109 protein-coding genes, 5 tRNA genes and 1 rRNA gene (1 of these 115 running past the window's edge) are annotated in these 115343 nt (G+C 39.3%); 37 read left to right on the top strand and 78 right to left on the bottom strand.

Going from position 1 to position 115343, the window contains the following annotated elements:
- The 3 genes in view from H5118_RS04680 to H5118_RS04670 are tightly spaced (at most 22 nt apart) and all read left to right on the top strand, a layout consistent with a single transcriptional unit that may run on beyond the window.
- A protein-coding gene (locus H5118_RS04680) for an EAL domain-containing protein (RefSeq protein WP_182712046.1) crosses the window boundary here: on the top strand, positions 1-1774 show its 3' portion. 767 nt of this gene lie to the left of the window's left edge; only the last 1774 of its 2541 coding nucleotides appear in the window; its start codon lies beyond the left edge, outside the window; its stop codon occupies positions 1772-1774.
- A 22-nt stretch (positions 1775-1796) separates the two neighbouring features.
- Positions 1797-2606: a DUF2797 domain-containing protein gene (locus H5118_RS04675; protein WP_024597548.1), complete on the top strand. Its 810-nt coding sequence runs from the start codon at positions 1797-1799 to the stop codon at positions 2604-2606.
- Positions 2607-2612: 6 nt separating this feature from the next.
- Positions 2613-2906 carry a hypothetical protein gene (locus H5118_RS04670; RefSeq protein ID WP_182747951.1) on the top strand — a complete coding sequence of 98 codons (294 nt, stop codon included), beginning with the start codon at positions 2613-2615 and terminating at the stop codon, positions 2904-2906.
- A 13-nt stretch (positions 2907-2919) separates the two neighbouring features.
- Here the strand turns inward: H5118_RS04670 and H5118_RS04665 are convergent, their stop codons facing one another.
- The 6 genes from H5118_RS04665 to H5118_RS04640 form a co-directional block, all read right to left on the bottom strand.
- A complete protein-coding gene (locus tag H5118_RS04665) occupies positions 2920-3837 on the bottom strand; it encodes a histone deacetylase family protein (RefSeq protein WP_149593802.1) in 918 nt (305 codons plus the stop codon).
- 100 nt (positions 3838-3937) lie between these two features.
- Positions 3938-5479, bottom strand: coding sequence for a serine hydrolase (locus H5118_RS04660; protein ID WP_182747949.1), 1542 nt, complete (start codon positions 5477-5479; stop codon positions 3938-3940).
- Between the two features lie 15 nt (positions 5480-5494).
- Positions 5495-5989: a gamma-glutamylcyclotransferase family protein gene (locus H5118_RS04655; RefSeq protein WP_182747947.1), complete on the bottom strand. Its 495-nt coding sequence runs from the start codon at positions 5987-5989 to the stop codon at positions 5495-5497.
- Between the two features lie 27 nt (positions 5990-6016).
- The gene (locus H5118_RS04650) at positions 6017-6655 is read right to left on the bottom strand and encodes a LysE family translocator (RefSeq protein ID WP_024597544.1); all 639 of its coding nucleotides are present in this window, start codon (positions 6653-6655) and stop codon (positions 6017-6019) included.
- 11 nt (positions 6656-6666) lie between these two features.
- A complete protein-coding gene (locus H5118_RS04645; protein WP_024597543.1) occupies positions 6667-7440 on the bottom strand; it encodes a hypothetical protein in 774 nt (257 codons plus the stop codon).
- Between the two features lie 47 nt (positions 7441-7487).
- Complete coding sequence (locus H5118_RS04640; protein ID WP_002957817.1) at positions 7488-7973, bottom strand: CreA family protein; 486 nt, start codon at positions 7971-7973, stop codon at positions 7488-7490.
- Between the two features lie 207 nt (positions 7974-8180).
- On the opposite strand from H5118_RS04640, the gene H5118_RS04635 reads away from it, so the two are divergent.
- Positions 8181-8510, top strand: a complete 330-nt coding sequence (locus H5118_RS04635; RefSeq protein WP_002957818.1) for a 5-carboxymethyl-2-hydroxymuconate Delta-isomerase — start codon at positions 8181-8183, stop codon at positions 8508-8510.
- A 310-nt stretch (positions 8511-8820) separates the two neighbouring features.
- On the opposite strand, the gene H5118_RS04630 is transcribed toward H5118_RS04635, so the two are convergent.
- From H5118_RS04630 to H5118_RS04620, 4 genes are all read right to left on the bottom strand, one after another.
- Positions 8821-8897 (bottom strand) — tRNA-Ile (locus H5118_RS04630).
- Between the two features lie 253 nt (positions 8898-9150).
- On the bottom strand, positions 9151-9564 hold the full coding sequence (locus H5118_RS20545) for a hypothetical protein (RefSeq protein ID WP_310736090.1): 414 nt from the start codon (positions 9562-9564) through the stop codon (positions 9151-9153).
- Between the two features lie 453 nt (positions 9565-10017).
- Positions 10018-10176, bottom strand: a complete 159-nt coding sequence (locus H5118_RS04625; RefSeq protein ID WP_002957822.1) for a YqaE/Pmp3 family membrane protein — start codon at positions 10174-10176, stop codon at positions 10018-10020.
- 72 nt (positions 10177-10248) lie between these two features.
- A complete protein-coding gene (locus H5118_RS04620) occupies positions 10249-10815 on the bottom strand; it encodes a BON domain-containing protein (protein ID WP_182693927.1) in 567 nt (188 codons plus the stop codon).
- A gap of 328 nt (positions 10816-11143) precedes the next feature.
- Here H5118_RS04620 and H5118_RS04615 point away from each other — a divergent pair, with 328 nt between their 5' ends.
- On the top strand, positions 11144-11812 hold the full coding sequence (locus H5118_RS04615; protein ID WP_024597540.1) for a LiaF domain-containing protein: 669 nt from the start codon (positions 11144-11146) through the stop codon (positions 11810-11812).
- Between the two features lie 38 nt (positions 11813-11850).
- Here H5118_RS04615 and H5118_RS04610 read toward each other — a convergent pair whose 3' ends face one another.
- Positions 11851-12267 (bottom strand): VOC family protein, encoded by a 417-nt coding sequence (locus H5118_RS04610; protein ID WP_182682573.1) that lies wholly within the window; start codon positions 12265-12267, stop codon positions 11851-11853.
- A gap of 243 nt (positions 12268-12510) precedes the next feature.
- Here H5118_RS04610 and suhB point away from each other — a divergent pair, with 243 nt between their 5' ends.
- Positions 12511-13314, top strand: coding sequence for an inositol-1-monophosphatase (suhB, locus tag H5118_RS04605; RefSeq protein WP_002957826.1), 804 nt, complete (start codon positions 12511-12513; stop codon positions 13312-13314).
- 53 nt (positions 13315-13367) lie between these two features.
- On the opposite strand, the gene H5118_RS04600 is transcribed toward suhB, so the two are convergent.
- From H5118_RS04600 to queA, 7 genes are all read right to left on the bottom strand, one after another.
- Complete coding sequence (locus H5118_RS04600) at positions 13368-14177, bottom strand: ABC transporter substrate-binding protein (protein WP_182747945.1); 810 nt, start codon at positions 14175-14177, stop codon at positions 13368-13370.
- 18 nt (positions 14178-14195) lie between these two features.
- Positions 14196-15983, bottom strand: a complete 1788-nt coding sequence (locus H5118_RS04595) for a GGDEF domain-containing protein (protein WP_182747943.1) — start codon at positions 15981-15983, stop codon at positions 14196-14198.
- 129 nt (positions 15984-16112) lie between these two features.
- Positions 16113-17060, bottom strand: a complete 948-nt coding sequence (gene secF / locus H5118_RS04590) for a protein translocase subunit SecF (protein ID WP_002957828.1) — start codon at positions 17058-17060, stop codon at positions 16113-16115.
- Positions 17061-17069: 9 nt separating this feature from the next.
- A complete protein-coding gene (secD, locus tag H5118_RS04585; RefSeq protein ID WP_002957829.1) occupies positions 17070-18929 on the bottom strand; it encodes a protein translocase subunit SecD in 1860 nt (619 codons plus the stop codon).
- A gap of 19 nt (positions 18930-18948) precedes the next feature.
- Complete coding sequence (yajC, locus tag H5118_RS04580; RefSeq protein WP_002957830.1) at positions 18949-19284, bottom strand: preprotein translocase subunit YajC; 336 nt, start codon at positions 19282-19284, stop codon at positions 18949-18951.
- Positions 19285-19309: 25 nt separating this feature from the next.
- The gene (gene tgt, locus H5118_RS04575) at positions 19310-20437 is read right to left on the bottom strand and encodes a tRNA guanosine(34) transglycosylase Tgt (RefSeq protein ID WP_002957831.1); all 1128 of its coding nucleotides are present in this window, start codon (positions 20435-20437) and stop codon (positions 19310-19312) included.
- A 183-nt stretch (positions 20438-20620) separates the two neighbouring features.
- The gene (queA, locus tag H5118_RS04570; RefSeq protein ID WP_002957832.1) at positions 20621-21652 is read right to left on the bottom strand and encodes a tRNA preQ1(34) S-adenosylmethionine ribosyltransferase-isomerase QueA; all 1032 of its coding nucleotides are present in this window, start codon (positions 21650-21652) and stop codon (positions 20621-20623) included.
- 186 nt (positions 21653-21838) lie between these two features.
- Between queA and H5118_RS04565 the strand changes: the two genes are divergently transcribed.
- Together H5118_RS04565 and H5118_RS04560 are read left to right on the top strand one after the other, a co-directional pair.
- Positions 21839-24370 carry a GGDEF domain-containing protein gene (locus H5118_RS04565; protein ID WP_182747941.1) on the top strand — a complete coding sequence of 844 codons (2532 nt, stop codon included), beginning with the start codon at positions 21839-21841 and terminating at the stop codon, positions 24368-24370.
- A gap of 201 nt (positions 24371-24571) precedes the next feature.
- Positions 24572-24784 carry a hypothetical protein gene (locus tag H5118_RS04560; protein WP_002957835.1) on the top strand — a complete coding sequence of 71 codons (213 nt, stop codon included), beginning with the start codon at positions 24572-24574 and terminating at the stop codon, positions 24782-24784.
- 18 nt (positions 24785-24802) lie between these two features.
- Here H5118_RS04560 and H5118_RS04555 read toward each other — a convergent pair whose 3' ends face one another.
- From H5118_RS04555 to H5118_RS04525, 7 genes are all read right to left on the bottom strand, one after another.
- Complete coding sequence (locus H5118_RS04555) at positions 24803-25729, bottom strand: hydrogen peroxide-inducible genes activator (RefSeq protein WP_002957836.1); 927 nt, start codon at positions 25727-25729, stop codon at positions 24803-24805.
- Positions 25730-25811: 82 nt separating this feature from the next.
- Positions 25812-27080, bottom strand: coding sequence for an inorganic phosphate transporter (locus H5118_RS04550; RefSeq protein WP_182747939.1), 1269 nt, complete (start codon positions 27078-27080; stop codon positions 25812-25814).
- Between the two features lie 39 nt (positions 27081-27119).
- Positions 27120-27797 carry a TIGR00153 family protein gene (locus tag H5118_RS04545; RefSeq protein ID WP_002957838.1) on the bottom strand — a complete coding sequence of 226 codons (678 nt, stop codon included), beginning with the start codon at positions 27795-27797 and terminating at the stop codon, positions 27120-27122.
- A 150-nt stretch (positions 27798-27947) separates the two neighbouring features.
- Positions 27948-28649 (bottom strand): phosphate signaling complex protein PhoU, encoded by a 702-nt coding sequence (gene phoU / locus H5118_RS04540; protein WP_007586465.1) that lies wholly within the window; start codon positions 28647-28649, stop codon positions 27948-27950.
- A gap of 46 nt (positions 28650-28695) precedes the next feature.
- Complete coding sequence (gene pstB / locus H5118_RS04535; RefSeq protein ID WP_002957840.1) at positions 28696-29523, bottom strand: phosphate ABC transporter ATP-binding protein PstB; 828 nt, start codon at positions 29521-29523, stop codon at positions 28696-28698.
- A 27-nt stretch (positions 29524-29550) separates the two neighbouring features.
- Positions 29551-31200, bottom strand: a complete 1650-nt coding sequence (gene pstA, locus H5118_RS04530; protein WP_002957841.1) for a phosphate ABC transporter permease PstA — start codon at positions 31198-31200, stop codon at positions 29551-29553.
- A 15-nt stretch (positions 31201-31215) separates the two neighbouring features.
- A complete protein-coding gene (locus H5118_RS04525; protein WP_182747938.1) occupies positions 31216-33450 on the bottom strand; it encodes an ABC transporter permease subunit in 2235 nt (744 codons plus the stop codon).
- A gap of 380 nt (positions 33451-33830) precedes the next feature.
- Here H5118_RS04525 and H5118_RS04520 point away from each other — a divergent pair, with 380 nt between their 5' ends.
- Complete coding sequence (locus H5118_RS04520) at positions 33831-34337, top strand: glycine cleavage system protein R (protein WP_002957843.1); 507 nt, start codon at positions 33831-33833, stop codon at positions 34335-34337.
- Between the two features lie 137 nt (positions 34338-34474).
- On the opposite strand, the gene H5118_RS04515 is transcribed toward H5118_RS04520, so the two are convergent.
- The 7 genes from H5118_RS04515 to H5118_RS04485 form a co-directional block, all read right to left on the bottom strand.
- Positions 34475-34930: a hypothetical protein gene (locus tag H5118_RS04515; RefSeq protein ID WP_002957844.1), complete on the bottom strand. Its 456-nt coding sequence runs from the start codon at positions 34928-34930 to the stop codon at positions 34475-34477.
- A 200-nt stretch (positions 34931-35130) separates the two neighbouring features.
- Positions 35131-38250, bottom strand: a complete 3120-nt coding sequence (locus tag H5118_RS04510; RefSeq protein WP_182747936.1) for an efflux RND transporter permease subunit — start codon at positions 38248-38250, stop codon at positions 35131-35133.
- Positions 38251-38258: 8 nt separating this feature from the next.
- The gene (locus H5118_RS04505) at positions 38259-39821 is read right to left on the bottom strand and encodes an efflux RND transporter periplasmic adaptor subunit (RefSeq protein WP_182747933.1); all 1563 of its coding nucleotides are present in this window, start codon (positions 39819-39821) and stop codon (positions 38259-38261) included.
- On the bottom strand, positions 39811-41187 hold the full coding sequence (locus H5118_RS04500) for a TolC family protein (RefSeq protein ID WP_182747931.1): 1377 nt from the start codon (positions 41185-41187) through the stop codon (positions 39811-39813). The genes H5118_RS04505 and H5118_RS04500 overlap by 11 nt, the downstream gene beginning before the upstream one ends.
- A 257-nt stretch (positions 41188-41444) precedes the next feature.
- A complete protein-coding gene (locus H5118_RS04495) occupies positions 41445-41807 on the bottom strand; it encodes a hypothetical protein (RefSeq protein ID WP_310736024.1) in 363 nt (120 codons plus the stop codon).
- 94 nt (positions 41808-41901) lie between these two features.
- A complete protein-coding gene (locus tag H5118_RS04490) occupies positions 41902-42516 on the bottom strand; it encodes a paraquat-inducible protein A (RefSeq protein WP_024595825.1) in 615 nt (204 codons plus the stop codon).
- A gap of 2 nt (positions 42517-42518) precedes the next feature.
- Positions 42519-43784: an EAL and HDOD domain-containing protein gene (locus H5118_RS04485; RefSeq protein ID WP_024595824.1), complete on the bottom strand. Its 1266-nt coding sequence runs from the start codon at positions 43782-43784 to the stop codon at positions 42519-42521.
- A 149-nt stretch (positions 43785-43933) separates the two neighbouring features.
- Here H5118_RS04485 and H5118_RS04480 point away from each other — a divergent pair, with 149 nt between their 5' ends.
- The 3 genes from H5118_RS04480 to H5118_RS04470 all read left to right on the top strand — a co-directional run bounded on the left by H5118_RS04480 (position 43934) and on the right by H5118_RS04470 (position 46267).
- Positions 43934-44683, top strand: a complete 750-nt coding sequence (locus tag H5118_RS04480) for an ABC transporter substrate-binding protein (RefSeq protein WP_182747929.1) — start codon at positions 43934-43936, stop codon at positions 44681-44683.
- 78 nt (positions 44684-44761) lie between these two features.
- Entirely contained in the window at positions 44762-45328 is a 567-nt protein-coding gene (locus H5118_RS04475; protein WP_007586451.1) for a PhnA domain-containing protein, read from the top strand.
- Positions 45329-45448: 120 nt separating this feature from the next.
- Entirely contained in the window at positions 45449-46267 is an 819-nt protein-coding gene (locus tag H5118_RS04470) for an META domain-containing protein (protein WP_182747927.1), read from the top strand.
- Positions 46268-46374: 107 nt separating this feature from the next.
- On the opposite strand, the gene H5118_RS04465 is transcribed toward H5118_RS04470, so the two are convergent.
- Complete coding sequence (locus H5118_RS04465) at positions 46375-47214, bottom strand: 23S rRNA (adenine(2030)-N(6))-methyltransferase RlmJ (RefSeq protein WP_182671457.1); 840 nt, start codon at positions 47212-47214, stop codon at positions 46375-46377.
- Positions 47215-47452: 238 nt separating this feature from the next.
- Here H5118_RS04465 and zapB point away from each other — a divergent pair, with 238 nt between their 5' ends.
- The 8 genes from zapB to H5118_RS04425 all read left to right on the top strand — a co-directional run bounded on the left by zapB (position 47453) and on the right by H5118_RS04425 (position 53161).
- The gene (zapB, locus tag H5118_RS04460; RefSeq protein ID WP_002957855.1) at positions 47453-47683 is read left to right on the top strand and encodes a cell division protein ZapB; all 231 of its coding nucleotides are present in this window, start codon (positions 47453-47455) and stop codon (positions 47681-47683) included.
- The gene (locus H5118_RS04455) at positions 47683-47988 is read left to right on the top strand and encodes a cell division protein ZapA (protein ID WP_002957856.1); all 306 of its coding nucleotides are present in this window, start codon (positions 47683-47685) and stop codon (positions 47986-47988) included. The genes zapB and H5118_RS04455 overlap by 1 nt, the downstream gene beginning before the upstream one ends.
- A gap of 63 nt (positions 47989-48051) precedes the next feature.
- Positions 48052-49074, top strand: a complete 1023-nt coding sequence (locus H5118_RS04450) for an MBL fold metallo-hydrolase (RefSeq protein ID WP_182747926.1) — start codon at positions 48052-48054, stop codon at positions 49072-49074.
- Between the two features lie 55 nt (positions 49075-49129).
- Positions 49130-50599, top strand: coding sequence for a LysM peptidoglycan-binding domain-containing protein (locus H5118_RS04445; protein ID WP_182747924.1), 1470 nt, complete (start codon positions 49130-49132; stop codon positions 50597-50599).
- Between the two features lie 66 nt (positions 50600-50665).
- Positions 50666-51154, top strand: coding sequence for a peptidylprolyl isomerase (locus tag H5118_RS04440; RefSeq protein ID WP_002957860.1), 489 nt, complete (start codon positions 50666-50668; stop codon positions 51152-51154).
- Positions 51155-51175: 21 nt separating this feature from the next.
- The gene (locus H5118_RS04435; protein WP_024595817.1) at positions 51176-51904 is read left to right on the top strand and encodes an SDR family NAD(P)-dependent oxidoreductase; all 729 of its coding nucleotides are present in this window, start codon (positions 51176-51178) and stop codon (positions 51902-51904) included.
- Entirely contained in the window at positions 51901-52740 is an 840-nt protein-coding gene (locus H5118_RS04430) for an amidohydrolase (protein ID WP_182747923.1), read from the top strand. The genes H5118_RS04435 and H5118_RS04430 overlap by 4 nt, the downstream gene beginning before the upstream one ends.
- Before the next feature lie 49 nt (positions 52741-52789).
- Positions 52790-53161, top strand: a complete 372-nt coding sequence (locus H5118_RS04425) for a hypothetical protein (protein ID WP_182720363.1) — start codon at positions 52790-52792, stop codon at positions 53159-53161.
- Between the two features lie 101 nt (positions 53162-53262).
- Here the strand turns inward: H5118_RS04425 and H5118_RS04420 are convergent, their stop codons facing one another.
- From H5118_RS04420 to H5118_RS04405, 4 genes are all read right to left on the bottom strand, one after another.
- Positions 53263-54438, bottom strand: a complete 1176-nt coding sequence (locus H5118_RS04420) for a mandelate racemase/muconate lactonizing enzyme family protein (protein WP_007375956.1) — start codon at positions 54436-54438, stop codon at positions 53263-53265.
- Between the two features lie 26 nt (positions 54439-54464).
- A complete protein-coding gene (locus H5118_RS04415) occupies positions 54465-55232 on the bottom strand; it encodes a class II aldolase/adducin family protein (RefSeq protein WP_010554363.1) in 768 nt (255 codons plus the stop codon).
- 165 nt (positions 55233-55397) lie between these two features.
- Positions 55398-55721, bottom strand: coding sequence for a c-type cytochrome (locus H5118_RS04410; RefSeq protein WP_002957866.1), 324 nt, complete (start codon positions 55719-55721; stop codon positions 55398-55400).
- 182 nt (positions 55722-55903) lie between these two features.
- Positions 55904-56443: a DUF2058 domain-containing protein gene (locus tag H5118_RS04405; RefSeq protein ID WP_002957867.1), complete on the bottom strand. Its 540-nt coding sequence runs from the start codon at positions 56441-56443 to the stop codon at positions 55904-55906.
- A 198-nt stretch (positions 56444-56641) separates the two neighbouring features.
- Between H5118_RS04405 and H5118_RS04400 the strand changes: the two genes are divergently transcribed.
- Entirely contained in the window at positions 56642-57790 is a 1149-nt protein-coding gene (locus H5118_RS04400; RefSeq protein WP_154903603.1) for an MFS transporter, read from the top strand.
- Here H5118_RS04400 and H5118_RS04395 read toward each other — a convergent pair.
- Complete coding sequence (locus H5118_RS04395) at positions 57757-58257, bottom strand: prolyl-tRNA synthetase associated domain-containing protein (RefSeq protein WP_154903604.1); 501 nt, start codon at positions 58255-58257, stop codon at positions 57757-57759. The genes H5118_RS04400 and H5118_RS04395 overlap by 34 nt on opposite strands.
- Before the next feature lies 1 nt (position 58258).
- The gene (locus H5118_RS04390) at positions 58259-58654 is read right to left on the bottom strand and encodes a hypothetical protein (RefSeq protein WP_182694033.1); all 396 of its coding nucleotides are present in this window, start codon (positions 58652-58654) and stop codon (positions 58259-58261) included.
- A 166-nt stretch (positions 58655-58820) separates the two neighbouring features.
- Between H5118_RS04390 and H5118_RS04385 the strand changes: the two genes are divergently transcribed.
- The 4 genes from H5118_RS04385 (at position 58821) to H5118_RS04370 (ending at position 65823) form a co-directional block, all read left to right on the top strand.
- Positions 58821-58896 (top strand) — tRNA-Ala (locus tag H5118_RS04385).
- A gap of 179 nt (positions 58897-59075) precedes the next feature.
- Positions 59076-60338: a PotD/PotF family extracellular solute-binding protein gene (locus H5118_RS04380; RefSeq protein ID WP_182747922.1), complete on the top strand. Its 1263-nt coding sequence runs from the start codon at positions 59076-59078 to the stop codon at positions 60336-60338.
- Positions 60338-63556: an ATP-binding protein gene (locus H5118_RS04375; RefSeq protein ID WP_182747921.1), complete on the top strand. Its 3219-nt coding sequence runs from the start codon at positions 60338-60340 to the stop codon at positions 63554-63556. The genes H5118_RS04380 and H5118_RS04375 overlap by 1 nt, the downstream gene beginning before the upstream one ends.
- Before the next feature lie 59 nt (positions 63557-63615).
- The gene (locus H5118_RS04370; RefSeq protein WP_182720359.1) at positions 63616-65823 is read left to right on the top strand and encodes an EAL domain-containing protein; all 2208 of its coding nucleotides are present in this window, start codon (positions 63616-63618) and stop codon (positions 65821-65823) included.
- A 72-nt stretch (positions 65824-65895) separates the two neighbouring features.
- Here the strand turns inward: H5118_RS04370 and H5118_RS04365 are convergent, their stop codons facing one another.
- Both H5118_RS04365 and proB read right to left on the bottom strand, forming a co-directional pair.
- A complete protein-coding gene (locus tag H5118_RS04365) occupies positions 65896-67143 on the bottom strand; it encodes a glutamate-5-semialdehyde dehydrogenase (protein WP_182712017.1) in 1248 nt (415 codons plus the stop codon).
- Positions 67140-68246: a glutamate 5-kinase gene (gene proB, locus H5118_RS04360; protein ID WP_024600220.1), complete on the bottom strand. Its 1107-nt coding sequence runs from the start codon at positions 68244-68246 to the stop codon at positions 67140-67142. The genes H5118_RS04365 and proB overlap by 4 nt, the downstream gene beginning before the upstream one ends.
- An 869-nt stretch (positions 68247-69115) precedes the next feature.
- Here proB and H5118_RS04355 point away from each other — a divergent pair.
- Positions 69116-70963, top strand: coding sequence for a sodium:proton antiporter (locus H5118_RS04355; RefSeq protein ID WP_182712016.1), 1848 nt, complete (start codon positions 69116-69118; stop codon positions 70961-70963).
- Between the two features lie 69 nt (positions 70964-71032).
- Here H5118_RS04355 and H5118_RS04350 read toward each other — a convergent pair whose 3' ends face one another.
- The 21 genes from H5118_RS04350 to rpsJ all read right to left on the bottom strand — a co-directional run bounded on the left by H5118_RS04350 (position 71033) and on the right by rpsJ (position 87348).
- Positions 71033-71671, bottom strand: a complete 639-nt coding sequence (locus H5118_RS04350) for a tetratricopeptide repeat protein (protein WP_039489024.1) — start codon at positions 71669-71671, stop codon at positions 71033-71035.
- 111 nt (positions 71672-71782) lie between these two features.
- Entirely contained in the window at positions 71783-73096 is a 1314-nt protein-coding gene (locus H5118_RS04345) for an adenylosuccinate synthase (RefSeq protein WP_024597266.1), read from the bottom strand.
- Positions 73097-73310: 214 nt separating this feature from the next.
- Positions 73311-74189, bottom strand: coding sequence for a protease modulator HflC (hflC, locus tag H5118_RS04340; RefSeq protein WP_002957880.1), 879 nt, complete (start codon positions 74187-74189; stop codon positions 73311-73313).
- A gap of 5 nt (positions 74190-74194) precedes the next feature.
- Positions 74195-75364 (bottom strand): FtsH protease activity modulator HflK, encoded by a 1170-nt coding sequence (gene hflK / locus H5118_RS04335; RefSeq protein WP_002957881.1) that lies wholly within the window; start codon positions 75362-75364, stop codon positions 74195-74197.
- Positions 75365-75464: 100 nt separating this feature from the next.
- Entirely contained in the window at positions 75465-76754 is a 1290-nt protein-coding gene (gene hflX / locus H5118_RS04330) for a ribosome rescue GTPase HflX (RefSeq protein WP_024597267.1), read from the bottom strand.
- Positions 76755-76769: 15 nt separating this feature from the next.
- A complete protein-coding gene (hfq, locus tag H5118_RS04325) occupies positions 76770-77033 on the bottom strand; it encodes an RNA chaperone Hfq (protein ID WP_024597268.1) in 264 nt (87 codons plus the stop codon).
- Between the two features lie 78 nt (positions 77034-77111).
- On the bottom strand, positions 77112-78029 hold the full coding sequence (gene miaA / locus H5118_RS04320) for a tRNA (adenosine(37)-N6)-dimethylallyltransferase MiaA (RefSeq protein WP_182747920.1): 918 nt from the start codon (positions 78027-78029) through the stop codon (positions 77112-77114).
- 10 nt (positions 78030-78039) lie between these two features.
- Positions 78040-79887, bottom strand: a complete 1848-nt coding sequence (gene mutL, locus H5118_RS04315) for a DNA mismatch repair endonuclease MutL (protein WP_182747919.1) — start codon at positions 79885-79887, stop codon at positions 78040-78042.
- Positions 79888-79923: 36 nt separating this feature from the next.
- The gene (locus H5118_RS04310) at positions 79924-81267 is read right to left on the bottom strand and encodes an N-acetylmuramoyl-L-alanine amidase (RefSeq protein ID WP_182747918.1); all 1344 of its coding nucleotides are present in this window, start codon (positions 81265-81267) and stop codon (positions 79924-79926) included.
- Between the two features lie 27 nt (positions 81268-81294).
- On the bottom strand, positions 81295-81762 hold the full coding sequence (gene tsaE, locus H5118_RS04305; protein ID WP_182712012.1) for a tRNA (adenosine(37)-N6)-threonylcarbamoyltransferase complex ATPase subunit type 1 TsaE: 468 nt from the start codon (positions 81760-81762) through the stop codon (positions 81295-81297).
- A 622-nt stretch (positions 81763-82384) separates the two neighbouring features.
- Positions 82385-82642, bottom strand: coding sequence for a 30S ribosomal protein S17 (rpsQ, locus tag H5118_RS04300; RefSeq protein WP_002957888.1), 258 nt, complete (start codon positions 82640-82642; stop codon positions 82385-82387).
- Positions 82642-82833, bottom strand: a complete 192-nt coding sequence (gene rpmC, locus H5118_RS04295) for a 50S ribosomal protein L29 (RefSeq protein ID WP_002957889.1) — start codon at positions 82831-82833, stop codon at positions 82642-82644. Before rpmC ends, rpsQ begins: the two co-directional genes overlap by 1 nt.
- A complete protein-coding gene (rplP, locus tag H5118_RS04290; protein WP_002957890.1) occupies positions 82833-83246 on the bottom strand; it encodes a 50S ribosomal protein L16 in 414 nt (137 codons plus the stop codon). Before rplP ends, rpmC begins: the two co-directional genes overlap by 1 nt.
- 12 nt (positions 83247-83258) lie before the next feature.
- Positions 83259-83960 (bottom strand): 30S ribosomal protein S3, encoded by a 702-nt coding sequence (gene rpsC / locus H5118_RS04285; protein WP_002957891.1) that lies wholly within the window; start codon positions 83958-83960, stop codon positions 83259-83261.
- Positions 83961-83971: 11 nt separating this feature from the next.
- Positions 83972-84304: a 50S ribosomal protein L22 gene (rplV, locus tag H5118_RS04280; RefSeq protein ID WP_002957892.1), complete on the bottom strand. Its 333-nt coding sequence runs from the start codon at positions 84302-84304 to the stop codon at positions 83972-83974.
- Positions 84305-84317: 13 nt separating this feature from the next.
- A complete protein-coding gene (rpsS, locus tag H5118_RS04275) occupies positions 84318-84596 on the bottom strand; it encodes a 30S ribosomal protein S19 (protein ID WP_004588689.1) in 279 nt (92 codons plus the stop codon).
- A gap of 15 nt (positions 84597-84611) precedes the next feature.
- Positions 84612-85436: a 50S ribosomal protein L2 gene (gene rplB / locus H5118_RS04270; protein WP_002957895.1), complete on the bottom strand. Its 825-nt coding sequence runs from the start codon at positions 85434-85436 to the stop codon at positions 84612-84614.
- A 15-nt stretch (positions 85437-85451) separates the two neighbouring features.
- Positions 85452-85754, bottom strand: coding sequence for a 50S ribosomal protein L23 (gene rplW, locus H5118_RS04265; RefSeq protein ID WP_002957896.1), 303 nt, complete (start codon positions 85752-85754; stop codon positions 85452-85454).
- Positions 85751-86356: a 50S ribosomal protein L4 gene (gene rplD, locus H5118_RS04260; protein WP_002957897.1), complete on the bottom strand. Its 606-nt coding sequence runs from the start codon at positions 86354-86356 to the stop codon at positions 85751-85753. Before rplD ends, rplW begins: the two co-directional genes overlap by 4 nt.
- 17 nt (positions 86357-86373) lie before the next feature.
- Complete coding sequence (gene rplC, locus H5118_RS04255) at positions 86374-87009, bottom strand: 50S ribosomal protein L3 (RefSeq protein WP_182747917.1); 636 nt, start codon at positions 87007-87009, stop codon at positions 86374-86376.
- Positions 87010-87036: 27 nt separating this feature from the next.
- Positions 87037-87348 (bottom strand): 30S ribosomal protein S10, encoded by a 312-nt coding sequence (gene rpsJ / locus H5118_RS04250; RefSeq protein ID WP_002957900.1) that lies wholly within the window; start codon positions 87346-87348, stop codon positions 87037-87039.
- Between the two features lie 417 nt (positions 87349-87765).
- Here rpsJ and plsB point away from each other — a divergent pair, with 417 nt between their 5' ends.
- Positions 87766-90204 carry a glycerol-3-phosphate 1-O-acyltransferase PlsB gene (gene plsB, locus H5118_RS04245; protein ID WP_002957901.1) on the top strand — a complete coding sequence of 813 codons (2439 nt, stop codon included), beginning with the start codon at positions 87766-87768 and terminating at the stop codon, positions 90202-90204.
- A gap of 20 nt (positions 90205-90224) precedes the next feature.
- On the opposite strand, the gene tesB is transcribed toward plsB, so the two are convergent.
- Entirely contained in the window at positions 90225-91082 is an 858-nt protein-coding gene (tesB, locus tag H5118_RS04240) for an acyl-CoA thioesterase II (RefSeq protein ID WP_024597275.1), read from the bottom strand.
- A 77-nt stretch (positions 91083-91159) separates the two neighbouring features.
- On the opposite strand from tesB, the gene H5118_RS04235 reads away from it, so the two are divergent.
- Positions 91160-91618, top strand: a complete 459-nt coding sequence (locus H5118_RS04235) for an EVE domain-containing protein (protein WP_024597276.1) — start codon at positions 91160-91162, stop codon at positions 91616-91618.
- Between the two features lie 69 nt (positions 91619-91687).
- Positions 91688-92722: a cytosolic protein gene (locus H5118_RS04230; RefSeq protein WP_182747916.1), complete on the top strand. Its 1035-nt coding sequence runs from the start codon at positions 91688-91690 to the stop codon at positions 92720-92722.
- A gap of 36 nt (positions 92723-92758) precedes the next feature.
- On the opposite strand, the gene H5118_RS04225 is transcribed toward H5118_RS04230, so the two are convergent.
- On the bottom strand, positions 92759-92956 hold the full coding sequence (locus H5118_RS04225) for a PLDc N-terminal domain-containing protein (RefSeq protein ID WP_002957905.1): 198 nt from the start codon (positions 92954-92956) through the stop codon (positions 92759-92761).
- Complete coding sequence (locus H5118_RS04220) at positions 92956-94023, bottom strand: potassium channel family protein (RefSeq protein WP_002957906.1); 1068 nt, start codon at positions 94021-94023, stop codon at positions 92956-92958. Before H5118_RS04220 ends, H5118_RS04225 begins: the two co-directional genes overlap by 1 nt.
- A gap of 169 nt (positions 94024-94192) precedes the next feature.
- On the opposite strand from H5118_RS04220, the gene H5118_RS04215 reads away from it, so the two are divergent.
- On the top strand, positions 94193-95503 hold the full coding sequence (locus H5118_RS04215) for a short-chain fatty acid transporter (protein ID WP_182747914.1): 1311 nt from the start codon (positions 94193-94195) through the stop codon (positions 95501-95503).
- Between the two features lie 55 nt (positions 95504-95558).
- Here H5118_RS04215 and H5118_RS04210 read toward each other — a convergent pair whose 3' ends face one another.
- Positions 95559-96575 carry a metalloprotease gene (locus tag H5118_RS04210; RefSeq protein ID WP_182747913.1) on the bottom strand — a complete coding sequence of 339 codons (1017 nt, stop codon included), beginning with the start codon at positions 96573-96575 and terminating at the stop codon, positions 95559-95561.
- 166 nt (positions 96576-96741) lie between these two features.
- Here H5118_RS04210 and H5118_RS04205 point away from each other — a divergent pair, with 166 nt between their 5' ends.
- Positions 96742-97953 (top strand): EAL domain-containing protein, encoded by a 1212-nt coding sequence (locus H5118_RS04205; protein WP_182747911.1) that lies wholly within the window; start codon positions 96742-96744, stop codon positions 97951-97953.
- Positions 97954-97985: 32 nt separating this feature from the next.
- Here the strand turns inward: H5118_RS04205 and H5118_RS04200 are convergent, their stop codons facing one another.
- Complete coding sequence (locus H5118_RS04200) at positions 97986-99062, bottom strand: hemolysin family protein (RefSeq protein WP_182747909.1); 1077 nt, start codon at positions 99060-99062, stop codon at positions 97986-97988.
- Between the two features lie 84 nt (positions 99063-99146).
- Here H5118_RS04200 and H5118_RS04195 point away from each other — a divergent pair, with 84 nt between their 5' ends.
- The gene (locus H5118_RS04195) at positions 99147-101651 is read left to right on the top strand and encodes a S9 family peptidase (protein ID WP_182747908.1); all 2505 of its coding nucleotides are present in this window, start codon (positions 99147-99149) and stop codon (positions 101649-101651) included.
- A 216-nt stretch (positions 101652-101867) separates the two neighbouring features.
- The gene (locus H5118_RS04190; protein ID WP_002957913.1) at positions 101868-102572 is read left to right on the top strand and encodes a response regulator transcription factor; all 705 of its coding nucleotides are present in this window, start codon (positions 101868-101870) and stop codon (positions 102570-102572) included.
- Here H5118_RS04190 and H5118_RS04185 read toward each other — a convergent pair.
- The 7 genes from H5118_RS04185 to nudE all read right to left on the bottom strand — a co-directional run bounded on the left by H5118_RS04185 (position 102569) and on the right by nudE (position 106844).
- On the bottom strand, positions 102569-104080 hold the full coding sequence (locus H5118_RS04185; RefSeq protein ID WP_182712002.1) for a YifB family Mg chelatase-like AAA ATPase: 1512 nt from the start codon (positions 104078-104080) through the stop codon (positions 102569-102571). The two genes, H5118_RS04190 and H5118_RS04185, sit on opposite strands and share 4 nt — an antisense overlap.
- Before the next feature lie 34 nt (positions 104081-104114).
- A complete protein-coding gene (locus H5118_RS04180; protein ID WP_002957915.1) occupies positions 104115-104729 on the bottom strand; it encodes a trimeric intracellular cation channel family protein in 615 nt (204 codons plus the stop codon).
- A gap of 237 nt (positions 104730-104966) precedes the next feature.
- Positions 104967-105043 (bottom strand) — tRNA-Met (locus H5118_RS04175).
- A 62-nt stretch (positions 105044-105105) separates the two neighbouring features.
- A tRNA-Met gene (locus H5118_RS04170) sits at positions 105106-105182 on the bottom strand.
- Between the two features lie 80 nt (positions 105183-105262).
- Positions 105263-105339: transfer RNA gene (locus tag H5118_RS04165), tRNA-Met, on the bottom strand.
- A 136-nt stretch (positions 105340-105475) separates the two neighbouring features.
- The gene (gene cysQ / locus H5118_RS04160) at positions 105476-106279 is read right to left on the bottom strand and encodes a 3'(2'),5'-bisphosphate nucleotidase CysQ (RefSeq protein WP_002963016.1); all 804 of its coding nucleotides are present in this window, start codon (positions 106277-106279) and stop codon (positions 105476-105478) included.
- A complete protein-coding gene (gene nudE, locus H5118_RS04155; RefSeq protein WP_165744910.1) occupies positions 106272-106844 on the bottom strand; it encodes an ADP compounds hydrolase NudE in 573 nt (190 codons plus the stop codon). The genes cysQ and nudE overlap by 8 nt, the downstream gene beginning before the upstream one ends.
- 61 nt (positions 106845-106905) lie before the next feature.
- Between nudE and yrfG the strand changes: the two genes are divergently transcribed.
- Positions 106906-107553 (top strand): GMP/IMP nucleotidase, encoded by a 648-nt coding sequence (yrfG, locus tag H5118_RS04150; protein ID WP_165724387.1) that lies wholly within the window; start codon positions 106906-106908, stop codon positions 107551-107553.
- Positions 107554-107568: 15 nt separating this feature from the next.
- Here the strand turns inward: yrfG and H5118_RS04145 are convergent, their stop codons facing one another.
- The 3 genes from H5118_RS04145 to H5118_RS04135 all read right to left on the bottom strand — a co-directional run bounded on the left by H5118_RS04145 (position 107569) and on the right by H5118_RS04135 (position 108982).
- Positions 107569-108192, bottom strand: coding sequence for a dUTP diphosphatase (locus H5118_RS04145; RefSeq protein ID WP_002963012.1), 624 nt, complete (start codon positions 108190-108192; stop codon positions 107569-107571).
- 80 nt (positions 108193-108272) lie between these two features.
- A complete protein-coding gene (locus H5118_RS04140; RefSeq protein WP_002963010.1) occupies positions 108273-108641 on the bottom strand; it encodes a YacL family protein in 369 nt (122 codons plus the stop codon).
- Positions 108642-108757: 116 nt separating this feature from the next.
- A complete protein-coding gene (locus H5118_RS04135; protein WP_182747907.1) occupies positions 108758-108982 on the bottom strand; it encodes a hypothetical protein in 225 nt (74 codons plus the stop codon).
- Between the two features lie 303 nt (positions 108983-109285).
- Here H5118_RS04135 and uvrD point away from each other — a divergent pair, with 303 nt between their 5' ends.
- The 3 genes from uvrD to H5118_RS04120 all read left to right on the top strand — a co-directional run bounded on the left by uvrD (position 109286) and on the right by H5118_RS04120 (position 114450).
- Positions 109286-111451 carry a DNA helicase II gene (uvrD, locus tag H5118_RS04130; protein WP_182747906.1) on the top strand — a complete coding sequence of 722 codons (2166 nt, stop codon included), beginning with the start codon at positions 109286-109288 and terminating at the stop codon, positions 111449-111451.
- The gene (locus H5118_RS04125) at positions 111429-113498 is read left to right on the top strand and encodes a GNAT family N-acetyltransferase (RefSeq protein ID WP_182747905.1); all 2070 of its coding nucleotides are present in this window, start codon (positions 111429-111431) and stop codon (positions 113496-113498) included. Before uvrD ends, H5118_RS04125 begins: the two co-directional genes overlap by 23 nt.
- Positions 113499-113601: 103 nt before the next feature.
- Positions 113602-114450, top strand: a complete 849-nt coding sequence (locus H5118_RS04120) for a chemotaxis protein (RefSeq protein WP_182747904.1) — start codon at positions 113602-113604, stop codon at positions 114448-114450.
- A 574-nt stretch (positions 114451-115024) separates the two neighbouring features.
- Here the strand turns inward: H5118_RS04120 and rrf are convergent.
- Positions 115025-115139: ribosomal RNA gene (gene rrf / locus H5118_RS04115) — 5S ribosomal RNA — on the bottom strand.
- Between the last annotated feature and the right edge of the window lie 204 nt (positions 115140-115343).

Genomic DNA, 115343 nt, shown 5'->3' with positions numbered 1-115343 from the left:
AATTGTGTTTAGTAATTATGGGGTCGCCTTTTTCACCCTTGCTTTTTGCACCATGTTTTTGCGCTATCATAAAGATAAATGTTGGCGTTACAAAATGAGTATAGCTCTACTTTGGCTTATGTTTACTCTTGCTGTATGTAGCTTGTTTATTCCTGAAAATATAGCGGCTCCTATATTTTTTGGTGTAATGGTACTGCTTTATATTACTTGTATTATTTTAATATATAACAAGTTACGCAGTGGTTTTAGGTGGGCTAAGTTTTATGTTTTATCATGGATACCGCTAATTTTTGGTGCGGCAATTCAACCTATGGAACTCACTGGTGTTTTACCGTATACCTTTGCAACCCGCCATGCCTTTTTAGTCGCTATTTTGTGCGAAGTTATTTTAATGGCGATGGCATTAGCAGACAGGGTAAGGTATCAGCGAGAACGTGCGCTTTACCATGCCACGCATACACAACAAACACGATTACTCAATAGCTCCAAGCTAAAACAAGCATTTATGGCACTACAGAGCCAAAATCGCTCAACAACGTTGTGTTTAATAAAAATACGTCACTTTAATTCACTCAATACGATTATTACCTCTTCTCAGGGCTACACACTTATAAAGCATATAGCCAAAGAGCTTGAATTAGAACTCAGCCATGAACGTGAATTTACAAACCTCGAAACAGATTTAAACACCAGTCCTCGCTTAGCCGATTTAAGCAGTGGTGTATTTGCCTGTATTTCTACAAAAACACAAAACCAAGAAATGCTAGAAGCACTACTGACTAAAATAATTAGTAGCCTACCAAAACAATATGAAATTAAAGGGCTAAACCTGCAGCTTAGTTACAGTATAGGTATTAGTAGTGCAGGCAAGACTAACGACTTTGAATATTGGTTAAAGCGTGGTTATTTAGCGCTTAAAAAAGCAAAAGGTAGCGTTAATCAAGTTGGGTCATCGTCAAACGGTAATAATCTGATGATGGACGTTGCTCTAGCCGCTAAGCTGCAACAAGCAATCAAAACAAATCAACTGGCGCTTTATTACCAACCTCAAATAAACTTATTAAGTAACCACGTAAGTGGTGCTGAAGCTTTATTACGTTGGCCCGACCCAACTTACAGCAACTTATCAATTGAAGAGCTAATAATACTTGCTGAACACACAGGTATTATTAACGAGCTAACACTGTGGGTAATAGAGCAAGCTTGTAAAGACATAGTTGAGCTTACTAAAAATGGCTATAACGAGCACACAATTAGCGTAAATTTAAGTGCTAAAAACTTAACCATAAATAATTTAGCCGAAAAAGTAGAAAATATTTTAATTAAATACCAAGTGCCGGCACACTTACTTAAATTTGAACTAACCGAATCGGCCTTCGTAGATAGTCAAGATGCACTTATAAAGTTAGTTGATGAGTTAACCGCATTAGGTATTAAAGTGGTACTGGATGACTTTGGGACAGGCTACGCGTCACTTAGCTACTTAGTTAATTATCACTTTAGTGAGCTTAAAATAGATAAGTCATTTGTTTTTGATTTGCCTAACAACCCAACTCACCAAGTTATAGTACAAACAGCCATTGATATGGCGCATAACCTCAATTTATCAATAACAATTGAGGGGGTAGAAACCCAAGAAATCCATCACTTGCTCAAAGATATGAACGCTGATTCCGCCCAAGGTTATTTATACGCAAAAGCACTGCCTTACACCGACTATTTACACTTCTTAAAAAGCCAATATAGCTTAAAAATGTTAGACTCCTCTTTTTAACATCTTTAGGGGCCAAGTAAAGATGCAAGGCACACTGCGTAAACTAAAATCGAGCTTAACCGAACCAGTACAATATCACTTACCTGTAGGTGAACACTTAGTAGACTTAAATGCATTTATAGGTAAGGAGCTTACGCTTACCTTTAGTGGCACTATTTTATGTTCTAACTGCGGTAAAAAAACCAAAAAAAGCTATTCTCAAGGTCACTGTTTTGTATGTATGCGCAAGCTTGCTAGTTGCGATATGTGCATAATGAAACCAGAAACCTGCCACTACGATCAAGGCACTTGCCGAGAGCCGCAGTGGGGCGAAGAAAACTGCATGATCCCACACTATGTGTATCTCGCTAACACCTCAGGTTTAAAGGTAGGTATTACCCGCCACACACAAATACCGACTCGCTGGGTTGATCAAGGCGCCACTCAGGCATTACCTATTTTTAAAGTGCAAACTCGCCTGCAATCTGGTTTAGTAGAAGTTGCATTGGCTGAATTTATTGCCGACAAAACTAATTGGCGCAATATGCTAAAAGGTCAAAACGACGCAATTGACTTAAAAGCAGCGGCAGCCGAGCTGATCCCACAAATTAGTGAAAAGCTAAACGAGCTCAGTGAATTATTTGGCGCAACAGCAATAGAGCAACTTGATGAAGATGTGGTTGATTTAAACTTTCCAGTAACCGAATACCCAACAAAAATCAGCTCATTTAACTTTGATAAAGACCCTGTTGTAAGTGGTGTTTTACAAGGTATTAAAGGTCAGTACTTAATCTTTGAAAAAGGCGTTATTAATATACGTAAATTTACGTCTTATGAAGTAACCGTAGGCTAACGGGCCATGTTAAACAGCTACCCACAATTATTGGTTATTTATAATGAGCTTGAGATAGCCCATAACCAACAAGAGCAACAAGAGTGCTTGCACAGCGTTACGCAAAGTGAGCTAAGCGATGTGCGAGTACTTAACAAGCAAGGTGACTACCTTAATTTACAAGGCACTGTTTGCCCTAAATTGAATGGCGAGCAACTAGCACAGCTTGTTACAGCTTACTTATTAAATGAAGGGCAATGCTGCCTTAGTAAAATCAAAACCCTAAGTACTGCGCAGGCGTTTGATTTACTAGGGCTATAAACACTCTCTTTATTTAAACCTCAGTAAGCACTTTTATATGCGCTACAGCACTGCGACCTAAAGCTGATAGCGCATAGCCACCTTCTAAATACGAAATAACCCCTTTACAACCGCCCTCTTTAGCAACACCACATAGTTGCTCGGTAAGCCAAATATAGTCATCCTCTACAAACTTTAAGCTTGCCATATCATCTTCTAGGTGAGCATCGAACCCTGCGCTTATAAAAAGTAATTCAGGTTTAAACGCTTTTAATTTTGGTAACCATTGCCCAGTAAACACCTCTTTTAAATCGTCGCCATTACTGGCAATTGGCAGAGGTGAATTAACTATATGGCTATTATTTTTAACCGCTGTATTTGGATAAAACGGATACTGAAATAACGAACAAAGCAGTACATTTTCGTCATCAATAAAAATATCTTGCGTGCCATTACCGTGGTGTACATCAAAATCCGCAATAGCAATGCGCTTAACCCCTTTGCTTTGTGCGTACTTAACAGCAATAGCTAAGTTATTAAACACACAAAACCCAGATGATGAGTTTTTATTAGCGTGATGCCCTGGCGGGCGTACTGAGCAAAAAGCAGCATCGAGTTTATCGGCAAGTATTTCATCAACCGCTAACAATCCTGCACCTACTGCCCGCTCAATCGCTTTAAACGAATCGGGGCACAGCCACGTATCGCCATCTAAATTAGCGAGCCCTTCTGTTGGTAGCGTATTTTCTACGTGTTTAAGTAAAGCTTCATCGTGAGCAAGTAAATAATGCTCACGCTCGGCCTTGGGTGCTTGGAGGTGTGTTAAGCCAACATCTACGCCGCTGGCAAGTAATCGGTCTGTGATGGCATCTAGACGTTCTGGGCACTCGGGGTGGTCGTCTATCATTTTATGCTTACGGCAATGAGGATGAGAAATAACAGCGGTACGCATAAAAAGTCCCTTACAAGGTGTAAAAACTTAATATAGCAAAGCCACCGATGGGTGGCTTTGCGACTTTGGTTTATATCAATACTTTAAATATCATTATTAACTATTTTGCTTTTAAATGTAGGTTTCTAAAGTCAAAGCTAAAGTCGGTCACTTGTGTTGATACCGCACGCATTTTGGCACTGTTTACACGATTTTGTGAGCTCATTTCAAAACGAATAAACGCATCCGCCTCAAGTAGCTTTTCATCCCACTTAACAATAAATGTATTACCAGTGTAATGCTCAAGAGTGCCTTTCAAGCGTTTAGTGTGGGTAAAATCAATGCGTAATTTACCATCTAACTGCTCAATAATTACATCGCCATACCAATCATCGTGTAATGTACCGGTGTAATTAATGTTTGGTAATTGTGGTTGGTAGTCAGCGGGGGCTTCTGGTTTTGCATTAACATACGCTTGTTGTTTGCCTTCAAAATGGCTTTTAGCTAAATCCTCTACCCAGTCTTTATCTTCAAGCTCAAGTGCATCTTCAAGTACTTCATGGGTTACCGCCGAAAGCGCACCAAAAGCTTGTTGATTAGATAAAATAACAATACCAAGTTTTTTCTCAGGCAATAAAGTAACTTGCGATACCATTCCTAAAATACCACCGCCATGACCTAGCTTTTTAAAGCCATGGTAGTCTTCAATGCTCCAGCCTAACCCATAACCCCTAAACTGCTGATGATACGATTCAAACGCACTTTTAGACGCCATAGATGTAATATGTGGGTGCCACATTTGCGCTTGTTGCTTTTCACTAAATAGCTGCTCGCCACTTGGCATTTTACCGCCTGCTAATTGCGTACGAAGCCATTGGCTCATGTCGCTTACACTTGATGCAATAGCGCCTGCGCCTCTAAAGTCCTCAAGATAGTTCACAAAAAATGGATGAAGCGTGCCATCCATAGGAATATGACCTGTCGCCCAGTTTTTATTACTTTTAGGAATACGTGAAAAGCCCGCGCGTGAGTTATCCATATGCAGCGGCTGTAATATATTTTTTTCGATGTAATCGTTCCAGCTCATCCCCGCCACACGTGCAACCACTTCACCAGCGGTAACAAACATCAAGTTGTTATAAGCGTACTTACTACGAAAGCTGCTCGCTGGTTTTAAATACTGTAATCCCGCTAAAATTTCATCAACTGATTTATCGGTACTTGGCCAAATCATTAAATCTCCTTGCCCAAGCCCAAGCCCACTGCGATGACTTAATAAGTCACGAATACGCATTTCGCGTGTTACGTACGAATCGTACAATCTAAACTCGGGTAAATGATCAATTACGCGATCATCCCAGCTTAATTTACCTTCATCAACCAACTTTGCCAGTGCCGCAGTAGTGAATGCTTTTGTGTTTGAAGCAATACCAAATAAAGTGTCTTTGTTTACTCTTTTGTTGGTATCGAGATTAGTTACACCAAAGCCTTTAGCAAATATTACTTTATCGTTTTCAACAATGGCAACTGCCATACCGGGTACGTCAAAACGTGCCATTGACGCTTTAATTACGTCGTCAATTTTGTTGGTATCAACTTGTGCCCAGCTGCTAAACGTAGTGCCTGCTAATAGTGCAATTGCGGCAAGTTTGGTTAATTTCATATCAATCCTATTTTATTATTTTTGATGAACTGCAAATTCAATTGCTGCGCGCTCTTGATTGGTGTCGCTTTTTTGTGCGCGATTTAATATGGCATCACTGTATTCTTTTGGTACGCCCGCTTCAAGTGAACCGCGATGAACGTGTTTTATGTACCAATCATATGGGAGTACATTGCTGTCATGGGTATTAGCTATATAACAATGTGCGGCTACAGTCTCACCCGTTAAAAGCGTTGGGGCTATATCTACACAATCGTAACCTACGCCCTCAATACCATCTAAAATAGCTTTTTCTTCTTCATTGAGCTCATAAATAACGCCGTAAACCAATGCATCTTCTTTATCGCTTGGACAAATACTGCATTTACCTGAGCCATCTTTAAATAGCATATCAAAAGTAAGCTCGTAGCCTTTAAGTACCGCAGTTCCTACACGCTTTACATTGGGCAAGCGCGCTAACAAACGATTAGATGACATATTAGAACCAAACGAGAAATTATATAGCGGCATTTTTATCTCCTGCGCTTTTTGAATAAGTTAAATAACAACACGTACTGCAAGTGCAATTAAAATAATGCCAATTCCACGGTCAAACCAATAACCGCGTTGTTGGAAAAAGCCCCTTACATTATCTCGAGAAAGCATCATTGAAAGCATTGAAAACCACGCCCAAGTAGCCAATGCCATATACACGCCGTAGCCGACCTGTATGCTAGTAGGTGTTGTTGGGCTAATCACGAGTGTAAATAACGACATAAAAAATAACGTGGCTTTTGGGTTTAATGCATTGGTGAAAAAGCCGCGCCTAAAAGCCACCCAAACGGGTTCCTCTTGAACGGTTTTGTTTTCAACATCTTTTACAGCCTCGCCTTCATTACTTGCAGGCGGTTTTGCAGCTCTAAGAGCTTGTACGCCTAAGTAAGCTAAATATGCACCAGCAAGGTACTTGAGCGCCATAAATAAACTAGGCGATTGCGTTAAAATAAGCGCAACACCTAAAACACAATAGGCAACGTGCAGTAAAATAGCAGCGCCAACACCTGCGCTTGTCCACAATGCATTGCGCCTTCCTTGTTGCACACTTTGCTTAAGTACTACGGCAAAGTCAGGCCCTGGGCTTGCTACTGCAAAAAAATGAGCAATAACAATCAGTAAAAATTCATCTAAGTATTCCACGCAGATCCTTGCTAGTTTGGCGAATAAGCTAATAACAGCGGGTTGGCCGAGTTATTTACCAATGCTTTAATTTCTTTTTGTGCTTTTTTAAACTGGCCACGTAAATGCGGCTTTAAGTGCTTTTTAGACACCGTATCGTTTTTAAAGTAACTAATTAGGGCATGCATAAATACCGTATGCGTTTCACTTAACTTAGCTTCACGGTTAGCGTATGGATTATAGCAAGAGCCACACCCGCCTTTAAACTGATACACCGTGTTGCTCATCATCACACCAAACCCTAAAAAACAAGCAAGTGCATCAGCAGCTTGTGGTAAATACTCCCTACCACCTGGCGGTAGCACCCCAACGTGATGAATAAGTATGGTGGCCAGAGTACCTGCATAACTAGCCACTAAATCTTGTGGCTGATTAATCTGGTTAGGATTAAAAGAAATATTAATCGTATGGCTTGGCGGCACAATTAGATGGCTGCCTTCGCCACGTATTTCATTGCTAAATTCGAAGTGTGGAAAAACTTGCGGTTGTAATTGCTGCGGTGCAACTAGTTGGATAGGCCATGCGTTCATACCCGCGTAATTAGTAACGCGGTTAAAAACATTACTCGCCATTTCTTCAATGCTCGATACCGAATCAGGGAAAAAAGTGGCCGTTGGCAGTATTATTTGAGTGTGCTTTGTAAAAAACTCAGCATCAAAGTTTTCTACAGCCCAAATAAATGTATCAATAAGCCATTGCTGTTCTTGCTGCTCTAATAATGGCTTTGATTTAAATAAAGCTAACATAGTGTGCTCTTTTAGGTTTTAGTTTAGGTGCTTACGTAGGTGCTAACTTAGTCTTTTTGTGTAAGCGCCCAGTCCCACGCTTGAGTATTGTATAGCGGCACAGTTGATAGCGCATGGTGGTGGCTTCCACTGGACTCTTTAGTTGAGTACGATAAGTACAATAAAGTACGATTTTCAGCATCGTAAATACGACGTACTTTTAGTGATTTAAATAATATACTTTTAGATGATTTAAAGATCACTTCGCCCGATTTGCTACGGTCTATTTTTTGTAGCTGCTGCGCTGTAATTGGCCCCGTTTGACGACACGCTATAGACATATCAGAGGGATCTGAAAAATCTAAATTAGCCTCTATATGACTAATATGACAAGTAACGCCCTCAACAATAGGATCTTGCTGCGAATTCACCACAACATCTTTAGTTGTAAATAACCCAAGGCTTACCGAAGCAACATCGTCAGAGCAAGCACTTAACGTAACAATTGCACCTGCAAGTAAAGCTAAACGTTTAAATTTTTGTGGTAATTTCATACTTATCCTTAATCAATATATAGGTAACTTAGTAGATAAGTTACTAAGCGAAGGTTCACCTGTTTGTTTTTATACTAACATCAAAAATAAATACGACTAAATTAGTTTAAAGTAAAGATTTTAGATAGCTCAGGGTTTAGTGACCCCTCTTGTATTTGATACAATTACCTCTCGCTCATGCAGTAACTCATAATAGGAAACGCCTAAATGCCGCACATTATTATTGAACACTCAGAAGACCTCCCCGTTTTACCTCAAGTACTGGTAGAAAAAATTCATACAACCGCTTTCGAAAGTAACTTGTTTGAATTAGAAACCATAAAAACACGTGCTATTGCTTATCAGCAATATCAACTTGGCGCAGGAAAATCAGGGTTTATACATATCGCGGTACATATTTTGGCAGGACGCTCAATTGAGCAAAAACAAATGTTAAGCGAACTGCTACTTTCATGTTTAAAAACATATTGCAGAGCATCAGACAGTCTAAGCGTAAATATTTACGATATTGAGCATGAGATATACCGTAAAAATTAGTTAACTCTTGTAGCTTTGAGCAATAAAAGTAAACACTAGTAAGTAAAAAGCCCCAATAGGGGCTTTTTTGTCTTCTGACATTAAATGCTGAACACTGTCACTTATAAAGCAAAGCATCTGATCTAACGCTGGAATTTAATAGTGCATTCGCACTATTCCAAATTTAAGAAAGCTTAGCTTAATCTATGGATTAACTTTATTTAGATTACGTTTATTCTTAGGGGTAACTAAAGAATAAAAATTACACAATATTAAATTAATGTAGCTTTAAATAATTTGGATAGATATTTACTTGGGAAATTTGTAAAAGTGGTGGCCCCTCCCAGACTCGAACTGGGGACCTAACGATTATGAGTCGTGTGCTCTAACCAACTGAGCTAAGGGGCCAACTTTATATAACTGCTAGGCAGTTAATTTTTGAAGCGTTCAGTCACAGAGCGACTAAAGCGGGTTGCAGTATAAAAACTTTTTAGGTGCTTGTCACTACCAAAAACCTTTATTTTAACAATCAACAAGCTAACTGCTTAAATAGTAATCTTTTAAGTGGGCATAAACATAAAATGTAAGATATTTACCGTGCTATTCACTGCATTAAATTATAAACAAAACCTATCCCATATAGTCTTTTATATTTAACCCTCTACTTTTTAAGCAAAGCTAACATATATGTGTAGGCATACAAGGCTGTAAAAAATATGCTTGGGGCTACTGTCAGTGCCAGATTAGGTGTCTGATTAACTACATTCACCATAATCACTAAGCTCGATTGAACAGTAATCGGAATAATAGGCGCAAAAAGTACGCCTGCTATTTTTTTATTACTTAAATACGAGGCGCTAGAGTTAATTGCATTATTAAAACTTTGTCGTATTGCGACGTTTTGTGGTGTTTTAGAATGAAACATACAAATAATTGGAGTTACGAACGCAAGCGTTACATAACTAAACTTATACTTGTTGACGACCTTTTCTAAAATAAAGGTAAAAAACAGCGTTACAAATCCACTATACAAACCTTGCACTAATGCAGCTTGAAGCGTGACCGATTTAGCAATGTCTGCCGCGCTATTTGCCCAGTAGGCTCAACTAAAATAAAAAACGAATGACACAACGCCTGACATTATAAGTCGAATATTCAATTAACTACCTCAACATGCCTAAAAACCTAGTTTAATGATAACACTAGAAGTGAAGGTAATATTGTCACTAAATAATAAGGTATTTGATTGTATATTATAGATGTATAAACACACTAATGTTGAAGATTTCCTAAATGGCATCAAATCAGAATCTGAGCGCGACTGTTAGCTGGAAAGCTTATTAGTAAACAATAAGTATAGTTTTAAAATAATATTGGGAGTGAGTTAAGGAAGTGAATTAATGGGTTGAAGAGTTTTAAAAAATGGATTTAATCTAAAAACTCTCTAAAAACTAATATTGTGAGCCGATCGGTACTAAAGTATTTAGCTAAACCTCAGTAGTCGGCTTACACAATATATAATCTGTCATTATTTTTTCGCAATAATGTAGATTGCATGTATTAACCCTGGGAAATAACCTAGCAGTGTTAATAGAATATTTAACCAAAAATGCATACCTAAGCCAACTTGCAAAAACACACCTAATGGCGGTAATAAAACCGAAAGTATTATACGAATAATATCCATGATCAAACTCCATTTAAATTAAACATTGAAAAGACTTAAAGCCCAGTATTACTGGGCCTTAACTATACTGTATTATTCAGCAACAATAGCTAGTTTATCAACTACGTCGCGAACATCTTCAGCATTTTTAGCAATTTTAACTGCTAGTTGCTTTTCAGCTTCAGACTCTACAGAGCCATTCAGAGTTACCACACCGTTGTCGGTATCAACATCAATGTCTGTACCACCTACTTCTGAGTCAAACAGGAAGCGAGTTGTGATTACAGTGGTGATTTTAGCGTCCGTTAGGTCGTTATCATCATCGTCCATCATGTCGTTGTTTTTATCTTCGGTGTCCATGCTTTTAACAACAGTAAGGCTGTTATCAACATCAGTTACACCATCTAGGCTAAGTACAAGTTCTTCTGCTAGCTCTTTATCGAGTTCGCTATTAACTTTACCTGTAAGTACTACCTTGCCATTTTTTACATCAGTGTTAATGTCAAAGTTGTTTAGATTAGTGTTCATAAGTAGAACGGTTTCTGCCTTACCATCAATCCAAGCATCTTTACTTTCGTTTTCCCAGCTGTTTGCTTGGGCACCCATAGCCGTAGTACCAAGAACTAGAGCTGCGATAATAGATTTGTTAAATGTTTTCATAATCTTTCTCCTTTTGATTAAAGACACTTTAACTAATGCGAGCTTCAGGCCAACTTTATTTATACTTAAAATTCAAAGGCTTGAATTAATTAAAAGATAAAACCTTATCTATGTTTGTGTAACTATTTACAGGCTACTCGGTAAAACTTTCTCAAATAGTGAAAATAGCTAGATAATTGCTCTTTTGGTTAATCTATCGTTAATATAACAAAACAAAAAACACCGTTAAAAAATAACCAATTGATAATTAATGAAATTATATTTGGTACGCGGTTTGCAGCCTAACTACAAGAGCAGTATCAATAGTAAATATAATAAGGAATAACTCATGTCTGTAAAAGTTGAAGACCGCCCAATAGAGCAAGTACGCGAACAAGTGATTGATCAATTAATTTATAATTACAGTCATGGTGTTATTTCTGTTGATGCATTCGAAAGACGTTTAGATAATGCGATGGATGCACCTAATAACGAAGCTCTGCTAGCCTTAGTAGAAGACTTAACACTTAATACCGATCAGCAATATAAAGCAGAAAAACAATCGCAATTTACACCACATTATAGTGCACAGCAAAACAGTGATGATGATTTTACATTACGCAGTATTTTAGGATCTAACGAGCGAAGTGGTCAGTGGGTTGTGCCAAAAAATATATATTTGAGTAACTTTATGGGATCGGTGGTGCTTGATTTTACCGATGCTATTTTTGCGCATCAAAATGTAACTATTCACGTTAACTGTATTTTTGGTAGCGATGAAATTTACGTACCAGAGCATGTCAATGTAGTGTCTAAAATGTTTTGTATTTTAAGTAGCCTTGAAAATAAATCTGTGTCGCTTAACAAACGCCAAGGCCCTACAATTCATATTGAAGGAAAGGCAGTAATGGGCTCGGTTGAGGTAAAAATAAAGCGCACAATTAAAGAAAAATTTATGAGCTTTGCAAATGAGCTAAAAACCCAGTTTGGCACGGGTAATAATAATCGCTCACTATAATTGAGTAGCAGCACTTTAGCGTGCTGCTTAGTATTTTATTATAAATCGTTATTTCGCTCGCTTGGTATATCACTTAAATACTCTACAAACTCAACTTCAAACCCTGCAGGATCAATAAAGTAGACATTCTTTCTGAAAGGATTCTCGTTACCTTGCTTGCTTAGAGTAAAACCCACTTTATTTAAGCGCATTACTACTGCGCTTAAATTATTAGTTACATAAGCAAAGTGTGCAAAACCAATTTGATGGCCCGATAAGTTTCTGTTTTCACCTTCACCATGACTGCTTATCGCAATGTAATGCGTGTCATCTCCAAAGTGTACCCAGCGTCTTGGTTTTCCATGCCAATCGCCTCTGCCCTCACTTCTAATCGACCAATGTGGAAATACAGCGCGATAAAATGTAAGCATACTATCTATATCACTCGCGACTAAGTTTACGTGCTCTAAATACATAATGTTATCCTATCAGTTAAGTTAGGAGCACGATAAAACCTCAAGTTAACTTTAGGTAAAGTGTTATTTAAAATTAATTTATTTAAATGCAGATAATTATTTTTTAAAAATATATAAACTTTTCAATCTTGTATAAAAAACAAACACAAGTATTTGGGGTTTATTGTTTACTTTATGGCAAAAGTCGCTAAAATACGCCGGCTGAAATATATAAACGTTCTTTTACAACCCAAAGGTAATACCATGCATCCAATGTTAAACATTGCGGTTCGCGCTGCGCGCAACGCAGGCAAAATTTTACTTCGCGCAAGTGAAGATTTATCAAAAGTTGAAGTGCAACAAAAAGGCGCTAACGACTTAGTAACTAACATTGATAAAGAAGCCGAAGCCGTAATTCGTGACACTATTTTACAGTCTTACCCTACTCACTCAATTGTTGGTGAAGAACTAGGTGAGCATAAAGGCAAGGATGATGATTACCAATGGATTGTAGATCCTATCGATGGAACAACTAACTTCATCAAAGGTATCCCTCATTACGCGGTTTCTATCGCACTTAAAGTTAAAGGTCGTTTAGACCAAGCTGTTATTTATGATCCAATTCGTGGTGAGCTTTTCACTGCATCTCGCGGTCAAGGCACTCAGTTAAACAGTAAACGTCTACGCGTTAGCAAAACTACGGTTCTTGCAGGCACTGTACTTGCTACTGGTTTCCCGTTCAAAAACAAAAACCACATGGATGCATACACTGAAGCGTTTAAAGCATTATTTGTACACACTGCTGATATTCGCCGTGCAGGTTGTTCTGCTTTAGATATGGCATACGTTGCAGCTGGCCGTGTTGATGGATTTTTTGAAATTGGTTTAAAACCTTGGAACTCTGCTGCGGGCGAACTTATGGTTAAAGAAGCGGGCGGTATGGTTGTAGATTTCGCCGGTGGTAATAACTATAACCACAGCGGCAATATTATCTGTGGTTCACCAAAACTGACTCAAGCAATTATTCGCGAAATTCGTCCAGTATTAACTGAGTCGTTACTTCGCTAATTAAATGCTATGAATAGCATACTAAAAAGGAGCCTAGGCTCCTTTTTTTGTGCCTAAAAATAAGGGTTATCGAGTTTAATCTCTATCGTTTTACCTTTTGTATAAGGTAGTGTATTTAAATCCTTTGCGAAGTATTCATTAAATAATGCATCAAACTCGCCGTTTGTCTGCATTAATATTAAGCCCTCCTCTACAGCCTTTGCCAATTCGGGTTTACTCTTAGTCACAAAATAATAAATACCCGTTGGGTAGCTTATATATAAATTAGGCACAACGACTAAATTACTTTGTTTGTTTTCAATAAGCTCAGAATTAACCTCAATAAACGAGCGAGGAAAGTAATCTATCCGCCCACGGCTCGTTAAAGTGAACATGGCTTGGTAATTGGTAAGCGGCCTTACACGTAAGCCGTTATAGGACATTATTCTTGTATCTGGCCAGTTGTGACCCTGCACTGCTGAAAACTCTCCTAGCTGCTCTAGGGTTTTTACGTCTTTAAAGCGTGCTACGTTTTGTTTATTAGTGAGTAAAGCCCGCTTTCCTATGTAACCTTTAAATAGTGGTATTTTAATAGCTAAAGCAAGTGCCTCTCGCTCTGGACTACTCATACTCCAATACATATCTAGTTCGTTATCATTTAGGTTTATGAGCTTACGTTTTTGCTGATCTGGTATGGGAATCATCCTAATAACTCCAGGATAGTTAACACTCTCAAGTGCACGTACCAGTAGCTCACTTAAGTACTCTTCTCGTGCGTTTTGAGTATCTTGCTTTTGGGCTACATTAATTATTTGCTCTTGCGCCATAAGTGCAAAACTTGCAAGCAGACCAAGTACACTGGTCGAGATTTTTATTGGCAACATAACAATTACCTACTTTATTTAAATTACCTGCTTATTGCTTGCTAGGCGCACCACTGCGGGAGCAGGCCCTTTACGTTTGCAAATAAACAAATAACTATGGCGATAACGTTTGGCTTCTTTTTTAGCATCAGTTGCGAGTGCTGCAACTTGGTGACTGTTTTTACATTGTTGTAAATCAGGCTCAACTAAGCCAATCGATAACGTTAGTAGCGGCACAAATTGCTTTTCTCCTTCACGATTTGTGGCCCAATACCCTTCGCTCTTTATGTGCTCAGGTGTAAAAAATATACGAGACTGGTGTTCAAATTGCTCAATAATGGTATTACATATATCAACAGCGTCGTGCTGATCAAACACCACCATAAAGTCATCGCCACCTATATGCCCTACAAAGTTAGCACTATTTTTACACGCTTGCACTGTTACATCAGCTAATAGTTTAATTACACTGTCGCCGCTAGCGTAGCCGTATAAGTCATTAAATTGCTTAAAATGATTTAAGTCTATATACGCGAGTGAAAACGGATTACTACCTTTTAATCGCTGCTCTATAGCTTCATTAATTGCCACATTACCAGGGAGCATAGTCAGTGGATTAGCGTGTTGTGCATGGCGTATTTTTTCTTCGGTTATGTGTTTTAAAATATCGCGAAGCGGCGCTAAACCTAAATAAGCGTTTTCTCTGGTTATCACTATATGGCGGCGTATATCAAAGTCTTGCTCAGTTATTTGTTTACTTACGGTATCGAGTAATTGGTTTTCGTCAACGACTAAGGGCTGCTTATCCATCAGTGCAGTAACGGGGCGTTTATCGTAAAGAGCATGTCCATAGGGCGCTGCAAAAACTTCTGTTAATTGATCTCTGTGAAGTAACCCTACTGGCTGGTTTTCAGTATTTAACACTGCAATGCTTATGAGTGATTTATCTTGCTCAAAGAGCTTATGCGCATCTTTACAGCGAGTGTCGCTGCTTATTGCAGGTTGCGTAATCGATAAGCGACCTATAGCCATAGATTGATCAAACAATGTGTTTGATTGCGTAAATGAAAGAGCTTTTAGTTGCTCTGAGCTGAAATCTTCACTTGGCTTTATGCTTGGCTTTTCGAGTAAAAACCCTTGTACATTACTAATGCCTAAGTTTTCTACAAATGTAAGCTCTTCTGGACGCTCGATGCCTTCAGCAATAACCTGAGTATTAGTAGCTCTGGCCAAAATAGTAATAGATTTCAAAAACTCTTTTTTAACTTCGCTTTCATCACAATGATCAATAAAATAGCGGTCAATTTTTACAAAATCAGGGCATAGTTCAGACCATTGCTTTAACCCTGAATACCCAGCGCCTAAATCATCTATTGCTATAGTAAAACCGAGCTCTCGGTAATGGGCTATCGTTTTTAATAACAAGAAGCCATCATCTACTTTTTCTTGCTCAGTAACCTCTATAACTACACGGTTAGCAGCTAAGCCAAATTGCTCTATTAGGTGCAATGTTTCCCCTTTAGGGTGGCAAGGGTCTAGTAGTGTTTTAGGGCTTACATTTAAAAATAATTTACCTTGTAGGTTAAGCCTTACAAAGTTTTCAATCGCTTTAGAGCGACATAGTAATTCAAGCTCCGAAATTAAACATTCCTCATGGGCAACTTTAAATAACGTATTAGGCATTTCTAACGGGCTATTTTTAGGTCCTCGACTAAGTGCTTCGTAACCTAAAATAACTTGATTACTAATATCAAAAATAGGCTGAAACAGCGTTGTTATTTCACCGCTTTTTAAAATGTACTCTAATACTTTGCGCTGAATCGTCACGTATTTGCCTAATAACTATTTTGATTGGAGCAATAAAGTACCAAGTGTGTATGACATTTTTATTGCGCAAAAAAATGCGCTCATAAAAAAACCGCTCATAAGAGCGGTTTTTATTAAGTACAAACCTAGTTACGGCATAGCGTCTTGGTCTGCGCCTTCTTTTTCAATTACTTCAGGTATTAAATCTTCTTTGCTTACGCCCATTGCTATAGCAACAGAGCTTGCAACATAAATCGAAGAATAAGTACCAATAAACACACCAAACAGTAATGCAGTTGCAAAACCATGAATGGTTTGTCCGCCCCATGCAAACAAGGCAATCAATACTAAAATAGTCGTGATTGATGTTACAAGTGTACGGTTAAGTGTTTGCGTAAGTGAAATATCAATAATTTCTATCGTATCGTCAATGCGTACCTTACGGAAGTTTTCACGTATACGGTCTGATACAACAATCGTATCATTGAGTGAATAACCAATTACCGCAAGAATTGCCGCTAATATAGTTAAATCAAACTCTAAACCTAATACCGAAAATAAACCCACAGTAATGATAACATCGTGTAGTAGTGCACCTACCGCACCTACTGCAAAGCGCCATTCAAAACGAAACGCAACGTAGATTAAGATACAAATAAGCGCAGTTAACATGGCAAGGCCACCCTGCTCTTTTAAGTCTTCACCTACACTTGGGCCTACAAATTCAATACGGCGCATTACTACGCTGTCGTCTGCTTTTTTAAGTGCATCGATTACTTGGTTACCAATTACTTCAGCTTTTACATCGCTACCGCGTGGTGCTAAGCGAACTAAAATTTCTTGGCTTGAACCAAATAGCTGCACTGATGCATCAGCAAAACCATTATCAGCTAGTGCATCACGTACTTTTTTAAGGTCAGCCGGTTGTGAAAAACCCACTTCTACCGCAGTACCGCCGGTAAAATCTAAACCAAAGTTTAGGCCTTTGATAAAAATTGATGCAAACGACGCTAAAATTAGTAGCGTCGAGAAACCCATAGCCACTTTTCGAAGAGACATGAAACGAAGGGTTCTACTACCCAAACTTAAAATTTGCATGTCTGCTCCTTAAATCGAAAGTTTATCAATGCGTTTACCACCAACAAATAAGTTGATTACCGCACGGGTACCAACGATGGCTGTAAACATTGAAGTTAAAATACCAATCGCAAGTGTCACTGCAAAGCCCGCAATCGGACCAGTGCCCACTGCAAACAGTATAATGGCAGCAATTAGTGTCGTGATGTTGGCATCAAATATAGTGCTAAATGCGCTATCGTAACCAAAATGAATCGCTTGTTGAGGGCTACGGCCATCGGCCAGCTCTTCACGAATACGTTCAAAAATAAGTACGTTAGCATCAACCGCCATACCTACCGTTAATACAATACCGGCAATACCTGGTAGCGTAAGTGTAGCGCCCGGAATTAAAGACATAACACCTACAATTAGTACTAAGTTAGCCGCAAGCGCAAGGTTTGCAACCATACCAAAACCTTTGTAGTACACAAGCATAAACACAAGTACAAACGCAAAGCCAAGTGCAACCGCAGTCATACCCGCTTCAATATTTTCTTGTCCTAAGCTTGGACCTACTGTGCGCTCTTCAACAATTTGAATTGGCGCTACAAGTGCACCAGCACGAAGTAGTAAGCTTAAGTTATGTGCTTCTGCTGGGTTATCAATGCCGGTAATACGGAACGAGCGATCAAGACGGGCTTGAATCGTTGCTACGTTAATAACTTCTTCAACCTTAATAGGCGGAAGCGCTTTACCGTCTGCATCTTTTTTACCTGATGGCTTGTACTCAATAAATACCGTTGCCATACGCTTACCAATAGCACGCTTGGTAAAGGCATTCATTTTTGCCCCACCTTTGCTATCTAACGTAATACTTACTTGCGGACGTTGGTATTCATCAGCGCCAGATTGCGCGCCCGTAATATGGCTGCCCTCTAAAATAATACGCTTTTTAAGTACAACAGGGTAACCGTCGCGGCTCATGATCATTTCAGTACCCGCTGGGATACGACCTTGGGCAGCAGCGCTAATATCTGCGTTTTCGTCTACTTCACGAAATTCAAGTGTTGCTGTCGCGCCTAAAATTTCTTTAGCACGTGCAGTATCTTGAATGCCTGGTAGTTGAACAATAATACGCTCAGCGCCTTGGCGTTGTACGTTAGGCTCTGCAACACCAATTTGGTTGATACGGTTACGAATAATCGTTTCATTTTGCTTGATAGCGTAGTCACGAATTTCTTTGAGTTTTTGCTCACTCATTGTCGCAAAAAATGCTTTATCGTTACTGCTGTCATCAATGTAGACATTTAGCGGGTAGCGAGTTTCTAAGAAACTCTCTGCAGCATTTTTGTCTTCTTCGGTACGCATTTCTACACGCATACGATCGGAGCCTGCTACGCGGCGAACACTACGATAACGTAGTTTTTCTTCGCGCAGGTCACTGCGAAAATCTTGTTCCATTTGCTCAAGCTGGTTATCAACCGCTGTTGCCATGTCGATTTCCATGGTGAAATGTACGCCACCACTTAAATCAAGACCTAGCTTCATAGGGTTACCACCGACCGCTTTTAACCAAGCTGGTTGAGCAGGTGCCATATTAATAGCAGAAATGTAATCATCGCTCAGCGAATCACGTAGTAAGTCATGCGCTTTAAGTTGCTCTTCAACATTTTTTAAACGAACTAAAATTTGCCCATCTTCAAGTATTGTCGATTTAGCGGTTACATTATTTGTTTTAAGGATTGCGTTTACTTTGTCTACAACACTGAGATCGACATCAGCGCCTTTAGCACCTGAAACTTGTATAGCCGGATCGCGACCATACAAGTTTGGAGAGGCATATAAAAGGCCAATGGCTACCACAGCTAAAACAAGTAAATACTTCCAAACTGGAAACTTGTTTAACACGGGGTCGTCCTTATTATTTTTATAGCGACTTCATTGTGCCTTTTGGCAATACTGCAGATACTGCAGATTTTTGTACTGTAACTTCTGCTTGCTCGTTTAAAGAGATAACGATGAAATCTTTCTCTTCAGAAATTTTCACAATTTTACCCACTAAACCGCCTTGGGTAAGTACTTCATCACCTTTAGCCATCATACTCATTAAGCTTTTGTGCTCTTTAACGCGCTTAGCTTGTGGGCGGTAGATTAAAAAGTAAAAAACCAAACCGAAAATAGCTAACATTATTAGCATTTCCCAACCACCGCCTGCCGCAGGTTGACCAGCTGCTGCGTGTGCATTTGAAATAAATAAACTCATGATACTTCCTCTTTAATTTTAAAGTTTAATTTTTTATATCTGCTAACTCTGGCACATCTTGGCCTCGGCGAGCATAAAAATCTTGTACAAATTCTTCTAATTTACCTTCGCTAATTGCATTACGTAAACCTTCCATAACACGTTGATAGTAACGTAAGTTATGAATTGTGTTTAGTCGCGCACCTAAAATTTCGTTACATTTATCAAGGTGATGCAAATAAGCTCGTGAATAGTTTTTACACGTATGGCAATCACACTCAGGGTCAAGTGGCCCTGTATCTGTTTTATGCACTGCGTTACGTATTTTTACTACACCCGTGGTAATAAATAAATGCCCGTTACGCGCATTACGTGTTGGCATAACACAGTCAAACATATCAATACCACGGCGAACCGACTCAACTAAGTCTTCTGGCTTGCCTACACCCATAAGGTAACGAGGCTTGTCTTCTGGCATTTTAAACGCACAATGATCAAGGATATTCATCATTTCGTTTTTAGGCTCACCTACTGATAGGCCACCTAATGCATAACCGTCAAAACCAATTTCTTCAAGGCCAGCTTGTGATTGTGCACGTAATTCTGGGTACATACCACCTTGGATAATACCAAATAAAGCAGATGGATTATCGCCATGCCCTTCTTTTGAACGCTTAGCCCAACGAAGAGATAACTCCATAGAATCTTTAGCTTCTTTTTCAGTTGCTGGGTATGGCGTACACTCGTCAAAAATCATAACGATGTCTGAACCTAAGTCACGCTGTACTTCCATCGACTTTTCAGGCGACATCATAATTTCATCACCATTTACTGGAGATTGAAATAAAACGCCTTCTTCAGTAATTTTACGCATTGCGCCTAAGCTAAATACTTGAAAACCGCCTGAGTCAGTTAAAATTGGGAAGTCCCAATTCATAAAGTCGTGTAAATCACCATGTTGTTTAATGATCTCAGTACCTGGGCGAAGCATTAAATGAAAGGTATTACCTAAACATATTTGCGCACCAGTGGCTTTAACTTCATCTGGCGTCATACCTTTTACAGTACCGTAAGTACCAACAGGCATAAAAGCAGGTGTTTCTATTACACCACGGTCAAAAATTAAGCGGCCGCGGCGCGCTTTTCCGTCAGTACAATCTAATTCAAATTTCATATCATCCTCAATGTCGGAAAAACAGTCCAACAAGCTATAATTTAACCGCCTGATTCTACCCTTTTTGCCTCACTAATACTATTAGCTGCGATAAATTCAGTTTTGCCAATTGCCGCAAACAAAAACCCCAGCAACTAAGCTGGGGGTTTTAATATATTCTACTGAGTATTAAACAATATTTTGTTACTTTCGTGTTAAAAACATGGCGTCGCCATAACTAAAAAAGCGGTACTGCTGCTCTATTGCAGTATTGTAAGCGCCCATAATATTGTCTTGGCCGCTAAATGCGCTGACTAACATTATAAGCGTTGATTCTGGTAAGTGAAAATTTGTGACCATGGCATCAACAACATTAAATTGATAACCCGGAAAAATAAATATATCGGTATCACCAAAATACGTATCTAACTTGCCGCCGTGAACTTTAGCAGCCGACTCTAATGAGCGAACTGAAGTTGTGCCTACCGCAATTACACGCCCACCATTTGCTTTAGTTTGCGCAACAGCTGCAACTACGTCATCAGGTACTTCTATGTACTCTGAGTGCATTACATGCTCATCAACACTATCAACTCGTACCGGCTGAAAAGTACCAGCGCCAACGTGTAGCGTAACAAAAGCCATGTTTACGCCTTTATCTTTGAGTGCTGTCATTAATTTATCGTCAAAATGTAGACCTGCAGTTGGTGCTGCAACTGCACCTGGTTTTTCTCCATAAACAGTTTGATAACGCTCACGGTCAGCATCGGTATCAGGTCGGTCAATATAAGGAGGCAGTGGCATATGGCCAATATCATTAAGTATATCTAACACGTTTTGGCTATGATCGAACTCAAGCTCAAATAAAGTATCGTGGCGTGCAACCATTATTGCCTTGGCTTTGCCTTCTAAAATAACTTCGTTACCGACCTTAAGCGACTTACTTGCCCGTACATGCGCAAGTACGCGATGCTCATCTAATACCCGCTCTACAAGTACTTCAACTTTTCCGCCTGAAGCTTTTTGACCAAACATACGTGCTGGAATAACGCGTGTATTGTTAAAGACCAATAAATCGCCTTCGTTTACTAAATCAAGTATATCGCTAAACACTTTATGTTCTAAAGTTCCGCTTGGGCCATCTAAAGTGAGTAGACGGCTGCTGGTTCTGTCCGCTTTAGGAAAACGAGCTATTAATTCATCAGGTAAGTCAAAGCTAAAGTCAGCCACGCGCATAATTAGTAATCCACATCATTTAAAATCGCGCCAAGTGTATATGTATCGGATATTAAGCTCAAGAAATCAGCCAAACTTATAATGTCTGTTTGCGTGTTTGCCATTAAATTCTCTTGTTCTTATGGTTAAATGTCACTATTCTTGTTCGGCTAAATTATTATAAGTTATATTAGGGGTGTTCAACTCGTGCCAAACCAGCTTAAATTGCTAATATTAAACGCAAGTAGTGCTGAACGTCGCGCGATTAAGGGCACTTTAGATAGCTTAAATGTATTTACCTTTATTGATGCCCAAGACAGCCAACAAGCTTTAAAGCTTTTAAAACAACACCCTGTTGATATTATAATAACGGGCATTAATGTTGGTAAAATTGATGGCTGGCGCTTTTCTAGGATGATCCGCTCAGGGTTATTAAAAACACCAAAAAACACACCAATCTTACTTATTCCGCCAATTTACTGTGAGCGGATTGCCGAAACAACAGCCCGAAGCTATGGGATAGATGCTGTACTACCGTTTGAGCACAAAGATATGCTCCCTCAAGTACTTGCGAATGTTTTATCTACTCACTTAGAAAAAAGTAGCCGGCTAAACTTATTATTATTAGAGCCACTTCAAAATACGGCCGACAAAATAAGTGAACAGTTAAAGTTAAACTTTGCTATCACTCACGTAACTTCAGCTAAAGCGGCACTTAACGCTTATAACCAACAGCAGTTTTCAATTGTGCTACTCGATGCCACTACATCAAGTGCAGAGAGCTCGAGTGTACTCGTTGAAGAAATCCTCCAGCACAATTCTAAACAAGCCATTGTTACAATTATAGAAAGTGACGATGCCGATTACGCTGAGCAGCTTTTGCTTTCGGGTGTTACCGACTTTATTAGAGCCCCTTACGATCCTTCATTTTTAAACAAAGTGTGTGACCACGCCGCACGACGTGAAGATTTTATGGTGAGTTATGCTGAATTTGCTTACAAAGTAGAACAATTAAGCGTGAGCGAAGTGCGTTACAAAGAGTTATTTTCAGCTCATCAGCGTATTTTATTGCACTTAAATACAGTTGTTTTAGAGCTCGATCAGCAAGGTAATATTCGTTTTATTAACCCCGCATGGGAAACATTAAGCGGTTTTGGTGTTAAATCATCACTACAAAACCCATTAAGCGCTTATTGTAATAGCGAAGATAAAGGAAGGCTTGACTACACTATTAACGATATTTTACATGGTGGCGAGCAACAGCAACAAATAGAAGTAAAGTTAACCCACAAAAATGGCAATTTAATTTGGGTTGAATGCAGATTGCAGCTAATAAAAAATAGCCGTAATAACGCGACCATAACCGCAACTATCGACAATATACACGAACGAAAGCAAGCTGAGATTCAACTACGTCATTTAGCACACCATGACCCATTAACTGGTTTACATAATCGTTATTATTTTGATCAACAGCTTAATAAAATATGCCAAGATAAATACACCTATGATGGCATAGAGCATGCTGTTATTTATATTGACCTCGATCACTTTAAAATAATAAACGACAGTAAAGGCCATCATCAGGGCGATATAGTTTTAAAAGAAGTGGCGCAATTATTTAAAGCAAATATTGGCGACGATCACCTGGTATGCAGAATTGGTGGGGATGAATTTGCAGTCATACTTACCAATATGAATTTACTGGATGCACACCTTATTGCAGAAGGTGTGTGTAGTGCGATAGAAAAACATGCTTTTAAATCAGAAGATCAGATATACACTATTAGCTGCTCTATTGGTTTAACTCAAATCACGACACAAAATAACGACCCTAATGAGTGTTTAAAACAAGCCGATATTGCTTTGTATATTGCCAAAAACCTAGGGCGTAACTTAGTACATTGCTATTCAAAAGAAGATGCTCAAAACAATACACTACAAACAGGGCTTGAATGGGGCCACGAAATTCGCCAAGCACTACAGCAAGATAATATTGAACTACATTACCAACCTATTTGGGATTTTAAAGAGTGTAAAGTTGCTTATTTTGAAGCGCTTTTACGCTTAAAACTAAAAGGTGAACTCGTATACCCAAATCAGTTTATTCCCTCTTTAGAAATGCTTAACGACACATTTTTGATGGATCAATGCGTTATACGTAATGCTATTGCTTGTGTATCTAAGCACCCAGAGTTAAACCAAGTTGCTATTAATTTGTCAGCACAATCGTTCTTAGATGAACGCTTATTGCCATTAATTGAATCAAACCTTGAAAAGTATAACGTGCCTGCTTCGCGGATAATTTTTGAAATAACTGAATCTGCGAGTATCAATAACCTAAAGGCCACTCGTAAAATGATTGAGAAGCTTAATAGCTTAGGCTGTCATTTTTCTATCGATGATTTTGGAACTGGATTTAGTACATTTAATTATTTAAAACAGCTACCAGCACAGCATGTGAAAATTGACGGCTCATTTGTAAGTGATATGCTCAATGACCCTATAGATTTAGCGTTAGTAAAAGCAATAAATGATATTAGTCGGTCTCTCGATAAGCGCTCTGTAGCTGAGTACGTTGAAAACGAAGAGATATTTTTTGCACTAAAAGAAATTGGTGTTGATTATGGGCAAGGCTACTTTATTGCACGTCCAATACCTGTTGAAAAAGTAAAAGATGAACTCGAAAAAATTTCTAAAAATAAAACGTTTTACCAACAACAAGCTAGCCCAAAATAAACAAAATTAAACAAAATTAAACAATTTTAATCATTTTATTACTACCAATATTACCTTTCTTGCCTATACTTTCAGCATCAAATAAAAAATGTCGTGCCTTTTTATGTATTTCACTTTAAAAACATGACATTACCTTTTGGCGGCGTAGTACCGATATTTATAGTGGGTTTCAAAGCTATTTAAGCTTTTAAGGAAGAAGGTATGACACAACTAGTTATGTTATTACTGATTATACATTTTGCAATCGCGTATCAGTGTTACCGCTACGCGAATATTAAAGGCTACCCAGTTAAGGTTTTTACTGTATTAGGCTGTGTGCCTTACTTTAACTTGGTGGTATGGATTTATTTATTATTTTTACCTGAACTTGAGCCTTTTGAAAGCCATCTTCAAAATCAAAAGCAGCCTTTGTAGGCTGCTTTAGTTCACTTATTATTCTGCTTTAGAAAAATCTAAACTACATTGACGCTTTAAAAACACCTCAAGCTGTTGACTAAATAGCCTAAAGTCTCGAATTCGGCCCGTAGTTTTACGCCACAAGATACCAATATCTCTATATGCATCACTTTGTGATGGTGTAGCCACCATATTTTTATTATCTAAAATACCCGCATTAATCGCCATCTGTGGTAAAAAAGTCACCCCGAGCTGATGCTCAACCATGCTTAATAGAGTATGTAAGCTTGCAGCTTCAAATGGGTTAATACAACTGGCACGGTTTAAGTGACATGCACTAAGCGCATGGCCCGTCATGCAGTGCTCGCGCTCTAATAAGAATACGCTAGCCTCTGGTAATAGATTAAAGTCGACTACGCCCTTTGCAGCGCTGTAATCCTTATGGTGCACTAAACTAAACTGATCTTTTGCCAATACTTGTGTATGAAATTTATCTGTTTCGTACGGCAGTGCAAGTAGCGCTAAATCAATATGCCCATGTTCAAGTTTATCCAGTAGCTTGTCACTCGTATCTTCAATTAATACCAGCTCTAAATCACAAAAGGTTTCTTTACAAAAATGATAAAGCGGAGCCGCTATAAAGCTTGCAATTGTAGGTATAACACCCACAGTCAGCTTACCACTTAGTGGTGTTAAAAAGCTTTTTGTAAGCTCTTTTAAACTAATTGTATCGTTAATTATTTTACGAGAACGCTCAACAACTTCTTCACCAATACTGGTAAACATCAGGCTGCGATTTTCACGCTCAATTAGCTGACAGCCTAGTGTTTCTTCAAGATTTTGAATAGCGCTACTTAAAGTAGATTGTCCTATAAAGCAGGCACTAGCGGCTCTGCCAAAGTGCTGATGTTGATGAACAGCTAATAAATACTGTAGTTGTTTAATACTTGGAAGGTTAGTCATTTTTTCTTTCCACAAATAAAAAGACCCCAACACCTAGGGCATTGAGATCTTTTCAAGCTAAAAGTCTTTGAGTACTTTTTTATTAAACCCCAAATGCGGTTCTTAGTACGTAGAAAATAACAATAGCAAGGGCAGCGCCAACTGGCAATGTAATTACCCAAGAAACTACAATGTTTCTGATAACACCCATGTTAAGCGCGCCAATTCCACGTGCCATACCTACACCTAATACCGCACCCACTAAGGTTTGAGTAGTAGAGATTGGCATACCAGTACCTGAGGCAATAACAACGGTAGAAGCAGCAGCTAGTTCAGCAGCAAAACCACGGCTAGGTGTTAAATGTGTAATACCTTCACCAATTGTTTTGATTACTTTTTTGCCTAAAATAGCAAGACCAGCAACAATACCAAAACCACCTAGAGGTAGAATCCACCAAGCAATAGCTGCTTTTTTAGCAATTTCACCATTGTTTTCAACAATGTTTACAACAGCTGCTAGTGGACCAATTGCATTAGCAACGTCATTAGAACCATGTGCAAATGCCATACAACATGCTGTTAGTACCATAAGAACAGCAAATACTTTTTCAACATTGTTGAACTGCATTTGTTTATCTGCTTTTGGATCAATATTTAAGCGAGATATGGCAATTTTACCAATCACAGCAACAACTACTGCAACACCGACTGACAGTGCATAGCCTTCAGCTGAGCCTAGGTCTATACCAACGTGCTTTAAGCCCTTTTTAATTGTAACCAATGCCATGATAAAACCTGCTAAGCCCATATAAAGAGGGACATAACGTTTAGCATTTTTTAGTGGTGCATCTGTATTAAAGATAAGCTTTTGTGCACTCATGAATATTAAGTATGCAATAAAGCCTGATATGGCAGGTGTTATAATCCAACTACCTACAATACCACCTACTTTATCCCATTGAATCGCCTCAGTACCTACTGCAACTAACGCAAAACCAATGATTGCACCAATGATTGAGTGAGTTGTAGATACAGGCCAACCTAAGAACGAGGCCATTAATAACCAAACACCGGCTGCAAATAAAGACGAAATCATACCCAGAACCATTAATTCCGGAATATCTGCAAATGGTGCTGCGTCAATAATTCCTTTACGAATTGTTGATGTAACCTCACCACCTGCTAAATAGGCGCCTGCAAATTCAAAAATCATCGCTATAAAAATAGCTTGTTTGATTGTTAGCGCTTTTGAACCTACAGATGTACCCATGGCGTTCGCTACGTCGTTCGCGCCAATACCATAAGCCATAAAAAAGCCGACTGCTGCGGCAATTAAAATTAATACCGTGCCGTAAGATGCAATGATATCCATTGTAAAACCTTAATCTTTCGTGTTTGAACTGATTTTAAATTAACGAGCTAACATCAGCTCAAGACGTGATCCTACGCGCTCTGCAATATCTGCAAGCTCGCCAACCCATTCAATGATTTTATATAAAAACATCACATCAATTGGATTTAACTCACCCTCTACATCACGTAGCTGGCGGCGTACTTTTATCTGCATTTCGTCCGTGTCTTGTTCTATGGCATCCAATTCAACTAACATTTTTTCTACTAAGGTGACTTCTCGACCTTTAAAACCCGTTTCTAGCAATTCTTCTAATTCGTTAATTGCTTTAGATGCTTGTTTAGTCGCATCTACACAACGGGTTAAGTAAGCTAAAAAGTCTGCTTGCATAACTTTTGGGATGGTCATTTCACGACCAATCACTCGTCCTGCAATATCTTTTGCTTTGTTGGCAATTTTATCTTGTTGAGTTACTAATTCGAGAAGATCTGTACGCTCTACCGGCATGAATAAACCACGTGGCAATTGTAAGCGTATATCTCTTTTCATATCATCAGCTTCACGTTCTAAATTGCGAATAGTGATGCGAAGCTCTTCAGCTTGTACCCACTCTTCTTTAAATACGTGATTAAAAAAAGGTATCAAGGCTTTACTTGCTTGATGAACCTTCTTGATGTGTTCTTCCATTGGTTTGATAGGAGATTTTGCAAATACTCCTAAAAACGCGTTTGTAGGCATAACTGACCCTTTAATCAAATTGATATGCTTTGCAGCATGAATTTTACAGTATTAACCAAGATTGTGAACGCTTTTTATTACTTCACTAAGGCTTGCAATGCACAAAGCGGCACTAAGCCGCTTTAATAAAAAAGAAAAATAGGTAAAAAATTATAGCGATTTTTCTATATCTTCTTGAGATGTATGACGAATATCTTTGCCATTTACAAAATAAATAATGTATTCCGCAATATTTTGACAACGATCCCCTATGCGCTCTAATGAACGAACAGACCAAACTAAGTCCATAATTTTAGGGATTGAGCGTGGATCTTCCATCATATAAGTCATTATTTGACGTGTGATAGCTTCATATTCACGGTCAACTTTTGCATCTTCTTTATGTACTTGAAATGCGCGCTGCACATCCATACGTGCAAATGCGTCTAGTACATCATGTAACATCTTTAAAACTTGGCGGCCCATATTCTCAATATTTACTAGCAAGTCTTGTTGATCTTTAGTAAATGAGTCTAGTGCAACTTTAGCAATTCGCTCAGCTTCATCGCCAATACGTTCTAAATCTGCAATAGTTTTTGCAATTGCAATCACTAAACGTAAGTCACTTGCTGCAGGCTGACGACGAGCAATGATACGCGTACATTCTTCATCAATGCTGACTTCCATTGCATTTACTTTGTAATCGTTCTGACGTACCTTTTGAGCAAGCTCAGCATCGTTACGACTCACCGCATCAAGCGCGCTATTTAATTGCTGCTCAACTAAGCCACCCATACTCAATACATGGTTACGTACATTTTCTAGTTCTTGGTTAAAGCGCCCAGAAATATGCTTATTAATATTATGTTCCATAGTTACCTTCTCTCTTAATCTTGTACAACACGCTATAACGGGCTAATTAACCGTAACGACCGGTAATGTAATCTTCAGTCTTTTTCTTCGTTGGTGTAGTAAATAAGGTATTTGTGTCTGAGTATTCAATCAATTCGCCCATATACATAAAGGCTGTTTGATCAGATACACGCGCTGCTTGTTGCATGTTGTGTGTAACAATAACAACGGTAAATTTGTTTTTTAAATCGTTTATTAGCTCTTCGATTACCAAAGTAGAAATAGGGTCGAGTGCTGATGTTGGTTCATCAAGTAAAAGTACCTCTGGCTCAATTGCAATTGAGCGAGCTATAACTAAACGTTGTTGCTGACCACCCGATAAGCCAAACGCGCTATCGTGCAATCTATCTTTTACTTCATCCCACAAAGCAGCACCACGAAGTGATTGCTCTACCACTTCATCTAATTTACGTTTCTCTTTAATGCCTTGTAAGCGCAGGCCATAAACTACATTTTCATAAATTGATTTAGGAAATGGATTAGGGCGCTGAAACACCATGCCTACATTACGACGAAGTGCTGCTACATCTACGCTCTTATCGTAAATATTTTGACCATGGAGTAATATTTCACCTTCAATACGGCAAATATCAACCAAATCATTCATGCGATTAATACAACGCAGTAATGTTGATTTACCACACCCAGACGGCCCGATAAACGCAGTTACTTGGCCTTTAGGAATGTTCATATTTACTTTATTAAGCGCCTGCTTATCACCGTAGTAAAGATCGAGGTCTTTAATCTCTAGCGCTTTTTGATCATCCGTTAAATTTTCTAGGTCTAACTTTTGACCAATATTAGCTTGGTTTACTTGTGGAGCGACTGTAATCATTTTTGTTACCTATAAAATCTTTACTAATTAGTGTTCAAGCGATCTGAATTTTTCACGTAAATGGTTACGTATACCAATGGCCGTTATGTTTAGGGTAATAATCACCGACACCAATAAAAAGGCAGTGGCGTATACCAGCGGACGTGCCGCTTCAACATTAGGGCTTTGGAAGCCAACATCGTATATATGAAAGCCTAAGTGCATGAACTTTCTATCTAAGTGAAAATACGGGAAGTTACCATCAAGTGGTAATGTAGGGGCCATTTTCACAACGCCTACTAACATTAATGGTGCAACTTCACCTGCAGCACGCGCAACTGCCAGTATTAAACCAGTCATAATTGCAGGGCTTGCCATTGGAATAATTATGCGCCATAACGTTTCAACCTTTGTTGCGCCAAGCGCTAGTGAACCGTCACGTACGGTACTTGGAATACGAGATAAGCCTTCCTCAGTCGATACAATAACAACTGGCAAAGTTAATATAGCAAGCGTTAACGCCGACCACATTACACCTGGCGTACCAAATACTGGCGTTGGTGCCGCTTCAGGGTAAAATAATTGGTCTAAGCTACCACCTAACATGTATACAAAAAAGCCGAGGCCAAATACACCGTACACAATTGAAGGCACACCGGCCAAGTTAATCACCGCAATACGAATCATCTTAGTGACTGCATTTTTAGCGGCATACTCGTGTAAGTAAATTGCAGCAACAACACCAAACGGCGTCACTATTACAGCCATCAGCATAACCATAAACACAGTACCAAATATAGCAGGGAAAACACCGCCCTCTGTATTTGCTTCACGTGGGTCATCAGATACAAACTTACCTAGCTGCACAAAGTAGTGCCCTAGCTTTGCAAAAAAGCCCATATCATTTGGAAACCAAACATCAAGTACTTGATACATTGGAATCGTAACTACTTCACCGCGCATATCTTTTACAGTTACGTGGTCACGTTTAGCTTGTTTACGTAGTGCAAATAAATCTTTTTCAAGTACACCATACTGCGCACGTAATTCAGCACGCTCTTGAGCAAGCTCAGCAACACGTTCATCAGTGAGTGCGTTATCTAGTAAGTAGCCCTTTTCTTTTAAACGAAGACGCTCAAGCTCATAGTTAATATGCCCAATGTCACCATTTTGTAAATCAAGTGCTTCGTCGTTTAAATCCACGGCACGCTCTACAAGTTCATGTAGAGCTTCAATTTTATCGCCTTCGACTGGTTTACCATCTTTAATTACACTTTCAACATAACCATAAAAATTACCGTTTTTACTACGCTCAAATACAGCAAGCGTTGCAGGCGTTGTTTTATTTTTAATGTCGGTTTCTAATATCCAACGAAAGTCTAAATCTACATACTCACGATTACCTGTTTTAATAAGTAAGCGCTCTATTTCTTCTTTTTCAAATCCGCTAACGTCAATACCTGTCGCGGCTAAACGCGTTTTTGGTACTAATTCACGGTCATAAACTTCGCCAATAACGGTTTGTTTTGAAATTGACCCTTCAAGTTCAAACTGCACAACTTCTGAAGGCCAGAAAAAACTTAATCCTTTCCAGGCTATCATTGCTAATAAGCCTAGAACTGAAATTAAACTGATGCTCACTGCACCACCGGTCATCCAAATCCAAGGAGAACCAGACTTAAACCACTGCTTTACCATGTCATGTCTCTCCGCTTACATTGAGCTATATTTTTCACGCAGTTGCTGGCGAACAAACTCAGCGACTGTGTTAAAAATGAATGTGAATATGAATAGTACAAAGGCCGCTAAGAATAATATTCTATAGTGCGAACTACCTACTTCTGACTCAGGCATTTCAACTGCAATATTTGCTGCAAGCGTACGCATACCTTGGAAGATGCTCCAATCCATAATAGGTGTATTACCCGTTGCCATAAGTACAATCATGGTTTCGCCAACGGCGCGGCCAAGTCCCATCATTACCGCAGAGAAAATACCAGGGCTTGCTGTTAGTAATACAACACGCATTAGTGTTTGCCACTGCGTTGCACCTAATGCTAATGAGCCATTTGATAAATGCTTTGGAACACTAAATACGGCGTCTTCTGCAATTGAGAATATAGTTGGAATAACTGCAAACCCCATCGCAATACCTACAACCAGCGAGTTACGTTGATCGAATGTCATACCTAGCTCATTTGTTAAGTACTGACGTACATTGCCGTCAAACATCCAAAGCTCAACAAATTCACTCATCGCAAACGAAAACCAGCCAATAAGTAAAACGACCGGAATAAGGATAATTGAATGAGATCCTTCAGGAATTCGATGACGGATTTTGGTTGGTAATTTAGTCCAAGCTAAACCTGTCGCTAACATACCTAAAGGTAATAATATGAGTAACCCAACAATTGCAGGTAAGTGCTCTTCTATCAATGGAGCTAACCAAAGACCGGCTAAAAAACCTAAAATAACGGTGGGTAATGCTTCCATTATTTCAACAGTAGGCTTAACTACCTTACGTAATTTGCTCGACATAAAGTATGCTGTGTAAATTGCCGCCGAAAGCGCAATAGGCACTGCAAATAACATCGCGTAAAGGGCTGCTTTTAATGTACCAAACGAAATTGGCACTAATGAAAACTTAGATTCAAAGTCATCACTGGCTGATGTTGACTGCCATATATAACCTGGCTCTGGGTAACCTTCGTACCATACTTCTTGCCAAAGCGCTGACCAAGTAACTTCTGGATGCTCGTTATGTATTTCTAATACTGTTAGTTTGTTATCCGCCAAAATTAATGCAGCATTTGAACGCGGTGAAATTGCAAAGTTTTGTATTGCGCCTTCACTTACTTTACCTTGCCATAATTTTGCTTCGCTTGTTGTGTAGTACACCCCAAGCTCACCGTTACTGCTGGTCGTAAAAAAAGTACGACGGTAGAACTCTGTAAATACATTTAATTTACTTTGCTTAGTCGTTTCAAATGAACGTATTTTTTGATATTCGCGGCCAGTGTCAGTGTTAACTTCAAACCACTGCGAAACTTCGCCGTTATCATTGGCAAGCATTAATGAGTTTGCACCTGCTAGTAATTGTGCAGATACAATATTGGCATTTTCTTCGTTAGCTGAAAGTAACTGAATTTGTTCTACATCACTTGGGTCACGTGTATCGTATACGTAAACTTGATTAGCAGAACGTACAAAAGTACGGGTTGTATCTGGAGACACTAATAGCTCATCTACACGCCCTTCAACATCTAGCTCTGTGCGCTCAACAACCCACTCAACTTCGCCAGTAAACATATTCTCTTCAGCAACAAAACTGCTAAACAGCACCCGTTTGTCTTCTGTAAGTGCGACAACGGCTGTTCTGTCTTCATAGTGGCTAAATGCAAAGCGTTTAATAGCTGCGCCTTGTTCATCTACTTCCAAAGCCATTTCCCCAAGAGGAAAGTCTAAACGAGGCGTTAATTTACGCTCGTTATTAGGAAAGGTGACCAAAAATTTAGGTGCTACGACCATTACAGTGCCATCTTTTAAACCAAACGCATAATGCCCTTGAAAAGGCGCGCTAGTTGCAAAGCTTGTTGCATCACTTGGTAGCTCGGCGTTTAATGTTTTAAGCTTTTTACCAAAGCTGCCATCTTGCACACTGTAAAAATCAACCTGCCCTTGCTGACTGAGTAAATAAGCAACTTCAGTTTGCTCTTCTACACCTAGGCCTGCTATTTGCTGCGAATTAGCGACCTGAAAGCTATCGCGTTTTTCTACTTTTGCAGATTCAAAAATTGGCTGTACTACATAAAGAAGGTAAAAGAATATTAATAGCAGTGCTACCAATACCATTATCCCACCTGCGGTTATACCAAATTTGGCAAACCGATCTTTAAATAGACGGCTTCGATCCGTATTAAAAGTCGGTTTATTCGGATTTGAAGTCATCAAAACACCCTTAAATCTTAACGTTGTATAAATTATATTTCATCAAGATGACAGTAATGTTACAGCAGTAATAATAAGCACGTTAAAACGGTTTTAAATAAAACTAGCGAAGAAAATCGCTAAATAAGTCTCATATAGATGATTTTTAAGTGAACTAAATTATAAAATAATTGGACAAAGCATTTATCGAGGTCAATACTAAAAGAGTACTTACTAAATAAGAATGACTATTAATACCACGTATAGTCAACACAACCACATTCAATTTTATTATTTTAAAATCAACGATTTATAAAAGTGCAACAACACACAATTTAGATTAGACAATACACTTAATGCCTATGCATTTACTTTCTTTGGGCTTAAAAAGAGAATTATTTATGAAGCAGTTGGTTATAACTATTCTAGGGCAAGATCGCCCTGGTTTAGTAGAGAGTATCTCATCCGTCGTGTTACAAAATCATGGCAACTGGCTAAGCAGTAACTTAAGCCATTTATTAGGTCATTTTGCAGGTATTATTCAACTTGAAGTTGCTGAGGAGCACTTTCAATCACTACAAAGCGCTTTAAATAAGTTACCTAAGTTAGACGTTCGAATTGAAACCGGAAACACAGAAATTGAACCATCAACATTAGAACAAATCAATCTGGTTATAACAGGTAACGATCGCCCAGGTATTGTTCAAGAGTTGGCGAGTGTAATACGCCACAAAGGCGCTAACATTACTCATTTAAATTCAAGGCAGCAAAGTGCGCCTAATTGGGGGGTGCCTATTTTTAGCGCTGTTGCTACCGTTACTTTACCCAATGGTATGAATAAAGACGAAGTCATTGAAGCATTGGAATCAATAACAAGTGATTTAATTGTAGATACAGAAGAAGTTTGATCTCCCTAGGTGCGTGCCACACTGTTGACACGCATATTATTTTAGCCAGTTTATCAAAGCCCTCTGCGGGTTATTTAACGCAGACATAAAATAAGCCGATGCAAGCATCGGCTATTTTGAATAGTTATCTTATAAAGCTACATATCCATATGACGATTCGTACTTTGCATCATTTGCTTTATACCTTGCTTTTCCAGCTCTAGTATTTGTTGCAGCTTTTCTTGGCCACTTTGAGTTTCAGCGCGCTCAAGTAAGTATTCGTATAATTCAATTACCTTTTGATGCTGCTCTGATAAATAAGCTTGAATAACTTTCTCATCAAATTGCTGGTCTTTACTAATGTCTTCGAAAGTAATTAGCTCAGGATTTTTAGCAAAGTATTCATAACAGTACGTATCGAGCGTATTTATTTCGGTTATCGCTTTAAACCCGACTAAATCTTCAGCGAGTTTTTTTTCGTAATTTAGGTAGTAGTCCACCAGCATTGCATTATGTTCATCGAGTAAATCCTTTACGCTATGAAAATTAGCCGCCATTTGCGTATGAAACAAAACGGTCCAATCGTATACCTCTTTAATTGTTTTAACTTGCATGTGCATTCCTTACTTAGTTGACTGTATAGGTACTACACTGCGTAAAGCGTGCCAATTAAAAAACCATTTAAAAACAGAAGGTTAATTTTAAAATGGATATTAGTTAGCAATTTAATAGAATAACTTACAAATTATAGGTAATTTTTATAGAGCAATGCGTGGGTAGTAACCGCACTGCTCTATCGTCTTGTTGCTTTATATTATTTAAGTCCTTGTTTGCGCCACAGTAGGTAAACCGCAGGAATAACAAGTAAGATGAGTACAATTGCACTGCCCATACCGCCAACCATAGGTGCAGCTATTCGACTCATTACTTCGCTTCCGGTGCCTGTGCCATACAGCACAGGTAGCAAGCCAATAATAATTGTCGCGACAGTCATCATAACCGGGCGTACTCGAAGCCCTGCACCTTCAATAATAGCTTGCTGTAATTGCACTAAACTAAGTGGCTTATCTGCCTGCTCTGCTTCGATGCATTTTTCTTGATAGGCTTGGTTTAAATACACCAACATAATGACCCCTATTTCTACCGCAACACCAGCTAAGGCAATAAAACCTACACCCACTGCAACTGAAAAGTTAAAGCCCTCTAAATACATTAGCCATACGCCACCAATCATTGCCAGTGGCAAAGTAGCCATAATAATAGTGACCTCAGCAAAGCTTCTAAAATTAAGATAAAGCAACACAATAATAATCGCTAATGTAAGTGGTAATACATAAGTCAGTTTGTCTTTAGCGCGCTGCATGTATTCATACTGCCCAGCCCACGTAATTGAGTAGCCAGCAGGTAGTATTAGGTCCTTATCGAGCACTTGCTGAGCGTGCTCAACGTAAGTACCAATATCAACGCCATCTATATCAATAAAACTCCAACCGTTTAGACGTGCATTTTCGCTTTTTATACCAGGCGGTCCATCTTCAATAAATACATTGGCTACATCACCAAGTGCTATACGCTGCCCTGTAGGCGTTACAATGGGTAACAGCATTAGCTCTTCTGGCGAGTCTCTGTATGCTTGCGGGTAACGCAAATTAACTGGGTAGCGCTCTTGCCCTTCTACGGTTTGAGTTACGTTTGTACCACCAATTGCAGTAGATACAACTTGCTGTATGTCGCTAATATTTAAGCTATAGCGCGCGGCTTTTTCACGATTTATATCTACTTTTATATAACGTCCACCGGCTACTCGCTCTGAGTAAACCGATGCAGTGCCTTGCACATCTTTCAATAACACTTCTATTTGTTGACCAATTTTTTGAATTTCACTCAACTTTGGTCCCGCAACTTTAATACCCACAGGGGTTTTAATACCGGTCGCGAGCATATCAATACGTGTTTTAATTGGCATTACCCACGCGTTCGTCAACCCCGGAAACTTAACCAAACCGTCGAGTTCTTTTTTAAGTTTTTCAAGCGTCATACCCTCGCGCCATTCGTTTTTTGGTTTTAGCTGAATAAACGTCTCTATCATTGTAAGCGGCGCAGGATCTGTTGCAGTTTCTGCTCGCCCAACTTTACCAAATACTGTTTTAACCTCAGGTACTGTGGCAATTAGCTTGTCGGTTTGCTGTAGTATTTCGCGCGCTTTACCTACCGATAAACCAGGATACGTTGTGGGCATATACATTAAGTCGCCCTCATCAAGTGGCGGAATAAATTCACTGCCTATTTTGTTTACCGGGTAAAAGCCAATAACAGAAACAACCACCGCGAGTACCAATGTCATTTTTGGAAATTTAAGCACCCAGTTAAGTAGTGGGCGATACGCTGCGACGAGTAATCGGTTAACTGGATTTTTTCGCTCCGAAATAACTTTACCTCTAATAAAGTAACCCATTAATACCGGCACTAAGGTAATTGCAAGCCCAGCAGACGCCGCCATAGCATAGGTTTTAGTGTAAGCCAGTGGCGCAAACATACGTCCTTCTTGCGCTTCTAAAATAAATACCGGCATAAAGCTGACGGTAATAATTAATAAACTAAAAAATAATGCAGGACCCACTTCACTCGCCGATTTAGCCACAACTTCCCAGCGGTTTTCGTTGGTAAGTGGCGTTTTTTCCATATGTTTGTGCATATTTTCAATCATGACGATAGCGCCGTCGGTCATTGCGCCTATCGCTATTGCAATTCCCCCTAAAGACATAATGTTGGCGTTAATCCCCTGCCAATACATAATTATAAATGCCGTTAAAATCCCAAGCGGTAACGTAATAATCGCCACCAATGATGAGCGCACATGAAACAAAAACACCACACACACTAAAGCAACTACAATCAGCTCTTCAATTAGCTTACTTGTTAGATTATCTACTGCGTTATTTATTAAGTTGGAGCGATCGTACACAGGGACTATTTCAACGCCCTCTGGTAATCCCTTTTTAAGCGATTCTAATTTTGCTTTTACCAGCTCAATAGTTTTTTGTGCATTTTCGCCATAGCGCATAATAACGATGCCGCCGGTCACTTCGCCTTCGCCATTAAGCTCTGCAATACCACGGCGCATTTGCGGCCCGACTCTAATATCAGCTACATCACGCAATTGCAGCGCAGTACCATTAGCGTTTACGCCAAGCGGAATAGCTTCTAGGTCGGCAACACTTTTAATGTAGCCTGTGCTTGTTACCATGTATTCAGCTTCAGCCATTTCAACTACTGAGGCGCCCATCTCTTGGTTGCCTTGCTGGATAGCGGTTTGAATAAGGCTAAGCGGAATACCATATGCGCGTAATTTATCAGGCTCAACATTAACTTGATATTGCTTAACCATGCCACCAACAGCAGCCACTTCAGAGACTCCTGGTACGGTTTGTAGCTCAAACTTTAAAAACCAATCTTGTAAGCTTCGTAGCTGACTAATATCGTGTTTATTTGTTTTATCAATTAGTGCGTATAAGTAAATCCAACCTACGCCTGTTGCATCAGGACCAAGCTCTGGCGTAGCGCTATCGGGCAATCGGTTTGCTGCTTGGCTTAGGTATTCTTGTACTCGGCTCCGAGCCCAATACAAATCAGTTTTTTCGTCAAAAATAACGTAAACGTACGAGTCACCAAAAAACGAAAAACCCCTTACAGTTTGTGCACCCGGCACAGAAAGCATTGCAGTGGTGAGCGGAAATGTAACTTGGTCTTGCACTACTTGCGGCGCTTGCCCCGGATAAGTGGTTTTTATAATGACCTGAACATCAGATAAGTCAGGCAAGGCATCTACGGGCGTATTTTTTAGTGCAAACAATCCTCCACCCAGTAAAATTAATGTAAGCAACAACACAAAAAAGCGATTGCCAACAGACCAGCGAATAATGGCAGTTATCATAATGGCTCCTAGTGAGAACTGTGTTGCATAGGTTGCATAGTAGAATGATCAATCAGCTCTGCGTTTTGCGCTTTAGTAATTACAAATTCATCGTTAATAATGCTAAAAGTAAAATTAATATACTGGGCATTTTCAAACTGACTAATATCAATATCTGGCGCTAATACAAAGTCCATTGTGGCGGGTTCTCGATTCCATTTTTCAATGGCCTCTCGACTAATATTAATAATGCGATTTTGTGTATCTATGGCATTAATAGTGCCGTTAACCGTGGCGCTTTGTGGCTGCATATCCATGTTCATATTTGAGTCTGAACCAGAATCCGAACTCATACCTGAGCTGATACCAGAACTAGGTATTTCCATTCGTTTAAAGTCGGAGCTCTTACTTGACTCAGAATCTATTAAGAATTGCGCTGAGGTCACTACCGTGTTACCTGTCGTCACACCTGACAAAATGACCGCTTCATTACTATTAATTTGCCCAACTTCGACTTCTACCGATTTAAAACGACCCTCACCTAATGCAATAACCACACGGTTTTGATGCTGCGTGCGAATTACCGCTTCTTTAGGGACTGTAAATTGCGCTTTACTCGCCTTAGCGTGAATGCTCACTTGTGCAAACATATTTGGTTTTAACCGATGATCTGCATTTTCAAACCTAAGCCTTACACGCAGCGTTCGGTTTTTAGCATCAAGCGCGGGGTAAATGTAATCAACCTTACCTTCCCACTTTTGACCTTTTAAGTAATCAAGCGTCATTGTAACGGGCAAGCCCACGCTCACTTGTTCTGATTGGCGCTCGAATACTTCTGCCTCTACCCAAATTTCATCAAGCTGAGCAATACTCATCATTGATGTGCCTGGTTTAACGTAAAAGCCTTCTCGTACTGTTAGCTCATCCACCACACCACTTTGCTTTGCGTAAAAAGTAATATTTTGCATTATCTTTTTATTTTTTTGTAAACGTTCAATAAATCCATCAGACACATTTAACGACTCTAAACGTGCCTTTGCAGCGCGAATTAACACGGTATTATTACGATTAACCGCCAGTAAAAATTCTTCCTGTGCATTCACCAATTGTGGTGAATACAAAGTATATAAAGGCTCACCGGCTTTAACTTGTGCACCTTGCGCTTTAACGTACAAGCTTTCAATCCAGCCCTCTACACGCGGATGAATGTGAATAAGTTGGTCTTGGTTATATTGCACATAACCCACAGTATTTATATCGCTGTGAAGTGTTTTAAGCTCTACTTTGGCGGTTCTTACACCTAAGTTATTAATGACTGCAGGCGAAATAGTTACTGCACTTGGTCCATCCTGAGCGTTGCTATCGTTTTCATATACAGGGACTAAATCCATTCCCATTGGCGACAGCCCTGGCGCGTCACGCCTGTAATTACTATCCATAGGGGCTACCCAATATAAGGGCTGTTTTTCAGCACTTTGCTGTTCATTCATTTCCGAGCTGCTAGGTAAAAACTGCATCACTAAGGCGCCAATTAACGCAAATGCGACCGCACCAACTAAGGCAGCAACAAGTAACTTTAAATTAGTATTCATTATGTAATTCTCCAGTTTGCTCGCTCATTACTTGGGGGTCTAAGCTACTTGCATAATAATTAAGGCGAGCGGTAATAATATGCTGCTCTACTTGAATATTAAGCGCGTCTATTTTGGCGTTAAGTTCACCAATGCGCGCGCGCATCACGTCAGAAAAATCCCCATCGTCGCGCGTATAAGCATTAAGTGTTGCTTGAGATTGCTCTGACATTTGCGGTAATAACGTATTTTGATAAAGCGCATCGCGTTTTTGCAAACGAGCGAGTTGGCTAAACTCCTTAAAGTACATGCCTTTGAGTTTTTGAAGCGCCACCAGCTTTTGTGTTTTAGTAGCTTCTGCACTAGCAATAGCCGATTTAACCTGTTGATCTTGTCTGTTATCAGAAAACAATGGCAAATCAATGCTAAATCCTACTGAAAGTAAATCAGCTCGCGACTCCCCCATAGGCGTATCATCTCGGTAACCATAACCCACATTAACGCCCATTTGAGGTTTGTAACTTTGCTTGGCGAGTGCAACTTCGGTTTGCTTTGCGGTGACGGTTTTTTCTATCGCAATAATTGCGGGATGCGCCATAAGCAACTGTATTAATTTATCAAATTCAAGGTTTGCAAAATCAACCAGCCCTGTGGTTTTAGTAAATTCGGCATTTAAAGACTGCATAAGCATATTCATAGGTAACCACTGTGCTAAACGGTTTTTAGCACTTTCAAATTGCTGCTCAAGCATAACCAGCTTATCTTCAAGGCGAGTGAGCTCTAATTGCGCACGAATAATATCTTGCTGGCGTGTTTTACCTAAGGTACTTGCGTAGCTTGCTTCGGTAACTTCAATAAGCTGAGTAAATAGCCCTTTATCTTGCTCAATTAAAGCAATACTTCGCTGAGCACGATACGCGTTTAACCACGACTCAATCACAATTGCTTTTACTTGTGCTAAGCGATTGGCGCGCTGCCAAGGGTATTGTTGAGCAGACTGAGCTAATGCCTTTTGTTTAAGCGCTAAACTATTCCCTCGGCTAAACTTTTGGCTCAAATCGACTTTAAGCTGCGTCATCCCTTCTTGATCAAACGCATAACCGTTAGTAGGTAAGTTAAGTAAGCCAACCGTTAAAACAGGATCGGGTAAGGTGCCTGCGGCAATACTTTGTGCTATTGCGGCATCTTCTTGGTAGCCACTCGCTTTTAGCCATGGCTCATGCGTTAGTGCATAATTAAGCGCTTGCGTTAAGCTAAGCGTTTGCTCATTGCGGGCTTGCTTTAGCGTATCGATATTTAGGTTATTTGAATTGTTTTGCGCATTAACAGCTGTGCTAAAAAACACAACACTACATAATACGGCTTTAATACTTACAGCGTGGTTCATCACCTGCTCCATCTAAAAATAAAAGAAATTCTTAAATTAGGAAGCAAAAAAGGTGTTTAGGAGTTTTACAAAAACCTTTTATATCAATTGCATTGAATTAATGATCTATTATTGCGGTAGGAAAATTGCTCTATAACAAGGAAAAAATTACGCAGTATAGTTGCTTTATATAAGTAATTTTTAACGCAGTTAGAGAGGTATTTAGTTCCTAGAATGAGCATGTTTTCAATAAAATTGATATTACACCTATCCTGCTATTAAGCAGACATAGGAGGGCGGTAAAGTGAACGAGGTATATTAATTTGTGTAGTAAATACACTTATATTTACTTTTTCAGATTCAAATAAAGTAACGCTAAATAAAGTATCAACATTAAGCATTGAATTAGCAGCGCAGCCACTGATAGGGCATTTGCAATCATTTTGTGGCGTACTTTCGTCGTCGCAACAATCCATCTGCATCATATTTTCAGACATGCTAGCAACAGCTGTTGCATCACTACTGTGTGTCATTGGCATTTGGGCATGCGTTGCTGTTTTCGTTGGCAAATGTGGCATTTCGCATACCATAGCTACAGACGCAACTGCCTGACCCACAAAAGTGAGCAGTAAAGTTATCATGAGTAAACTAGAGTAAAAACGTTGCAACATTATGCCTTTTAATAAATTTTAAAATGATTGTAAGATAACCTAACGGCAACCACAAATACTTTAATTATGTAGACTGCGGTTTATCAGGTGTTTTAATTAAGTTACTCGCTATAATTGCAAATATACAATATGCGCTAAAATACCAAAAGCCCTCACCAAATTGTGTATTCATAACAAGTAGCTCACCACTTTTACCATGAGCGTTACCTGCTAGGTAAGTCACTATTAATGCAATAACAAATACATCAACCATGCTCCACTTACTTAATGCACAAATAACCAGACCGAGCTTTTGCTTCAACCCATTCAAAGGTAGGCAACAATAAAGCAATTGTAATAGCAGCTTCAAGCTTGGAATAACAATAGAAAACAACCCCACTAAAGCAGCTACAAATAAATTATTATTACTAGCAAGCTCTTGAACTGTGCCTAAAATACTTTGTGTTTTGTTATAGGCGCTGATCTCGCCCTCTAACTTATCAAGCCCTAGCATATTCGAGAACATCATTAGCATGCTACGAGTCCGACCATCGCCCTCTTCAGCAAGCATTTCAATGCCCGCTTGCGCTAATTTTGATTTATCTATGTTGCCCTCTATTGTTAATACTGGTTTTGTAATACCAGGAAACAATAAACAAAGAGCAACCACTACACTTATAACCGACAACCAATTACGCATATTTATTCTGTTATTGCCTCAATAATGTCATCACTGTATAAAACAGCATCCAATAAAAAATTAAATATATCGCCAATGTGCAGCTCTGAGTTTATGTTGGCCAAATGGACCATAGCTTCATCTATATTATCTAATTCAAACTCTTTTATAAGCGATAAACAGTTCCCTAAGATGCCGCTCTCTAATAGTAACGCATCAGATATTGCAGCATCTAAAGTAAACTCTTTAACTATGTCTTTTAATTCAGCATCTAAAATAGCATCAAGCACCGAGAACAAACCCACCAGATACCCTTGCTCGGTCAACTCTTTATTATTTTGCTCCAATATTAGCGACATAAATTGAGCCCGCGTTAAAGCAAGCTTAGTTAATTCGGTTGGTTTTTCGACCCCCAACTCACTAATTGCTAATACGCGAACAAATTGTCTTATTGTGTCCTCACCTAAATAAATAACCGCTTGTGAAATAGACGTAATGACTAAATTTGCTTTGCCTGAACGCGCGTTAGCTAGCTTTAAAACCCTCGCTGTTATGGCGACATCTCTGGCCACTCGTTGATGAACTTCTTTAAAGCAAAGTGTTTCTTTTGCTGTAAAACGCAATAGATCAAAAACGGTTAGCTTTGAAGGCTCTACACCTTTATACGTAATCATTTCTGGGCGAGAAAAAAAGAACCCTTGAAATAAATCGCAGCCAGCCAATTTTAATACATTAAATTGTTCATGCGTCTCTATTCGTTCAACAATTATTTTTGCATGTGGATTTGCGCGTTTTATTTTTTTAATGCGCATATTGGTTTTAATAACCGGATCATCTATCTCAATTTTTATGTAATCAACATGTGCTAACAGTGGCTCCCATTTTGGATCGCCATCGTAATCATCTAACGCAAAAACATACCCTTCTTTTTTAAGTTCTTGCACACGCTCAGCCACCGCAGGAATATTACCCGTGCGCTCCACTATTTCAATAACACTATTTTCTGGCAATAAAAGTTTGGGGAAGTTATCGAGAATAGTTTCTGATGACAAGTTTATAAAAGCTAAATGATGTGCGGTAAGTCTATCTAAACCAACCAACATTAAAGCATTAAAAAATAGGCGGCTTGTCGCATGGACATCTGAAGTGCCTACAGGAAACGCATTATTGGCTGAGTCTCTATAAAGCAATTCGTACGAGAAAACATTCTGGTCTATATCAAAAATAGGTTGCCGCGCAACAAACTGAGTTATTTTTTGTACTTCATCAGGTATGTTATGTAATTTCACTTGGCTCTAAACCTATAAATAAAAGATGGCAAAACAGCCAATAATATGTGTACTTTAATGCAACACGCATAAGATAAATATAGTCGTCATTGCAAAAACGTTAAAATTACACAACACTAATATAAAATATTAATATAAAAGGTAGAGATTTGACTAACTTTATTCGGTTATTAGTACTGAGCCCTCTGCTATTTATATTTTTTAGCTATGCCAGCATTAATCCTACTCCCCTCAAATATAATGTTAGCGCGTCAGGGAGTCATTATCCATATTATACAAATGATCCAGAAAAGCCTGGCATATTACCCGAAATTATTGAAAAAGTACTCGATGATGCCAATATTGCAGCTTCTCATATCGACCTACCTACAAAGCGTATTACCAAATATTTACAAGATGAAATAATCGATTTTGATGTTATTTCATTAGAATGGCTCTCAAAGAGTGAGAGAAATGACCCTCGTTATGTTTTTTCAGAGCCGCTTATTTATGCCACAGAAATGATTGTTACCTTGCCTAAAAATGCCCAGCATTGGCAAAGCGCTGATAGCTTGAAGGGTAAAAATATAGGAACGGTACTAGGTTACTATTACTTTAATGACAACACCTTTGAGCGTGTTGACTTTCCATCCGAAAAAGAACTTATGACAGCCCTATCAAGAAACCGTGTAGAAGCTGCACTAGTAGGTAAGTTAACTGCGCTCTATTGGGCAAAGCAGTTAGGGATAAACATTGCCTTTGGCGCACAGCATTCCCATGGTTTTTTAAGAATTCGCTTATTGAGCAAACACAAAGAATTATTGCCCCAGATAAACCTAGCAATTAAAAACCTTCACGCTCAAGGATATATAAAAACTATTGAAGATAAGTATATGAGTAATATACCCACACAAAATTAAGGGACTAATGGCGCAGAGCTCGTGTTTTGGAGTACAATAGCAGCAAATGTTAACTCGACCAGAATCAGAAAGAGCCCCATGAGTATTGAAAAAGCCTTAATCGAACGTAGTAATAATCAATGTGAATTGTGTGCAGCCACCGAGAACTTATCTGTTTATGAAGTACCACCGGTAACTGAAACCCACTCAGATAAATGTATTTACACGTGTCAAACATGTAAAGATCAAATCGAGAATAACAGCGAAATAACGCCTACGCATTGGCACTGTTTAAACGATAGCATGTGGAGCCAAACTCCTGCAGTACAAGTTGTAGCTTACAGAATGCTTTCGCGTTTAGCGCCTGATAATGGCTGGGCACAAGATGCGCTAGACATGATTTACCTTGAAGAAGATACGCTAACGTGGGCTAAAAAAGCACTTGCTGAAGATGACGATTTAAAGCATGTAGATAGCAACGGTGTAGTACTTCAAGCAGGCGATACTGTTACCCTAATTAAAGACTTAGACGTTAAAGGTAGTAGCCTTACAGCTAAACGCGGAACAGCTGTTCGTAATATTGGCCTAACCAGCAACCCTGAACATATTGAAGGGCGAGTTGACGGCCAGCGCATAGTTATTTTAACTAAGTTTGTTAAAAAATAATCGTTTGTTTTTAATTATTAAAGGCGCTAATGCGCCTTTTTTATGTTTAAAATAAGTTAAGGAATGATTAAGTCACTAGGTAATAGACTAGGGGGATAATATTGAGTAAGGATAACAAACATGGAAAAGTATCAAGCAGTACATTCACGTAAAAAAGCACTTACAGGACTTAGTTTATTAGCACTGAGCGCTTTTGCTATAATCGGTTGTGATCAACAAACAAAGCCGACTGAAAATACAGAGCAAGCAAAATCAATATCGACTCTAACTACCCAAGTTAGCTACAAAGATCGCAGTATGCTTCGCCCCGGTTCACAGTTAATAGTTACGCTTTCGGATGTATCTAAAATGGATGTAAAAGCAGATATAATAACCCAAGAAGTGATTGATATTACCCAAGCCCCACCATTTACTGTAGAGCTAACTTATGATGCCAGTAAAGTTAACGATAAACACCGCTATAGCCTAAGCGCCAGAATCATAAATAAAGACAAAGTACTTTACACAAGTACCACAAATAACGACCCATTTAGAGAGTCACAGCTAACTGGCCCTTATAAAATTGAGCTTTCAAAAGTATCCGTTGAAAAGCCAGACGTAACGCTTACAAACACGTACTGGAAAGCAATAACAATCAATGCTCAAACAGTAAATGTTACAACTAAAGAGCCGTTTATTCAGTTCGATAAAGACTACCGTGTTAATGGCTTTTTAGGCTGTAATAATTTTAGCGGAAGTTATAGCACTGAGCAGCACACAATTACACTTAGTCAATTAGCGAGTACAAAAAAGATGTGTTCGGAGAATATGGACCAAGAGGCAGCTATGTCTAACGTACTTAACAATACTTCAAAGTGGGAAATTACAGGCGAGTCACTGAAACTTAAAAACAACAGCGGTAATACGCTTGCTACTTTTAACGCAGTTTATTTTAATTAATATTTAGCTCCCTAATATATGTGTTACCTAACACATTCGTATTGATTTTAAATAAAATGCCCAGCAAAGCTGGGCATTTTATCATTCATTGTAAGCACTATTTAAAGCTACTCATCAACGAGTTGTTCACTTCTGTAAAAACCACTTGGCTCACTTAACAAATCAACAAGTTCAGGCATTATTGCATCCATTGTTTGCTTTAGCTTCCATGGAGGGTTAATCACAATCATGCCAGATGCTGTCATGCCGTGTACGTCAGTGTCCGCTTCAGTGCCTAATTCAAATAGCTGAATGTTGCGCATTCCTGAATCAATTAAGCCCTGCTCCATATTATCAATGCGCTCTCTGTCTACTACCGGATACCAAATCATATAAGTACCTGTAGCAAAACGCTGATGAGCTTTAACTAAGGTTTTTACAACCGTTTCGTAGTCATCTTTAATTTCGTACGGAGGGTCAATTAACACACACGCTCTGCGAGATGCTGGTGGTAATAATCCTACTAAGCCGGTAAAGCCATCTTCTCCGCGCACACGAATGGAGCGCTTACCTTGCATATTTTCTTCAAGTAATAATAAATCACGCGGGTGCAGTTCAAAAAACCAACCCTTATCTTGGCGGCGCAAGTAATGCTCTGCAATTTTTGGTGAACCCGGATAAAATGCAAGTTCGTCAGTGTCGTTAAATGACTTAATTAATTCAATGTACTCATTAAGCTCAGCATGTTCACTTTTATGTTGCCAAAGTTTTTCAATACCATCTTGATACTCTTGCGTTTTTTGCGCATCAGCAGCTGCCAGTTCAAAAAAGCCAGCACCTGAATGCGTGTCTATATAATCAAGCGGTTTATCTTTAATTGTTTGGTAATTTAGTACTTGTGCCAGTACTAAATGTTTAAGTACATCGGCAGGATTACCCGCATGAAATGAGTGTCTGTAACTAAGCATTATTTATTTTCGCCATACGCAATTTAATATCGTAAGTGAACCATAAGCACTAGGCTTTGGCAACTCACACCAAGATAAGAGAGTGTTAAAGTGAACCATTTCTGAATGAAAAAGCTCATATGCTGAATTATCCCTTAACGCAGAAGAAAAATCAGCTAAAACCACCGTAAATGCTGGCAAATCAACACACTTTGCTTTACATTTGCATGACATTAATTACAGTTATATGAGCGCCTTTATGAACAACACTACTCTTCAACAACTCGAACAACTGATCGATTCTTTAATCGAACGTAATAATCAATTACAAACAGATGTTGCTACTTTAAAAGAACAGAACACTAAACTAAGTGATGAAAACGAATTACTACAGCTTGAAGCTTTAGAAAATGAAGAAAAGCAAAAAGATGCCAGCACTACTTTATCTGGTCTTCTTGATAAATTACAAAGCGCACAACAGGCTAGCTAATGTCTGAGCTGCAAAACCAGCGGGTCACTGTTGAGTTGCTAGGTAAAGAGCAGCAATTTGCTTGCCCCGAAGGGCAGGAAGATGCATTAATAGCAGCAGCTAAAAATCTAAATGACTTAGTTGAGCAAATGAAACAACGCTCAACCGTTAGAAACGATCAAAAAGCCCTACTAATGGCAGCATTAAACTTAAGCCACGAATTGCTAGAAGCAAAAACACAGGCTACAGTTGAACAACAGCATCAAGACCAATTGATTGATAAACTCAGTCAGCATTTGGCAAATGACCCCAAACACCAAAAATAAAAAGCGCATACTGCGCTTTTTGTTTATTATTAAAGTAATTAAACCTCAGCGTAGAGATAATAAATGAAGTTAAAATTTTCAAACACAACCTCTTCATGTAAGCACTTACTATTGGCATGCACTTTACTATCAATAGCACCTAGCACCTACGCTGCCGTTATTTGGAATACAATAAACCCTCATATTCAGTTTTTAAAGCAACAAGACAAGCTTCGCTTTTACGACTCTAACCAAGTATTAATTGAAGGCGAAAAATGTGCCCTACTGGTTGATACGAGTGCCAATTTTGCTGCAGTTGAACAACTTGCTGAAGATTTAAAAAAACGTCTTAAAACACCTTTATGCTATTTGGTTGCCACGCATTACCATGACGATCACTTGCTCGGTATGGCGGTTATGCAAAATTTTTATCCTGATGCCAAGCTCGTTGTTCATCAGCAAGTAAATAAAAATTTTAGCCTTTACCAAACAGCATATACCGACAAACTAGACACCTATGAAAAGAGCATTGAGCTGAGCTACCAACGATTAGCGAATGTACCCAAAGAAGAGCAACCTAAATGGCGTGATAAGTTAAAGCTTGCAAAAAAGCGACTTTTTCGCTGGCAGGAGTATCAGCTTAGCAAACCCGAAATAGTCATTAATAGTCGTAAAATTATCGACCTTGGTGGTTTTGAGGTAACGCTTGAGCCGCAGCAAGCCCATACTAACGGTGATTTAACTATTACTACTAATAACGGCAGTGTGCTGATTGGTGGCGATATCGTTGACTGGCTTCCTTACCCTGGACACGGTGAACTTAAAAGTTGGCAAACGTTGCTTAAGCAATATATTAACGACGAAAAGCTCACTATTATTATACCTGGCCACGGCGGCACATTAACAAAAGAGCAGCTGAAACAGCCACTATCATTTTTAACAGCCATAACAGAGCACGTTAAAAACAATAAAGATCAAAGTATTGAGCAGTTAATGCTATCGTTTCCTGAATCAGTTATTGAGCCTTATAAACAAGAAGCGCTTAATATAAAATCGAGCAACTTCTTTTTACAAGCTGGCCTAAATCGCGCAAAAAGCGCAGAATAACTCAACACAACGGATTGTGTTAAAATAATAAAAGGAATTTACAAAAGTGATCACTATGCGCAGTTTGGTTTTATGTTGTTTGGGTATTTTGTTATTTGGTTGTCAATCAACGGAGCAAGAACCACAAGACGCTCCACAAATATTTACTCATTTTGAGCCTGACTATACTTATGATATTGACGAGGAAGTAGCTCAAACGCCTCAAGTTAATGAGCCAGTTACGCCACTTCAATTCAAAAAAACAATCGTAAAAAAGCGCCCACCAAAAACCACCGATCTGTGGGTGCATATAGCCAATAATCTACACTTTACGATTTATCAAAATCGCGCTTTAAAAAAGCGTATCAGCTGGTATGCAAAGCAACCTAACTACTTACAAACGGTGAGCAAACGCGCAGCGCCTTACCTGTATCACATCGTAAAAAAAATTGAGCAAAAGCAATTACCTATGGAGCTCGCATTACTACCATTTGTAGAAAGCGATTTTAGACCAACAATAGCCTCATCACAGCAAGCTGTTGGTGTTTGGCAGTTAGTTGGCGCAACGGCGCATCACTTTGGTGTTAAGTCAGACCAATGGTATGACGGGCGCCAAGACGTACTTGCTTCAACCGATGCTGCACTTAATTACTTAAGTTACTTACATAAACGCTTTGATGGTAATTGGCTACATGCTTTGGCCGCTTATAATAGTGGTGAAGGCCGTGTTAAACGTGCAATCGAAAAAAACAAAAAACGCGGTAAAAGCACCGATTACTGGTCGCTCAGTCTGCCAAAAGAAACTGCTGACTATGTACCCAAATTACTCGCTTTAAGTTATTTAGTTAAACATCCACAAAAGGGCATTAAACGCCCAAAGCTAGCATATAAACCATTTACAACACAGATGAACATAGGCCAGCAGTTCGACTTTTCAGTCATTGCCAAGCTCTCTGGTATAGGTTCAAAGCAGTTACATGCTATTAATGAGGGATATTTAAAAAATCAAAGCTCACCTAACGGGCCGCATACTTTACTGCTGCCTATAGGGCAAGAAGCATTATTAAAAAGTCAGTTCTTCAAATCAAACTTTGCTGGAGAGTACATCGTTAAACAAAACGATACGCTTTACAGTATCGCCAGGCGTTTTAGTATGTCTGTAAAAGCTTTGAAACAACTTAATAATAAAAATAATAATTTAATAGGTGTTGGAGAAAAGTTATTAGTTGGGCAACCTAAAACTCTGCCAAGCACATTAACTGTTGATTACAAAATCAGCCCTTATTTAGAACACCAAGAGATTGCGATTCCCACCATTGAAATAGATTACGAAGTTAAGTCAGGCGATAGCCTTTGGAGTATAAGTCAGCTTTACGATGTACCTCATAGCGACTTGGCAAAATGGAACAAACTCTCTGCATCGAGCATTTTAAAGCCTGGCACTCAATTAGTACTGTTTATACCACAGGCTGAAAAGCAAAAAGCAGCCCCAACAAAAAAAGATTTTCTGCTAAATTTACAAAAAACACTAAATCAGCCACGTTAAGTTTATAAACAAGTATATTTCGCGTAAAATTGCGCCCTAACATAGTTATTATTTGAAGAGACAAGCATGCAAATTAGCAAAAATTCAGCAGTTGAATTTCATTACACCCTTAGCGAAGCGGGCGAGCAAATTGAAAGTAGCACAAACGAAGCGCCACTTACTTACATTCATGGCAGCGAAGGCATGCTTCCTGGTTTAGAAAAAGCACTTGAAGGCAAAGAAGCTGGCGAAAAATTTAGTGTAACTCTAGAGCCAAGTGAATCGTACGGCGAGCGTGTTGATGACTTAATTCAACGTATTCCGCTTAAGCACCTACAAGGCGACGTTAAAGTATGGAAACCAGGTATGACAGCAATGGTTAGCTCTAACCAAGGTCGTCATCAGGTTACTATTGTTAAGGTTGGTCGTTTTAACGCAGATTGTGATTTAAACCACCCATTTGCGGGCAAAACACTAACGTTTGACGTTGAAGTTGTATCTGTACGTGAAGCAACAAGTGAAGAAGTTTCTCACGGACATGTGCACGCTGAAGGCGGCTGCGGTCACTCTCACTAGTTAGCAATAAAGGAAGTAAGTATGTCTAAAGTTGCAGTAGTTACAGGTGGTACAAAAGGAATTGGTCTAGCCGTTGTAAAGCGTTTGCTAAGTAATGGCTATAAAGTACATAACCTTGATATAGAGCCAAGCGAAACTGGTATATTTCATCAGTGTGATGTAAGTGATGTATCGGCGGTACAAAGCTGCATCAACGCTATCTGTGAACAAAGTAAACGTATTGATGTACTTGTTTCTAATGCTGGAAAACACTTAAGCGCAAATATAGAAAGCACCGACGAGCAAACTCTCGATGCACTTTTTGCGCTTAATGTTAAAGGCGCGTATGCCGCAGTACAAAGCGTATTGCCAAGCATGAAAGCGCAAAATAGCGGCGCTATTATATTAGTCGCATCCGATCAAGCAATTATAGGTAAGCAAAACTCTTTTGCGTATAACCTAACAAAACATGCCCTTGCCTCAATGGCCAAAACAACGGCGCTTGATTACGCGAGCTTTAATATTAGAGTAAATGCGGTATGCCCTGGCACAATAGAAACCCCGCTATTTCATAACGCGATAGATGCGTACTGCGCAAAAAGTGGCGCAAACAAAGCTGAAATAGTTGCCGAGGAAGCAAGTCTGCAACCGCTTAACCGATTAGGTCAAGCCGACGAAGTTGCTGCCCTTGTGAGCTTTTTAGCAAGCGACGATGCCAGCTTTATTACTGGTAGCTTACAAAGTATTGATGGCGGCTATACAGCCCAATGAGCATGCAAATTATTGACCCTCATGTGCATTTTTTTAATCTTGCCGAGGGGCAATATACTTGGCTACAAGGCGAAAACCCACCAGCATGGCCTAACCTAGAAAAAATTAAACAACCAATAAGTGCAAAGCAACTTGTTAAAAGTACTGATTTTGAACTTGCGGGTATTGTGCACATTGAGGCTGGGTTTGATAATCAATCACCTATAAACGAGTTAAACTGGCTAAGCTCGCATTTAAAAAACCTTTCATTTAAGGCTATTAGTTACAACCAAATTGATGCGCCCGCAGAGCAATTTAATCACGCGCTAAATGCACTGGCTCATTCAAGCCTTTGTGGTATAAGAGATATAACCGAAGACGATGATGCAGTGAGACTAAAAAGCCCTCATTGTATTAATAACCTTAATTTATTGGCTACAAATAAACTGCATTTTGAAGCTCAATTTGATATTGAAAATAGCGAAATAACCAAACAAATAGCTTACTACGCTAAGCAGCTACCGCAGCTTCAAATTATAATTAATCATGCAGGACTGCCAAGTAATTTAAATGACTGGCAACAAGGTGCTGAGTTACTTGCTCAGCACGACAACATAGCAATTAAATTCTCTGGTTTTGAATTACTTAGGCTCACCAGTGAGCAACAAGCCGCGTGTTTTAATATTCTTTTTAATCACTTTGGCCAGCAGCGTATTATGTTTGCTAGCAACTTCCCTGTGTGCCAAATAAATACAAGCTACAGCAACCTATGGCACTGCCATAAGGCGTTATGCTCAAACGATAAGACATGGCATAACCTTAGCTATGCAAACGCTAAGCACTACTACCAAGTTTAAGTAAAACTAGTTATATTAAACTCTCTTTTTATAATAATACGGCCAATTTATGAAAATGTACTTTTTACTAATCGTTGTATTTTCTGCGTTTTTTCTCAATGGCTGCATATCTCAAAATCCAGACCCTACACCTAAGCTGCAACATGCTCTACTGGCAAAGCCAAATAAAACAGCCGTTAGCAAAGCAATTAAAACACTTGTACATATACAAGAAACTCAATTAGCTGAGAATGTATTTACTACCAGCAGCACAGTAACCCTTAGCAATGTGGATGGTAATAATATTATCGACACGCAAAGTCGCAATACACCCGATCAGTTTGAATTGATGATTAAAGGCAAGCAATGCTATATACGCCACCTTGATAGTAAAGCCACTATTGAGCTTAAAGACGTAGAATGTAAAATTAACGAGTTATAACAAGCTTTACTTCCCCCTAAATAAGCAAAAGCCGGTAAGTGACTAATCACTTACCGGCTTTTGCTTTTTAATGCATGACCTAAAGTTAGGTTAAAAGGCTATTATTTTATTTCTACGCGTTGAGAACGCATAACAATCTCATCATTTAATTCAATACCCAACCCTGGCTCTTCTGACACTTCAAAGAAACCATTTTTAGGTTGTGGGTCTTGTAAACATAACTCGCGGTTCCACTTTTTAATCGCATAAGTGTGGTGCTCATGAATCAAAAAGTTAGGGATAGCCGTTTCTAAGTGTAGTGATGCTGCTGTTGCAACAGGCCCGCCACATACGTGAGCTTGAATACGCACATCAAAAATATCAGCATAATCACATACTTTTTTAGTTTCGGTAAAGCCACCACATAAACCAATATCAGGTTGCAGAACATCAATACTTTGATCTTCTAAGTACGGGCGCACACCCCAGCGATTATACAAACGTTCACCACCAGCAATTGGCACATTAACTTTATCTGCTACTTTTGCATGCAATGAATGGTTTAAATAGTTAACTGGCTCTTCAAAGTACATACAGTCAAATTCTTCTGCAATTTCACCCAACTGAATGGCTGTTGTCACGCCTGGTAAACTGTGGCATTCAAAAATAATGTCTACTTCGTCGCCTACTGCTTCGCGAATAGCTTGCATGCGCGCACGGTATAGCTTCATTTCGGTACGTGAAATTATCTTTGTACGATCGTAATAAGTATTGCCGTCTTTATCGTACTGAATTGGATCTACTTTTACTGCATCGTAACCTTCGGCCATCGCCTTTAAAGCCGCTTCTGCATATTCTTGCGGTTGTACTAGGGCTTTAAATTCGCTATCCCAGTCAAACTGTAATTGCGATGCGTAAGTGCGTAGTTTGTCGTTAACTTTACCGCCTAATAACTGGTATACAGGTAAACCAAGCGCTTTACCTTTTATATCCCAAAGTGCGGTATCAATTGCGCTCATTGCAGCATATACAACAGGTCCGCCGCCTAAACCCCAAAAGCTCTCACGTAACATACGAGACCATAGTTTTTCTGTTTGAAATGGGTCGTGGCCGATTAAAAAGGCGTCGGCCATTTCTTTAATCATAGCCGCTGCAGCACTGTGACCTAAATCGTATGCAAGGCCCGCTTCGCCAACACCACTAATACCTTCGTCAGTATGAATTCGTACAAACACAGGTGTCCAAGAAGGTCTATCAGGACAGTGAATATCAAATACTTCAACGCGATTTACTTTCATTAAAATTCCTTATTAACCGCTATGGGTTATTTTGCAAAACTAGGGTCAAGTCGATACGCTTTACGTAACATTGCAGGCCACGCAAGTTGCCCGCCGGTGCTGCCACTGTGTACTACGTTTGCTTGATTATAAATATTGTCGATTATAGGTTGCGGTACTTCAATCACCTCTTGCGAGCTTGATTGTAGCGCTAGTTGAATTTCACACGCTCGCTGTAAATCATAAAAGCGCATAAACGCATCGCCTACCGTTGGGCCTACTGTTAAGCCACCATGATTCACCAATAACATATGGTTAGTGCTGCCCAAATCATCTTGCAGCACTTTTCGCTCGTCGTCGTTTACTGCAAGCCCTTCGTAACCATGATAAGAAAGCGATGGCAGTGAAAACATTGAATATTGGCTAAGCGGTAATAAACCATTTTTTTGTGTGGCGACTGCGATTGTTTCTTTGGTATGAAGGTGAATAACACAATGAGCGTCTTCGCGTACCTCGTGAATCGCACTGTGAATAGTAAAACCAGCTGGATTAATACTAAATGGCGTATCGTCAATAATGTTGCCGTCTAAGTCGACCTTTACTAAATTAGAGGCTGTTACTTCATCAAAGGTTAAACCAAACGCATTCACTAAGTAGTGGTCGGTGCCAGGCAAACGTGCTGATAAATGCGTATAGATTAAATCCCCCCAACGAAAGTGCTCTACCAGTCTATAACACGCGGCTAAATCAACACGAAGTTGCCACTCTTGTGCTGATACTTTATTTTTTAAATCGAGTTGGGGTAAATCAAACATAATGAGCCTTATAAAAACGTACATTATTAACCTGTACGAACAGATGTTTAGAAGTCTAAAGCAGTCTCTATTTTATAGCAAACACCAAACAAAACAGCCACACTATTGTGTGGCTGTTTATAAAACTAAAATACCAATTGCATTAAAATGGTATAACTGCGTAAATTATTTTACGTTAGCTAGGTAATCTGCAATTGCCTCAAACTCTTCATCAGTTACCGTTGCAACCATTGCTTTCATAGCCATGGTCATACCGTTATTACGTGCACCTGACTTAATATCTTTCATTTGCGCTACTAAATAGTCTTTGTTTTGACCGTTTAGTTTAGGGTACATACCCATAATTGGTGCTTTACCTTCAGCGCCATGACAAGTTTGACAATTCTTAGCGGTATAAAGTGCAGCGCCATCGGCAGCTGCTGCATTAAACGAGAAGCTTGCGGCTAAAGTAATACCCGCGCCTAATAGTAGTGTTTTCATCTTGCTCATTGTATTTACTCTTCTTTTTTGACGGTTAGAAAAACTGTTCTATTGATTGTAGTAAACAATCAAATAAAAAGCATACGTACGAAACGACGCTAGACGATCAACTTAACCAAAAACCGCTAACTCGTTTCTATCTCACTTTTATATACTTTAGCAAATAAAAATGAGCTTACCCTTAATAACTATTACCACACTATATCATCTGGTACTTCAAAGTCTGCGTATGGGTCATCTTCATCTTTTGGTTTGTTTTCTGGCTCTACATGAAAAACAATATACTTTTCGTCAACTTCAGCCACTTTGCGTGCTGGTTCGTCGTCTAATACGTAAAATTGCCCTTCTAGTACACAAATAGCTAAACGACCGCCCGATAACGCTTTTTGCGTTTTCTCGTTCACGTCGATATTTTTTACTTTGTTTTGATAAGTAAAATTAAATGTGCGCTCACCACGAATAGCATCTTGGTTGTGGTGTTCTAAAATTTGTTTAACACGCGCTTCTTGTTCGCGCTGCTTTAAGCTCACTTGGCGTGTTTGGTTAAGCTCTTCAGCTTTTTTTTGCTGCTCTAGCTTGGTTTGTTGAATATGCTTTTGCAGATCACTTGGGTTGCTAGTAGCCCCTTTCTTTTGCTTTTTTTGTTGCTTACGCTTTTCTGATTTAGCAACTTTAGCATTATGCGATGTTGTTAATCCTGCTTGAAGCAATTGGTCTTGTAATGAACCCATGACTTTGTTCCACTAAAAACTAATATTATCGCTATTTTAATCACCAACGAGTTCAAATAACAGCGCTATCGACATTAATCTAGCAAACTAGTTAAAACAAACCATGATATAGCGCAATGACTATGGTTTTAATTATGAATTAAAAGCAATTTTTAATACAATACCACGCAACCAATCAGCAAATGCACAAGCCATATAATGCGTTTACCTCATCTACTCGTTTGCTCGGTATTTATATTTTTTGTGCTTTATGCACCGCAACCCCTACTTAGCCTTTTTGCGAGCGAATTTAATGTAGCACCTGCGGTAGCTGGCAGCTTAATGACTGCAACTATGCTGCCCTTAGCCATTGCCCCGCTCGTTTATGGTTTATTTTTAGCAAAAATAAATCCACTACTTATATTACGTATTGCAATGGTGCTTTTAGGCCTTAGCTGCTTACTTTTTGTTTATGTACCTAGCTTTGAGCTTTTATTATTAGTCAGATTTTTACAGGGTTTAACGCTCCCCGCAGCTTTAACAGCAATGACTAGCTATATAGGCATGAGTTATAGCGCTGATACACTTCAAAAAAATATGACCCTATATATTGGTAGCAGTATAGTTGGTGGTTACTTTGGACGTGTGCTTGCCGCTTTGTTTAGCGACTTATGGAATTGGCAGAGCTTTTATTACGTAATTGCTTTTATGCTTCTTTGCTTAGCTTTGACAGTTAAGCATTCCCGCTTTACAAACCCAGCTAAACAGTCGCAGCTCTCCCCACTCGATTACATTAAACAACTTAAAGAAGGCGCTGTACTTAAAGTTTACGGCGCCGTTTTTTGTATGTTTTTTTGTTTCGCTGCACTGCTTAATTACTTACCGTTTATATTACAAAACACGTTTTTAATTACCAATACTCGTGACATAGGTTTAGTTTACAGTGGTTATTTAATTGGTGCCCTCGCCTCTATTGCTGCACCTTGGTTACTTAAAAAAGTCCCTTCGCCTTGGCACTTATTAACTGCGGTATTTAGTTTTTATAGTGTGAGTATTATTTTATTAATGAGCCATCAGCTTAGCTTATTTTTAATCGCATTTACTTTGTTTTGTGGTGCTATGTTTGTGATTCATTCAACTGCCGCACCGCTCGTTAATAAAATAAGTAAAGCCCCACCAAGTGTAACCAATGGCGGATATGTATCGTTTTATTACAGTGGTGGCGCATTGGGGTCGTTATTACCCGGTGTGGTATACCAACATCATGGGCAAACAGCGTTTATGTTTACGCTGCTTGCGGTTTGCTTATGTGGTTTATCGTTAATTATGTGGGCTTATTTTGAGGGTAAAAATACAACGCGCGGTTGATGCTTTGTGTAATTAAAAAATGTTTCTAAATCAGCTTTACTAAGCAACCATGTTTGGGTGTTTTCAAACGGATGACAATGAAACAAATCACCGTGCCAAATATCTTGGTCAACCCATAAGCTCACTTCGTTTTGCTTATCATTTAAAAGAGCCAACATAGATACACACCCAGGAGCCACTTTTAAATATTTAGCTAGCCGCTCACTCGATGCGAACCCTAAGCGTGAAAGCCCTTGTTGCTTTGATAGTGCCTTTAAGTCGAGCTGCTTATTGTGCGCTGTAATAACTAAAAAGTGTCGCTTGCCTTCGTTATCGCGTAAAAATAGGTTTTTAAGACGAGTACCTGGGCGCTCAATCATAAACTCATCTGCCGCTAAGCTAGTATGTAGCGGCGGATGCTCTATTACATCATAGTTAATATCTAGGTGCGCCAAAAGCTCTGCTAACTTAGTTTTATCAGCCAACATATTACAAACAACGCCCTCTTAGTTGTACACTCAAATCTCGCCATAAAACATCATTAACTTCATGCTTGTTGTCGCAATACTTACGATCTTTTAGCTCCTGATTTAATAATTCAACTGCTTGGTCTTCTAGCTGTAACTTCAGAATGCTCGACTCTTCAAAATGCTCTTTCTCTATATACTGCTTAACCTCACCACGACTTGGTCTCTTATTAGAACCACGGTCAAGGTTAAAGTTTTCACGATGCTTAGCTTTTACCGAAACAACATAAGCAAAAAGCTTATTGCCTTGATCATCTTGCTTTTCGTGAAACTGTTTATTATTTATTTCAAAAGGCGGCTCATCATTTGAGGCACAGCCAGCGAGTAAAACCATAAGCGCTAGAACACATTTTTTCATTGTTTTTTATCGTTTTAGTTTTGAATTAAGCCGAGTCTAACAAAAATTGACGTAAACAGTGAAAATTTACGAAAAAATACTTGACCAAATTTATAAAAAAACTTAAAGTTCGTCCCGCTTGGAACTCAGCAGTCAAGCAGTTACATTATATGTAACTTAGGAATGTGGGGCTATAGCTCAGCTGGGAGAGCGCCTGCCTTGCACGCAGGAGGTCAGCAGTTCGATCCTGCTTAGCTCCACCACTTTCCTACTCCTTTTCAAATTCGTTCTACTCTTCTATTTTTCCACTGTTTTTATTATTTTTTGACACCCTAATATTCTAATTTTTCATTCTATATAATTTTAAATTTATCCATTCAACTTGTGTCTTTACAAGTTCTTAGCTATACATAATGTCACACATTAGTACTTTAGGCTTAACATGGACAACCCTAAGCGTTCAACGCTAAAAAAGCTAGCTGCAATAGGTTTAACAGCTGGTGCAATAACACATGCGCCTTATGTTTTTGCCCGAAAAAAAGTCACATTAAGAGTGCTTGGTACGCACGTAACACTCCAAGAGGCTATCCGCAAGCAAGCGATGAGTGACTTGGGTATTAATATAGAATTTACTCCCGCAGGCAGCGCTGCTGTTTTGCAAAAGGCATCAATGGACCCTAGCTCCTTTGATTTATACGAACAATGGTCAGACAGCATTAATGTGCTTTGGGATGCAGGTTCCATTCAGCCAATAGAAAAAAAACGACTCACCTACTTTAACGAGATAAATCCACTTACTAAAACGGGAAAACTAACCGAAACTGCAAGTATTGGTGCAGGTGATGCCCCCTATAAATTATTAAATGTTCAACCCGATGGCACATTAAGCGCACAAGAAAGCGATCATCTTAGCTTTTTACCTTATGTGCATAATGTTGACTCTTTTGGTTACAACACCGACTTTATTAAGCCCGGTATAGCATACGAAACAGAAAGCTGGAGTTGGCTGCTTGATGACGAGAACAGAGGTAAAGTAGCTATTGTAAATGCGCCTACCATTGGATTATTTGACCTAGCCCTAGCAGCACAAAGTAAAGGGCTTATAAAATTTAACAATATAGGTGCAATGACCCGCCCAGAACTTGATAGATTGTTTAGTATATTACTCGACTTTAAACGCCAAGGTCACTTTAGTGGCTATTGGAACTCGGTTCCTGAGTCGATTGAATTTATGAAAAGTAAACGAGCCCATATAGAAAGCATGTTTTCGCCTGCAGTTTCTGCATTAAACAGCCAAAATATTAATGTACGATTTGCCGCGCCAAAAGAAGGCTACCGAGGCTGGCATGGTGTTATGTGTTTATCGTCACAAATACAAAGTAGCGCAAAAGATGCAGCTTACGATTATATGAATTGGTGGCTTTCAGGCTGGCCTGGTGCATTTATTGCTCGCCAAGGTTATTACATTAGTAACCCGCAGCGCTCTAAACTACTCCTATCTCAGTCTGAATGGGATTACTGGTACGGTGGAAAAGCAACAAACATAGATTTATTAAATACCAATGGCGACGTAGCAGTAAAAGCAGGTGGGCAACGTAATGGCGGTAGTTACCATAAACGCTTTAGTAATGTAGCAGTGTGGAATACAGTTATGCCAACCTATGACTACAGCCTGCAAAAATGGTATGAGTTGATTAGCCGATAATGATAATAAACTCAATTAAATCAAAAATAATATTAGCTCTGTGTTCGCTGATTGGATTACTTCTTTTACAGAGCTATTTGTTTAACTATTCGCAAACGTCTTTACTTAACTTGCAAAAATCGCAACATAACGCGCTTATTCAAAGTGAAGCTGTAACTAACTTAGAAAACGATATTATTTCCCTGCAAGGGCATGCAGTTTCATTTATTGACAATGCAAATGAAAATACGATTACCAAATTTAATTTTTACTTAAATAAGGCAAATCTAAATCTCGAGCAGCTAAAAACAAACACTCAAAACCAGACCCCTGAGTATCAAAACTCACTAATACGCCTTGGCGAGTATTTAAGTAATTACCAAGATACATTTGGCCAAGTTGTCGTAAACAGACAAAAACGCGAACACCTTTACATTACTCAGTTCAAACAACCTATTGATGACTTACAAGTAACAATTAGTGATTTAGAAGGGTCTTCAAACAATGATAATAAAGTTATTTTTAACGATGTTTTACTCACAATAAGTAATTTAAAACATGCAATTATAAGCTACCTCTATAAACCTAATTTTGATGAAGCACAAAATGTAAAACAAAACTTAAATCACTTACATAAAAAACTAACGAGCACCTCTGTAATAAATGAATCCCTCTCCAATAAAACAACAAGCTTAAAACAAGCTTATAACCAACTTGTATTACTCACCCGTAGCTACACTTTTTCTGTAAATGTAGTGCTTACAGGCATAGAAAACGAATTGCTGTATTTAACTAATGAAATTAAAAACATAGAAAAAAATAAACTAATCAAAACAGAAGAGCTACTAAGTAGCCACTTAACAAAAAATACAGAACAGGCAAATATATTTGCCGTTTTAATTATGTTAATCATTTTATTTTTAAGCTATTTTATTTTTAGATCGGTTATAAAACCAATTACTCAGCTCACTTTATTACTTAAAGATATGAATAGCGAAAAGCCAGTAACTATTTCAAATAACAGCCAAAATCAAACTGAAATAGCATCGGTAATAAAAGCAGCTAACGCTTTATATTTAAAAAATAAGCAAACCAAAGAGCTACTCAATGAAACCCGCGTATTAAATTCCCAAATGGAAGCAATGAATGCCGACCTGACGAGTGCCATGGAGCAAACCGATAAAGCCAATAAAACAAAAATAGATTTTGTAGCCAATATGAGTCATGAACTTCGCACCCCAATGAATGGCATATTAGGTATGTTGCAACTTTTACAAAGCAGCGAGCTTCCCTCAAGGCAAAAACACTACGCAGATAAAGCTTTTTCAAGTGCTCAAAATTTATTGCAGATTTTAAACAATATTCTGGATTTTTCTAAGCTAGAATCGGAAAAAGTTCAGTTAGAGCAAATCCCTTTTACCTTACATACTATAGTTTCTAACGTTCAAAATTTATTCTCAACAAATGCCAAGCAAAAAGGTTTGTTATTAAACTTTACTTTACACGTTGATGCAGGGCTTGAACTTATTGGCGACCCAATGCACTTAAGCCAAATAATAAATAACTGTGTAGGTAACGCAATTAAGTTTACTGAGCATGGTGAAATATCATTAATTATAGAAGCGACATCTCAACACGAAAAAACAATAAACCTTCGCTTTAGTATAAAAGACACGGGTATTGGGATGACTGAAGAGCAATCAAAAATTATATTCCAGTCTTTCTCGCAAGGTGATTCAAGCACAACAAGAAAGTATGGTGGAACCGGTTTAGGACTCACTATAAGCAAACAATTAACTAAACTGCTTGGCGGAGATATACAAGTAAGGAGCACGATTAATCAAGGTAGCGAGTTTTTCTTCACTCTACCCTTTACCTTATCTGAGCAGCAAAAACTTAAAAAACATGCCCTATTAATTAGCCCCGATAATGAGCAAATTAAAAAATTAATGGACTTGCTAAGTGATATAAATATAACAACAGAAACCACACAAGAACCATTAAGAGCCATTGCTAAAATGGCTCAACCTAATAGCCCATTTAGTATTGTAATAATGTCGATAAAACAAAAAGAGCTCAAAGATAACTTTATATTACAACAACTGTATGCTCAAAATAAAAATACTAATGAAAAATTGACGCTTATTTTATTGATTACTGATGAAGAGTCTCCTGAGCCAATTGCGAAAAATGAAAGTATAGACATTACACTTATTGGTAATAAGAATAGTGAAGTAGAAATTTTAAGGAAGCTTTCACCTGATAATTTTAAAGAAAAGCAATTAAGGCCTCATCCTAAATTCTCGGGTTTTAATGCATTGGTGGTTGACGATAATAAGATTAACCAAGAAATAGCTTCTGCCCTTTTAGCAAGGTTAGATATGGCCGTGATCATTGCTAATGATGGACATGATGCATTAGGTAAAGTAGAGACAAATGACATTGATATTATTTTTATGGATGTTCAGATGCCAGTTATGGACGGCTTAGAGGCAACAAGTATATTAAGAGAGCGGGGCTACAAAACTCCCATAATTGCAATTACAGCAGCCGCAGATCCTAATGATAAAAAAGCAGCGTTTAGAGCGGGTATGGATGACTTTTTAGTAAAACCAATTATTTTTGATGCTCTTTTCGAAAGTATAGAAAAACACCTACAAAGTAACAAACCATTAAATACAATTAATCTGCAGCTGGCAAAAGACAACGTAGAAAACAATGATGAATTGTTAGCTAAATTATTTACTCAGTTTGTCAACGATTACAATGACTTTTCAACTAAAGCTGATATATTAATCAAAAATGGAGAGTTAGAAAGCTTAATTCGACTAGTACATACACTTAAAGGATTGGCCGGAACATTAGGCTTGGAGCTACTGCAACAAAGCACGCAAAGTATTGAGAAAAACTTAATAGGTGAGAAGAGTATTAACTTATCTAGCTTTAATGAGCAATTAACTCTTACACTTTTTGCTGTAAAACAATTTTTGATAGCTGAGGGCTTTAAAAAAGAGCATAAGCAACTAAATCAGTTAGAAAACGAAGACTCGGTTATTGATAATATATACTCATTAGCATTAACGGCTCGCCCTGTACCTAGCAGTTTGATTAGACAGCTAGAAATGGATCAATATGATAGAGGACACTCTTTATTTAAGCTCAAAGAAGCAATTGATCATTTTAACTACGCGTTAGTGATTGAGCTTATTGATAAGTATAAAAACGATAATAAAAATTAGGCATAACCACTAACCTGAACTAGATTTAATATTGTAAAGAACGCAGAGAAGGACAGATAGTGCATTCAAATTACCTCGCAAACAGTAATGGATTAACCACAGAACAAAAGCATAAACCTTTAATTCTTATTGTTGATGACGAACCTAGTAATTTACACGTATTAGTTGAAGGGCTTTTAACGGACTACGATGTACGTATTTCGACTAGTGGTGAACAAGCATTAGTATTTGTTGAGTCAACTCGCCCTGATTTGATTTTATTAGACATAATGATGCCTGGCATGGACGGCTACGAAGTATGCAATATACTCAAAGCGAAACAAAATACTAAAGGGATCCCTGTTATATTTGTCACTGCGCTTACCGAAGAAGAGTCTGAAGAAAAAGGCTTTGCAATGGGCGCTATTGACTACATTCATAAGCCTTACAAATTAGCACTGGTAAGAGCGCGTATTCGCACGCATATAACAGCTCAAGGGATGTTAGACCGTCTCATTGAAAAAAACTTTGACCTACACGATAAGCTTCTCGAAATAGAATCTCTAGCACAAGAACTAACCCAACGAGAAGAAGAATTAAAGCTACTTTCCTCTAAGCAACAGTTGTTTTATCAAGCTTTAACAGGCACTGCTGACGGTGTAGTAATAACTGATAGCGATGGTAAAATAATTGCCGTTAACCCTTCTTTTTGTCGAATTACAGGATACTGTGAAGCTGACTCTTTAAAAATGCAATTGCACGATATAAAGAAAAACAATCATCCTAGTATTAGTTTTGATCAGGTGTGGGAGCATGCTAACAAAGCCGGTTACTGGAGTGGCGAACTTGTTACAAGACGAAAAAATGGCGAACTATATCCAGAGCTTTTAACACTAACAATGGTTAAAGGTGAGCAAGATACTAACGTACACTACATTGGTGTATTTAGTGATATATCGAGTGTTAAAATAACTCAAGAGCGTATTGATTATTTAACATGGCATGATGAGCTAACAGGTTTACCTAATCGAAATGGCTTTTTAAAGCAATTAGAGCAACAGCTTCAAACCTGCAATACGGATAAAACCTACGCTTATATTTATATTATTGATATTGATAGCTTTCACTCAATAAATGATGGTTTAGGGCTCCTTGCAGGAGATAATATACTTAAAGATCTTACTAAACGTATTCATACTCATATTGATAAAAAAGATGTTATTGCCCGTTTAGGGAGCGATGAATTTGCAACACTGTGCATTGTAGATAAAGGAGTTGGTCGTGCTAGAGCACAAATAATTGCAGAACGAAAAGCTCAAGAGTTACTCATAGCAATAAATCACCCATTTATATTTAATGATCAAGAAGTAAGCTTAACGGTAAGTATTGGCACGTATATTTTTCCGCGTGAGGATCAATGGGAAAGTGCTATAGAAACAATTAGAAATTGTGAAGCGGCCTGCTACAAAGCAAAAGAAAAAGGCGGTAACAGAATCACCTTTTTCGATACTTCATTTGGCGAGCAAGCAAAGCGCCGCTTCGAAATAGAGCAAGATTTACGCAAAGCAATTGCACAAAATGAGTTGTCTCTGTATTTGCAATCGCAATTTGATCGCAATCAAGAACTTAAAGGTGCTGAGGTTTTATTAAGATGGGAGCATCCCCAAAAAGGCTTTATTAGCCCTGGTGAGTTTATATCTATAGCTGAAGAGTCAGATATAATTTATGACTTAGATTGCTGGGTGACTACAAATGCGCTAGAAATATTAACGCAACTTAGTAAAACTCACCCTGAGTTAAACCTATCAATTAATGTAAGTGGTAGGCACTTTCATGAAGCGCGTTTTTTAAGCTTTATTAGCCAACAAATAAAGCAACATAGCATTAATCCTCAGCAACTCACTATTGAGATAATTGAAGGGACATTGCTTAATCATATGGAAGCGGCTATTGAGGCTGTTCACTGTCTCAAGAAACTAGGTATTAGGGTATCTATTGATGACTTTGGTACTGGGTATTCGAGTTTAACTTATCTAAAACAATTACCTATACAAGAACTAAAAATTGACCGCTCTTTTGTATTGGAAGCACCGACTGATAATAACGATAAGTTAATTATTGATATGATTGTAAGCTTAGGCCGTTTATTCGAGTTAGAGATTGTAGCTGAAGGCGTAGAGAACCAATCCCATTTTGATTTATTGCAGGAATATCCAGAAGTTATTCTTCAAGGCTACTATTTACATAGACCTGAACCTGCAAGCGATTGGCTTGATAAATTAAAATAACCGTTGCGTAATTTACAAACTAAAAAGCCGAGCATGAATATGCTCGGCTTTTTATGGACTTAATTTTTGCAGTTACTCGCGAACTTGGCCAACTCCATTAACTAAATACTTTTCTGTCGTTAGTGATTCGAGGCCCATAGGACCGTATGCATGTAGCTTGGAAGTAGCTATTCCAATCTCTGCACCTAGGCCCAATTGTGAGCCATCAGAAAAACGAGACGATGCGTTAACCATTACTACAGAAGCATCAACACTACGTTGGAATAACTCTGCAGCAGCTTCATTTTTAGTACAAATTACTTCTGTATGGTTTGATCCAAACTGTGCAATGTGTTCAACCGCTGCCGTAAAGTTTGGTACAACGCGAATAGCGATTTCTAGGTCTAGATATTCTTCACCAAATTCGTTATCAGCTAGGACTGTTGCGTTATCAAAGTATTTAGCTGCAAAGCTGTCAGCATTTATTTTTACACCTTCTTGGCGTAATACAACTGCACACAAATTTAAAAACTCATCCGCCACATCTTGATGCACAACTAAACCTTCTAGTGCATTACAAACACCGGTACGCTGGGTTTTACCGTTAAGCAGTAAGTTAAGCGCAATTTCTAGGTCGGCATCTTTATCTACATATAGATGACAAACGCCTTTGTAATGCTGAATTACTGGGATCGTACTGTTTTCAGTAACAAAGTTAATTAAACCCTCGCCGCCGCGTGGAATGATTAAATCAATGCTTTCGCGTTGCTGCATCAGTTCCATTAACAGCGCACGGTCTGGATCTGGAATCACTGAAATAAGTGATACCGGTAAGTTGTGCTTCTCAAGTACGCTGTGCATTACACTTGCGATAGCTTGTGAACTTTTAAGTGCTTCTTTGCCGCCACGTAAAATTACGCCATTACCTGATTTAAAACATAATGCACCAGCGTCTGCTGTCACATTCGGGCGTGCTTCGTAAATCATACATACAACACCAAGAGGTACTCGCATTTTGCGAATTTTAATACCATTTGGGCGCTCAGTAATATCACGTAGCTGACCAACAGGATCATCTAGGCTTACTATTACTTCAATGCCTTCTGCCATTGCTTCAATGCGCTCATCGTTTAGCGTTAAGCGGTCTATCATTGAGGCTGCTAAGTTATTGTCGCGTGCTGCGCTTAGGTCACTCTCGTTTTCTTTGATTATAAATGCTTTTTGCTCTCTTAGTGCCGCTGCCATTTCAACTAGTACTTGATTTTTAGTCTCGGTGTCGAGTAAAGCAAGTGTATGGGCAGCTTTAGCTGTCTGGCGTGAAATGTCCGTAATTAAGCTCATGACTTCTCCAATAATGCGATATGTTTTTCAGATATAACTGGTCCAATTGAATCCTGCATTTTTTCGCTGAATTCACTCTGTTCGTTGTCTGCAATAAAGTTTAACAAACAGCTACTATAATTTGCGGTCGCTTTAGCTAAACGCGTACCGTCTTCACTACGTACTAAAATAGTATCACCAACAGCAAATTCACCATGGACTTCCATGATTTCGTCACCACGAATACAGCCGCTTTCCCCTTCCAGGGATTCATCAAATGATCCATCAACAACAACTTCACCTTGCTCGTTTGCTGTGTGTGTCATCCAATGCACAGAATCCTGCATCGGTTTTTCGTACGGTAAAAATACGCTACCAGGATTTTCCCCAGCTAGCAATTTCGTAAATGTTTCTTCTTTAAAGCCGTTTATAATATAAGTTGCTATACCATGTGACGTTGCTTTTTCTGCCGCTTCTATTTTAGTTTTCATACCACCAGTACCAACGGCACTTGTAGCACATCCTGCCATAGCATAAATAGATTCATCAATTGATTTTATTTCAGGCAGTAACACCGCATCATCATGTAAGTTAGGGTTTTTATCATATAGCCCGTCAACATCTGAGAATATTAATAAAGCATCAGCGTCGGCAGCTGCTGCAACCATTGCTGATAAGTTATCGTTATCACCCACTCTTAAGTCGTCGGTAGTTACAGCATCATTTTCATTAATGATAGGAAGTACACCATGCTCAAGTAAAGTAAACACTGTTTCACGAATACTTTGGTAACGCTCTCGATCACGTAAATCACCGTGCGTTAATAATAGCTGCGCAGATGGAAAGTCAAAAAAGCGGTCCCACATGGCGATCATTTCTGTTTGACCTGCTGCTGCCATTGCTTTTTTCATCACCACAGAACGAGGTTTGTCTGAAGGGAATAAATGCGCGCCAGCAGCTACAGAACCCGATGATACTAAAATCACCTCGATTCCACGGGCACGACAACGAACAATGAACTGTGCGATGGTTAATATGTAACGCGAACGGCAGCCATCTTGATCTGGTGCAATTAATGCACTACCTACTTTAAGTACGATACGTCGCCAATTTAACTTTTGCATAAATGCTCAACTTTCCATTTTATCTGCGCTCACCTTAATTAGACGAGCTAAAACTAAGTAGCTAGGTTTAAAACATAGCTTCGAATTTGTCTTTCATTTAGGCAACACTTTTTTACACACACGCGAAAACCATATCTAAAACAATAAGCTTAGATTTAAGGTTAAGTATAAAGTAGCAACAACCCAATAATATCGAGCAGCACTAATCAAAAAATTTAAAAGTGTTGTTTATGCATCGCTGTAAAAAGCTGTGTGTGGCTTTTTTATTAACAACATACATAGAGCCTCTAAAGTCTGATACACCAACAGATAGGGTGAAGACCAAAGGACCGAGATTTAACCGCCACGATGGGGGTTAAACATTGAAAGTAATAGTTCAACTCAAACCTTTATTTACTTAAATAATTAAATAAACTTGTTTAGCAAAACCATACCAAGAGTTCGGCAAATGAAATTATGTAGTGTTCGAATACTAGTAACACCACTAATGCATGATTATAAAGATTAAAAATGACGTTAAGATTAACAAACCACTTTTACTTCCAATAAACTTCATTAGATAACTAATTATTAGAACACAAAGCATATTACACTAAATACCCCTTAAAAATCAAGGTTAAAATTCGAGCGAAGCTAATTCCTCCTCGTTTGTGGTGTTAGATTGTTATTAAAATTCAACCAATTAAACAATTAATACAGCCTAAAATAAGGCGGCTTAACACGCGCAAAATAATTTAAGCCTACTAATCTTCTATAAGCAGCTAAAATTGATTAGTAATATTTGAATTTCCCGTGTATACCCCTGTATTAATAATTAACAAAAGTTATACTTTCTAAACAAACCGTCATAAATAAGGAATTCTTAATCTATGTCAGCAATTTACATAGCCGGTATCGCACTTTGCTCTGTGCTTGCCCAATGGGTCGCGTGGGCTTTTAGAGTGCCCGCTATTCTTTTCTTATTGCTTACTGGTCTTTTACTTGGGCCATTTAGTGGTGTTTTAGACCCTGATGCATTGTTAGGTGATTTACTGTTTCCAGTTGTATCACTAAGTGTTGCCATCATTTTATTTGAAGGATCCTTAACTCTGCATTTCAGAGAGCTAAAAGGAATCGGAAAAGTTGTAAGAAACCTTTGCTCCATCGGCATGCTTACTACCTGTATTATTATTAGCCTCAGCGCCTATTGGTTGCTTGAACTTAATTGGCGTGTAGCTGCGGTATTAGGTGCAGTGCTAGTTGTAACAGGCCCTACTGTTATAGCACCGCTATTAAACTCAATGCGCCCAACACAAGACATTGACCGCATACTTCGATGGGAAGGTATTGTAATAGACCCGATCGGCGCATTATTCGCTGTATTAGTATTTGAAGCCGTAATGCTGGTAGGCCAAGGCGAAGTATTTAGCCACACTATTATTGCTTTAGTTAAAACCCTAGGTGTTGGATTAAGTATTGGTGTTGCTGCTGGTTGGTTAACAACACTATTAATGCGCCGCGAGTGGCTACCATTTGAATTACATAAGTTTGGTATATTGGCATTAGTACTCATTAGTTTTTCTGTATCAAACTATTTAAGCCATGAATCAGGCCTATTAGCAGTGACTGTATTTGGTATTTGGCTTGCTAACCAAGACGATTTAGAAATAGATTCTGTACTTGAGTTCAAAGAAGACTTGTCGATGATATTAATATCAACGCTGTTTATTTTACTTGCAGCACGCTTACAGCTCTCTGATTTAATGATGCTCGACAGCGATGTATTTATATTTTTAGCTATCGTGCTTTTTGTTGCTCGGCCACTGTGTATTGCTATTTCGACCTTTGGTACTGACTTACCAATGAAGTCTCGTTTGGTACTTGCCTGGATAGCTCCACGCGGTATAGTCGCCGCAGCCGTTGGGTCGGTATTTGCGCTTAGCATGATGGAGTCTGGTGTTGCGGATGCTGAAAAAATGGTACCTCTTATATTTACAGTAATTATAATTACCGTTGTACTACAGAGCTTAACCGCCATTCCTGTCGCCAAGCTATTAGGTGTACGCCAGCCATCGCCAAATACAATATTAATTATTGGTGCAAACCATGTATCGCGTGCAATCGGCCGAGGCTTACAAGAGCAAAACATTCCGGTTCACCTGTCAGATCCTGCATGGGAAAACTGCAGAATGGCACGTATGGATGGTTTAGCTTGTTATTATGGTAACCCGCAATCAGAGCATGCTGAACGCTACTTACCTCTAACAACGATTCGTAGTGTATTAGCATTATCGCCAAATCGTCATCATAATGCGTTAGGTGTTCAATACTTTTCGCATTTACTTAATGAGAAAAATGTATTTTCGCTACGCTCATCAACGTCGCATGCAAAAGCAAATAAAGACAGCGCAACGTTTTTATCTAGACAAATACTGTTTGGAGACGAAGGCTCGTATGCACGTTTAAGCAGTATTATAGCTAAAGGCGGTAAGGTTAGTTCAACACGTATCTCGGATGAGTTTAGCTGGGAACAATACTTAGAAATGAACCCTGAGGCTATCCCTTTATTTATTCTCAAAGGTGATAAAGACAGTGATGACGATACACCAATTAAGCTAAGACCGTTTACAATCAACATGGAAAAACCGCCGCAAGAAGGCGAACGCGTTGTTGCTTTACAGCCGCCTAAAATGTCAGTTTTAAAAGACCCGCAAACAAAGACTAAAGAAGACAGTTAAATACTTTTACAGTCTGTAAAAACTAAAAAACCCTAACTTAAAAAGTTAGGGTTTTGTTTTTAACAGCCATTAAATAGGAAGGCGAGCTCGAGCAACCACACTATCTGGCATTTTTTGCGCTAACTTAGTCAGCGCTCGCTCAATTTTTCTATGAGTCGCTTTATCTGCCACCATAGAATTAAATAGCCAACGATAGGCATCTTCAAAATCACGCGGGCTGCCATAACCATCATTAAATAATTTAACTAAACGTAGTTGTGCTTTTAAATTGCCTTGCGACGAGGCTTCACGCAAATAGGTAATTGCCATTGCTTTATCTTGCTGAACTAAGCGACCAGTGTCGTAGTATCGTCCCAATTGCTCTAGCGCTGCCGCTAAGCCTTGCTCAGCTGCTTTTCGCATGTAATACACACCTAACTCTACATTGCGATCAACGCACACGTTATAAGCCAGCATATCGCCGTATAAAAATTGATAAGACGGCAATGCCATTTTATTGGCTCGTGCTTCTATATCTTGCACCAACTGGCAATCATCTGCCTTTACGCGCGCTAAATGCGTATTTTTATTTATTAACGCAATTAGCTCTGATTCTGTATATAGCGGCACAGCAGCAGGGCTTTCTGTAGCTAAGCTGTTGGTTGCTATAAATAAAGACAGCGGTATTAACGAAAGCCTTAGTACGCAATTACGATTAAATAAACGCATGTTCACCACTTATATAAATAAACTTATTAAATAATATACAAAGATCGTTCCAAGGTGAATTTTAGACACAAAAAAAGCTGCACGAAGCAGCTTTTTTTAATCTAATGGTAATTACGCAAACGGATTGCGAAGCACCATAGTTTCTACACGGTCAGGACCTGTAGAAATAATATCAATTGGAACACCCGTAATTTCTTCAATACGTTTGATGTAGTCAATCGCAGCTTTTGGTAAACCGTCAAGACTAGTTACACCAACAGTGTTTTCTGACCAACCTGGCATTTCTTCGTATACTGGTGTTACTTTATCGTAACCTTCAGCCGCTAATGGTGTTACGTTAGTAACTGTGCCATCTTCAAGCTTGTAACCAGTACAGATTTTAAGTGTTTCTAAGCCATCTAAAACATCAAGCTTAGTTAAACAAAAACCTGAAATACTGTTGATTTGAACTGCACGGCGCATAGCCACTGCATCTAACCAACCAGTACGACGAAGTCGACCTGTTGTAGCGCCAAACTCATGGCCTTTATCACCTAGGTGCTTACCAACTGGATCTTGTTTATCAAGACCGTCGTAAAGCTCTGTAGGGAAAGGACCTGAACCAACACGTGTAGTGTACGCTTTAATAATACCTAAAACGTAATCAAGGTTTAATGGACCAAAACCTGCACCAGTCGCAACGCCACCAGCGGTAGTGTTTGAAGATGTTACATAAGGGTAAGTACCGTGATCTATATCAAGTAACGTACCTTGTGCACCTTCAAATAAAATGTTTTCGCCTGCTAAACGCGTTTGATCTAAAAGCTCAGTTACATCTACAACCATTGCTTTTAAGATATCAGCAACAGCCATTGCATCATCAAACGTTTTTTGGAAATCTACAGCATCTACTTTGTAGTAGTTAACTAAAGTGAAGTTGTGGTACTCAAGCACTTCTTTTAATTTAGCTGCAAATACTTCAGGATTAAATAAATCGCCTACGCGTAAACCACGACGTGCTACTTTATCTTCGTACGCAGGACCGATTCCACGGCCAGTTGTACCAATAGGCTTATCGCCACGAGCTGTTTCGCGGGCTACATCTAATGCAACATGGAAAGGCAAGATTAGCGGACATGCTTCACTTATTAAAAGACGCTCGCGTACTGGTACGCCGCGCTCTTCAAGCATGCCAATTTCTCTCATTAGCGCTTCTGGTGATAAAACTACACCATTACCAATCACACATTTAACATTGTCACGTAATACACCCGATGGAATAAGGTGTAGAACCGTCTTTTCACCTTCGATAACTAAAGTATGACCCGCATTGTGGCCACCTTGATAACGAACTACTAAAGATGCTTTGTCTGTAAGGAGATCAACTACCTTACCCTTTCCTTCGTCACCCCATTGGGTGCCTAATACAACAACGTTTTTACCCATCGTAAATTCACTTAGAGAAAATTAGGACGAGATTTTACCAGAAAACTAAAGTAAAGATCACCCCTGTTCAGCTTATTTTTTCTGCGGGCAATTGTTATATCCAAATATTGACCAATAACCACATAAATAACAGTGATTTAACGCACTAGTTTGTATTTAACAAAAAGCCCCGCAAATGCGAGGCTTTTTAACTTTTAAATAATTAACGTAAAGTCTATTGAGCTTTAGCGCCTTTCATATATTGGAAGAAGTCGCTATCTGGTGAAAGCACCATAACATCTTGCTTATCTTTAAAAGTCTTTTTGTAAGCTTCAAGTGAACGTACAAAACTAAAGAACTCAGGGTCTTTGTTATACGCATTAGCATAAATGCCTGCAGCATCAGCATCGCCTTGACCACGTACAGAACGTGCATTACGCTCAGCATCAGCAAGCATTACAGTTACTCGACGGTCAACTCCCGCACGAATAGTCTCTGCTTTTTCCTGACCTTCAGAACGGTGCTCTTTTGCAACCGCAGTACGCTCAGCGCGCATACGTTGGTAAATAGAGCTACTCACTTCTTGTGGTAAGTTGATTTGCTTAACACGTACGTCTAGTACTTCAATACCTAGCTCACGTGCACTTTCAGAAGCTTGTACTAACGCTTCTTCCATCAACTCGCTACGCTCACCTGATACAATTTCGCGAATTGTACGTGTACCAAAGTTTGTACGAAGACCATTGTTTACTTTTTGCTTAAGTAGCGTTTCAGCATATTGCTTATCGCCACGAGCACGTAAGTAAAAAGCACTAAAGTCATTAACTCGCCATTTTACAAACGAATCAACAATTAAGTCTTTTTTCTCGCTAGTAACAAAGCGATCTGGCGCACCATCTAGCGTTTGAATACGTGCATCAATACGACGTACTTGGCTAAAAAATGGTACTTTAAATTGTAGGCCTGGGCCATATACAATCGCTTTGTCGTCGCTATCTTTCTGTACTTTACTGAATAACATTACAATTGCTTTTTGCCCTTCAGGTACAACAAATACCGATGAGAAAGACATAACAATGGCAGCTAATAGTATTACTAAACTAAAGTTTTTCATTATGATTATCTCCCATCATTGAAGCGGTCGTTGTTAAAGCGGTCATTGCCACTATTAACAGAGCTATTGCGCGACGTATTAACTTTATTACGTAAGTCTTGAATATCACTTGAACTTGGAAGTGCAACTCGTGTTGCGGTTCCTTGCTTGTCCATGATTTTATCAAGAGGTAAATACATCATGTTATTGCCGCCTTTAACATCAACCAATATTTTAGAACTACTCCCTAACACTTCTTCCATTGCATCAATGTATAAGCGCTCACGAGTAACTTCTTTAGCTGCTTGATATTCAGGTAAAAGCTTTTCAAAGCGAGCTACCTCACCTTGTGCTTCCAATGTAATGCGCTCTTGATAACCTTCCGCTTCTTGAGTCATACGCGTTACTTGACCACGAGCACGCGGTTCAATTTCACGAGCATATGCTTCTGCTTCACGGATGAAACGTTCTTCATCTTCTTGTGCAGCAATTGCATCATCAAATGCATCTTTAACTTCAGTTGGTGGACGAGAGTCTTTAAAGTTCACGTCAGTAACAATTAAACCTAAGTTATATGGTTCGATAATCTTATTAAGCTCATCCCATGTATTTTGACGAACAACCTCACGGCCATTAGTTAATACTTGGTCCATTTTTGCATGGCCCACAACATAACGCAGGGCACTGTCTAGCGCTTCTTCTAAGCTACTATCAGCGTTAGTTACGCTAAATTCATAAAGGTATGGGTCAATAACACGGTATTGCACCTGAAACTCAACGCTCACGACGTTTTCGTCTTCAGTAAGCATAAAACCAGAAGCCGATAATGAACGAACAGCTTCAATATCTACTGGGATTACCGTTTCGATGAAAGTCATTTTCCAACGCAAACCAGGATCAGCAATTCGGTCATATTTACCAAATTGTAGAACCACACCACGCTCGGCTTCTTTAACCGTATAAATACCACTTAACGCCCATACAATAACGGCGATAATAAGTATGAATGAAATACCGGCTCCGCCAAGTCCACCGCCGCTACCATTGCCGGATTTTTTCCCGCCAAATAAGCCGCTGAACTTGTTACTAAACTTGCGGAACACCTCGTCTAAATCAGGTGGGCCTTGATCACGTCCGCCTTTATTATTCCACGGATCTTTGTCATTGCCATTATTACCCGGTTCATTCCAGGCCATAGCTATACTCCATTGTTATCTAAATAAATTAGGAAATTGTGTTAAATCTAACAAATCTACCGCGTTTCTCATACAAAAACCGACATTAAAACGTCAATTTTTAATTACGGTTGATAAAACCAGCAATTTCAGGACCAAATTCTTTAATTAAACGATTCCACTCAACCATTGGCATTCTAACATCTAACAGCCAATTACCTTGCTCATCAAATTGCTCTTCATGCACTGCATTTAAACTGAACAATGCAGCTCTTAAGCGACCATACAATGGCGTAAGAAATAATGTTTCGTTAAACATCTTCTTAGCTAGTAACTCACTGATAGCCTCGCTAAGTAATTCACACCCTTCACCAGTCTGAGCGCTAAGCCATACTCTTATAGGTTGACCTTCGTCATCTCGATCAATACGTGGGCTTACGTTATCCAGCGCATCAATTTTATTATAAATTAATAGCTGTGGTACTTCATCGGCCTCAATTTCTTTAAGCACCGATTGTACTTGTTCAATATTTTCTTGCAGACGTGAGTCTGCGGCATCAATTACATGTAACTGCAAATCAGCTTCGCGAGTTTCAGTAAGCGTTGCTTTAAAAGCAGCAACTAAGTCATGTGGTAGGTGACGAATAAAGCCCACTGTATCAGCTAAGATAACAGGGCCAACATCACCTAACTCAAGCTTACGTAGAGTCGGATCAAGCGTGGCAAACAACTGATCGGCCGCGTATACATCTGAATTTGTAATTCGATTAAATAATGTAGATTTACCCGCATTGGTATAACCAACTAATGAAACTGTAGGTATTTCGTTGCGAGTACGAGCTCGCCTACCTTGTTCACGTTGCACTGCAACTTTAGCTAAACGTGCACGAATATTTTGAATACGGGCACGAAGTAATCTTCTGTCAGTTTCAAGTTGAGTTTCACCAGGACCACGTAAACCAATCCCGCCTTTTTGACGTTCAAGGTGAGTCCAGCCTCGAATTAATCGAGTCGACATATGGCGAAGTTGAGCCAATTCAACTTGCAGCTTACCCTCGTGGGTACGTGCGCGTTGGGCAAAAATATCAAGAATTAGCGTCGTTCTATCAAGCACACGACATTGACAAACGCGCTCTAAATTACGCTCTTGTGATGGCCTGAGTTGATGATTAAAAATTACGACATCTGCTTTGTGGATTTTGACAATCTCAGCTATTTCTTCTGCTTTACCGGTACCGACGAATAGTTTCGGATGTGGTGCTTGACGGCTGCCTTGCACAACCGCCAAACTACTAACACCAGCAGAAGATACCAACATTTCTAATTCGTGAAGATCTTCACGATCTCCTTCTTTAGGCAAGTCGATATGAACTAAAATTGCCTGTTCGCCGGATTCATAGCGGTCAAACAAACATTATGCTCCTAATTAAAAGTTTCCAGCTTCTGCCTCTTCAGTGTCTTCACTCCCTTGAACTGCTTGGAAGTTAACTGCGCGAGCAGGGACAACTGTAGAAATTGCATGCTTATAAACCATTTGATTTACGGTGTTCTCTAGTAAAATAACAAATTGGTCAAATGACTGAATTTTGCCTTGTAATTTTATGCCATTTACCAAAAAGATTGATACAGGAATGCGCTCACGTCGTAGTGCATTCAAAAATGGGTCTTGTAACGATTGGCCTTTTGCCATGTTATTGTTCCTTCGTTCTAGGTGTTATTATAATTAAGTGGCTGAACTTATTTGATAAAAAACAATATTCAACTACTACTAGCTTAGCGAACTTACTACACGATGCAAGTTTTCTTCGTCGCCTGTTGTTAACCAAGTAACATCAGGCCAACTACGAAGCCACGTTAACTGCCGTTTTGCCAGCTGACGTGTTGCCGCGATGCCACGAAAAACCATTTCATCATGGTTTGTTTCACCCGCAAGGTAATCCCACATTTGTCTATAACCAACACAACGAATAGAAGGCATATTGGGGTGTAAATCCTCACGTAGATATAGGGTCGAAACTTCATTTTCAAACCCCTGATCAATCATTATTTTAAACCTATCTTCAATTCGGCGGTGTAATTCACTGCGTTCTTGCGGTGCAATTGCAAATTGATGAAAAGTATAAGGTAAAGCCGGCTGTTTTTGCATTTGCAACTCAGTCATGGTCTTACCAGTTAACCTGTAAACCTCTAAAGCTCGATTAATTCTTTGTGAATCATTTTCACTTATTTTTTCGGCTGCTTTTGGGTCAACTTTAACTAATTCTTTATATAAATGAGGCCAGCCAAATTCTTTAGCTTGCGCTTCTAGCTCTGCTCTTATCTCTGTATCTGCTTCAGGTAAAGGCGATAAACCATCAATTAAAGATTTGAAGTACAGCATTGTACCTCCAACCAATACAGGTACTTTACCTTGTCTGTGAAATTCGTCAATTTTTTGCACTGCATCGCGCCTAAAATCTGCAACTGAATACGTTTCACTCGGGTCAAGTAGATCAATTAAATGATGCGGAGCTTTGGCTAATTCTTCGGCATCAGGTTTTGCTGTACCAATGTCCATACCTTTATACACTAGCGCTGAATCTACGCTGATTATTTCTGTATTTAAATGCTCGCACAGCGAGATTGCCAATGCTGTTTTACCTGCTGCAGTTGGACCCATTAAAAATATAACTGGTAAATTACTCAACACTGATACCTTAATCTAATTGCGTTAAATAGTGATTTAGCTCTATTTTAACTGCTTTTTTACGCAAGCGTTCAATAGTTTGTGGATTATTTTGTAAGCGCATTTGTTGCGCTAAAAATACATTGCTTAAATAAAATCGGGTCGGCACGCATTTCATTTGCCATTCTAACCAATTCTCTATATTTTCTAGTTTTGCTTTACACGCATCAAGTAGCTCACCTACCGCTGCACTTACGTCAAGTAAATATAAACACGCTGGCAATTTTTTAACCATTACAAATTGTTTTTCTATTACAAGTTCAAAACCAAGTAAGGTAAACCACGATTGCTGGGATTCTATAAGTAAGCAATCTTCTTTTTCTAAGTTTACTCGCACTGGTAACAAAAGGGCTTTCCCTTCTAAACTTCCGAACTCTTTAATTTGATTATGCCAATCATCAACTAATGCATATTTAAAATGTGAGCAATACAATTGCTGCTCTTCACTAAAGACACACACTCCTTCACTAACACTTATAATAGAAACAGCTTTTAAGACATTATCCACAGATATGGACTGGTGTGGTGCAGCAGATATATTGGCTGCATTATCAAAATGCGCGGCGTGTTGCTCACTCACTCCTTGATAAAACGCATTTACGTCATGATGGCTCGTACTTGGTGCAGCACGGTATGCACCGCCAACACTTCTAGTACCTGAGGACGAACTTGAGCTACCAGCACTTCCAGAGGAAGAGGGCTGTAATTGCGATTTAGGGTAATCAAACACTCCTTCGCTTTCTATATTATTAGCACTGCTATGAGACGACTCAATGAACGCTGGCGTGAGTTCTGCTGCTGTGCTCGCTGATTCGTTAGTGAATTCGCCTTGCAATGGCACCACTACCTGCTTAATAGCTTGCAATATAAAATCATGAATTAACCGCCCTTGATGAAAACGCACTTCATGCTTAGCAGGGTGAACATTTACATCAACCTGCCGAGGGTCAATATCAATATAAATGACAAAACCGGGTAATTCTTGTGTTCCACTTACTTCTTCAAATGCCTGGCGTATAGCATGCAAAATAAGCTTATCGCGCATCATGCGATTATTCACATAAGTGTACTGAGTCGTATTAGCTGAGCCTACAGGTAGCACCCAACCATGCAACTGTAAACCGCCTTCTCCTGATTGAATATGCAAACCTTGCTCGGCAAAGGCCTTGCCTGCAACTTGTGCTACGCGTGTTATAGCCTGAGAGGGATCAGTTTTGGCACGATACTGCCTTACTACTTTTTCGTTGTGAGTTAGTGTAATAGAGACATCAAAGCGACTAAGCACAATACGCTTTATCAACTCATCAATATGGCTAAATTCAGTTTTTTCGGTGCGTAAAAATTTACGACGTGCTGGAGTATTAAAAAATAAATCTTTTACTTCAATGGTTGTGCCATCGGGATGCGCTACAGGTTTTACTTGAACGGCCATGTCGCGGCCTTCTGCAAAAGCTTGCCAAGCCGCTTCTTGCTCTTTTGGTTTTGAGCTCAGCGTTAAACGCGACACAGAACTAATTGACGCAAGTGCTTCCCCTCTAAAGCCAAGTGAGCAAATGTTTTCAAGGTCATCAAGTGATTTTAATTTACTTGTCGCGTGGCGAGAAAGTGCGAGCGTTAGCTCATCTTTACTTATCCCTGCGCCATTATCACGAATACGAATAAGTTTGTGGCCGCCGCGCTCAATATCAATTTGAATACGCGTTGCGCCAGCATCTAAGCTATTTTCAACAAGCTCTTTTACTACCGACGCTGGGCGCTCAACCACTTCGCCTGCGGCAATTTGGTTGGCTAAACGCGCGGGTAATATTTCAATATTCATGAGACTTCCTAGCAAACATTGCGCTAATAATAATGACTAACTTTGAGGTATATCGAGCTCTTGCCCAATAAATAAGGTATTAGAACTAAGCTTATTAACTTGTTTTAATTTATTGACTGTAACGCCATAGCGACTCGCTAACATACTTAAAGATTCACCGGGGCGTACTTTATGCTTTGTTGGATATTGCGACTTTAATTTAGCAAATAAAGAATCATCCGGCGGATTTTTCAAATAATAATTTTTAATTGAAGTAAATATAGCTTTAGCTAAACGCTCTTGATGATTAGAGCTTTTAAGTAGCTTTTCTTCTCGCGGGTTAGATATAAACCCTGTTTCTACCAAAATAGATGGAATATCTGGTGATTTTAGTACTGCAAGGCTTGCATGCTGGGGATCTTTTTTATGCAGTTTGGCAACCTTACGAAGCTCTTTAACCACTTCGTCAGCTACATTTAAGCCAGTTTTCATTGAGTGGTCCATCGACATATCAAGCAACGCTTGTGCTAGATATTTTTCATTGGCGGCATCTTTCATTACATCAGCAGCGCCACCTAAAAGCTCGGAGTGCTTTTCTTTATCTTCTATCCATTTACCTATTTCTGAATTAGCACGTCTTAATGATAAAACCCACACAGAGGCACCATTTGGCCCAGGGCTTGTAAATGCATCAGCATGAATAGAAACAAAAAAATCTGCCTTTTTTTCACGGGCTCGATTAGTACGGGTATTTAATTTTACAAAATAGTCACCGCTTCGTACCATGCGCGAAATCATGCCACGTTCGCCATCAATCATGCGCTCTAAACGTTTCGCAATTTGCAGTGTAACTGTTTTTTCGTAGGTGCCTGATGGCCCAATTGAACCAGGATCTTCGCCGCCATGCCCCGCATCAATTGCAATAACAATGTCGCGTTCTTGGCTTAGTTGACGGTTTTTAGCGGCTGTTTGAGCAGGAGAAACAACTGTAGTAGCTTGGCTTTTATTGTATAAATCAACAACGAGTCTATTTTTATAAGGGCCTGTAGGTGCGAGGGCAAATACCACTGGCTTTATTGGCGCACTTAATTCAAATACTAAACGTACGCTTTGTTTATTTTTAGGTTTTGAGTAACGTAATTTGCTTACTATTTGATGTTTCGGGGGCACACCTGGCAATGTTTTTAACTCGCTAGTATTTTCTAAATCAATCACTAGGCGGCTAGGGTTTTTAAGCATGAAATAGCTAAAGTCGGGCTTATCATTTAAATCAAATACCACGCGCGTACTATCTGGAGACGGCCATACACGCACACTATTGATTGTGTTTTTAGCCCATAGCGGCAAGCTTATGGTGATAACCATAAGATAAATAAAAAGTTTAACTACACCTCGGCTCATTGGATAATTACTGCCTTAACTATATTATTATTGATTATTTAGTTTTTCGACAATTGCTATACCGCGCTCACTCGCACTATTTATAACAATTTTACGTTCGTTACCCACATAGCTTAGAGTAATATCTAAATCAGGCACAGGAATAAATTCACCACCCTTTTCAGGCCATTCAACAACACAAATTGCGTCTGCTGAGAAATAATCGCGTATTCCCATGTATTCGAGTTCTTCAGGATCACCTAAGCGGTATAAGTCAAAATGATAAACATTTGCACGCTCAAGCTCATAAGGTTCTACTAGTGTATAGGTCGGGCTTTTAACCTTACCTGTATGGCCAAAGCCTTGCACTACACCTCGTGTAAACGTTGTTTTACCAGCACCTAAATCACCATGTAAATAAATAACCGCACCTTGCTCTATAATATCAGCAACGCGATTACCCATTGTAACCGTGGCAATCTCATCAGTTAAATGAAATTCAAAACTACGCGTCATTATTACCTCAAAAATTCATTCAAAAGCGCATATTTGCTAATCATACCAGAATATTCATTTAAGGCGATAAATTGAGGTTTTAGACATAAAAAAACCAGACAAGCGAATGATTAAGTTATATTTGAATATCTATTTTCGATACCTTAAAACTGTAACATTGAAATAAAGTAAGAGAAAAGTAACGCTACGGCTTATATGCCTATAGCAAGTATTAAAGTTACTGAGATATGTAAGCTTATAATCAAACTTTTATGATTCAGCCACTAGTTCTGATACTAAAAAATATATAGCAACAACGGAGTTGATGACACAAACCAGAAAACTACCCTGCATGCTTTTGTATTTCTGATAAAAAGATAATACCAATTCGCTTAATTAAGTGATCTATTTTGAGGCTGGAAAAACGTGTTGATAGCTAGGCAGAAATTCGCTATTTAGTTGTTCTAAATGAGCATTTTTTAAAGCAGGTAGCGACACGTTTAGCCCCACAAAATGATTAAGTATTATTGCGGATTGGTATAAGTCCTAAATGTGTAAACACGTTTCAAGACAAGGCAGTTCCAGAAAACAAAAAGCCCCGGCTAATGCCAGGGCTTTTTTACAAAACTAACTTAATTAAAAATTAAGCTTGTTTTGGACTAGAAATAACGTCTACTAAAGTCCAAGATTTATTCTTAGAAATTGGTGCGCATTCACGGATAGTAACTACGTCACCCGCTTTTGCTGTGTTATTTTCGTCATGTACGTGTAACTTAGTCGTACGTTTAATGAATTTCCCATAGATTGGGTGCTTCACATAACGTGCGATAGCGATAGTGAAAGATTTTTCCATCTTGTCGCTGATTACACGGCCTTGAAGAGTACGAATTTTATCGCTCATTATTGACCTGCCTTCTGGTTAATAACTGTTTTTACACGCGCGATATCGCGGCGTACTGTTCTTAGCGTGTGTGTCTGAGCTAACTGACCAGTGCTAGCTTGCATGCGCATATTAAATTGCTCACGAAGTAGTCCTAGAAGTTCAGCATTAAGCTCTTCTACGCTTTTATCTTTTAGTTCGCTAGCTTTCATCACATTACCGTCCGAGTTACGAAAGTTGTTTTGAATGGCAGTTTACGAGCAGCAAGGTCAAACGCTTCACGAGCAAGCTCTTCTGAAACACCTTCCATTTCGTAAAGTACTTTACCAGGCTGAATTTCAGCAACCCAATATTCAACAGAACCTTTACCTTTACCCATACGAACTTCAAGAGGTTTTTCTGTAATCGGTTTGTCAGGGAAGACACGAATCCAGATTTTACCTTGACGTTTCACGTGACGCGTCATAGCACGACGAGCTGCTTCGATTTGACGAGCAGTCATACGGCCACGGCCAGTTGCTTTCAATCCGAAAGTACCGAAGCTTACTTTGTTACCGTTTTGCGCTAAACCGCGGTTGCGGCCTTTGTGCATTTTACGGAATTTTGTACGTTTTGGCTGTAACATTACTCGCTACCTCTACTTAGCACTTTTCTTGGCTTTCTTTGGTGCGCGTTTAGCTGGCTTCTCTTGCTCTTGTACTAGTGGTAAACCACCAATAACTTCGCCTTTGAAGATCCAAACTTTAACACCAATGATACCATAAGTGGTTAAGGCTTCAGAAGTTGCGTAATCGATATCAGCACGAAGAGTATGTAGAGGTACACGACCTTCACGATACCATTCTGAACGTGCGATTTCAGCGCCGCCAAGACGACCGCTAACTTCAACTTTAATCCCTTTAGAACCGATGCGCATTGCATTTTGTACCGAACGCTTCATAGCGCGACGGAACATAACACGACGTTCTAGTTGAGAGGCAATGCCGTCTGCTACTAGTTGTGCATCTAGTTCTGGTTTACGTACTTCAGAGATATTAATCTGAGCAGGTACACCAGCGATTTTAGTTACCGCTTGACGTAATTTTTCTACGTCTTCGCCTTTTTTACCGATAACAACACCCGGACGAGCCGTGTGAATTGTTACTCGGATTGATTTTGCTGGACGCTCAATAACGATTTTAGACACAGAAGCCGTTTTTAATTCCTTAGTAAGGAATGTACGAACTTTGTGATCGCCAAAAAGCTGTGCAGAGAAATCTTTTGAACTCGCGTACCAGGTAGAAACCCAAGGTTTAGATATACCTAGGCGAATACCAGTAGGATGAACTTTTTGTCCCATTACTTATACTCCTAGCTATCTGAAACCATAACAGTGATATGGCTTGTACGCTTAAGGATGCGATCTGCGCGTCCTTTAGCACGAGGCATAATACGTTTCATTGTAGGACCATCGTCCACAAAGATCGTTGTTATACGAAGCTCATCAATGTCAGCACCTTCGTTATGCTCTGCGTTAGCAATAGCAGACTCAAGTACTTTCTTAACTAATACAGCCGCTTTCTTAGGGCTGTACGCCAGGATTTCTAGTGCGCGATCTACAGGTAACCCGCGGATCTGATCTGCAACTAGACGTGCTTTTTGCGCCGAACCAGAGGCGAATTTATGTTTAGCTAATGCTTGCATTTATCTTCCCCTCTTATCGTTTCTTCGCTTTCTTATCCGCAGCATGGCCACGGTAAGTGCGAGTTGGTGCAAATTCACCTAGTTTGTGACCGATCATTTCGTCAGAAACGAAAACTGGTACGTGCTGGCGACCATTATGGACAGCAATGGTCAATCCGATCATGTTAGGTATGATCATTGAACGACGGCTCCAAGTTTTAATTGGCTTTTTCTCACCGCTTTCCAAAGCTTTCTCTACCTTCTTCAGCAAGTGTAGGTCTATAAAAGGACCCTTCTTGAGAGAGCGTGGCATGGCTATTCCTCAATATTACTTAGTACGACGACGTACTATAAATTTATCCGTACGCTTGTTCTTACGCGTCTTCGCACCTTTAGTCGGCTTACCCCATGGAGACACAGGATGACGACCACCAGATGTACGACCTTCACCACCACCGTGTGGGTGATCTACCGGGTTCATGGCAACACCACGAACTGTCGGACGAATACCACGCCAGCGATTTGCACCTGCTTTACCAAGTGAACGAAGCATATGCTCAGCATTGCCTACTTCACCTAGAGTCGCACGACAATCAGATTCAACTTTACGAACTTCGCCTGAACGAAGACGTAATGTTACATACTGACCATCACGAGCAAGGATTTGAACGTATGCACCAGCAGAACGTGCGATTTGAGCACCTTTACCTGGTTTTAATTCTACGTTGTGAACAGTCGAACCTACAGGCATATTACGCATTGGTAATGCATTACCAGGTTTGATTGGTGCATCAACACCAGACTGGATTGCATCGCCAGCTTTTAAGCCTTTTGGTGCGATAATGTAACGACGCTCACCGTCTGCATATAATACAAGAGCGATGTTTGCGCTACGATTTGGATCGTATTCTAAACGTTCAACAGTGGCTGGAATGCCATCTTTAGTACGTTTAAAATCGATTAAACGGTAATGTTGTTTATGACCACCACCGATATGACGAACCGTAATACGACCATTGTTATTACGACCACCTGATTTAGAGTTTTTCTCTAAAAGTGGTGCGTATGGCTTACCCTTATGTAGATCAGAGTTAACCACTTTAACTAGGTGACGACGGCCCGCAGAAGTAGGCTTACACTTTTGAAGTGCCATAATTCTATCCCCTTATTACTCGGCGCCGCCGACAAAGTCTAGCTCGCTGCCTTCTTTAAGAGTAACGTAAGCTTTTTTCCAGTCGCTACGACGACCGAAACGTGCGCCAGTACGTTTTGTTTTACCCTTAACGTTAAGTGTGCGAACACCCGTTACTTCTACTTCAAAAAGCTTCTCAACTGCTACTTTAATTTCAGCTTTAGTTGCGTCATTTACTACTTTAAAAACAATAGTATTGTTTTCTTCAGCAGCAATTGTGCTTTTTTCAGAGATATGTGGAGCAAGGATCACTTTTAAAAGACGTTCTTCGCGAATCATGCTAGCGCCTCCTCAAGTTGCTTAACAGCAGCGGCTGTAATAAGTACCTTATCGAAAGCAATTAAGCTTACAGGATCGATACCAGCTACATCACGTGTGTCAACCTTATAAAGGTTACGTGCCGATAAGAAAAGATTTTCATCTACTTCTTCAGTCACGATAAGAACATCTTTAAGCTCAAGTTCTTTAAGCTTAGCAACTAGTTCTTTAGTTTTTGGTGCTGCTAGAGCAAAACTTTCAACAACGATTAAACGCTCTTGACGAACTAATTCAGATAAGATGCTTTTAATCGCACCACGGTACATTTTACGGTTTACTTTTTGGCTGTGGTCTTGTGGTTTAGCTGCAAAGCTAACGCCACCTGAACGCCAAATTGGGCTACGGATTGTACCGGCACGTGCACGGCCAGTACCTTTTTGAGCCCATGGTTTTTTACCACCACCGCTTACTTCAGAACGTGTCTTCTGAGCACGAGTACCTTGACGAGCACCTGCTGCGTATGCAACAACTACTTGGTGTACTAATGCTTCGTTAAACTCACGTCCAAAAGTAGCTTCAGAAACTTCAAGACCGCCAGAAGCGTCTTTAATTGCTAATTCCATCACTAAATCTCCAGGACTTATGCTTTAACAGCTGGTTTAACGATAACGTCACCGCCAATAGCTCCAGGTACTGCACCCTTAACTAAAAGCAAATTACGCTCAGCGTCAACGCGAACTAGTTCTAAGTTTTGAGTCGTTACACGCTCAGAACCCATATGACCGGCCATTTTCTTACCTTTAAACACCTTACCAGGTGATTGGTTTTGACCGATTGAACCAGGAGCACGGTGAGATAGAGAGTTACCATGTGTAGCGTCTTGCATGCTGAAATTCCAGCGCTTAACACCACCTTGGAAACCTTTACCTTTAGAAGTACCGGTTACGTCAACCTTGTTGATTTCGTTGAATAATTCAACAGTAAGCTCAGCGCCTACTTCAAAATCGCCTTCACCACCGTTAAGGCGGAATTCCCACAGACCGCGACCCGCTTCAACACCAGCTTTAGCGAAATGACCCGCTTTAGCTTTGTTTACACGACTTGCTTTTTTAGTGCCTGCGGTTACTTGAAGCGCGTTATAACCGTCTGTTGCGTCAGATTTGATCTGAGCAATGCGGTTAGGTGTCGCTTCAATAACTGTCACAGGGATAGATACACCATCTTCAGTGAAGATTCGTGTCATACCCACTTTACGACCGACTAGACCTAATGCCATTTTCCTAAAACCTCTCTAATCTTTCGATTAACCCAGGCTGATTTGAACATCAACACCAGCAGCAAGATCTAAACGCATAAGCGCGTCTACAGTCTTGTCAGTTGGTTCTACGATGTCTATCAGACGTTTATGGGTGCGGATCTCGTACTGATCACGCGCATCTTTATTAACGTGCGGTGAAGTTAGTACAGTAAAACGTTCAAAGCGTGTAGGTAGTGGGATTGGACCACGTACTTGTGCGCCAGTGCGTTTCGCAGTTTCCACGATTTCTGCCGTTGATTGGTCAATCAAACGGTGGTCAAAAGCTTTTAGGCGAATACGAATGCGTTGATTTGACATTCTTAACCTCAATATAAAGAGCATATAAAAGAGCATAAAAAAACGACCGAAACAATCTTAAAACTTAAGATGTCGGCTGTTTGATTATATCTACGTTGAGTTCCAAATCGGAACTCCTGTTTATTAGCTTGAAATCCAAGCTTAATTTATCCTTTCTAATTCCCAGAGGAATTTTGAAAGCCTGCGTATTATAGAGGTATTGGTGATAAATGCAACAACTATTTAGAAACAATGTAATGAACACTAATTTGATTAAATATGCGTCCATACATGTTCAATCGCTATACTTGAACTAATGCTTTTGATGCTAGTCAACAAACAACTAAACATCTTAATTGCGCAAACTAAGGGATTTTTAGATATTATGGTATCCTGTTGCGCTAATTTTGCCCTTAATACTCTCAATATGGTGAGTCGATGCGTATTTTTAATTATTGTTTAAATGTTATGTCTGCTGGATTTAGCCGCTTATTTGTGAAAAGCAAAGTGCTACCAGAAAATCCTATTAAACAGTATGAGCTAAACCCTGAGTACCCTACATTTTATATAGTGCGTTTAAATTCACGTTTTGATTTAGCCGCGCTGGCGCATGTTTGTAAAAAGAATGGCCTACCTAGCCCAACAGAAGAGCAAGTGCTAGGGACTCAAAATTTAGACCGTTTTATTGGTATTAAAAATCCTCCACCGTTATTTGGTGATGAAGCAAAACCAACCAATGCTTTAGCCCAAGGCAAGCAAATTATTGAGTACTTAATAAAAAGCGGTCAGCAAAACGTACAAGTGGTGCCTGTTACTATTTTATGGGGGCGCGATCCAGGTAAAGAAAAGCCAGGACTACGTACTTTAATTACACACTCTCTTACTCCAAGCTGGTTTAGAAAGTTTTTTGTGGTGTTATTTTCAGGGCGCGATAACTTTATTCGCTTTAGCCAACCACTCGACTTATCACTTTTAGTCAATGAAAAAGCCGATGTAAGTGAGTTACCTCATAAATTATTACGCGTAGCGCGTGTTCACTTTAAGCGCCAAAAGCTAGCTGCTACAGGCCCTAAAATGCCATCTCGTGAGCAATTGTTTAATTCATTATTAGCGTCACCTACTATAAAAAAAGCAATTCAAGATGAAGCTAACGCTAAAAACATTAGCCAAACAGAAGCTCGTCAAAATGCACTTAAGCTACTTGATGAAATAGCCGCTAATTACTCTGAAGCAATGATACGTGTGGCCGAAAGGTTTTTAACTTGGTTATGGAATAAGCTTTATAATGGTATTGATATTAAACACGCCGAACAAATTCATGAACTAACAGATAAAGGCCATGAAATAATTTATATGCCTTGTCATCGCAGCCATATGGATTACTTACTGCTTACTTACTCTATTTATCATTTAGGTTTAGTACCTCCGCATATAGCTGCAGGTATAAATCTTAACTTTTTCCCTGCCGGAGGCATATTTAGACGCTCTGGTGCGTTTTTTATTCGTCGCTCGTTTGCAGGTAATAAACTTTATTCTGCCATATTCAAAGAGTATTTAAGCCAACTGTTTATTAAAGGTTACTCTGTTAAGTTTTACACGGAGGGCGGTCGAAGCCGAACTGGACGCTTACTGCCGCCTAAAACGGGCATGCTATCTATGACATTACAAGCAATGCTACGCGGAATAGACAGACCAATATCTATTGTACCTGTGTACATTGGCTACGAGCACGTCATGGAAATTAACACCTACCTTAAAGAGCTGGATGGTAAAGATAAAAAAGGCGAATCTATATTTGGTATTTTTAAGGCAATCAAAAACCTTAAAAACTACGGTCGTGGTAATTTAAACTTTGGCGATCCAATCTCTATTAACCAATACTTAAACGATAACCAACCTGATTGGCGTGATTCAATACACCCAACTGACGTGCAAAAGCCACAATGGTTAGCACCACAAGTAACTAAACTTGCCGACCAAGTAATGGTTAAAATTAATAACGCAGCGGCGCTTAATGCGGTTAACTTACTAGCGATGATATTGCTGGTTAATGATAAGCAAGCATTGAGTAAACCAAAGCTATTAGCTCAGCTTGATTTTTATCTGCGCTTACAGCGTGATGCAAGCTACAGTAACAAAGTAACTACACCAGACGAAACTCCAGAGCAATTACTAACGCATGCATTAAAGCTTAATAAGTTTGAAGTTATCAGTGATGAGTTTGGCGAAATTATTACGATTAGCGATAAAGAAAAAGTACTGTTTAATTACTACCGAAACAATATTTTGCACTTGTTTGCAGTACCAAGCTTAATTGCACTACATCTATTTAAACAACACAGCACTACGATTGCTCAATGCCAACAACTTGTAAAAACATTTTATCCGCTATTTGCTAAAGAATGGTATTTACAGCCTCTTGATGAAAACTACATAACGCGTATTTTAGCTAACTTTGCTGATCAAAATTTAATTGAGTTTGATGGCGATAACATTCATATAACGAACAGTAATGACTGCCTAGCTAAGCTTGAAATGCTTGGACGAGCACTTAGCTTTACTCTACAACGTTACGCTATTGTAATTGGTTTTATTCAAACAAGTGATGGCATTGAAAAAGCAGAACTTGAAAGAGAAAGCCAAGTACTCGCACAACGTTTAGGTACACTGCACGGCATAAAAACACCTGAGTTTTTTGACAAAAAAGTACTTGTTAGTTTTATCGAAAACTTACGTGGTGAGTCATTAATAACAGAGGGTGATAAGGGCTTAGTAGGTAGCACACAACTATGTGAAACCTACGCACACCTTAAAACATTACTGCCAGCACGCGTCTGGCAGTCAATCAGCGATATAGTTCAAGATCAGTGTAACTAGCAATGCATTTACAGAAGGGGTTAGCGTTGACGCATAACCCCTTCTTGCATTGTTGAGGCAACCAAGTTGCCTTGGCGATCAAAAAACTGCCCCCGTACCAAACCACACCCATTACTCGCACTTGGACTATCAATTGAATACAAAATCCAATCATCCATTCTAAATGGACGATGAAACCACATTGCATGATCAATAGTAGCTACTTGCATATTTGGCTGCATAAACGATACACCATGAGGTTGCAATGCAGTTGGTAAAAACTCAAAATCAGACGCATACGCTAATAAGTAATTATGGATACGCTGATCGTCCGGCATTTCACCATTAGCTTTAAACCAAATATGCTTTACCGGCTCCATAACTTCTGGTTTAAACGGGTTATGAAAAGTAACCGGTCGCATTTCAATTGGCATTTCACGGGTAAACTTATTACGGATAACCTCTGGGATATGCGAAGCGTTATCTTGGTAAAACTCAAGCGATGAACGTAATTCTTCAGGTGCGGGAACATCAGGCATTGTCGCTTGATGCGATAACCCACTCTCTTCACCTTGGAATGACGCGGTCATATAAAAAATAGGTTTACCGTACTGAATTGCTTTGACTCGGCGCGTACTAAAGCTCTTTCCATCACGAATAGTTTCAACGTCATAAACAATGGGTTTAGCCGGATCGCCTGGGCGTAAAAAGTAAGAATGTAATGAATGAACTATTCGCCCTTCAGGTAGAGTTTCTTTGGCAGCAGAAAGCGCCTGCCCCATTACTTGACCACCAAATACAGCACCAAAGCCTAAATCTTGGCTTTGTCCTCGATATAAACCTTGCTCAATTTCTTCAAGTGTTAACAACGACAATAAATCATCTAATACTTGGCTCATTATTTCTTCCTCATTACCCTAGTGTCCAAATGATACTATACAATAGTGGGAAGTAAATATTTGTTAGGAATACTGTTATGGCTTACTGGCTATTTAAAACTGAACCCGATGCGTTTTCATTAGATGACTTAAAAAACGCACCAAAACAAACGACTCTTTGGGAAGGTGTGCGTAATTACCAAGCACGAAATTTTATGCGTGACGACGTCAAAGTCGGTGATTCAGTCATGATTTATCATTCAAGCTGCAAACACGTGGGCGTAGCCGGCATTGCCGAGGTTACCAAAGAAGCCTACCCAGACCCCACTCAATTTGATTTAAGCAGCGACTATTACGATGCAAAAGCCACCAGCGATAAACCACGTTGGGTGGTTGTTGAAGTTACTTATCAAAGCCATTTAAAAAAATTAATTAGCCTTAAAGATATTAAAGCCAATGACAATATTACTGAAATCGCACTTAAAAAGGGCGGACGTCTATCAATAATGCCTGTTACTAAAAATGACTGGGATGAAATAATCAAAATGGCGCAGTAATACCCTATCGGTTTGACCTAATTTCATTGAGTTTGATATGATCTATATTGACTTATAGCTGGAGGATTAATGAAATTACTGTATTGGTTAGATGAATGGTTAACTCTCCCGCACAATGAGCAACAAACTCGATTACCCATGACGGGTAGTGATTTACTCGGCGATGTATTTGTTAAGTATGATTTTGTTGACGTTAATAAACCCCTGCTTTTTACCTTTTCCCCTGCTGGCACTAACGTGCAAGAGCAAGATCTTCACCCTGATTTTGCACCATGGGGTTATCACTTAGCTCAAAAACAAAACGTAAACGTAATCGCTTTTCAGCATTTAGGTAAAAGTAATTGGTTTCGTAATCGTAATTTAATATTTTTTCTCGAGCAATTATCAACATTAATCACGCCATTTGACTGTCGACTTGGCTATGGTTTAAGTCGTGGCGGATTTGCTGTTGGCGCTTTTGCTAAACTATTAAAGCTAAATCAGGTGTTGTTCTTCCATCCGGTAAGTACTAAAAATAAAGAATTAGTACCGTGGGATGACCGCTCTAGTACCGATATAGCTCAGCAGTTTGATTGGCAGCAAGATTATCACGATCTAGATTTAGGAGATGCCCAAGGCTATATTATTTACGATCCTACTAATCGTATAGACCGAATGCACGCTAAGCGCTATAAGCAGTTAACTCACTTACGAGTATTTGGTATGGGACATGGCACACATGCCACATATTTGAATAAGTTTGGATTTTATAAGCAAGTAGCCGTCGATTTTATCCAGCATCAGCAAATTGATATTGCGCAATTTCGTATGCAAACTAAAACCTTACGTTTTAAAGAGGATTATTACAAAAGCCTTAATAAAGCGAATGTAAACTCAGCTCACCGTCAAACACTATTAAGCAAAGCTCATAATATTTTGATTGATGAAAAAGAAGTTCACGTACAGGAACATCAGGCAAAAATTGATATTCAGCCATTAATAGATGTTGCCCTTAAACATCAAGATGAGCATCCTAATGATGCCATTCAGTTATTAGAAGTTGCTCAACAACTTGTACCTGACGATCCTTTAATTGAGCATAAAATTAAGCAACTAGAAGAGTAGTTACGCCAGTAAAAGCAGCTGTAAAGGCCAACTACTCTATTTGGCCTTTTTCTTTTTGTGCCCATACTTGGGCACAATGGCAAAGTACATCATTAACCCTAACCAAGAAAATATAATTATTCCCATTAGCCAGCCATTCTTTTCATGACCCTGTGTACGCTTACTGTTGAGTACAATAACGACAGGTAATATATAAGCACTTAAAACAACAATTAAAAATACAACTTCATTCATTATTTTTCTAGGCTCGACCAGTCTACTTCACTACTTAATACTCGATCTACCGATATATAGTGCAGAATATCGCCTTCACTTACTTTGTAATCTAATGGTGGATTTAAATCCATATTTTGTGCACTTAAATTATGAGCAACACCCAACAGTATTGCATCATGCTCAAGCTTAAAATGATGAAACAAAGTACCAAATTCCATATCTTTGCAGCCGCCTGGTATTTTCAAACTAAATTGTGTATCGCCGTGCAAAGTAGATAGCAGCTCCTCTTGCACACGGCTCGAACCTGGATCTTGCATTGAGCGTACGAGTATCTCAGCTGATTTTGCACTACTACACTCTACATTTTGGCAATGCTCTAACATCATCTCAACTTTGGTTTCATCCAAAAAGTGAGCACTTATATGACAATCATCTTTTACTAAGCGACTTATGCGCAGGGCTGTTGTAAATGTCTGATCGTCATCTTGACCATCAATAATCACCTTATCAGCACTACGAATAGCTACCCGCTCTAGCTCAGCTAAATTAGTAAAGCTCGTTAAACGTGCAAAATCAACGCTTTCGTTAGCTAAAAAAGGATGATCCATTTGCTCTGTTACCGCGAGTAAAATACGACGGTCAGTACGTTTCGTATCTGCCAAAATGTAATCAATCATCTTTTTTGTACGAGTGTCGTGCCAACCAAAAATAATAATATGGTGGTTACTGTGGGCAAAGTTTTTATCACCAGTCATAGCGCGCCTAATTAAGTAAGTAACAGTTTGTCCTGCTTTTCCTAGCAAAACACCAAATAAAGCTAAACCAAATGGAATTTGTATTAATGCAACCACCCAACGACCAAGATCAGTAGTTGGACTAAAGTCACCATATCCCACTGTTGATGTTGTTACTGTGTAATAGTAAAAAAAGGTAGTAAGCGAGGTTAACGCTTTCTCATTCGCTATAAATAGTAAGCTCCATGTTAATAGCATATGAGTCAAAATAGCTAATGCCACTGCTTGCCAACTCAACTGATCTATATGAGCACGAACAAGTAACGCTAGCCTTTTAAATATCACCGGCATAATACAAAGTCTTCGTTAGTAAATTATCTATAAACAGTACGTTACTGTAAGCGATGCTTTTAAGCAATGTTTAAGCTTTTAACCGCAAATATTAGACTAAATGCTGTTTGCCAATGGTGATTTTTCATGATTAATTAGCGTTAAAATAATAACCAAAACAGTTGTGCTTATGCTTAATAAAATAGCCCGCCCTTTTACTAAAATTGTAGAGCGCTATCTTCCCGACCCTTTTATATTTGTAATTTTACTTACAATAATTACCCTTGTCAGTGCGAGCTTATTTACAACCGCAACTAACATTGAAGTATTACAAGCGTGGGGAGGTGGGTTTTGGAACTTATTAAGTTTTGCGATGCAAATGCTACTAGTGTTAATTACAGGCTATATGTTGGCAAGTACGCCACCTATAAGTAAGTTATTAGAAAAACTAGCAACACTCGCAAATACAGCACCTAAAGCAATTATATTGGTAACGCTTATTTCGCTTTTAGCGAGCTGGATAAATTGGGGATTTGGCTTAGTTATTGGTGCCCTTTTTGCCAAAGCAATTGCTAAACATACTCGTGTTGATTATCGATTATTAGTAGCCAGCGCTTACTCAGGTTTTGTTGTATGGCATGGCGGATTAGCGGGTTCGATTCCTTTAACTATCGCAACCGATGGTCACTTTTCAGAGGCCAGCATTGGTATTATGAGTACAGAGCACACTTTATTTGCGGGCTTTAATATAGCCATATTAGTTGGTTTATTCATTATTATGCCGCTCGTTAATCGCTATATGCTGCCAAGCGAGCAAGAAAGCGTATATATCGACCCAGCTCTTTTACAAGAGACAACACCTAAGCCCACAACAATAACCAGACCTGCCCAACATTTGGAACAAAGTAAACTACTCGGTATGACAATTGGCTTATTAGGTTTGGCATATTTAGGCTATTACTTCTTTATTACTGGCGGAAACTTAAACCTTAATAGCGTTATTGCCGTATTTTTGTTTTTAGCTATTACGCTGCATCAAACACCCCATAATTTACTTAACAGTCTGCAACAAGCAATTCCAAGCGGGGCTGGCATTGTTATTCAATTTCCTTTTTATGCCGGCATCATGGCGGTAATGGTTGATAGCGGATTAGCACAACAGATATCACGTGGCTTTATTGCCGTTGCAGATGCTGATAGCTTGCCATTTTTGAGTTTTTTAAGTGCAGGACTCGTTAATATGTTTGTACCCTCTGGCGGTGGCCAATGGGCTGTACAAGCACCTATTGTAATACCTGCAGCACAAGAGCTAGATGCCGATATATCTCGCGTTGCAATGGCTGTTGCGTGGGGTGATGCGTGGACTAACCTAATTCAACCTTTTTGGGCATTACCAGTCCTTGCTATCGCAGGCTTAAGAGCAAAAGATATTATGGGGTTTTGTGTTGTGCAGCTATTTGTAACTGGGGTTTTTATATCGCTGGTATTGAGCTTTTATTAATTTTTAACGGGCTGTAACCAATATTACAGCCCGCTTTTACCTAGAACGATAAATACTAGCTCGATAAAATAGTCATCGGCAGGCTCAATATTGGATTTTCTGAATCGGCAAAGTGCATCATTACAGCTACATGCCCAGCTACTACAATTGCATACATAACCGCTGAAAAGCCTTGGCCATATTTATCTAGTGGCATTAAATGGGAGTAATGTCGGCCTCGCCATTCAAATACAATTTCCAGCGCACCTACAAACAAAAAGAATACCAGTAACATTAAGCCAAATGTGTAGCTCAGCCATAAACCAAACAGTACACCGAGTAAACATACACTTAGGCCAATCCATGAACGCATTGAAAAGCTAATACTTTTTAGTACATGCCCGCCATCAAGCGGCAAAATTGGTAGCAAGTTAAATAAATTTAATAACGCACTAAGCACTGCCACACCTGCAAATATTTCCATCTCGGTGGCGTAATATAAAACGACACCCAGTACCGAGGTAATTAAACCAAATGCAGGCCCCATTAATGATATAACTACATCTTGCCAACGAGTCGTTATTTTATCGTCACTTACAGCAAGCCCACCAACAAACGGGATTAAGTAAATACCTTTGGTTTTTATGCCAAAGTATTTCATTGCTCGCACATGGCCGTATTCGTGTACCACTAAGCAACCAATTAACATTAGTGCAAATTCAATACTAAATAACCACGCATAGCCTGCAACAGAAGCCCCTGCAAGCACTACTTTAATTACCTTAGCGCTTTTAAAAAGCTTAAAACCTAACGCAGCTAGCCCTAAAAAGCCTTTTTTAGGTGACCCATTTGTAGGTGCTGGCAACGCAAGTTGTGTTGCAAATTGATCATCTACAAAGAGCGAAATGCTTTGCTCTTCGACTGCCCCCGTATCGATACCTATTTTTTTGGTATCGTAAGTAAACTGATAGTAGTTTTCACGAGGGTTATCAAAGGTAATGGCTTGTTGCGCATGAAATACCTGCACAATTTTTTGCCCAGACACCATAAGCGAAAATGGTTGCTCGGCTAAAGTAAGATCTATTCTTATCATAATTAAGACCGTTTAAAATAATGGCGCTAGTATACCTAATCAGCTCAAAAACACGAGGGAAGGTGCTAGGTAACTATTTTCAAAATAAAAGCATTTGATACTGACAAAATAAAAAAACACTACTACTTTTATAGTAACTCCAAGCGATACATTGAAAGGGATAACAGTGAAGAAGATAGTGCCTAATATTTTAGTTGTTGACGATTCAAAAGCAATTTTGATCGTTATGGAAGCTATACTTAACGAATTGGGTATGTCTAACACTATAACTACGTACCTGAATGCAAAAGAAGCGCTTGAAAAAGTTAAAGAAGATATCAACTACTTTGATGCTATTTTTACTGATCTCAATATGCCCGAAATGGACGGCATGGAATTAATCCGCCACTTAGGAGAGCTACATTATCAAGGCGGTATAATAATTGTTTCTGAAATGGACCATAAAGTTATTAGCTTAGCTGCCAATCTCGCGAAACAACATAACGCGCACCTCATTGGTAATATTTCAAAGCCAGTGCAACTGTCTCAGGTTAGTAGGTTACTTACTAAAGTGGCGCAATTAAACAGCCACACTTTATTAAAAGAGCCAGCCATTTCAAAAGATGAGCTTATTGATGCATTAAAAAACGATGAAATAACGCCTTTTTACCAACCAAAAATAAACGCGGATAACAATAAAATTGAAAGCGTTGAAGTGTTAGCGCGTATTTTATCAAGTAAAGACGACAATATTATTTTACCTTGCCGTTTTATAAATACTGCCGAACAACACAACTTAATTAATCAAATTACATTTTCTCTTTTTGAAAAGGCCACCAGCGAATTCAAAAATATGACAGCACAACTAGGTCATGATTTTAAAATGGCCTTTAACTTATCGCCAACCCAGCTCGATGACCTAAACTGCCCTAATAAATTACTACTTATTTTAGAACTAAACCAACTCACACCTAGTAATATAATTATAGAAATAACAGAACAACATGCACTCTCAAGCCTCATGCAATTAGAAACAGTAAACAGATTAAGAATGCATGGCTTTGGTATATCGCTAGACGATTTTGGTGTTGGTTTTACTAATATGAATCAGCTTCGAAATCTTCCTTTTACTGAAATTAAAATAGACCGTTCACTTATTAGCCATATAGAAACAGATTTATTTTCTCAAGTGGTCGTAAGTTCGTTATTTAATATTACGAGTAAAGATAATTTAGACTTAGTAGCAGAAGGTGTTGAACGACCAGAAGAGCTCGTTTATTTAAGGCATTATAGAAGAAAACTAGCCATACAAGGTTTTTTATTTAGCCGCCCTAAACCACAAGACGAATTTATATCTTGGGCTAAAGATTGGCTAAAAACTGATGGCAGCCCCGCTTAAAGCGGTATTAATATTTAATCGGGGCTGGTTAACTAATTATCACCCCGAGTGTGTTTATCTTCTTCACTGACTATATGCGCACTGCTTGCTAAACGTTTGTGCCAACGCTGCCTTGCTACTGCGCGCATATTAGTAGATTGGTCACGCTCATCTACAATCTCTAACCCCATTAAAGCTTCAATCATATCCTCTAGCGTTACAATACCTTGCACGTCACCGTACTCATCTACAACTAGGCATATATGCGTGCGCTTTGTTAAAAGAGTTTGCAGTAACGACGATACATTTTGAGAACTCGGCACCGTATATATAGGCTTAATCAATTTGCTAATTTTGTAATCGGTACCTAAACGGTGAAATGCCAGCATAATATCGTTTTTATGCACAAACCCAACAATATCGTCGCTGTCTTTATCAAATACCAATATACGAGAAAATGACGACGAGCCGTGATCGTTTAAATACTGATTTACTGTTAAGTCTTTGTGGATTTTAAAAATTACAGTTCGAGGCGTCATTAAGTCGCATAATTTTGCATGCTTAAAATGCAACAAATTACGGATAATATCAGATTCATCTTGATGTAATGCTCCCGACTCCGTGCCTATATCTGCCATTGCCTCTATCTCTTGACGAATATAGTAAGCCTCATCGTGCTTTGGACCCATTAAATTTGTTAGCTTTTGTGAAAACCATACAAAAGGCTTTAGTGATATAACTAAAAACCGCAAAGCGTAAGTAACACTTGGCGTTAGAGCTCGCCAGTAATTAGCCCCCAAGGTTTTAGGAATAATTTCAGAAAGAATTAATACGAGGAATGTCATAATGGCTGATGCAATACCTACAGCCGCATCGGAAAACACGACAGCTGCCTGTGCGCCTACCCCAGCAGCACCCGCAGTATGGGCAACCGTATTTAAAGTTAAAATAGCAGCTAAAGGCTGATCTATATTGTTTTTAAGTTTTTCGAGCTGTTTAGCAAGCTCAGGATGATCTTTCCTAAGTGATGCAACATAGCTGGGCGAAATACTTAATAACACAGCCTCCATCACAGAACATAAAAACGAAATAACAATCGCCACTACCATATAAACTATCAGTAAAGTCACTTTCTCTCCTCTATATTGGATATGTGAGCATGGTATCAATACATGCTATATTTGGCCAAACTTCCAATAATAATAGGCATAATAATGAAATTTAGCGCACCATGGTGTCATCAAAATAAGCTATTTAAGTACGCAGCGACTCTTTTGACACTTAGCAGCTTAAGCTTTGCTGCAATAGCTGCAATAGCTGCACCATTGGATAAATCAAAAATTCAGTTTATCGGCCCACTTGCCGAAGACATGCAGTTAAAGCCTTTTCAAACACCTCATGGCAATGCCATTATTAATAACCTATTGCCGCAGCTGCAAGCAGACTCAGATAGTTTTTCTGTATTTGGGAAAAAACAAAACTGGCAGCCGTTTAATAAAATCAATGCGCTCACTTTAGGTGGGTTACAGGCACTAAAATTTAATATTGAAACAACCCGCTTTACACAAGGTACGCTTACCTTAAAAGGGATTGAGCAAGGTCAGTTATTTATTAATGGCGAACTACAAACAGGCGATAAAAATAGCTATAAGTTAGCTTTAAATAACAGTACTCACTCTATTTTAATAGTAGCCCAACAAGTAGCTAACTGGCACGATGTAACGCTTGATTTTGCACCTAAAAGCGACGTTGATAAAATTACGCTTAGCGCCTCACAAACAAAACGCTTATCTGCAAAACAATTGTTTGATGCCCCTACGATCAGCCAATTATCACTCGCACCTAATGCTAAGCAGTACGTTACTACTACTCGCACTTATAGCGATAAAACACAAAACCAAGCAAATACAGTTACTGTACTTAAAGATTCAGATAATCAAACGCTTTATCGCTTCGAAGCAGGCCAACCAAGTAACATTATTTGGAGTCCAGATAACCAATATTTAGTGTATTTGTTAAATGGTGAACTTAAACAACTTAGCCGTAAAAACTTCTCAATAAAAACATTAGCAAACGATTTAGAAGGAGCCAATGGCTTTACCTTTTATAACGACACCAGTCTTTTGTTTAGCTGGTCTAAATCACCTGAGAGCACTAACAGCTTAACCAAGCACTATAAAGGTCTACAAGATCGTTGGTCGTATGCACGTACCACCAGCCAAATTTACATGCTTGATACTAAAAGTGGTTTAACAAAAGCACTTAGCCAAGGTCCTCTTTCTTACAGCCTTGAAGATTCAAATAGTAACCGTGGCAAAGTATTAATGAGCCGCCCAGTAATGGCGATGCAAGCATCAACTCACCCTGAAACAGAGCTTGTTGAACTCGATTTAAAATCAAACAAGCTTTCATCGCTTGGTAAATTCAAAACGTTTAATTTAGCCAAATATACAAATAAAGATATTTATGTAGTTGCAGGCCCTGACTTTAAAAATGGCGCAGGCAGAGCATTACCAAAAGCTATGCTCGCTAATAACTACGACGGGCAACTTTACCTACTTACTGAAGGCGGTAAAAACGTAAAAGCACTCAGTAAACAGTTCGACCCCGCTATTGGCCAACTGCACGTTTTAGAAAACGGCGATGCGCTTATTAAAGTAACAGAGCAAGACACTCAACCACTTTACCTATTTGATTTAAGTAAACAGCGCTTTAAAAAGTTAAATACAGGATTGGATATTGTTGAACAATTTAGTTACTCACACGACCGTAATACCGAAATTTTATTAAGTGGCACTAACGCTTTAGCGCCACAACAGCTAAAGCGCCTTAACGTCAGTAAAAATAAAACAGATTTAATATGGGATTCAAAACCAAGTAGCTATGCAAATATACGACTCCCTACATTAGAAGAGTTTAATTTTAAAAATAAACATGGGGTTGAAATAACTGGCCGTGTTTACATTCCAAGCAATTTAGATAAAACTAAAAAGCACCCAGCGCTCGTGTATTACTACGGCGGTACTTCACCAGTTACGCGTGGTTTTACAGGTCGTTACCCGTTTAACTTATGGGCAGAAAATGGCTACGTTGTTTATGTAGTGCAACCTACTGGCGCAACAGGGTTTGGACAAAAGTTTTCAGCGCAGCATGTTAATGCCTGGGGCGACTACACCGCAGATGATATTATCGAAGGCACACAAGCCTTTTTAAATAAATACAACTATGTTGATAGTAAAAAAGTAGGTAACTTAGGGGCATCGTACGGTGGCTTCATGACCATGTTATTGGCAACTAAAACCGATATATTTAGTGCTTCAATAGCTCATGCGGGTATTTCTAATATTACCTCGTATTGGGGTGAAGGTTGGTGGGGCTACTTATATTCTGGCGAAGCATCAAAAAATAGCTTCCCGTGGAATAACCCTGAGCTTTACAGCCAACATAGCCCTGTATTTCATGCCGACAAAGTAACAACACCTATGCTACTTCTTCATGGTGATAGCGATACCAATGTACCTGTTGGCGAAAGCTTAACAATGTACACTGCACTTAAACTGCTTAATAAGGACGTAGAGTTAATCGAATACAAAGGCGCCGACCATCAAATTTTTGCACGCGATAAACGATTTGATTGGTGGAACACTATGCTCGCATACTTTGATAAAAAGCTAAAAAACGAGCCTCAATGGTGGGACTCGATGTATAAAAATGACTGAGCCTGAACCTTTAAAATAACGACTTAATACAGATTTATTAATAGTAGAATTAATTATTTAGCACCTTTTAATTAGTCTAAAGGTGCTAACCTCATCCTCTAATAACGTCTTATACACCTTTGAAATATTAAGTTACTTAAAACTAATAAACCCCCTTCTCAGCATTTACCTAATGGTGCTACCATACAGAGCTATAAGCATTCAAAATAAAGTACTATGGCTATTAATGTTTTATTGGTTGAAGACGATGAACTACTCGTTAAACGCATCCAAAATCACTTTGCAGATACCGAATTTACAATAGAGGTAGACCCCACTGGCGCTGATGCACTTAACATTGTAAGGCAGCGGGTAAACCTGCGCGGTGCTATATCATTAGCCATAATTGACATTGTCTTACCAAAGCGCGACGGGCTTCAGCTCGCAAAAGAATTAAACACACTGACCGATATTGGCGTTATTGTATTATCGAGTCGTGACTCCCAAGCCGATCGTATTGCAGGTCTTGCACAAGGTGCTGATGACTATATTTGTAAGCCCGTCGATTTACTTGAGTTAGAACTTCGCATGCGCGCGCTCTATAAGCGTGTTGCAGTTAACCTAGAAGACGACGAAAGCGAAGAGTTTATAGAATATGCTGACTTTAAGCTTCATCCTGATAACCGCACATTAATTACTGCTGCGGGCGTTGAGTCACGCTTAACTGAAGCCGAACATAAAGTGCTTATTTGCTTAATTAGTAATGCAGGTAAAGCCACATCCCGTGAAAAAATATCAGAAGAAATAGGCCAGCCCGATTGGAGCCCAAACGATCGTACTGTTGATGTGCTTATTGGTCGTTTACGTAAAAAATTAAATGACGAAAAAGATCAAAAACGCATCGTTACCGTACGCGGTAAAGGCTATATGCTTTCTATTTAATACTTAGTTAATTGCGCAATAAGGCGCTCAAATGCGCGGTAATTAAGTGCTTCTTTAAGCTCATTTAAACTAATGTTTTCAGCGCCTTTTAAATCACTAATAGTCCGCGCCACCTTAATTACTCTATGGTAAGAGCGTGGCGATAAAGACAACTTCTCGCTTGCTCTAGCTAAAAATTGCAACTCTGCAGGCGCAAGTTCACAGTGCACACTCATTTCTTTATTATTAAGTCTCGCATTAACCTTACCTTGGCGTTTTAGCTGCACATAATAAGCAGCCTCAACTCTTGCTCTAACCTCAGCACTGGTTTCCTCTGGTTTGGTACTTTGTAGCTCAACACTCGTTAAACGAGGTAGTTCTATTTGCAAATCAATACGGTCAATAAAAGGCCCTGATACTCGCGATAAATAACGCATAACTTGATCGGGAGTTGCCCGCTTATCAGTATGGCTTCCCGTTGGGCTTGGGTTTAATGCTGTAATAAGCTGAAACTGCGCTGGGAACTCCATTTGCCTAGCTGCACGTGAAATAGTTACTGTGCCGGTCTCCATTGGTTCACGCAGTGAATCAAGCACCTTACGCTCGAATTCCGGTAACTCATCTAAGAAGAGCACACCGTTGTGTGCCAGCGAAATTTCACCAGGCTTGGGATTTGAAGAGCCCCCCACCAAAGCAACAGCTGAGCACGTATGATGCGGATTACGAAATGGCCGCTGTCGCCAATTAGTTAAATCTATGGATTGTCCAATAATAGAGTAAAGCGCAGCTGTTGAAATAGCTTCATCGTCCGACATAGTAGGCATAATTGTAGCCATTCGCTGGGCCAGCATTGATTTACCAGTACCTGGAGGGCCTAAAAATAGTAAATTATGCCCGCCAGCTGCAGCAATTTCGAGTACTCGCTTTGCACCGGGCTGACCTTTAACATCGCTTAAATCGAGCAAAAAGTCAGGGGCTTGCGTGCAATCGGGGTACTCTATATTTAATGGCAAGGGTTGTTGATTAAGTAGGTCGCCCCATACTTCTTGAATAGAGCTTACGGCTTTGCGTTTAACGCCATTAACTAGGCTTGCTAGGCTGTCGTTTGCAAGAGGTAAAAAGCAGCAGCGATCTTCTTCTTTAGCAGCAAGTACCGAAGGTAAAATAGCGTTTACACCACGCACTTCACCATTAAGAGCAAGCTCACCATAAAACTCGTACTTATGAATATCAGGACACACTATTTGCCCAGAGGCGACTAAAATACCCACCGCAATAGCCAGATCAAACCGCCCACCATCTTTTGGTAAGTCGGCTGGGGCTAAATTTACGGTTATTCGTTGATCGGGAAAACCAAATTGAGAGTTTTCGAGTGCGCTACGTACCCTGTCTTTCGACTCTTTAACAGACGCTTCGGGCAGGCCTACAATATGAAAAGCGGGTAAACCATTTCCTAGGTGAACCTCTACAATAACTTCAGGGGCATTTATGCCCACTTGAGCACGAGAAAATATACGAGCTAACGACATTCCTTATCCTAGTAAATGGTGTGATTACACCAGTTTAGTCAGGATATTTAAAAACGTGTAATGTGATTTGCCATTTTATAGCGGCTAAACGAAGTAATAAGGTCATTAACATTCCTAATACCATCGCCATTTCGGTTGCTAACGAAAAACTAATGCCAAGCGTATAAACAGTACCACCCGCTATACAGGTAATAGCGTAAAGCTCACCCTTTAATAGCATAGGGATCTCGCGTGCAAGCACATCTCGAATTAATCCACCAAAGCAGCCTGTAATTACAGCCATAATTACCGCAGTCATATCGGGCATACCAACAAGCTGTGCTTTTTGCGCCCCCATTACTGCAAAAAAAGCTAACCCAAACGCGTCCGCTGTTTGTAAAATATAATGAGGTATCGGCTTTTGTTTATTTATAAGGCGTGTTGTAACAAATACTGAAGCGAGTATGGCAAAAAAGTAACTTTGATCGTGTAACCAAAACACTGGAACATCTAAAATTAGATCTCGCACTGTACCACCACCAATAGCAGTTACTGTCGCTAAAACTACGACCCCAAAGCCATCCATTTTTTTCTCATACGCTAGCAAAGTGCCCGATACAGCAAACACCGCAATGCCTATTAAATCAAACCAGTGGTAAAGTTCAGTCATATTTGTAACAACCTAAAAATATTTGTGTCGTTTTAACACAAACCAAACAAGGTTTTAAGTAATAACGATTTATTTTAAGAAGTTTATAACATTTTAAAGTGTATCTCAGGGGGGCGGGAGCTTGCGCTTATGAGAAGTGAATGCCTCATGCAGTGAAGATGATCTCACCACTCTCATCAAATTTTAGACATAAAAAAACACGCTTTAAGCGTGTCGTTTCATTCTTATTTATTTCAGTGGTTGCGGGAGCCGGATTTGAACCGACGACCTTCGGGTTATGAGCCCGACGAGCTACCAGACTGCTCCATCCCGCGCCTGAAATTTGTAGACTTGTTTAAAGTTGCTTACATTACAACTTGGCTTCCAATTAAAGAATTGGTTGCGGGAGCCGGATTTGAACCGACGACCTTCGGGTTATGAGCCCGACGAGCTACCAGACTGCTCCATCCCGCGCCTGTATATTTTAAGTCTATCGACTACTTTATTTTATCTCTTAAGTTAGAGTTTACAGTAACCTCAATCCCTAAGGAAATTGGTTGCGGGAGCCGGATTTGAACCGACGACCTTCGGGTTATGAGCCCGACGAGCTACCAGACTGCTCCATCCCGCGCCTGTAATTTCTTTAAAGCATTTTCGTAATATTTACGTGCCTGCCTTGAAGAGAGCGCTACTATATAGGAATAAACATTTAATGCAAGACCTAAACTAATTAAAGTTGTTCAACCGAACAAAAAGCAATCAAATTACTACTCTGCGCTCAATCTTTGATGTGGATTAATCATTTTTTGCCATTCCCAGTCGGGATGTCCCATTACTATAAAGTCAGGGTTCTCAGTACTCTCGCGTTGGTTGTACGTTAGCGGGTTAAATTCTGCATCGGTAATACAACCACCGGCTTCTTCAACAATAACTTGTGAAGCACCTGTATCCCACTCTCCCGTTGGACCAATTCTTAAAAAACAATCTGCTTTGCCCTCTGCAACAGTACAGGCTTTTAAAGAACACGAACCAATAGCAATCGTTGTAAACTGACTATTTAAATACTGACTCACCGCTTCTATTTTTTGGCGGCGGCTCACTGCAAGCGTCAAGCTCTCTGGCGGCGCTACAGATATTTGCTTATCAATTGAGTTTTCACGTTTAAAGGCACCATTTTTAGCTGTAGCAAAATAAGTCACACCTTTTGCAGGCCAATGAATAACACCAAGCACAGGATGATTATTTTCAATCAATGCAATGTTTACTGCAAAGTCGCCACTTTCTAAAATAAATTCGCCTGTACCATCCATCGGATCGAGCAACCAATAACGCTGCCAGTCCTGTCTATCGGCGAGTGCAGGTATAGGTGTTTCTTCCGACATAATTGGGATATCGGGTGCAAGTGCTTTTAATCCAGCAACCAGTACGTCATTTGCTGCTAAATCAGCTTTGGTAACAGGCGTATTATCTGATTTCTCTTGTTGGCCAATATCGCCTTTTTTATAAATGGCCATAATTGCATCGCCAGCACGCTCAGCTAATTCAATGCACGGTTCGATTAATTTATTCATCGGCAGCTCCAGACGCTAAATACTTATCTAATAATAGCAAAGCTGCAACACTGCGTGCTTCGGTAAAATCTTCTTGGTCTAATAATGACTGCCACTGAGTTAATGGCCACTTAACAACAACTAGCGGCTCTGGTTCGTCACCAATAAGGGTTTTTGGGTATAATTGCTTAGCAAATAAAATATGCATTGTGGCATTAAAGTAACTCGGCGCCATTGTTACTGTTCTTAATGGTTTAAAATACTCAGCGCCAAAGCCAATTTCTTCTTTAAGTTCTCTGTTAGCAGCTTGCTCTGGGGTTTCGCCCGGATCGATTAAGCCTTTAGGAAAACCTAACTGGTAATTGTTTGTGCCCGCACAGTATTCACGTACAAGTAGTAACTCATTATCTGCACTTAACGGAACAATCATCACTGCTCCCCGGCCACCGCCGCGAATTCGCTCATACTGGCGCTCTTCGTTATTAGAAAACTTTAACTCTAAAGACTCCACAGTAAACAGGCGACTTTTAGCAACAACATTGTTACTGAGGATTTGTGGTGGTGTTGGGTGCTTTTTCTGTGTCATTGGCGTTAATTTGCTATCATGGCAGTTAGTTCAATAATAAACCTTATAAGTTGAAATTCCTATGTTAAATTGGTCAAAAATCGATACCGTTTTGCTCGACATGGATGGAACATTACTCGATTTACATTACGACAGTCATTTTTGGCTTAACGTTATCCCTGCGCAACACGCATTAGCTAGAGGCATTAGCCTAGATGCAGCTAAAGCAGATATTTTAAAACGCTATCAAGCTGTGAGCGGCCAAATACAGTGGTATTGTTTAGATTATTGGGAGCAGCAATTAAACTTGCCTATAATGGAGCTTAAACGAGAGTCTCAGCATTTAATTAAAATGCGCGAAGACGTACCTCATTTTTTAACCGAGCTTAAAAAAGCAGGCAAAGAGTTAATTTTACTTACCAACGCCCACCCTGAGAGTGTCATGCTGAAATTTGAGCATACAGCGATTGATAACTACCTAGATGGTGTAGTGTCTACTCATGAATATGGAGTAAGTAAAGAGCAGCAAAGTTTGTGGCACCAAGTACAAAAAGACTTAGGGTTTAATAAGCAGCGCACTTTGTTTGTAGATGACAGTGTGCCGGTATTAAATGCCGCACGAGAATACGGCATCGAGCACTTACTGGCAGTTGCTAACCCTGATAGCCAACAACCACATAACGAAATAGCCGATTACCTGAGTGTTACCGACTATCGTAAGATTATTTAACTCAGTTTACGTGGGCTAGATTTTTGGGTAACGCGCTTCAAGGCCTTGGTATACTAACTTTGCAAAATCTGCATGTTCTGTATCAAGGCTTTTAACTACTTCAACTAAATGCTCGTTATCTTCTTGCCCGTTCCATTCTTTAATATAGCTACCATCTTTGTAGCCGTGATCTTGGCGGAAAAAGTTTAACGTATTTTTACCTACGTAGCCGCGATATAAATCATCAATATCCATACCCATTTGCGCCATACAGCCGGCAAAGGCAGCGGCATTAAACGTTTTATCTGCAACGGCGGAAGCCGCTAATATTTCTAGCGTTTGTTTAAAGTCATCCGCTTGTTGAGCATTACTAAGCTCAGCTTCAAGTTGCTTTGCTAAGTCTTCGTAGCTAGTTTTGCCGTCAATTCTAAGCGATAGACCAAAATGAAAAATATCAACCAACTCTAAAATAACTTGTTCAGTATCTGGTGTTTGTTTTTTCCACCATTTCCAACCATGATGATCCAGCATTTCAGCGCACTCAACCCAAATAGCGCGGTACCATTCGAATCCTTGAGTAAACCATTGCTCATGTACTTTAGTGTTCATGGCGTTTTGCATTTCTAGCATAACTACTAGCTTGTTTAAATTGGCAGACATATTCATTCCTGTCGTTTTTGATTAGTGTAATAGTACAGATAAAGGAAGCTTAACGCATCAGCACTATCTTAATATGTAGTTTACTTTGAGCCGCTAAATTCAGCCCATGAATCAATTAAATCAATGAAATCTTCAAAGCCACAACCACTACTTAAACCATTTTCTTCAAGCGCTAAATCGTCATCTTGATACGCTATTAGGTCTTCACTGTCTTGATGAAGCGCATGGGCTTCAAATAGTGCTTCGTCTTTGGTTAATATTAAATCTATTTCTTGGCCTTTTAGCGTTAGCGGCTCATAGCTTGAACTCACCGATGCAATAAGCGCTTGAACCATAGCTACTTTGTCTTTGCCTATTTCTTCGTTTAGCCAGCGACCAATAATAGCGTGTTCACTACTTATTTTAATACGTAGCCCACTAATAGGGTCGCGAATAAATTGATATTCCATAGGATTTGCCTGTAAATCTTTAATTGCGTAATTATATACGTAAACGCCCGCAAACCACAGGACATATAAAGTAAAATAGCGCCACAAGGGCGCTATTTTATTCAACTTTAAAGCAGTTAACTTCGCGATCTATAACGCGCTGCGTCAATAATCGACCATAAGTACATAATAGGCACTAGTACAAAACCTACAAGCACATAAATTAGTGCGTAACTTATTATAATAGCGAGTGCAAAAAATATAGCCGCTAAAATACGCCCTTGCACTAACTGCCCTAAACCAGGAAAAAATATATTACATAATGCTGCGATTACGTTACCGCCAGAACCTTGATCTGCCATACTAACCTCTGTATTTATTTGATTTTATAATTATTTACTTACACACTCTATGCCAATTTATTAAAGCTTACAAATCAAATAGTTAAATTAGTCTAGATTTAGAGAGTTAGTAAATTTTGCTAACTTTAGGTCAAATTAGCAATTTTTATTGTGCGTTTACGCTTTTTTGTTTGTTCAAAAAATTATCAAGTTACTCGTTTTTAAGGCTATTTTATAAATAGCTGTTTATAAAAACAGTATTTTATTTAGCCTAGCAAAAACACCTGTTATACTGCCCACAATATTGATTAAAAAGGCGTAACGATGGACGTTTCACAATTACTCGATGGCTTAAATGACAAACAACGCGATGCCGTTGCAGCCCCACTACAAAACATGCTGGTATTAGCAGGTGCTGGGTCTGGTAAAACACGAGTGTTAGTTCATCGTATTGCGTGGCTTATGCAAGTTGAGCAAGCATCTGCTTACAGTATTTTTGCCGTAACCTTTACTAATAAAGCGGCTAAAGAAATGCGCAGCCGCGTTGAAGAAACACTAAAAGCCCCTGTAGGTGGTATGTGGATTGGTACGTTCCATGGTTTGTCGCATCGTATTTTACGTGCTCATCACCGTGAAGCTAACTTACCAGAAGCCTTTCAAATTTTAGACTCTGACGATCAACTTCGGATGATCAAGCGCTTATTAAAATCGATGAATATCGATGATAAAAAATGGCCCGCCAAACAATTTGGCTGGTACATCAGCGCTAAAAAAGATGAAGCACTTCGCCCTAAAGATATTCAAGCATACGATATTAACGAGCAAATGATGCTGCGTGTTTACGCCGCCTACCAAGAGGCCTGTGATAGAGCAGGCCTAGTAGATTTTGCCGAAATATTACTACGCAGCTACGAAGTGTTAAAAAATAACCCAACGTTACTGCGTCATTATCAGCAACGCTTTGCACATATGCTCGTAGACGAGTTCCAAGATACAAATACCATTCAATATGCTTGGTTAAAGTTACTTGCAGGCGATACAAGCAGTATCATGATTGTAGGCGACGATGACCAAAGTATTTACGGTTGGCGCGGTGCTAAAATCGAAAATATTAAACGATTTTTAACTGACTTTAGCGCAGAAACCATTCGTCTTGAACAAAACTACCGTTCAACAGCAACTATTTTGAAAGCGTCTAATGCATTAATTCAAAATAACTCAGAGCGTATGGGTAAAAGCTTATGGACCGACGGTAACGATGGCGAGCCAATTTCTATTTATGCGGCATTTAATGAGTTAGACGAAGCACGCTTTGTAAGTAGCAAACTACGAAGCTGGTTAAATGCAGGTAATGCCCTACAAGATGCCGCAATTTTATACCGTAGTAACGCGCAATCTCGTGTACTCGAGGAGGCCATGCTGCAAGAAGGCTTAAAATACCGTATTTATGGGGGTATGCGATTCTTCGAACGACAAGAAATTAAAGATGCGTTGTCGTACTTACGCCTAGTAGGTAATCGTCAAGACGATGCCGCGTTTGAGCGTGTAATTAATACGCCAACACGCGGTATTGGCGATAAAACATTGAGCCATATACGCGATTGTGCACGAGCAGAATCGTTACCGCTTTGGTATGCCGCAAAAGCAATTGTAGAACAACAGCATTTATCTGGTCGTGCTTCTGGTGCAGTAAGTAAGTTTGTAGAACTCGTTGAACAAATAGAAGATAAAATTAGCGACCTAACTTTGCATGAGCAAGCCAAGTACACAATTCAAACCTCAGGCTTAATGGCAATGTACCAAGCCGAAAAAGGTGAAAAAGGCCGTGCTCGCGTAGAAAACTTAGAAGAGCTAATTAGCGCATGTGATCAGTATGAGCTGCCTGAAGACGAAGAGTACAGCTCACCTTTACAAGGCTTTTTAGCCCATACGTCACTTGAGTCAGGTGAAGGACAAGCAGAAGAGCACGAAGACGCCGTACAAATGATGACGCTTCACTCAGCTAAAGGCTTAGAGTTTCCGCTAGTGTTTATGGTAGGCGTAGAAGAAGGCATGTTCCCTTCTCAGCAAAGCAACGAAGAGTCGGGTCGCTTAGAAGAAGAGCGCCGCCTTTGTTATGTAGGCATGACACGAGCAATGGATAAGTTATACATTAGCCATGCTGAGAGTCGCCGTTTATACGGGCAAGAAAAATACCATAGCCCATCTCGCTTTTTACGCGAAATCCCTGAAGACTGCGTAGAAGAAATCCGTATTAAAACACAGGTTTCTCGCCCGCCTGCCGCTGGGCGTTTTAGCGCATCAGTTAGCCATGCCGCATTTGAAGACAGTGGCTTTAACTTAGGACAACGCGTACTGCATGCTAAGTTTGGTATTGGTACTGTACTGAATTATGAAGGTAGTGGCGCACAATCTCGCGTACAAGTTAACTTTGACGACCTTGGTAGCAAATGGTTAGTAACGGCCTATGCACGATTACAAGCGGTATAAAGCACACCTAAATGAGTTAGAGCAACAATTAGCTGGCGCGTATCATCGTCAGCTAGTGTTGATCACGGGCAGCCCAGCTTGGTGTTATGAAATACTTAACTCATTAATAGATGAAAACAATACACTTGTTGTATCAAAGCAGTGCGCGATTAAAAATTCGTACTGGCCTACTCGCACACACCAAATTTTAGGGCAAGAATTTGCTCATGCTGTTTACGATGGTTTTAGTGGTTTGCACCCTGATAAACTTGCAGCACTTGCCGGCACCGTTAAAGCAGGCGGTATACTGTTTTTATTACTGCCTGAACTAGATAATTTAGCCTCTTGGCAAGATCCCGCATTAAGTACAGTGCAATCACACGGTCACACCATTGAATACAGTTTATTTAATCAACGTTTCGCGAATATTATTAAGCAATTACCCGCTTTTAATTTTAGTGAAAAAAATGGCTGTATTAGTAATAACGCTAGCTATGTAATGCATAATAAAATTGATTATCAACCACAGCAAAACTGCGTTGAACAAATAGTAAAAGTAGCTAATGGCCGTGCCAACAGACCTTTACTCATTAATGCCGATAGAGGCAGAGGTAAGTCGGCTGCACTCGGATTAGCAACAGCAAAATTAACTGATAAAAAAGTCATTATTTGCAGTACCCAGTTTAAAGCGACCCATAGCAGCTTTAAACATTTAGCCAAAGAGTTAGGTATACAATATAACGCTGATGATAAACAGCTCGCTAACTTACATTACGTTGCACCTGACGCGTTATTAAATACGCTACCTGAGTGCGATTTATTACTAGTGGATGAAGCTGCCGCAATCCCTGTTCCGTTATTGCTAAAAATGCTAGCTCATTACCCTCGTATAGTCTTTGCAAGCACTCTGGTTGGGTATGAAGGCAATGGTAGGGGTTATACCATTCGCTTTAGTAACTATATTAAAGCACACTATAAAGCCTCTAAAGTTGTAACACTTGATGAGCCACTGCGCTTTGCTAAACACGATCCTCTTGAGCAACACATTCGCACACTACTAGCACTCGATGCACAATATATAGAGTTAAGTAGTAATGAATTAGAGCAGCCAGTACATAGCGAAATAACTCAGCAATCCCTTGTAAACAATGAGCCTTTACTGCAGCAAGTTATTGCCCTACTTGCACTGGCTCACTATCAAAGTAGTGTCAACGACTTACGCCAACTACTAGACGCACCATCGCAAAGACTATTTATTAGCAAAATTAATAATCAATTAGTTGGCGTATGCTTAATCGCCATAGAAGGTGGTTTGAGTGAAGAACTTGCCCTACAGATTATAAGTGGAGAGCGCCGTCCGCAAGGGCATTTAATGGCGCAAGCACTCTCACAACTTAGCTTTAATAATGACTGTTTAACGCAACTGAGCGCTCGCGTTGTACGAATAGCGATTGATCCGAGTTCCCACAATATAGGACTTGGTAAAAAGCTACTTAGTTTTTGCGAATCGCAGGTAAAAAGCCAATGTAGTTGGCTTGGTGCAAGCTTTGGGGCAACAGCGCAGTTACTTAATTTTTGGCAAAATCTAGGGTTTGATACTGTAAAATTAGGTTATCAACGCGATAAAAGCACCGCTGAAAATTCGGCGCTTGTGGTTAAATGCTTAAGTGACAAAAGTACAATTATTCAACCTTTGAAAAAGCAGTTTAAAAACGATTTTTTTTATGGGCTTTTAACACACTTTAAAACACTAGATTGGCAACTCGTGAATATCCTAATTGAAGGATTTAGCGACGAGTTAATAAGCCTAGAGACTCACGAGCGACTAGCGCTGCTCACTAAAAGTAACTTCACTCAATTTAGTATCTCTGCAACTCTTTGGCAGTTACTGAGCCAGTCACCTTCTTGTATATCTCAATTAACAGAGTCTGATAAACAACTGTTAATAAAGTTAGTACTTCAAAATGAAAGTAATGAAAAAGTGATTCAACACTTAGGTTTATTAGGAAAAAAGCAGCTTGAGAATCAATTTAAACGTGCCATAAAAAACCTCACTAGCACCATCTAATAATTTCTAGTTGCCCTATCTCTGTTAAATTTTATCCATCTTTAAGCTATTTATTTAATTTGTTCTATCCTTAAAGCATTAATAGGTAAATTAAGATAAAGGCATGGAATTAATAAACTTTAAAGTGGGCTGCAAAACAATTTCGCTAAAAATACTCGATATTTTATTAACTGAGCGCTTTGACAATAATCTAACAACTTTACCAAACAATAATAAAAGCTTTATTGGTGTTAAAGATTATATGGATATACCAACACCTGTTTTTGATTTAGGTATTATTTTAAATAATATCTCAACTGAACAAAGTAATGCGCATGTACTAAAACAACTAAGAATATGGCAAGACAAACTATTAAACTGGTTTAATACCTTTCAAAGTAACTTATTAAATAGCTCGGCTTCTATTTCAAATAATGACGCAGAACTACAAGATTTTGTTTTGTTTTACAAAGAATTCAACACCGACAATGAAGACTTAAAATTAACAATGTCTCGACTTGACGAACCCTTCCAATCATTACTAGAGACAGCAAAAGCAGCTATAGCAGCCCATAATCGAAGTGATCATAAACAAGTATCAGCTCTGCTCGACAAAATTAAGCGTAATAGTCTAATTCAGCTTGAGCGTTTATTTGAATCCGCTAAAGAGCAAATAACCTTAGACTATAAACCTATTATTGTTTTCACCACCAAAGACGGACTAAATCCACATGTTGGTTTATTAGTAGATAAGGTTGAAGATAATATCGACTATAAAAAAGAAGACATAAAGCCACTGGATAAGCTCACTGAGGTTGGTTTTGATCTAGACCCACAAACTAAAAATATGATGCTAGGATTAATCAAGCTCCCCCAAAAGCATAGTGTATTAATTGATCCAAGCGTAATATTTAAACCAACCCAAATAGAAGAACCCGAAAGTGAAGAAACCCAAGCTTACGGATTATTTTAAATAGCCTTTAGATTTGGCTATAAACTTTAGTACTGGAATAATGAGCTATTCCGCTCAACTTGTACATTTAGATGAATAGAAGAATCGAGTATGTAATGTCCGTTACTCCCCATATTTCACTTTTCTGCAGATGTAAAAAAGCCCGACTATTTCTAGTCAGGCTCTCTACAATTTGAGGTCTGTGCGCTATGCAGTAGAATGTCGTAGTGCCCACAGCGGTGGAGAGCCACAGTGAAATGCTACACTCTCTTTGTGTCGGGAGTCGCTGTGCTCGCCCGACCTACGTGATAGGTGTTGCTGTGAGTGTGTGTTAATTGCGCACATTTTACTTTTCTGCAGACGTAAAAAAGCCCGACTATTTCTAGTCGGGCTGTCTACAATTTGAAGCTTGGTGGTGTCGTAGTGCCCACAGCGGTAGAAAGTCACATAGCAAATGCTACACTATCGTTGGCCGGGGCTCGCCTTCGAGCTGTTTGGTTTCACTACTGAGTTCGGGATGGGCTCTTGGCTATTTACTAAATCCCAGAAAGCAAAAAACCCGTCACATTGCTGTAACGGGTCTCTACAATTTGAAGCCTGGTAATGTCCTACTTTCACATAGCAAATGCTACACTATCATCGGCGCTGTTTCGTTTCACTACTGAGTTCGGCATGGAGTCAGGTGGGTCCAAAACGCTATTGTCACCAAGCAAATTTGGGCGTTAATCCGTATTTCTACGCACTAACTGAATTTGGAAAATATCTGATAATATTTTTTAAGTTTTTCTTTAAGTAATTTCTACTTTAGTCATATTAACTTCTGTCAAACTGTCGCATAAAACGCGTTTGGCGTTGTATGGTTAAGCCTCACGGGTAATTAGTACAAGTTAGCTTAATGGCTCACACCACTTCCA

The organism is Pseudoalteromonas sp. SR41-1, from assembly GCF_014164015.1.
Lineage (GTDB): Bacteria > Pseudomonadota > Gammaproteobacteria > Enterobacterales > Alteromonadaceae > Pseudoalteromonas > Pseudoalteromonas distincta.
The sequence above is the reverse complement of the archived record's forward strand: the minus strand, read 5'-3'. Positions and strand labels throughout refer to the sequence as shown.

Excerpts from the sequence above, each read along its gene's own strand:
- H5118_RS04675 (WP_024597548.1), top strand. The coding sequence starts at position 1,797 with ATGCAAGGCACACTGCGTAAACTAAAATCGAGCTTAACCGAACCAGTA.
- H5118_RS04670 (WP_182747951.1), top strand. The coding sequence starts at position 2,613 with ATGTTAAACAGCTACCCACAATTATTGGTTATTTATAATGAGCTTGAG.
- H5118_RS04665 (WP_149593802.1), bottom strand. The coding sequence starts at position 3,837 with ATGCGTACCGCTGTTATTTCTCATCCTCATTGCCGTAAGCATAAAATG.
- H5118_RS04660 (WP_182747949.1), bottom strand. The coding sequence starts at position 5,479 with ATGAAATTAACCAAACTTGCCGCAATTGCACTATTAGCAGGCACTACG.
- H5118_RS04655 (WP_182747947.1), bottom strand. The coding sequence starts at position 5,989 with ATGCCGCTATATAATTTCTCGTTTGGTTCTAATATGTCATCTAATCGT.
- H5118_RS04645 (WP_024597543.1), bottom strand. The coding sequence starts at position 7,440 with ATGTTAGCTTTATTTAAATCAAAGCCATTATTAGAGCAGCAAGAACAG.
- H5118_RS04640 (WP_002957817.1), bottom strand. The coding sequence starts at position 7,973 with ATGAAATTACCACAAAAATTTAAACGTTTAGCTTTACTTGCAGGTGCA.
- H5118_RS04635 (WP_002957818.1), top strand. The coding sequence starts at position 8,181 with ATGCCGCACATTATTATTGAACACTCAGAAGACCTCCCCGTTTTACCT.
- H5118_RS04625 (WP_002957822.1), bottom strand. The coding sequence starts at position 10,176 with ATGGATATTATTCGTATAATACTTTCGGTTTTATTACCGCCATTAGGT.
- H5118_RS04620 (WP_182693927.1), bottom strand. The coding sequence starts at position 10,815 with ATGAAAACATTTAACAAATCTATTATCGCAGCTCTAGTTCTTGGTACT.
- H5118_RS04615 (WP_024597540.1), top strand. The coding sequence starts at position 11,144 with ATGTCTGTAAAAGTTGAAGACCGCCCAATAGAGCAAGTACGCGAACAA.
- H5118_RS04610 (WP_182682573.1), bottom strand. The coding sequence starts at position 12,267 with ATGTATTTAGAGCACGTAAACTTAGTCGCGAGTGATATAGATAGTATG.
- suhB (WP_002957826.1), top strand. The coding sequence starts at position 12,511 with ATGCATCCAATGTTAAACATTGCGGTTCGCGCTGCGCGCAACGCAGGC.
- H5118_RS04600 (WP_182747945.1), bottom strand. The coding sequence starts at position 14,177 with ATGTTGCCAATAAAAATCTCGACCAGTGTACTTGGTCTGCTTGCAAGT.
- secF (WP_002957828.1), bottom strand. The coding sequence starts at position 17,060 with ATGCAAATTTTAAGTTTGGGTAGTAGAACCCTTCGTTTCATGTCTCTT.
- yajC (WP_002957830.1), bottom strand. The coding sequence starts at position 19,284 with ATGAGTTTATTTATTTCAAATGCACACGCAGCAGCTGGTCAACCTGCG.
- tgt (WP_002957831.1), bottom strand. The coding sequence starts at position 20,437 with ATGAAATTTGAATTAGATTGTACTGACGGAAAAGCGCGCCGCGGCCGC.
- queA (WP_002957832.1), bottom strand. The coding sequence starts at position 21,652 with ATGCGCGTGGCTGACTTTAGCTTTGACTTACCTGATGAATTAATAGCT.
- H5118_RS04560 (WP_002957835.1), top strand. The coding sequence starts at position 24,572 with ATGACACAACTAGTTATGTTATTACTGATTATACATTTTGCAATCGCG.
- H5118_RS04555 (WP_002957836.1), bottom strand. The coding sequence starts at position 25,729 with ATGACTAACCTTCCAAGTATTAAACAACTACAGTATTTATTAGCTGTT.
- H5118_RS04550 (WP_182747939.1), bottom strand. The coding sequence starts at position 27,080 with ATGGATATCATTGCATCTTACGGCACGGTATTAATTTTAATTGCCGCA.
- H5118_RS04545 (WP_002957838.1), bottom strand. The coding sequence starts at position 27,797 with ATGCCTACAAACGCGTTTTTAGGAGTATTTGCAAAATCTCCTATCAAA.
- phoU (WP_007586465.1), bottom strand. The coding sequence starts at position 28,649 with ATGGAACATAATATTAATAAGCATATTTCTGGGCGCTTTAACCAAGAA.
- pstB (WP_002957840.1), bottom strand. The coding sequence starts at position 29,523 with ATGATTACAGTCGCTCCACAAGTAAACCAAGCTAATATTGGTCAAAAG.
- pstA (WP_002957841.1), bottom strand. The coding sequence starts at position 31,200 with ATGGTAAAGCAGTGGTTTAAGTCTGGTTCTCCTTGGATTTGGATGACC.
- H5118_RS04525 (WP_182747938.1), bottom strand. The coding sequence starts at position 33,450 with ATGACTTCAAATCCGAATAAACCGACTTTTAATACGGATCGAAGCCGT.
- H5118_RS04520 (WP_002957843.1), top strand. The coding sequence starts at position 33,831 with ATGAAGCAGTTGGTTATAACTATTCTAGGGCAAGATCGCCCTGGTTTA.
- H5118_RS04515 (WP_002957844.1), bottom strand. The coding sequence starts at position 34,930 with ATGCAAGTTAAAACAATTAAAGAGGTATACGATTGGACCGTTTTGTTT.
- H5118_RS04510 (WP_182747936.1), bottom strand. The coding sequence starts at position 38,250 with ATGATAACTGCCATTATTCGCTGGTCTGTTGGCAATCGCTTTTTTGTG.
- H5118_RS04505 (WP_182747933.1), bottom strand. The coding sequence starts at position 39,821 with ATGAATACTAATTTAAAGTTACTTGTTGCTGCCTTAGTTGGTGCGGTC.
- H5118_RS04500 (WP_182747931.1), bottom strand. The coding sequence starts at position 41,187 with ATGAACCACGCTGTAAGTATTAAAGCCGTATTATGTAGTGTTGTGTTT.
- H5118_RS04495 (WP_310736024.1), bottom strand. The coding sequence starts at position 41,807 with ATGATAACTTTACTGCTCACTTTTGTGGGTCAGGCAGTTGCGTCTGTA.
- H5118_RS04490 (WP_024595825.1), bottom strand. The coding sequence starts at position 42,516 with ATGCGTAATTGGTTGTCGGTTATAAGTGTAGTGGTTGCTCTTTGTTTA.
- H5118_RS04475 (WP_007586451.1), top strand. The coding sequence starts at position 44,762 with ATGAGTATTGAAAAAGCCTTAATCGAACGTAGTAATAATCAATGTGAA.
- H5118_RS04470 (WP_182747927.1), top strand. The coding sequence starts at position 45,449 with ATGGAAAAGTATCAAGCAGTACATTCACGTAAAAAAGCACTTACAGGA.
- H5118_RS04465 (WP_182671457.1), bottom strand. The coding sequence starts at position 47,214 with ATGCTTAGTTACAGACACTCATTTCATGCGGGTAATCCTGCCGATGTA.
- zapB (WP_002957855.1), top strand. The coding sequence starts at position 47,453 with ATGAACAACACTACTCTTCAACAACTCGAACAACTGATCGATTCTTTA.
- H5118_RS04455 (WP_002957856.1), top strand. The coding sequence starts at position 47,683 with ATGTCTGAGCTGCAAAACCAGCGGGTCACTGTTGAGTTGCTAGGTAAA.
- H5118_RS04450 (WP_182747926.1), top strand. The coding sequence starts at position 48,052 with ATGAAGTTAAAATTTTCAAACACAACCTCTTCATGTAAGCACTTACTA.
- H5118_RS04445 (WP_182747924.1), top strand. The coding sequence starts at position 49,130 with ATGCGCAGTTTGGTTTTATGTTGTTTGGGTATTTTGTTATTTGGTTGT.
- H5118_RS04440 (WP_002957860.1), top strand. The coding sequence starts at position 50,666 with ATGCAAATTAGCAAAAATTCAGCAGTTGAATTTCATTACACCCTTAGC.
- H5118_RS04435 (WP_024595817.1), top strand. The coding sequence starts at position 51,176 with ATGTCTAAAGTTGCAGTAGTTACAGGTGGTACAAAAGGAATTGGTCTA.
- H5118_RS04430 (WP_182747923.1), top strand. The coding sequence starts at position 51,901 with ATGAGCATGCAAATTATTGACCCTCATGTGCATTTTTTTAATCTTGCC.
- H5118_RS04425 (WP_182720363.1), top strand. The coding sequence starts at position 52,790 with ATGAAAATGTACTTTTTACTAATCGTTGTATTTTCTGCGTTTTTTCTC.
- H5118_RS04420 (WP_007375956.1), bottom strand. The coding sequence starts at position 54,438 with ATGAAAGTAAATCGCGTTGAAGTATTTGATATTCACTGTCCTGATAGA.
- H5118_RS04415 (WP_010554363.1), bottom strand. The coding sequence starts at position 55,232 with ATGTTTGATTTACCCCAACTCGATTTAAAAAATAAAGTATCAGCACAA.
- H5118_RS04410 (WP_002957866.1), bottom strand. The coding sequence starts at position 55,721 with ATGAGCAAGATGAAAACACTACTATTAGGCGCGGGTATTACTTTAGCC.
- H5118_RS04405 (WP_002957867.1), bottom strand. The coding sequence starts at position 56,443 with ATGGGTTCATTACAAGACCAATTGCTTCAAGCAGGATTAACAACATCG.
- H5118_RS04400 (WP_154903603.1), top strand. The coding sequence starts at position 56,642 with ATGCGTTTACCTCATCTACTCGTTTGCTCGGTATTTATATTTTTTGTG.
- H5118_RS04395 (WP_154903604.1), bottom strand. The coding sequence starts at position 58,257 with ATGTTGGCTGATAAAACTAAGTTAGCAGAGCTTTTGGCGCACCTAGAT.
- H5118_RS04390 (WP_182694033.1), bottom strand. The coding sequence starts at position 58,654 with ATGAAAAAATGTGTTCTAGCGCTTATGGTTTTACTCGCTGGCTGTGCC.
- H5118_RS04380 (WP_182747922.1), top strand. The coding sequence starts at position 59,076 with ATGGACAACCCTAAGCGTTCAACGCTAAAAAAGCTAGCTGCAATAGGT.
- H5118_RS04375 (WP_182747921.1), top strand. The coding sequence starts at position 60,338 with ATGATAATAAACTCAATTAAATCAAAAATAATATTAGCTCTGTGTTCG.
- H5118_RS04365 (WP_182712017.1), bottom strand. The coding sequence starts at position 67,143 with ATGAGCTTAATTACGGACATTTCACGCCAGACAGCTAAAGCTGCCCAT.
- proB (WP_024600220.1), bottom strand. The coding sequence starts at position 68,246 with ATGCAAAAGTTAAATTGGCGACGTATCGTACTTAAAGTAGGTAGTGCA.
- H5118_RS04355 (WP_182712016.1), top strand. The coding sequence starts at position 69,116 with ATGTCAGCAATTTACATAGCCGGTATCGCACTTTGCTCTGTGCTTGCC.
- H5118_RS04350 (WP_039489024.1), bottom strand. The coding sequence starts at position 71,671 with ATGCGTTTATTTAATCGTAATTGCGTACTAAGGCTTTCGTTAATACCG.
- H5118_RS04345 (WP_024597266.1), bottom strand. The coding sequence starts at position 73,096 with ATGGGTAAAAACGTTGTTGTATTAGGCACCCAATGGGGTGACGAAGGA.
- hflC (WP_002957880.1), bottom strand. The coding sequence starts at position 74,189 with ATGAAAAACTTTAGTTTAGTAATACTATTAGCTGCCATTGTTATGTCT.
- hflK (WP_002957881.1), bottom strand. The coding sequence starts at position 75,364 with ATGGCCTGGAATGAACCGGGTAATAATGGCAATGACAAAGATCCGTGG.
- hfq (WP_024597268.1), bottom strand. The coding sequence starts at position 77,033 with ATGGCAAAAGGCCAATCGTTACAAGACCCATTTTTGAATGCACTACGA.
- mutL (WP_182747919.1), bottom strand. The coding sequence starts at position 79,887 with ATGAATATTGAAATATTACCCGCGCGTTTAGCCAACCAAATTGCCGCA.
- H5118_RS04310 (WP_182747918.1), bottom strand. The coding sequence starts at position 81,267 with ATGAGCCGAGGTGTAGTTAAACTTTTTATTTATCTTATGGTTATCACC.
- tsaE (WP_182712012.1), bottom strand. The coding sequence starts at position 81,762 with ATGACGCGTAGTTTTGAATTTCATTTAACTGATGAGATTGCCACGGTT.
- rpsQ (WP_002957888.1), bottom strand. The coding sequence starts at position 82,642 with ATGAGCGATAAAATTCGTACTCTTCAAGGCCGTGTAATCAGCGACAAG.
- rpmC (WP_002957889.1), bottom strand. The coding sequence starts at position 82,833 with ATGAAAGCTAGCGAACTAAAAGATAAAAGCGTAGAAGAGCTTAATGCT.
- rplP (WP_002957890.1), bottom strand. The coding sequence starts at position 83,246 with ATGTTACAGCCAAAACGTACAAAATTCCGTAAAATGCACAAAGGCCGC.
- rpsC (WP_002957891.1), bottom strand. The coding sequence starts at position 83,960 with ATGGGACAAAAAGTTCATCCTACTGGTATTCGCCTAGGTATATCTAAA.
- rplV (WP_002957892.1), bottom strand. The coding sequence starts at position 84,304 with ATGCAAGCATTAGCTAAACATAAATTCGCCTCTGGTTCGGCGCAAAAA.
- rpsS (WP_004588689.1), bottom strand. The coding sequence starts at position 84,596 with ATGCCACGCTCTCTCAAGAAGGGTCCTTTTATAGACCTACACTTGCTG.
- rplB (WP_002957895.1), bottom strand. The coding sequence starts at position 85,436 with ATGGCACTTCAAAAGTGTAAGCCTACTTCTGCGGGCCGTCGTCACCTA.
- rplW (WP_002957896.1), bottom strand. The coding sequence starts at position 85,754 with ATGATTCGCGAAGAACGTCTTTTAAAAGTGATCCTTGCTCCACATATC.
- rplD (WP_002957897.1), bottom strand. The coding sequence starts at position 86,356 with ATGGAATTAGCAATTAAAGACGCTTCTGGCGGTCTTGAAGTTTCTGAA.
- rplC (WP_182747917.1), bottom strand. The coding sequence starts at position 87,009 with ATGGCATTAGGTCTAGTCGGTCGTAAAGTGGGTATGACACGAATCTTC.
- rpsJ (WP_002957900.1), bottom strand. The coding sequence starts at position 87,348 with ATGTCAAATCAACGCATTCGTATTCGCCTAAAAGCTTTTGACCACCGT.
- plsB (WP_002957901.1), top strand. The coding sequence starts at position 87,766 with ATGCGTATTTTTAATTATTGTTTAAATGTTATGTCTGCTGGATTTAGC.
- tesB (WP_024597275.1), bottom strand. The coding sequence starts at position 91,082 with ATGAGCCAAGTATTAGATGATTTATTGTCGTTGTTAACACTTGAAGAA.
- H5118_RS04235 (WP_024597276.1), top strand. The coding sequence starts at position 91,160 with ATGGCTTACTGGCTATTTAAAACTGAACCCGATGCGTTTTCATTAGAT.
- H5118_RS04230 (WP_182747916.1), top strand. The coding sequence starts at position 91,688 with ATGAAATTACTGTATTGGTTAGATGAATGGTTAACTCTCCCGCACAAT.
- H5118_RS04225 (WP_002957905.1), bottom strand. The coding sequence starts at position 92,956 with ATGAATGAAGTTGTATTTTTAATTGTTGTTTTAAGTGCTTATATATTA.
- H5118_RS04220 (WP_002957906.1), bottom strand. The coding sequence starts at position 94,023 with ATGCCGGTGATATTTAAAAGGCTAGCGTTACTTGTTCGTGCTCATATA.
- H5118_RS04215 (WP_182747914.1), top strand. The coding sequence starts at position 94,193 with ATGCTTAATAAAATAGCCCGCCCTTTTACTAAAATTGTAGAGCGCTAT.
- H5118_RS04210 (WP_182747913.1), bottom strand. The coding sequence starts at position 96,575 with ATGATAAGAATAGATCTTACTTTAGCCGAGCAACCATTTTCGCTTATG.
- H5118_RS04195 (WP_182747908.1), top strand. The coding sequence starts at position 99,147 with ATGAAATTTAGCGCACCATGGTGTCATCAAAATAAGCTATTTAAGTAC.
- H5118_RS04190 (WP_002957913.1), top strand. The coding sequence starts at position 101,868 with ATGGCTATTAATGTTTTATTGGTTGAAGACGATGAACTACTCGTTAAA.
- H5118_RS04185 (WP_182712002.1), bottom strand. The coding sequence starts at position 104,080 with ATGTCGTTAGCTCGTATATTTTCTCGTGCTCAAGTGGGCATAAATGCC.
- H5118_RS04180 (WP_002957915.1), bottom strand. The coding sequence starts at position 104,729 with ATGACTGAACTTTACCACTGGTTTGATTTAATAGGCATTGCGGTGTTT.
- cysQ (WP_002963016.1), bottom strand. The coding sequence starts at position 106,279 with ATGAATAAATTAATCGAACCGTGCATTGAATTAGCTGAGCGTGCTGGC.
- nudE (WP_165744910.1), bottom strand. The coding sequence starts at position 106,844 with ATGACACAGAAAAAGCACCCAACACCACCACAAATCCTCAGTAACAAT.
- yrfG (WP_165724387.1), top strand. The coding sequence starts at position 106,906 with ATGTTAAATTGGTCAAAAATCGATACCGTTTTGCTCGACATGGATGGA.
- H5118_RS04145 (WP_002963012.1), bottom strand. The coding sequence starts at position 108,192 with ATGTCTGCCAATTTAAACAAGCTAGTAGTTATGCTAGAAATGCAAAAC.
- H5118_RS04140 (WP_002963010.1), bottom strand. The coding sequence starts at position 108,641 with ATGGAATATCAATTTATTCGCGACCCTATTAGTGGGCTACGTATTAAA.
- H5118_RS04135 (WP_182747907.1), bottom strand. The coding sequence starts at position 108,982 with ATGGCAGATCAAGGTTCTGGCGGTAACGTAATCGCAGCATTATGTAAT.
- uvrD (WP_182747906.1), top strand. The coding sequence starts at position 109,286 with ATGGACGTTTCACAATTACTCGATGGCTTAAATGACAAACAACGCGAT.
- H5118_RS04125 (WP_182747905.1), top strand. The coding sequence starts at position 111,429 with ATGCACGATTACAAGCGGTATAAAGCACACCTAAATGAGTTAGAGCAA.
- H5118_RS04120 (WP_182747904.1), top strand. The coding sequence starts at position 113,602 with ATGGAATTAATAAACTTTAAAGTGGGCTGCAAAACAATTTCGCTAAAA.